This window comes from Thermocrispum sp. (assembly GCF_002919275.1).
In the GTDB taxonomy this organism is placed as follows: domain Bacteria; phylum Actinomycetota; class Actinomycetes; order Mycobacteriales; family Pseudonocardiaceae; genus Thermocrispum; species Thermocrispum agreste.
Genome location: NZ_PKFA01000043.1, coordinates 1 through 98,372, shown reverse-complemented (window position 1 = coordinate 98,372; position 98,372 = coordinate 1). Strand labels below are relative to the sequence as shown.

Genomic DNA, 98,372 nt, shown 5'->3' with positions numbered 1-98,372 from the left:
GACCAGTGCTGGGCCGGCGTCGCCGTCACGGGTTGGTGGCTGCGGCGCTGGCCCTCTGTCTCACAGCGGGCTGCTCGTCGGCGGCCTCCAGCGGTGCCGAACGTTCCCAGGCGCCCCCTTCGTCGCCGGCGCAAGCGAGCGAGCACTCCGGCCGGGGCGAGCAGGCACGGGAGAACAGCCCCCGGGGGATGCCGCCCGCACCGCCGGTCTCGGTGTCGATCCCGCGCATCGGGGCCCGTTCGTCGCTGGTGCCCGTCGGGCTGAACAAGGACCGCACCCTGGCTGTCCCGCCGGTTTCCCAGCCCATGCAGGCGGCTTGGTACCGGTACAGCCCTACTCCCGGCGAGGTGGGCCCGTCGGTCCTGCTCGGGCACGTGGACGGCGGCGGCAAGCCGGGCATCTTCCACCGGCTGCACACCCTCGAGCCCGGCGACGAAGTGATCGTCGAACGCGCCGACGGCAGCGTCGCCAGGTTCGTCGTGCGGCGTGTGGCGCAGGTGCCCAAGAAGGCGTTCCCGACCGACGAGGTCTACGGCGACACCGACCGCCCGGAGATCCGCCTGATCACCTGCGGCGGCTCGTTCGACCGCGCCGCCGGCAGCTACCGCGACAACGTCATCGTCTACGGCACGCTCAAGGCGCGCTGAGCGCTATGCGGGCAGGTCGACCAGGTCCGCCAGCGCCGCCCGGTGCCGATCCGACGTGCCGAGCCCGACCTGGTCGGCCTTGGCCCGCTTCAGATACAGGTGCACCGGGTGCTCCCAGGTCATGCCGATGCCGCCGTGCAGCTGCAGCGCTTCCTCCGCCGCACGGACGGCGACATCGCCGCAGTAGGCCTGCGCAACCGCGGTGGCGATCGGCAGGTCGGGGTCGTCCTCGGCCAGGGCGGCCGCGGCGTAACGGGCGGCGGCCGCCGCGGATTCCGTCTCGCTGTACAGATCGGCCAGGCGATGCTTGAGCGCCTGGAACCCGGCCAGCACCCGGCCGAACTGGCGGCGCTGCTGCAGGTAGTCGACGGTGGTCTGCAGGCACCAGCTCGCAATGCCGTACTGCTCCGAAGCCAGCAGCGCCGCGCCGGCCCGCAACGCACCACGGACGGCCTCCTCGGCATCGGTGACCACGGGCGCGGCCGCCACACCGTCAAGACGGATGTCCGCCAGCTGGCGGGTCATGTCGAGCGACGTCACGGGCGTCGGCTCGACGCCGGACACCGCATGAACCGTCCAACCGTCGTCGGAGGCCACCGGCACCAGCAGGACATCGGCCTCGACAGCGCCCGCCACGTTGGCCACCTCGCCGTACAGGCGGTTTCCTTCGGCGCGGACGGACGGGACGACACGATCGGGAGCAGCGGAGAACGGAACGGCCAACGCCGCCGTTCGTTCACCGGCGGCCAGCTGGCCGAGCAACTCGCTCTTCGTGCCGAGCAACACCGTGGTGGCGACGACGCTGCTGGTCAGGAACGGCACCGGGGCCACCGACCTGCCCAGCTCCTCGAGCACGACGGCCGCTTCCCTGGCGGACGCCCCCGCCCCGCCGTCGGCCTCGGGCACCAGCAGTCCGGTCACCCCGAGCTCGGCGGACAGCGCGCGCCACAGCGGCTCGACCACCGAGCGGTCCCCGTCGTACATCGCGGCGACGGCCGCGGACGGGCACCGGTCCTTCAGCAGCGAGCGCACGGACGCCCGCAGGTCCTCCTCCACGTCGGTGTAGAGCAGGTTCAGTTCGCTCATCGGGGCAGGTCCTTCCACGGGACGTCCTTGTCGGTGCGCGGTTCGGCGGGCAGGCCGAGCACCCGCTCGGCGACGATGTTGCGGAGGATCTCCGACGTGCCGCCCTCGATGGAGTTGCCTTTGCTGCGCAGGTAGCGGTAGCCGACGTCGCGGCCGGTGAAGTTCACCCGGTGCGGCCGCACGAACGACCAGTCGTCGTACCGGATGCCGTCGTCCTCCCGCAGCTCCACCTCCAGTCCGGACAGGGCCTGGTTCAACCGCGCGAACGTCAGCTTCATGGTGGCGCCTTCCGGGCCGGGCAGGCCGGCGGCCAGCTTCTGCCGCAGCCGCATCCTGGTCAGCCGCGCCACCTCGGACTCCACCCACAACCGCAGCAGCCGGTCGTGCAACGCGGACCTGCGCCGCTCCGGGTGGTCCCGCCAGGCCTTGGCCACCACACCGATCATTCCGCCTTCCCGGGGCGTCGGGCCGTCCCCGATCGCCACGCGCTCGGCGTTCAGCGTCGTGGTGGCCACCCGCCACCCCTCGCCGACCGCGCCGAGCCGCTGGCTGTCCGGGATGCGCACGTCGGTCAGGAAGACCTCGTTGAACTCCGCCTCGCCGGTGATCTGCCGCAGCGGCCGCACCTGAACGCCCGGCGCGTGCATGTCGCAGATGAAGTAGGTCAGCCCGCGATGCTTGGGCACGTCCGGATCGGTGCGGGCCACCAGGATCCCGAAATCCGCGCGGTGGGCCGCCGACGTCCACACCTTCTGCCCGTTGACCACCCACCCGTCGCCGTCGGGCACCGCCCTGGTCGCCAACCCCGCCAGGTCGGACCCCGCACCCGGCTCGGAGAACAGCTGGCACCAGATTTCCTCCCCGGTCCACAGCGGACGCAGGTAGCGGCGCTTCTGCTCTTCGGTGCCGTACGCCAGGATGGTCGGCGCGGCCATGCCCAGCCCGATGGCGTTGCCCGCCGGGTCGTTGTCCGGGGCGCCCGCGGCGGCCAGCTCCGCGTCCACCACCGCTTGCAGGTCACGCGGATAGCCCAGCCCGCCGTGCCCGGGCGGGAAATGCACCCATGCCAGGCCGGCGTCGTACCGCGCACGAAGGAACTCCAGCCGGTCGGTGGTCGCGGGGTCGTGTTCGGCCAGCAGCGCCGCGACTCTCGCACGGACGTCGGCCAGCGGGTCGGATTCGCTCATCGTTCCAGCGCCTCCATGCGTTGCTGCACCTTGTTCATGTCGGCGAGCCAGCGGTCGGTGTCCTGCGCCCGCGCCGCGTAGTAGGCGGCCACTTCCGGGTGCGGGAGGATCAGGAACCGGTCGTCGTGCAGCGCCTCCCACACCGCGTCCGCGACGCGCTCCGGCGGCAGGATGCCGTCGTGCTCCAGCACCGCCTTCATCGGCCCGGCCTGCTCGACCATCCGGGTTCGCACACCCTGCGGGCAGACCGCCTGCACGACGATGCCCCGGTGCCGGTAGGTCGCCGACAGCCACTCGGCGAACGCGACCACGGCGTGCTTGCTCGCCGAGTAGGTGGGGCTGCCCAGCATGGTCAGCAGCCCGGCGGCCGATGCCGTCACCACGAAGCGCCCGTGGCCACGCTCCAGCCACTCGGGCATCAGCAGCCGGGCAGCTCGTACGTGGGCAAGCAGGTTCACCTCGAGCGACGCCGCCCAGTCGGCCTCGCTCGCCTGGAGCCCGCGGCCACGCTCGACACCGGCGTTGCCGAACCACACATCGACCCCGCCCCACAGGTCACCGGCCGCCGCCACCAGCTCGGCGACTCCGTCTTCGGACGCCGCGTCGCAGCCCACTGCCTCGGCACCGATCTCCCTGGCGACCTGCTCCGCGGCCCCGGCGTCGATGTCGTTGACCAGTACCCGGCACCCCTCGGCGGCCAGCCGGGTGGCCAACGCCCGGCCGATGCCGTGGCCCGCGCCGGTGACGACCATCCGCTGCCCGGACATCACATGCCGTTGCCGGTCAGCGTGACACCACCGTCGACGACCAGCACCTGCCCGGTCATCCACACCGCGTCCTCGGACAGCAGGAACGCCACGACGCTGCCGACGTCGTCCGGAACCCCCAGCCGCTTGAGCGGGTAGGCGGCCGCCACCTCGTCCTCCTTGCCCTCGTAGAGCTTGGTGGCGAACCGCGTCTTGACCACCCCGGGGGCCACCGCGTTGACCCGGACGCGCGGCCCCAGCTCGACCGCCAGCTCCTGGGTGAGGTAGCTGAGCATCGCCTTGGTGGCGCCGTAGAAGCCGATCCCCGGGGCCGGGCGCTGCCCGGCGATCGAGGACACGTTGACGATCGCCCCGCCGTGCTCGCCCATCCACGCCCGATGTACCTGCTGCACCCAGGACAGCGCGGCCAGGCAGTTCACCTCGACGATCTTGCGCGCCGCGCCGAGGTCGAGGTCGAGCAGCGGCCCGTAGACCGGGTTGATCCCGGTGTTGTTGACCAGGAAGTCGGCGCCGCCGAAGGCCTCGATGGCCCGCTCGACGGTTTCCCGCTGGTGGTCGGGGTCGTCGGCGTGCCCGGGTACTCCGATGGCGTGCTCGCTGCCGCCGAGCCGGTCCACCGCCTCGGCGAGCGGCTCCGGCTTGCGCGCGGTGACGACGACCTTGGCCCCGTCGGCGACCAGGCGTTCGGCCACGGCGAAGCCGATGCCCCTGCTGGCCCCGGTCACGATCGCGGTCCGTCCGGCGAATGGCTTGCCCATGTCGCTCCTCGCTGAGCTCGGCAACGGACTAAGCGGTCGCTTAGTGCTACGCTTCACCCTGACACGGGGCCGCCGAAGGCGTCAACCGTGCCGCCGCCACCATCCACCGGCCGGCCGACGTGGAGACCCGACGCACGATGAACGGCAGATGAGCAGCACGGAGAACACGCGGGCCGGCGCCTCCCGCGCGCGGTTGGTGGAGGCCGCCGTCACGGCCTTCGCCGAACGGGGTTTCCACGGCACCAGCACCCGTGACATCGCGGCGGCCGCGGGCATGAGCCCGGCCGCCGTCTACGTGCATCACCGCAGCAAGGAAGACCTGCTCTACCTGATCTCCCGGGTCGGCCACGACGACACCGTCGCCGTGATCCGCCAGGCGGCGGACTCCACGGACGACCCGGCGGCGCGGCTCGCGGCGGTGATGCGGGCGTTCGCGCTGCACCACGCCCGCGAGCACACCCGCGCGCGCATCGTCAACTACGAGCTGAACGCGCTGAGCCGGGAGCACCTGGCCGAGATCTCGGCCATCCGGCGGCAGATCCGGCTCGACGTGCAGGCGATGATCCAGGACGGCGTGGACGCCGGCGTGTTCGACACCCCGGATCCGGCGAAGGCGGCGATGGCGGTGTTGTCGCTGGGCATCGACATCGCCCGGTGGTACCGCGACGACGGCTCGTGGACCCCGGAGGAGATCGCCGACTTCTACGCCGACCTGGCGCTGCGCGTCGTCGGGGCCGGACGACGCTGACCGCCTCCGCCCGCGTCCGGGCCGCCCGTCGGGCAAACGCCGGGCCGGTGCACGCCGTCAAGTCGATCTCGGTGAGAATGCCGCCGGTACCAGGCAAGCAGAAGGGGCAAGCGTGACACCGACCGTCCAGACCGCCATCCATCAACGCATCGCCGACGAACTCGAGGTGACCCCGCGCCAGGTCGCCGCAGCGGTGGAACTGCTGGACGGCGGGGCGACCGTGCCGTTCATCGCCCGCTACCGCAAGGAGGTCACCGGCGGGCTGACCGACACCCAGCTGCGGCAGCTCGACGAGCGGCTGCGTTACCTGCGCGAGCTGGAGGAGCGGCGGGCCACGATCCTGGAGTCCATCCGCCAGCAGGGCAAGCTCACCGACGAGCTGAAGGCGCGCATCATGGCGGCCGACTCGAAGGCCCGCCTGGAGGACATCTACCTGCCCTACAAGCCGAAGCGGCGCACCAAGGGCCAGATCGCCAAGGAAGCCGGGCTGGAGCCGCTGGCCGACGCACTGCTGTCCGACCCCACCCAGGACCCGGAGGCGACCGCGGAGCAGTACGTCGACGCGGACAAGGGCGTGGCCGACGTCAAGGCCGCGCTGGACGGCGCGCGGGCCATCCTCGTCGAACGCTTCGCCGAGGACGCCGACCTGGTCGGCGAGCTGCGTGAGCGGATGTGGACGCACGGCTACCTGGTGTCGAAGGTGCGCCCGGGCAAGGAGGCCGAGGGCGCCAAGTACGCCGACTACTTCGACTTCTCCGAGCCGTTCACCAAGCTGGTGTCGCACCGGATCCTGGCGCTGTTCCGCGCCGAGAAGGAGGAGATCCTCGAGCTCACCATGGCGCCGGACGAGCCGGTCACCCCGGACGGCGAGCTCGCGGACACCGGCGCCGAGTACGAGCGGCTCGTCGCCGCCCGGTTCGGCATCGCCGACCAGGGCCGCCCGGCGGACTCGTGGCTGCTGACCACCGCGCGCTGGGCGTGGCGGACCAAGATCCACCTGCACTTGAGCATCGACCTGCGCATGCGGTTGCGGCAGCTCGCCGAGGAGGAGGCGGTGCGGGTGTTCGCGGCCAACCTGCGCGACCTGCTGCTGGCCGCGCCCGCGGGCACCCGCCCGACCATCGGCCTGGACCCCGGCTACCGCACCGGTGTCAAGGTGGCCGTGGTGGACGGCACCGGCAAGCTGCTGGAGACCGCCACCATCTACCCGCACCAGCCGCAGCAGCAGTGGGAGGCGGCCCTGGCCACGCTGCGCGAGCTGGCCGTCAAGCACGGCATCGAGCTGATCGCCATCGGCAACGGCACCGCGTCCCGGGAGACCGACAAGCTGGTCGGCGAGCTGATCCGCCGTCACCCGGAGCTGAAGCTGACCAAAGCGATGGTGTCCGAGGCCGGGGCGTCGGTCTACTCCGCCTCCGAGTACGCCGCCAGGGAGCTGCCCGACATCGACGTGTCGCTGCGGGGCGCCGTCTCCATCGCCCGCAGGCTGCAGGACCCGCTCGCCGAGCTGGTCAAGATCGAGCCGAAATCCATCGGCGTCGGCCAGTACCAGCACGACGTCTCCCAGGTCGCGCTGGCGCGCTCACTGGACGCCGTGGTCGAGGACTGCGTGAACGCGGTCGGCGTGGACCTCAACACCGCGTCGGTGCCGCTGCTGGCCAGGGTGTCGGGCATCGGCCCCACGCTCGCCGAAAGCATCGTGGCGCACCGGGACGCCAACGGGCCGTTCCGTTCCCGCAAGGCGCTGCAGGACGTGCCGCGGCTCGGCCCGAAGGCGTTCGAGCAGTGCGCCGGGTTCCTGCGGATCCCCGACGGCGACGACCCGCTGGACGCCTCGGCGGTGCACCCCGAGGCCTACCCGGTGGTGCGGCGCATCGCCGAAACCGCCCGGATGCCGATCAAGGAGCTGATCGGCAACACCACGGTGCTGCGCAAGCTCGACCCGCAGCAGTTCGTCGACGACCGGTTCGGCCTGCCCACCGTCACCGACATCCTGGCCGAGCTGGACAAGCCGGGCCGGGACCCGCGCCCGGCGTTCACCACGGCGCGGTTCGCCGACGGCGTCGAGCAGCTGACCGACCTCAAGCCGGGCATGGTGCTCGAAGGCGTGGTCACCAACGTGGCCGCGTTCGGCGCATTCGTCGACGTCGGCGTGCACCAGGACGGCCTGGTGCACATCTCGGCGATGTCGGACTCTTTCGTCAAGGACCCGCGAGACGTCGTGCGGTCCGGCGACGTGGTCCGGGTGAAGGTGCTGGACGTCGATCCCGAGCGGCAACGCATCTCGCTGACCATGCGGCTCGAGGACGAGCCGGGGAAACCCGCCCAGCGTTCCCGCAATGAGCGGCGCACCGGCGGCCAGCGCAAACCGGGCAATCAGGGTCGGCGCGGCCGACAGCGGGAAGCCAGGCCACAGGGCGCCATGGCCGAGGCGCTGCGCAAGGCAGGCCTGGTCTAGCCCCGGCGAAGCGGCGCCTGCCGCCATGCCCGCTGGGCTCGAACGACGATCCGACGGATCACCACGACCGATCACAGCCCAGCGAGGCGGCAGGCGACCGACCGCCGACAGGATGCGCCGCGTCGCCCGGGAACGCTCAGCGTTCCCGGCGCAGCACGAAGAAGTACAGCTGCTCGGCCCCGCGCTGATCCATCGCGCCCAGCAGGGTGTCCTCGTCCACCCGCCGGAAGACGTCGATGATCGGCAGGTGGTCGTAGATCATCGCCGCGCTGACCTTGCCGCGGAACTCCACGTCCCGCAGCCGGGCCCGCGGCTTGCGGGTGCGCAGCACCGGCCGCAGCACCGGCAACGCCCGGCGGACCCGTTCCATCACCGGCAGCGGGATCCGGTCGGCCACCGCGACCGGCAGCTTCCGCGGCTCGACCGCGAACACCTCGCCGTCGGCCGAGAACAGCAGCGGGTGCACGTCCTCGGTGCTGTCGAACTGCTTGCCGTACCAGCCGGAGGCGGTCAGCAGGCCGTCCATCGGATGCCCGGTGCGCAGTTCCGAACCGGTCCAGCGCCCGGTCAGGTCGACCGAACGCACCGTCGGCAAGGCGTCGAACAGCGCCAAGGCGTCGTCCGGGGTACAACCGGCCTGCAGTTCCGTCAACCGTGCTGCCGCATCGAGGTCTGCCATGCGGTCATTATTCGCCGCCGGCTGCGACCTCCGGTGCACGATTGCGGCCAACCTGCTCCCCTTGGGCCCGGCAGGTGACGAAGACCCCGGCGCCCGGGCGCCGGGGTCTTCGGTGCGCGTGCTCCTACTTGCCGCCGGAAACCTCGTCCGGCCGCAGCTCGTTCAGCTTGGACCGCTTACGGCTGTAGGTCAGGTAGACCACCAGGCCGACGAGGAACCACACGGCGAACCGCAGCCACGTCTCCGGCTGCAGGAAGGTGATCAGCCAGATCGAGAAGACCACGCCGATGATCGGCACCACCGGCATGCCGGGGCAGCGGAAGTTGCGCGGCAGGTCCGGCCGGCGGTAGCGGAGCACCACCACCGCGGTGCAGACCACCACGAACGCCAGCAGGATGCCGATGTTGGTCAGCTCGGCGGCTTCGGCGATGGGCAGGAAGCCTGCGATGACCGCGGACACCACGCCGAGCAGCCACGTGGTGCGGGTGGGCACCTTGCGGGTCGGGTGGGTCTTCGACAGCCACTGGGGCAGCAGGCCGTCCCGGCTCATCGCGAAGCCGACCCTGGCGGCACCCATGAGGAAGGTGAACAGCACCGTCAGGATGCCCAGGATGGCGCCGACCGCGATGATCAGGCCGAGCCAGTCGAGGCCGATGGTGGCGAACGCGCTGGAGAACGCCGCCTCGGTGTCGATCTCGGTGTAGTTGACCATGCCGGTCAGCACCAGGCAGGCCAGCACGTACAGCACCATCGAGATGATCAGCGAGTAGATGATCGCCTTCGGCATGTGCCGCTGCGAGTCCTTGGACTCCTCCGCCGCGGTGGACATCGCGTCGTACCCGAAGACCGCGAAGAACACGGTCGCCGCGCCGGTGAGCGCGCCCGCCAGGCCGAACGGGGCGAACGGATCCCAGTTGCCCGCGTCGATGTGGAACGCGCCGACGACGATCACCAGCAGCACCACACCGACCTTGAGGTAGACCAGTGAGGTCTCGAATCGCGCGGCGCTCCTCATGCCCCGGTTCAGCACGAACGCGATCAGCACGCAGAGCAGCACCGCGAACAGGTTGACCACGTACGAGCCCTCGGGCACCCCCTCCGGCTCGGTGCCCGGAGCGCCGGACATCCACAGCGGAAGCTCGATGCCCAGAAAACCGAGCAGGTCGTTGAAATAGCCGGAAATGCCGATCGCCACCACGGACACGATGGCGGTGTATTCCAGCAGCAGGTCCCAGCCGATGAACCAGCCGGCGAATTCACCGAGCACCGCATAGCCGTAGGTGTAGGCGGAACCCGCGCGCGGGATCAGGCCGGCGAACTCGGCGTAGGAGAACGCCGCCGCGGCGCTGGCCACGCCCGCGATGAGGAACGAGAACAGCACCGCCGGTCCGGCGGTCTGGTTGGCCACCGCTCCGGCCAGCGAGAAGATCCCGGCGCCGATGATGCCACCGACACCGATCGCGGTGAGCTGCCACAACCCGAGGGTGCGGCGCAGCCCTCCGCCCTCGACCTCCTCGATGTGCTCGAGCGGTTTGCGGCGGAGGATGTCCGACCGCAATTGCGAGATCATCGACATGGGACGTCCTCTCGGTCAGTCGATCAGGTGGTACTGACGAAGGAGCGCAGGAAGAATGCCAGATTGGCCGGACGCTCGGCCAGCCGCCGCATGAAATACGGGTACCACTCACGTCCGAAAGGCACGTAGGAACGCACCTGCCGCCCTGCGCGAGCGAGCCGCTGTTGTTCTTGCTCCCGGACGCCGAACAGCATCTGGAACTCGAACTCGCCCCGGCCGCGGCCGGATTGCCGGGCCAGGTGTTCGGCGATGGTGATCAGCCGAGGGTCGTGGGTGGCGACCATCGGATAGCCCGCGCCGTTCATCAACGTGCGCAAGCACCGCACGTAGGAGGCGTCGACCTCGCGTCGGGTGCGGTAAGCCACGGACGCCGGCTCGTCGTAGGCGCCTTTGCACAGCCGGACCCGCGAACCCGGCCCGGACAGCTCCGCGCAGTCGGCCTCGGTCCTGCGCAGGTAGGCCTGCAGCACGGCGCCAACCCACGGGAAGTCCACCCGCAGGTCGCGGACGATCTGCAACGTCGAGTCGGTGGTGGTGTGGTCCTCCATGTCCACGGTGACCGTGGTGCCCGCCGCAGCCGCGGCGGAACAGATGCCCCTGGCGTTGTCCAGCGCGATCTTGTCGCCGTCCCGCGGCAGCGCCTGGCCGAGCGCGGACAGCTTCACCGAGACCTCCACCCGGTCGGTGAGGCCTTCGTCGGCGAGCCGGGCCAGCAGCTGTTGGTAGGCCTGCGCGGTCCGTTCGGCCTGCTGCCGGTCGCGCGTGTCCTCGCCCAGCAGGTCCAGCGTGACCAGCCGCCCGCCGGCGATGCGGTGGACCGTGGCGACCGCCGTCGGAGCGTCCACACCGGCGACGAACCGGTCGACCACGGGACGGACCAGCGACGATCGTTCGGCGACGCCGCGCAGCACCCGGGACCGGGAAGCCGCGATGAGCCCAGCTCGCAACAATGGTCTCTCCTCACCGACGAGCAATGCCTGACCGAACGGTAGGGAATTCCGCCGGATGACGGATTGTCCGCGCGGACAGTCTTGGACGAGCCGAGTTGTAGGGTCGAACAATGTCCGTCGAGTTGAGCCGCCTTCTCCTCGCCGTCGGCGCATCGCTGATGGACCTGAAGGCCGGGGATCCGCACACCCCGATCCGGGGACTGGCCATCCTCGATCCGGACGACGAACCGGGCAGCTACCGGGACGAGCTGGTGCTGGTCATCGGGGCACGCGGCCGGGAAGCGGCCCGTGCGGTGCGAACCGCCGGCCAGCACGGCGCGGCCGCGGCCGCGGTCAAGACCAGCCCGGCAGGCGAGCCGGACGTGCGGGAGGCCGCAGAAGACGCCGGGATCGCGCTGCTCACCGTGCGGCCGCAAGTCCGGTGGGACCAGCTGGCCGCCGTCGTGCGCGAGGTGCTGGACAGCTTCGCGGTGCACAACGACGGCGAGCCGGGACCGGAGCCGACCGAGGACCTGTTCGCCCTCGCCCAGTCGGTCGCGGCGCTGACCGGTGGCGCGGTGAGCATCGAGGACACCACGCCGCGAGTGCTCGCCTACTCCCGCTCCGGCGACGAGGTGGACGACTTGCGGCGGTTGTCGATCCTGGGCTGGCAGGGACCCGAGCCGTACCTCGAGCTGCTCCGGCAGTGGGGCGTCTACCACCGGCTGCGCACGTCCGACGAGGTGCTGCGGATCCAGGCACATCCCGACCTGGGCATCCGCGCGCGGCTGGCCGTCGGCATCCGGGCGGGCAATCAGCACCTGGGCTCGATCTGGGTGCAGCAGGGTGATCAGCCGTTCTCCGAGCACGCCGAGTCCGCGCTGATCGGCGCCGCGCGGCTGGCCGCCGTCCACCTGCTGCGCCGCCGTGGCGCGCCGTGGCGTTCGCGCGGCGAGCTGGTGGCCGGCCTGCTCGACGGGACCGCCAGCGCGGACCTGGTGGCCGGCCAGCTCGGCCTGGACTCCTCGGTGTCCGCCGTGGTCGCCGCGTTCGCCGCCCGGGACACCCAGCACGACCGTCCGACGCTGGAACTGCACCGTGTCGAGCTGGCCACCACGGTGTCGGTGCACATGACGTCGTTCCGGCACGGGGCGCTGGTCGGCACCGTCGGCACACGCGTCTACGCCGTGCTGCCCGAGGTGCGTACCGATCGCACCGAACCGGGCTTGCTCACGCTGGCCCGCGACGTGGTGGCGGTGCTGCGCCGCAGGTCGGGGCTGACCGTGCAGGTCGGGGTCGGTGCCCCGGTGCCCTCGCTGGCCGAGGTCCCGGCATCGCGCGCGGACGCCGACCGGGTGCTCGACGCGCTGGCGCGCACCCCCGAGACCGACGTGGCCACGATCACCGACCGCCGCGCGGACGTCCTTCTCGGCGAGACGCTGAAACTGCTCGAGGAGCACCCGGACCTGCGCGATCCCGCGGTCACCGCGCTGGTGGAGCACGATGCGGCCCAGGGAACCGAGCTGGCCCGTTCGCTGCTGGCCTATCTCGACGCGATGGGTGACGTCCGGTCCGCGGCGGCGGGCCTGCACATCCACCCCAACACCTTGCGCCACCGGGTCCGCAGGGCAGCGGAAATCAGCGGCTTGTCGTTGGCCGATCCGCGTGAGCGGCTTTGCTGCCACCTGCAGCTGCTGCTGGCCACCCGGAGTTGACGCGCCGATCCCGACGCGACCCGTCCGGGCCCGGATGAGCCGGATGGGCAGGCACGTCGTGCCGTCCGCCAGGCTGTTCGCCATACCCGCCTGTCGGAAACGGACCGTGTCGTCGCCGCTATCGAGCGGGCACGAGGGGGATTTCCTCGGCCGAGTGAACCGATCCCACGACAGTGCCCGTGTGAGTAGCACGATCGCATGGTTACCAGCCTGCGATCCCGCCACACACTGGGCGCGCCCCGTACGGTAGGGCCCGACGCACCACCCGGCGGGCGGCTCCACGCACCGCTGCCGGCCGGTGGCCGTCCCCTTCCGGCCACCGTCGGGTGCGCTCGTGTCTGGTCCGAGGCCAGTCACCGCCCTCGCATGGTCTCGGACAGACGCCCCCAAGCCGCCCCCGGGAACCCACCCCCCGGGGGCGGCCTTCCCCTTCGAGTCACGAGAAGTATGCGGGCTTCGCCACCGACAGCAAGGTCTCCAGCGGAGCCGATGCGAATTTGTGGTCTTCGCCGGCCAGCTGCAAGGCCCGGTGCCAGGTCAGCGTGCGCGCCACCTTGGCGAGGCGGCACGCGAGATCGAGTTCTTGCCGCAACGCCCCGGGCGGGGCCAGGTCGGCGAACTCGCCGAGGTAGGCGTCCCGCAGTCGCAGCGCGGCAGCCCCGCCTCCTTCGGCGTCGACGTAGTTCAGCGGCACGAACATGCTGAAGAACGGGTGGGCGACCACCGCGTCACCCCAGTCGTAGAAGCGGGCGGGCTCGCCCTCCTCGCCCAGGATGTTGCCCGGATGCAGGTCGTGGTGGTCGATGCTGATCCCCACCCGCGACGCGGCGAGCCGTTCGCACCAACGCTCGACCTCGCCGCGCATCGAGCGCACCCGGTCGTAGGCGGCTCGCTGGTCCTCGCCTGCCTTGCTGCGCGCGAACTCCGCGACCGACTCCACCGCCTCGGTGAACCGCTGCGGCATCACCTCCGGCCGGGCGTCCGGCACGCCACGGTCCAGCAGCTCGGGCACGGACGGCTGGACCTGCCGCTGCAGCCGGGCGTAGTCGGCCACCGCGCTCGTCATCCGCTGCACGAGCGCGGCCTGATCCGTGCCGGTCTGCTGGAACAGCGTCGGGCCACCGTCGGGAAGCACGATCCACGCCCGGGGCTCGTCGATCGCGATCGGTGCCAGCACGCTGTCCGGCGCCGCCCGGTGCAGCACCGGGTAGAGGCGGATCTCGAACGCGGTGCCGGGCCCGGCCGCCTTCAGCCACACCACTCCCCGATCGGTCGGCGCGCGCAGCGCCGTGGCCCATGCCTTCACGTGCGGCTGCGTGACGTCGCCGGTGCGGCGCATCCCCGCCGCGGCCAATTGCTCGTCCAGCCAGGCGGTCGCCGCCTGCACCCACGACGGGGACGTCCACTCGATCATGCAGCGGTTTCTACCGCATCGGCGTGTGCGAGGTCCGGGATTTTCCGGCCGACGGCCCGGCGACGAGCACGGCGCGCGGGGATCTCCGCTGCTCGACGGCTCACTGGTTGCTGAAGGCCGAGCCGAACGCGCCGTCCGCCCGGCGCCCCGCTGCCACACCGTGCGACCGGGATTTCAGGTCAGCGCCGGAATGCCTGCCCGCGTGTGACAGCCCGGGCGCCCACGGAGTCCAGCAGCCGGGTCGTGGTGTGCCGCTCGCAGGCCGGCCAGTGGCCGCGGCGACCTCCCGGCCGTCGCAACCCCGCCGCTCCGCCAGCCGCGCGACTCGGCGAACCACGGGTTCGCCACTGCCGGGTGACCACCATGATCGGCTGCTTCGTCAGGCGACCTGCGTCGATTGCTCGACCGGAGTCCACACACTGTCCCGCGCTGCGCTTGCCTGGACCGCGCCGATCACCCGCTGCACCGCGAGCCCGTCGGCGAACGACGGTTCCGGGTCGGTGCCTTCGGCGATGGCGTTGAGCATGTCCGCCGCCTGGTGGGCGAACCCGTGCTCGTAGCCGAGCAGGTGCCCCGGCGGCCACCAGCCGGCCAGGTAGGGGTGCTCCGGTTCGGTGACCAGGATGCGGGTGAAGCCGGCTTCGCCGCCCGCGGTGCCGTCGTAGAACCGCAGCACGTTCAGCTCCTCCAGGTCGAACGCCAGGCTGCCCCGCGAGCCGTTGATCTCGATGCGCAGCGCGTTCTTCCGGCCGTTGGCCATCCGGGTGGCCTCGAACGTGCCCATCGCACCGCCGGAGAACCGGGCGAGAAACGCCACCGCGTCGTCCACGGTGACCTTGCCGGTGCGGTGGCCGTCCGGCTCCGGCAGCGGACGCTCCGGCACGAACGTCCTGGCCGTCGCGCTGACGCCGACGATCCGCTCGCCGGTGACGTACTGGGTGAGGTCGATGATGTGCGAGCCGATGTCGCCGAGCGCCCCGGAACCCGCCCGCTCGACCTGCAGCCGCCAGGTCAACGGAGCATGCGGATCGGTCAGCCAGTCCTGCAGGTACTGCGCCCGGACGTGCCTGATCTCGCCGATCCTGCCGTCCGCGACCAGCTTGCGGGCCAGCGCGATCGCCGGGACCCGCCGGTAGGTGAAGCCGACCATGCTGCGCACGCCGTTCGCGCGCGCCCGCTCCGCGGCTGCGGCCATCGCCTCCGCCTCGGCCAGGGTGTTGGCCAGCGGCTTCTCGCACAACACGTGCTTGCCCGCGGCCAGTGCGGCGATGGCGATTTCGGCGTGCGTGTCGCCCGGCGTGCAGATGTCCACCAGGTGCACGTCGTCGCGCTCGATCAGCGCGCGCCAGTCCGTCTCGGTGTCCTTCCAGCCGAACCGGCGCGCGACGTCGGCGACGGCCTCGGCGTCCCGGCCGGCCAGGGCCACCAGTTCGGGTTCCAGTGCCGGCCGCAGGAAGCTGCGCGCGCTGCGCCACCCCTGCGAGTGCGCCCGGCCCATGAAGGCGTAGCCGATGACTCCGATGCCGATCGTCGCTTCACCCACGGTGTTTCGTCCCTGCCTGTCGTGTCGGTCGTTTCCTGGCGGCGCTCGGCGGTGTCCCGTCACGCCCAGCGGCTCCGGCCCGGGCGCCCGGATGCCGGTTCGCCCGTGTCGGCACGCCCGGTGTTCCGGGTGACGGTGTGCGCGGTCAGCGCCCTGTTTCCGCACGCCTGCCCGGTGCTGGTGCTGCCCACCCCGATGCCATCCTGTGCCCGGCGAGAGCACGCTCCCCGCTCCTGCCGTCGGCCCGCCTCCGCCGTCAGGACTTGAAGCCGAGCGGCACGTGCTGTCCGCGATTCTCCTCGGCCACCACCGGTGCGGTGAGCGCCATGGCACCGCGGAACCTTCATCTGGGCCCGGTCGGGCATGTCCCTGGTACCTGGCGGGCAGGCCGGATGCCGTCGGCGTCCTGGCCGTTGGGCAGAGCACGGTGTCTTCCTCTGACCCGCCTTGCTCCACCGCGTCGCGTGGGCCGGGGCGGCGCCGCCGACACCGGCCACCTCAACCGAGTCGGCGCAGCTGGTACAGCCCGTGCGTCCTGGCCACCACCGTGCCCTCGGTGTCGGTCAGCTCGGCGTCCAGCTCGAAGTCGGCCTTGCCGTTGGCCTCCGCTTCCTCGGCCACCGCCGCGATCGTTTCCTCGGCGAGTGCGGCCTGCGACCGCACCGCCGTCTTGGCCGGCCGGAGGAAACTGATCCGCAGGTCCTTCACCAGCGGGAAGAAGCGGGTGGTGTCGAACGAGGCGACCGCGATCGCCCCGCCGAGCAGTTCGGCCACGGTGAACAGCACCCCGGCGTACATCACGCCGAAGTGGTTGCCGTTGCCCTCCATGGGCACTTCCGCGGCGGCGAACCCCGGTCGCACCTCGACCACCCGCGCGCCCATGGCGTGCGCCACCGGGATGGTGTGCTCCACGGCCTTGTTGACCAGGGTGACGTAGTCCGGCTCGGTCATCCGTTCAGCAACCCTCTCGCTACCTGGGTGATCTGCACTTCGTTGGAGCCCGCGTGGATCATCGGCGACGCCGGCCAGGGACCGGAAGGTGCTGCCGTGCGTGCTGCCCGGCGAACCGGAAGCGCCGGAATGTCCGATGGCTGCCTCCTTGCCCGGCACGGGCATCCCTCCGTCAGACTGATGACAAGTGTCGTCAATTTAGGATCCGGGCCGACGCGCGTCAACAGGCGCCCGGCGGAGTTCACCACGAGGGCGGATGCCGGGCTCGTACTGGTCGGCCGCCAGCAAGGCAAAGAAAGTCCACCACGACGCGGACGACGGACCGGGCTCAGCCGCGCGGCCGCTCGCCCCAGAACAGCAGGACGGTGCGCACGCACTTGTCGATCAGCTCCTCGCGGCTGACCGGCAACGTCCCGGACAGCCAGCCGAAGAACAGCGTGGCCACCGCGCCGGTCAGCGCCACCGACGTCAGCACGCTCTCGTTCTTGCTCGCCCCCGGCGGCAGCTGCCTGCGCACCAACCGGGTGAAGGTCGGCGCCACGCCGATGCTCACCCCGCTCAGCGCGGGATCCGACAACGGCTCGACCAGCAGCAGGCGGCCCTTGCGCGGATCGTCCAGGCACACCGAGACGAGCGCGTCGACCGCCGCGCGCGCCTGCTCCTCGCGGCTGCTCCCCGCCGCCGGGGTGGTCGCCTCCATGGCCTGCTGAAGCTCCTCGGCCACCTGCAGGAACAGTGCCGACAGCAGCTCGTCCCGGCCGGCGAAGTTCTCGTAGAAGTACCGGTCGGTCAGGCCCGCCCTGCGGCACACCGACCGCACCGTCACCCCGGCGCCACCATGCTCGCCGAGCAGATCCAGCGCAGCGTCCAGCAGCGCCGCACGCCGTGCCGCGCGCCGCTGTTCCAGGGTCGTTCCTGCCCACAGCCGCTGCCGGGACGCCACGGCACCAGGTTAGGCCGCGCGCGCGAACCCGACTCGGTGACCGGCCCGTCCGCCCTCGCTGTGCGCCCGCCCTGCCCTCGTCGTGCGCCGGTCGTCCGGCCCGGCTGGGCGGCCAACGAAGACGCCGTGGCCGGGTCAGGCGATTGGATCGGGCAGTGCCGCGAACGCCAGCCTGGCGGCCCCGAGCAGGCACGCCGACCGCCCCAGCGGCGACGGCACCACGGTGATACCGCGGATGTAGGACAACCCGGCGTGCTCGGCGAGATGGCGGCGCAGCGGTTCGAACAGCACCTCACCGACCTGGGTCACGCCCCCGCTGAGCACAGCCACCTCGATGTCGGCCAGCGCGGCGGTACCCGCGATCGCTGCCGCCAAGGCGCGCGCGGCACGGTCGAAGGCGGCCAATGCCAGCTCGTCCCCGGCGCGCGCCGCTTCGGCCAGGGCGGCGGTCGCCGGCTCGCCCTGCCACCCGTTGTCGACCGCCCACCGCGCGATCGACGTTCCCGATGCGATCGCTTCCACGCAGCCGCGCCCGCCGCACGCGCACTCCGGGCCGTCGACGTCGACCACGAGGTGCCCGATGTGGCCGGCGTTGCCGGACTGCCCAGCCCGGACCTGGCCGTCGAGGATCAGGCCTCCCCCGATACCGGTGGACACGGTGATCACCAACGCGTCCCGGTGGTCCTTGGCGCCGCCGTAGGCCAGCTCGGCGGCGGCCAGCGCGACCCCGTCCAGCGCGAACGCCGACGGCAACCCGGGCGCGATCGCGGCCACCCGTTCCATCAGCGGAAACTCCCGCCAATCCGGTACGTTGAGCGGGCTCGCGGTCCCGGTGCGCACGTCGACCGGCCCCGCACTGCACACCCCGACCACGGCGACGCGTGCCCCGTGCGGCCCGGCAAGCACGTCCCCGGCCGCCTTGGTCAACGTCGCGGCAATGGCCTCGGCGCCCTGGCCCGCGGGTGTGCGGACCTCGGTGGCATCCACCACGGTGCCGTCCGGCGCGACGACGCCGACGGCGATCTTGGTGCCCCCGAAGTCGATCGCCAGGGCCAACGGGGACGAGGAAGCTGAGGTCATGCCGGTCATGTCGCTGAGATTGCCATGCCGGGCCGGGACGTCGCGACGGCGCTCCCCGCGCGCCTGCCCTTCTGTGACAGGCGGCACGGACGGCACGGACACCACGCCCCGCCTGGCGCGGGGATCACCGGCCGGAACACCAGCCAGACCAGCGCCCGGCTCACCACACCCCACCGGACACGGGGATCACCGAGCCCACGGCAAGCCGATCATGGCCGTGCGTTAGCGTGACTGCGATGTCGGGTGCGAGTCACGGCGCCCAAACCGCTGTCGAGGTGGGGGAGCCGCAAACGGACGCGCCCCCTGCCGATGCCATCCGCCAGGGGGGCAGGCGTCGGCTGCCCAGCTGGTCACCGGCACGCTGGCGGCTCGTCGCGAAGGTCCTCGGCATCGTCAGTGCGCTGTGCGCGCTGGCCATCCCGTTCATGCCGATCATCCAGGACACCGCGCGGATCGTATGGCCGGCGCCGAACAGCACGCAAGCGATCAACACGCCGCTGGTCGGCTACTGGGCGCTGGAAATCGACGCGACGGTGCCGTGCGCGACGATCAAGTCGGCGGACGACGCCCTGGTCTCGCGTGCCATGTTGCTGTCGACGGTGCCGCGAGCCCGGATCAACACCGGCGTCGGCATGCACATGGACGTCGACAACAACGTGCTCACCGTGGTCAACCGCGGGCAGCAGATCGTCAGCCAGCCGCTCCCCGAGTCCGGATGCGACGTCCGCTTCACCTCCACCGGCGAGCGCACCAGGATCACCGTGGCCGGTGCGACGGTGTACGACGAGGCCTCCGACGTCCGGCCGCGCGTGGTCGGCGTCTACTCGGACATCGCCGCCGACCGTGACCCCATCGACGGCCTGCAGGTGTCGATCACGCCGGACACCCGCTACCAGTCGTCGCCCACGGTGTGGAAGACGCTGGTCACGGTGATCGGCGTGCTGGCCCTGCTCGGCTGTCTGCTCGCGGTCAACCGGCTGGATTCCCGGGTCGCCAGGCGGGCGCCGCGGTGGGCACCGATCGGCTGGTGGAAGCTGACGCTGCGCGACCTCACGGTCATCGGCGCGCTCGGACTGTGGGTGTTCATCGGCCCGGTGACCTCGGACGACGGCTACATCCTGTCCATGGCCAGGGTGGCCGAGGACGCCGGCTACCTGACCAACTACCACCGCTGGTTCGGTGTCGCCGAGGCGCCGTTCGGCTGGTTCTACCACCTCACCGAGCTGATGACCGAGGTGTCCACGGTGCCGCCGTGGATCCGGCTGCCGTCGTTCGTGCTCGCGGTCATCGCCTGGCTGCTGATCAGCCGGGAGATCCTGCCCCGCCTCGGCAACCAGGTGCGCCACTCCAAGGCCGCCGCGTGGGCCGCCGCCGCGGTCTTCCTGGTGTGGTGGATGCCGTTCAACAACGGGGTGCGGCCGGAGCCGGTCGCCGCGGTCGGCTCGCTGCTGGCCATCGCCGCCGTGGAGCGCACCCTGGTGACCCGCCGCCTGCTGCCGCTGTGCCTCGGCCTGATCGCCGCGGCGCTGACGTTGGCGGCGACCCCGACCGGGCTGATCGCCGTCGCGCCGTTCATCGTGGCCGCCCGGCCGTTGTGGCGGCTGCTCAAGCAGCGCGCCGAAGCGGGCTGGGTGACCGTGCTGGCCCCGATCGGCGCCGCCGGGTTCGCGGTGCTGTTCGTCGTGTTCGCCGACCAGACGTTCGCCACGGTGGTGGAGGCCACCAGGTTGCGCAACCAGGTCGGGCCGAGCCTGGCGTGGTTCCAGGAGTTCTCCCGCTACGACCTGCTGTTCGGGGGCGGCGGCAACTCCGGCGACGACTCGCTGACCAGGCGTTTCCCGGTCCTGCTGATCGTGCTGTGTGTCGCCACCTGCCTGGTGGTCATGCTGCGCCGCGGACGCATTCCGGGCGCCGCGCTCGGCCCGTCCCGGCGGCTCATCGGCACCACGGCACTGTTCTTCCTGCTGCTCGCCCTGACCCCGACGAAGTGGACGCACCACTTCGGGGCGTTCGCCGCGGTGGGATCGGCCATGGCGGCGCTGACCGCGTTGGCCACCAGCTCGTCGGTGCTGCGGTCGAACCGCAACCGCAACGCCTTCCTGGCCGGGCTGCTGGTGGTCGCGGCGCTGGCCACCACCGGGCCGAACTCGTACTGGTTCGTCTCCAAGCTCGGCGTGCCGTGGGCCGACACCGCCCCGGAGATCGCCGGCGTCAAGGTCGCCACGCTGCTGGTGGTCGGCGCGGTCGTGGCCGCCGCGGTGGCCTGGGTGCAGAACGTGCGGTTCCAGCCGCCCAAGCGCGGCAAGCGCACCACGTCCGACCGCCGCTCCCGCGCGCTGGCACTCAGCTCGGCGTCGCTGACCATCGTGTGCGGCCTGGTCGCGCTGTGGGAGTTCGCCACGGTCGCCACCGCGGCGGTCAACCAGCGCGGCAGCTACAGCCTCGCCGCAGCGAACATCGATCACCTCTTCGGCGACACGTGCAACCTGTCCGACCACGTGCTGGTGGAGCGCGCGCCCGCGTCGAACGTCCTGCCGGAGCATCCGCCGCACCTGCAGCAGACCGCGCCGGAGAAGGAGCCGGAGAAGGAGCGCAAGAAGGACAAGAAGAAGTCCGACCCGCTTCCACCGCCGGACAACGACAACGGCATGAGCCTGACCGGCTTCCACACCCGGTCGGTCGGCGAGCAGGACCCGCTGAACTCGCCGCCGCACGACTTCGCCGAGAACAACGTGCCGATGTGGAGCAGCTACCGGAACCCGCAGGGCGCCGCCGGCCAGCTGCGCACCCAGTGGTTCAAGATCAGCCCCAAGGACTTCGACAAGCAGCTGGTCGTCTCGGTGGCGGGCGGGCTGGCGCCCGGACTGAAGATGGCCGCGGAGTACGGTGTGCCCACCAAGAAGGGCTTCAAGGTGGTCGAGCGGCGGCCGATGCCGATCCCGCCGACCGCGGCCACCCGGTGGGAGGACTCCCGGATCTCCCAACAGGGCATCGACGCGAAAGTCCGGGCGGTGCGCATCGTCGCCGACGACACCAACCTCACCGAGGACGGCTGGATCGCCCTGTCCGCGCCGCGGGTGCCGGAGCTGACCACGCTCACCCTGCGCCTGCGGGACAAGCCGGTCTACATGGACTGGCCGACGTCGTTCGTGTATCCGTGCGTCGATTTGCCCAAGGTGCGGGACGGCATCGCGGAGATGCCGCGCTACCGGATCACCGCCGGGCTGCTGGCCCACGAAGCCGGCTGGGCAGGCAGCAACGGAGGCGGCCCGATCGGCTACCTGGAAACCGTCGCCGACATGCCGGAGATCCCCAGCTTCCTGCGCGGCGACCCCAAGCAGTCGTGGGGCCAGCTGCTGCAGGTCCGCCCGCTGGAGCGCGGCGCGGAGCCGCAGATCATCCGCGGCCAGGAGGTGCACCCCGGCTGGTGGTCACCGGGGCCGGGACCGGCGCAACCGGACGGTCGCACGCCCACGCGCTGACCACGATGGTTCTCTGCCGCGCACCCGCTCGGGCTGCCGCGGTGGCCCAGCGAACCCCACGCTGCCGTGGCAGCCCCGCACCTCCCCCACGCACTGATCACACCAGCCCCACGGACACGGCGACCAGCAACCCCCAATTGCCGATCGGCGGCGTCCTCGGCGCTGTCCGACGTGGTGCCGCGCTACTTCCAGCACCCCGCGTCCGCGGCTTCTTGCACCCAGCGCGGGAGAACTGGCCAACGGCTCCCCGGCGGCGGTGAAGTGGCGCGGCGGCCCGCCCTTGCATGCGAGGAACCGGTAGAGCCCCTCGGCTCTCCTGCTCACACAAGGGCGGCTCTGCACCTCGGACGCCACGGAACTGAAGAGGCGCCGCTCACCCACACAACGGCGGCCCCACACCCCGGACACCACAGAACTAAAGCAACGCCGCTCTCCTGCTCGCACACGGGTGGCTCGTACTCTGCGTGCGCGGAACCGGCCGGGTTGCCGCCCACGATCCGTTCTCGCATCCTGCACGTGAGCACTGGCCGATGGGTCCTCAGCGGAGGTGGATCAGGCGCGGTCTCGCACTCTGCGCGAGCCGACCGGGTCGTCGCCGATCCAGCCCTTGCGGACCAGGCGGTCTCGCACCCTGCGAGAAGCCGACACGGCCGGGACTCCCCTCGGACGCCCTCGCCCCGTCCCCTGCGTCGCCGACGATTCCTGAGCGAAACGTGTGAGATGCCGTGTGCTCTGCGCGCATGGCCCGTAGGCTCGAAGCACCGCACGTGCGAAAGAGGGTGGCGGCGACGTGAAGTTCATGCCGGTGACCGATTCCATGTTCCTGCTCATCGAGTCGCGGGAGCACCCGATGCACGTGGGCGGGCTGCAGCTGTTCCGGAAACCGGAGGGCGCCGGCGACGACTACGTCGCCCAGCTGTACCGCGACCTGATCGACAAGTCCGAGGTCAGGCCGCTGTTCCGGCAGCGGCCCGCCGGGCCGGTGAACTCGCTCGGGCAGCTCGCCTGGACCGAGGACACCGAGCTCGACCTCAGCTACCACGTGCGCCGCTCCGCGCTGCCCACTCCCGGCCGGGTGCGGGAGCTGCTGGAGATCACCTCCCGCTGGCACGGCACGCTGCTCGACCGGCACCGTCCGCTGTGGGAGACGCACTTCATCGAAGGGCTGAACGACGGCCGCTTCGCCATCTACACCAAGATCCACCACGCCATGCTCGACGGGGTCTCCGCGCTGCGGCACATGCAGTTGTCGCTGACGCCCGACCCCGACGCCCGCGACTGCGAGATGTGGTGGTCGCTCAAGCCGCCCAAGCGGTCGAAACCACCGCAGCAGCGCTCGTTGCTCGACCGCGTGCGTGGCATCGCCGGCGAGCTGGCCGGACTGGGCCCCGCCACGCTGAAGACGGTGAACGAGATCCGGCGCGAGCAGTCGATCACCCTGCCGTTGCAGGCGCCGCGGACGATGTTCAACGTCTCCATTGGCGGGGCGCGCCGCGTCGCCGCGCAGTCCTGGCCGATCGAGGCCTTCCGGCAGATCGGCAAGGCAGCCGGGTGCACCATCAACGACGTCGTGCTGACCGTGTGCGCGGGTGCGCTGCGCGACTACCTGATCGAGCACCGGGCACTGCCCGACCAGTCGCTGACCGCGATGGTGCCGGTGTCGCTGCGCGCCAGCGAAGGAGCCGAGCGCGGCGGCAACGCGATCGGCGCTCTGCTGTGCCGGCTGGGGACGGACGTCGCCGACCCGGCGAAACGGCTGGAAGTGGTCAGCCACTCGATGCGGGAGGGCAAGCGGCTGTTCTCGGAGCTGACCCCGCTGCAGGTGCTGCTGCTGTCGGCGGTGAACGTCGCCCCGCTCGGCCTGTCCCCCATCCCCGGGATCGCCGACCACACCAAGCCGCCGTTCAACCTGGTGATCTCCAACGTGCCCGGCCCGCGCCAGAAGATGTACTTCAACGGCGCGCAGCTGGACGGCATCTACCCGGCGTCGATCTGCCTGGACGGCCAGGCCGTCAACATCACCATGACCAGCTACGACGACCAGATCGGGTTCGGCATCGTCGGCTGCCGCCGGTCCGTACCGCACCTGCAGCGGATGTTGCTGCACCTCGACACCGCGCTGGAAGAACTCACCGCGGCGGTGTTGTGAGCCGCGGCGGTGCTGTAAGGCGCCACGGTGCCGTGAACCGCCGCGGTGCTGTGAACGGCCACGGTGCCGTGAACCGCCGCGGTGCCGTGAGCAGCCACGGTGCTGTCAACCGCGGCGGTGTAGTGAGCCACGGCGGTGCTGTAAGGCGCCACGGTGCTGTGAGCCGCCGCCGTCGTGCTCCGGCTGCGGCCTGACTCGGGGCATGCGTCCGGACCAGCCTGTGGCCTGACTCGCGTCATGCGTCCGGACCCGCCCAATTGAGATACCGTGGGTATCCGGAGGTGGCGATGACACAGGCAGCAACCCGGCCGCCGCGCCTGAGCCTGCACTCACGCGTGCTGTACGCGACGTTCTGGCTGTTCGGCCGCACGGTCGGCCGATTCGTTCCGATCACGCACCCGAAGGTGCTGCGGGCCGCCGAGCAGTGGGACGCACACGCCGGGCGGCGCAAGCGCATGCCGCGCGGTATCACCGTCACACCGGTACAGCTGGACGGATTCGAGGCCGAGTGGCTGCGGCCCGAGGGCGCGGTCGACGACGCGGCGATCCTGTACTTCCACGGCGGCGGATTCTTCTCCGGCGGGCTGAACACGCACCGGCCTGCCGTGTCCGCCATGGCCAAGCGCAGCAAGGTTCCCGCGTTCTCGGTCGCCTACCGGCAGCTGCCCAGCACACCGATCAACGGCTCCGTGGCGGACTGCCTGGCGGCTTACCGGCACCTGCTCGGCACCGGCTTGCGGCCCGAGCGCATCGTCTTCGCCGGCGACTCCGCGGGCGGGTACCTGACGTTCGCGACGGCGCTCAAGGCCCGCGACGAGGGCCTGCCGCTGCCCGCGGGCCTGGTCGCACTGAGCCCGGTGACCGACCTGGAAGGCCAGGCGCGGAGCAAGCACGCCAACTGGGGCAAGGACACCTACATCCTGGCCAAGCACCTCAGCAAGGCGGCCGAGCTGTGGTCCACCGACCCGGACGGCCAGGGGCCGCCGATCTCCCCGGTCCGGGCGGACCTGACCGGCATGCCGCCCACGTTGATCATGGCGGCGGAGACCGAGGTGCTGCTGGCGGACGCGGAAGCGATGGCCGAGGCCCTGTGGGCGGCAGGCGCCGAGTGCAAGCTGGAGGTCTGGCGCGGCCAGGTGCACGCCTTCCCGGTGCTGGCGCCGACGCCGGAAGTCCGGCTGGCCGTCGGGCACATCGCCGAGTTCATCCAGCAGGTGCTGAAGGCGAGCTGATCAGCCGCGCCGCTGGGGGCGCCTGCTCGCCTGACGCATGCCTGCGGCACCACCACGGCTGGCCGCCTGCGCGATGCGCATCGGCGGCCTGCAGGCACGACCCGGGCTACCGGGCTGCCTGCCCGGCCAGCACCTGCTCCACGTGCCGCGCGAATGCCAGCACCACGTCGTCGGCGTGCCGCGGACCGACGATCTGCAGCCCCACCGGCAGCCCGTCCGAGGTGCGCCCGATCGGCAGGCTGATCGCGGGCTGCTGGGTCATGTTGAACGGGTAGGTGAACCCGGTCCACTGCCACCACTTGGTGTACGGCCCGCCCGGCGGGACGTCGTGCCCGGCCTCGAACGGGCGCACCGGCATCATCGGGGTGATCAGCACGTCGTAGCGGGTGTGGAACTCGCCCATGCGGATGCCCAGCGCCGCCCGGGTCTCGTTGGCGGTCAGGTAGTCCACCGCCGAGAAGGTCCTGCCCAGATCCCAGATCTTGCCCAGCCCGGGGTCGACCTTCTCCCGCGCGCCGGGCGGAAACGCGCTCAGCGCCTTCGCCGCCCCGCACGCCCACAGCACTTCGAAGGCGTCGGCCGGATCGGCGAAGCCCGGGTCGGCCTCGTCGACGGCGATGCCGGATTCCCGGACGGCTTGCACCGCATCCGCGGCGACCCCGGCGATCTCCGGGTCCACGTCGACGTAGCCGAGCGTGGGCGAGAACGCTGCCTTGAGCCCGCTGACGTCCCGCGCCACCGCCTCCGCGAACGTCTCGTCCATCGACGGTGGTGAGGTCGGGTCGCGGGGGTCGGGCTGCGCCAGGACGTCCATCATCAGCGCGATGTCGTCGACCGTGCGCGCGAACGGACCGGCGTGCGCCAGCGCCCCGAACGGGCTCGCCGGATACAGCGGAATTCGGCCGTGAGTCGGTTTGAAGCCGACGACACCGCAGAACGAGGCAGGAATGCGTACCGAGCCACCGGCGTCGGTGCCGACCGACAGCACGCCCATGTCGGCTGCCACGGCCGCGGCACTCCCGCCGCTGGAGCCGCCCGCGGTCTTGCTCGGGTCGTGCGGGTTGCGCGTGACGCCGCACAGGCGCGAGTCCGTCGTGGCCTTCCAGCCGAGCTCCGGGGTGGTGACCTTGCCCAGCACGACCAGGCCGGCTTCCCGCATGCGCGCCATCACCGGGCTGTCGACGTCCCACGGCTGGTCCGGGTCGATGCACAGCGAGCCGCGCAGCGTTGGCCAGCCCTTGGTGAGGAAGACGTCCTTGACCGACGACGGCACGCCGTCCAGCGGACTGCGCTGCTCACCCGACCGCCAGCGGCGTTCCGATTCCCTGGCCTGTGCCAGCGCCTGGTCGGCGTCCACCAGGCAGTAGGCGTTGAGCTCGCCGTCTCGCTTCTCGATGGCCTCCAGCGCGGCCTGCGTGGCCTCGACCGGTGACAGCGTGCCCTGCGCGTACTCGGCGGCCAGCGCGGTCGCGGTGGTCATCTGCTTCCTCCCGTCGGTACGTAGCCTCGCTTCTTGTCCACGACGTTGTGTAGCGGCTCGCCCGCGATCCAGCGCCGGAAGTTCGCCACGAACACCCGGGCGAGGGTGTCCTTCCAGCCGACCGTGTCACCGGACATGTGGGGCGACACGACGACGTTCTCCATCGTCCACAAAGGACTCTCCGACGGCAGCGGCTCCTGGTCGAAGACGTCCAGCGCGGCACCGGCCAGCTCCCCCGCCCGCAACGCGGCGATCAGGTCCTCGGTGACGACGTGCTCACCGCGGCCGACGTTGATGAACCGGGCGGTGGGTTTCATCGCGGCGAACACCCTGCGGTCGAACATGCCGCGGGTCTCGTCGGTCAGCGGCAGGACGGCGATGACGAAATCGGCCCAGCCCACGTGGTCCGGCAGTTCCGCCGAGGAGTGCACGATGCCGAAGTCGGGATCGTCCTCGCGGGCTCTCCGGCCGGCACCGCGGACCTCGATGCCGACGGCTCGCAGCAGACGTGCGATGGCCGCGCCGATCGGGCCCGTACCGACGACCAGTGCCTTGCGCCCGCCGACCCGTTCGGTCTCCCGCCACTCCCAGCGACGTTCGCGCTGCAGCTGCAGCGTGCGGGGGAAGTCCTTGGCGAATGCGATCACCAGCCCGAGGACGTATTCGGCGATGGCGTCGTCGAACACCCCGCGGGAGTTGGTCAGCACGACGTCGCTGTCGCGCAGGTCGTCGAACAGGATCGCGTCGACCCCCGCGCTCGCCACATGTACCCACTGCAGCTTGTCCGCCGCAGGCCAGGCCGCACGGACCGCCGGGGAGAAGAAGTCCCAGACGAAGAGCACGTCTGCGCCCGCCAGAGCGTCACGCAGCCCGTCGGCCCGGACGTAACGGACCTCGGCGAGCCGCTCGACCTCGGCCATTCCCCGCGGCTGGTCGTCGCCGCACAGCACGGTCACGACAGGAGTTTCTGGCACGTTGACACGCTAGGAGCGGTTCGTATGATTGTCAACAATCCGCGCCTGCGGACGCCCAGACGTCAGGGAGCACCGTGCACACGATCGGTTTCATCTATCCCGACCACGCCGCCGAGGACGACTATCCGTATGCCGAGCAGTTGCTCGAGGGGACCGCAAGCGCGGCGAAGCTGGTGGTCGAGCACATCTACGGCACCGACCTGCACGCCGTGGCGGAGCTGATGGACCTCGGCTCGCCTGCCAAGCTGGCCGACGGCGCGGCCAAGCTGGCCAAGCACTCCCCCACGGCCGTGGTGTGGGCGTGTACCAGCGGGAGTTTCGTCTACCGGCCGGATGGCGCAGCCGAGCAGGCGCGCAAGCTGAGCGAAGCCGCGGGGGTCCCGGCGTCGAGCACGTCCTTCGCGTTCACCAACGCCGCCCAGGCGCTCGGGGTGCGGCGAGTGGCAGTAGCGGCGAGCTATCCCGAAGACATCGCCGCCCTGTTCGAGGAGTTCTTGTCCCATCACGGCCTGAAGGTCGTCTCGCGGACGTCCGCAGGCATCGACACGGCCGCGGAGGTCGGCCGGCTCCGGCCGGACGAGGTGGTCGCGCTGGCGGCGGCGAACGACCACCCGGACGCGGACGCGCTGCTGATTCCGGACACGGCGATGCACACGCTGAGGGTCGTCCCGACAATCGAAGAGCGCATCGGGAAACCGGTGCTGACCGCGAATCAGGTCACGGTGTGGGAAGGCCTGCGCCTGGCGGGGTTGCCGCAGCGCGCCGAGCAGTTGGGAGCGTTGTTTCGGTGAACATGCCGGATGTCCAGCCGATCAGCCGGGAATCCACCGCCGCGATCATCGCCCGGCAGCTGCGCGAAGCCATCATGACCGGCGCGCTGCAGCCCGGTACGCAGCTCGGTGAGGCCGAGCTGGCGGCCCGGTTCCAGGTCTCCCGGGGGCCACTGCGGGAGGCCATGCAGCGGCTGGTGTCGGAGGGTCTGCTGCGCAGCGAGCGCCATCGCGGGCTGTTCGTCATCGAGCTGGAACCGGGTGACGTCTACGACATCTACGCCGCCCGCGCGGCGATCGAACGCGCCGCGTTGATCCGCATCATCCGGTCCGACCCGAAGAAGGCGGCCAAGCGGCTGCGGGAGGTGCTGGCGGAGATGGCGGGCGCCGCCGACGACGGTGATCCGTCCGCGGTCAGCCGCGCCGACCTGCGGTTCCACGAGGAGCTGGTGGCGCTGTCGGGCAGCCGCAGGCTGGCCAGGATGGCCAGCACGCTGTTGATCGAGACCCGGATGTGCCTGGCCGCGCTGCAACGTACCGGCCACAGCCCCGCCGACCGGGTCGCCGAGCACACCGCGATCGTCGACGCCATCGAAGCGGGCGACGAGGAACGAGCACTGGCACTGCTCGAGGCGCACATGGAGGACGCGATCAACCGCCTCGCGCCCGGTACCAGCCTGTACTCGGCCCCGCCCGATGTGCCGAAGGACGGCGTCGACATCTCAGGTTAGGCGCAACCGGGATGCGCTGCCTCGTGCCGCGACGACACCACACGCCCCTGCGCACCCAGGGCGTGAACCAACCCAGCCAGCGCCTGCAGATACTTCCCCAGTTCGGCCAGCAACGGGAGCGGCGGCAACTCGCCGAGGTGGTGCGCGTCCTCGAGCACGTTGCACAGCCGCAAGATCACCCCCGCCAGGTGCGGGTTGTGGATCGCTACCCGGGCGTGAACGGACGCCGGGCCACTTCGAGGCGCTGCATGACCTTGCCCTCGGCGCGGCGAGCCCGGATCAGTTCGTGCCATTCACTGTTCGGTCCTGCCGTTCGGTCCGGGCAGCTTCGGCTCTCCGGCCGATACCGACGCAGATCCTCCTGCTCATCGGGAATCTTGTAGGTCTGCTGGCACTCGAGCCGGACGGTCGACTTCTCGAACTCACCGAAGAGGACAGCGACTTCTCTGTACGAGACCGGCATTCCTCACCCTTCGCCCCGGAGCGAAGGAGTCGCACCTTCTCATGCGTTCGGTGATCACGCACAAACGCCAAGTACGCGCCGGCGTCGAACGAGGCCGTTTCACGGTCTCGCATGAGATCCCCGACCGAGCGGTTACGACCTCCCCGATCCGGCTACCTCGCGCCGTGACCATGCCAGAGCGCGGCCACGCCACCGTGTCCGATCGTGCGGGCGTCTTGCCGCGGCTACTTCACGGCGATGGCGATGTACTTGGTCTCCAGGAACTCGTCGATACCCACCGTGCCGCCTTCGCGGCCGATGCCCGATTGCTTCACACCGCCGAACGGGGCCGCCGGATTGGACACGATGCCCTGGTTCAGCCCGACCATGCCGGTCTCCAGCGCCTCGCACACCCGCAGCGCGCGGTCGATGTCTTGGGTGAACACGTAGCTGACCAAACCGTACTCGGTGTCGTTGGCCTTGGCGACGACCTCTTCCTCGGTGTCGAAAACGTGGATCGGGGCGACCGGGCCGAAGATCTCCTCGCGCGCCAGCCGCGCCCCCTGCGGCACGTCGGACAGCACCGTCGGCGGGTAGAAGTGCCCGGGCCCGTCCAGCGGCGCCCCGCCGGTCAGCACCTTCGCGCCGCGCTCGACCGCATCAGCCACCAGCATGTCGACCTTCTCCACCGCGGCTTCGTCGACCAGCGGGCCGATCACCACGCCCTCCTCGGTGCCGCGGCCGATCGGCTGCGCCGCCATCCGCTCGGTGAGCCGCCGCGCGAACTCGTCGGCGACCCCGCGCTGCACGTAGAACCGGTTGGCCGCGGTGCAGGCCTCGCCGATGTTGCGCAGCTTCGCCAGCATTGCGCCTTCCACCGCGGTGTCCAGGTCCGCGTCGTCGAAGACGATGAACGGTGCGTTGCCGCCCAGCTCCATCGAGGTGCGCAGCACCTTGTCGGCACACTGCTCGAGCAGCTTCCGCCCGACCTCCGTCGAGCCGGTGAACGACAGCTTGCGCGCCCGGCCGTCCCGGATCAGCGGTTCCATCACACCGCCCGCGTCACTGGTCGTCACCACGTTCACCACGCCGTCCGGCAGCCCGGCCTCGGCGAGGATCTCGGCCAGCGCCAGCATCGACAACGGCGTCTGTTCGGCCGGCTTGATCACCGACGTGCACCCCGCGGCGATGGCCGGGCCCAGCTTGCGGGTGCCCATGGCCATCGGGAAGTTCCACGGCGTGATCAGCAGCGCCGGGCCGACCGGCTGGCGATGGATCAGGAACCGGCCCTTGCCGTTCGGCGCCACCGCATACCCGCCCTCGATCCGCACGGCTTCCTCGGAGAACCACCGGAAGAACTCGGCGGCGTATGCGACCTCGGCGCGCGACTCGGCCAGCGGCTTGCCCATCTCCAGCGTCATCAACAGCGCCAGCTCCTCGGTGCGGTCGATGATCAGCTGGAACGCCCGGCGCAAGATCTCGCCCCGCTCGCGCGGCGGGTACTTGGCCCACGACGGCTGCGCGGCGACCGCGGCATCCAGCGCCGCCATGCCGTCCTCCGGAGCAGCATCCGCGACTTCGCACAAGACCTTGCCGGTGGACGGGTCGTGCACCGGCATCGTCCTGCCACCGGTGGCCTTGCGCCACTGTCCACCGATGAACAGGTCCTTCGCGACGTTGTCGACGACAGCGGACTCGGTGGGTGCTGCGGTCATGACTACTCCTGCCAGGACGGCCGGGTTCACCGGCTGGTGTTCCACTGCCCCGTGCCTCCGATCGGGCCACTTGCTTCCGGGGCGCGCGACAGTCATGCTAGGGACATTGTCGACAATCGACAAGAGCCGGAAGACCTGTCGACGGGCGATCCCCACAACGAACCAGGAGCACCTCCGTGTCCGAGCTTTCACCGCTGCTCAAGCAGGCAACACCGGTCGTCGTGGACCACGGCGAAGGTGTGTACCTGTACGACACCGACGGCACTCGTCATCTGGACTTCACGTCCGGCATCGGCGTCACCAGCACGGGCCACTGCCACCCGAAAGTCGTGGCCGCGGCCCAGGAACAGATCGGCAAGATCATCCACGCGCAGTACACCACCGTGATGCACCGGCCGTTGATGGAACTCGCCGAGCGCCTCGGGGAGGTGCTGCCCAGCGGCCTGGACACGCTGTTCTTCGTCAACTCGGGATCCGAGGCGGTGGAAGCCGCGCTGCGCCTGGCCCGCCAGGCGACCGGCCGGCCGAACGTGATCGCCTTCCACGGCGGCTTCCACGGCCGCACCGTCGCCGCGGCCTCGATGACGACCAGCGGCACGAAGTTCCGCTCCGGCTTCGCCCCGCTGATGGCGGGCGTGCACTTCGCACCGTTCCCCTACGCCTTCCACTACGGCTGGGACGAGGCCACCGCCACCAGGTTCGCCCTGCGCGAGCTGGACTACGTGCTGCAGAGCATGTCCTCCCCCGCCGACACAGCGGCGATGATCGTCGAGCCGGTTCTCGGCGAGGGCGGCTACGTCCCGGCCAACGCCGAGTTCATGGCCGGCCTGCGGCAGCGCTGCGACGACCACGGCATCCTGCTGATCGTCGACGAGGTACAGACCGGCTTCGGCCGGACCGGGAAGTTCTGGGGACACGAGCACTTCGGCGTCCGCCCGGACATCGTCATCACCGCCAAGGGCCTGGCGAGCGGCTTCCCGCTGTCGGCCATCGCCGCGTCCCGCGAGCTGATGAGCAAGGCATGGCCCGGCTCCCAGGGCGGCACTTACGGCGGCAACGCCGTCGCCTGCGCCGCCGCGCTCGCCACGCTGGATGTCATCCACGAGGAAGACCTCGTCGCCAACGCGGCCGAGCAGGGCAGGCGCTTGCTGGACGGCGCCCGCGCCGTTGCCGACAAGACGCCCGCGATCGGCGACGTGCGCGGCCTCGGCCTGATGGTCGGCTCGGAATTCGTCACGCCCGACGGCGAGCCGGACGGCAAGACCCCAGCCGCCGCGCAGCAGCTCGCCGCCAAGAAGGGCCTGCTGCTGCTCACCTGCGGGGCATGGGGCCAGGTGGTCCGGATGATCCCCGCACTGGTGGTGAACGGCGAGCAGATCGACGAGGCGCTGAGCATCTGGCAGGACGTCGTCGCCGAGGTGACGGCGTGACCAGGTACATCACCATCAGCCTGGACAAACGCGGCGTCAACTGCCGCGCGGCGTTGCTGGACCACGAAGCCCCGCGGACTTGCGAGGCGGTGTGGAACGCGCTGCCGCAAAGCGGGCAGGCCTACCACGCCAAGTACGCCCGCAACGAGGTCTACACGCTGGTCAAGCCGTTCGCCGATCCACCGCCCGGCCGGGAGAACCCGACCGTCACCCCCATCCCAGGGGACGTGGTGTATTTCGGGTTCGAGCCGTGGGAGATCGGCAACCCGGCCTACGGCTACGACGCCGGCAGTGCGGCGCACAACGCCGAAGGAGCCACCGACCTGGCGATCTTCTACGGCCGCAACAACCTGCTGCTCAACGGCGACGTCGGCTGGGTTCCCGGCAATGTTTTCGCCACCATCGTCGAAGGACTGGACGAGATGGCCGCGGCCGCCCAGGACCTCTGGCTGCGCGGCGTGGAAGGAGAAACCCTGTCGTTCCGGCGCGCCGAGTGATCACCAGGCGGGCCGTCTTGTACAAGTGAACAAGTTTCATCTTCCGCGGGATGCCCCCGGCCGCTAGGGTCGGGGGCATCCCGCGCTCACAGCCTGCGAGAAGGACGAGGTGGTTCGTGGTGTCCAGCACGATCGAGACCGACGCCAAGGCCCGGCTGGCGGAGGTCGTGGGGGCAGACAACTTGCTGACCGGCGACGACGTCGGCGAGGACTACGGGCACGACGAGACGCTGCAGGTCGAGCCGGCCAAGCCGGCCTACGTGGCCAAGCCCGGCACGGCGGAGGAAGTCGCCAAGCTGCTGGCCACGGCCACGGAACTGCGCATCCCCGTGACCGCACGTGGGTCGGCCACCGGGCTGAGTGCGGCCGCCCGGCCGGTGGACGGCGGTTTGGTGATCTCGTTCGAGCGCATGAACCGGGTGCTGGAGGTGGATCCGGTCAATCACGTGGCCGTGGTGCAGCCCGGGGTCACGCTGGACGAGCTGGACAAGGCCACCGCCGATCACGGCCTGGCCTACATGGTCTACCCCGGCGAGCAGTCCGCATCGGTCGGCGGCAACGTGGGCACCAACGCCGGCGGCATGCGCGCGGTGAAGTACGGCGTGGCCAGGCACAACATCCTCGGCCTGCAGGCGGCGCTGCCGACCGGCGAGCTGATCCGCACCGGCGGCCGGATCGCCAAGGTCTCCACCGGTTACGACCTGACGCAGCTCATCGTCGGCTCGGAAGGCAGCCTGGCGCTGGCCACCGAGGTGATCGTGAAGCTGGTGCCGCGCCTGCCGCACAGCGCGACCGTGCTGGCGCCGTTCACCGAGTTCACCGAGGTGGTCGCTGCCGTGCCGAAGGTGATCGGCAGTGGCTTGGCGCCGTACATCCTGGAGTACATCGACAACCTGACGATGGCGGCGATCACGCACACCTCGCAGCTGGAGCTCGGCATCCCGGACGACGTGCGGGACAAGGCCCAGGCCTATCTGGTGGTGGCGCTGGAGAACCGCGAGCAGGAGCGGCTGGACGGCGACGTGCAGGCGGTCGCCGAACTGCTGACCGGGCTCGGCGCGATGGATTGCTACGTGCTCGACGGATCCTCCGCGCGCAAGCTGATCCAGGCGCGCGAACACGCGTTCTGGACGGCCAAGGCCGCGGGCGCCCACGACGTGATCGATGTCGTGGTGCCGCGCTCGGCGATGCCGGAATTCCTCACCCGCGCCAGGGAGCTGGCCGCGCAGAACCAGTCCGGGGTGGTGGGCTGCGGTCACGCCGGGGACGGCAACGTGCACCTGGCGGTGTTCCAGGCCGACCCGATCAAGCGGGCCGAGCTGCTGTCGGCGATCTTCGCCGAGGGCGTGCGGCTCGGCGGGGCGATCTCCGGCGAGCACGGCATCGGCCGCGCCAAGCGTGGCTACTTCCAAGCGCTGGAGGACCCGGCCAAGATCGAGCTCATGCGGCGGATCAAGCAAGCGTTCGACCCGGCAGGGATCCTCAACCCCGGCGTGCTGTTCGACCCGATCGCACCGTCCGCCGACCAGTGAGCGACACCGACCAGCACCACCAGCACTGAGCACTGAAGGAGCAGCGAGTGAGCGAGCTCAATGGCGCGCAAGCCCTCATCCGCACCCTGGCCGGCGCGGGCGTGGAGGTGTGTTTCGGCAACCCGGGAACGTCGGAGATGCATTTCGTTGCGGCGCTGGACTCGGTGCCGGAGATGCGCGGCGTGCTCGGCCTGTTCGAAGGCGTGGTGACCGGCGCGGCCGACGGTTACGCACGGATCGCGGGCAAGCCGGCAGCGACGTTGCTGCACCTCGGCCCCGGCATGGTCAACGGCCTGGCGAACATGCACAACGCCCGGCGGGCGTTCACCCCGGTGGTCAACGTCATCGGTGATCACGCGACCTACCACAAGCAGTACGACGCACCGCTGGAGTCGGAGATCGAGCCGCTGGCCGAATGGCTGCACGGGTGGACCCGCAGGGTGAAGCACCCGTCGGACATCGGCGCGGACGCCGCCACCGCCGTCGCCGCGGCGCAGGATCCGCCTGGCAGGCACGCGAACCTCATCCTGCCCGCGGACGTCTCGTGGGGTGAGGGCGGCCAGGTCGCGGATCCCGTTCCGCCACGCAGTCGCAAACCGGTCGACGACGACGTCGTCGCGCAGATCGCCGGCGTTCTCGCCTCCGGGGAACCGGCCGCCCTGCTCATCGGTGGCCCGGCCTGCGACCCCGACGGCCTGCGGGCCACGAGCCGGATCGCGGCCGGCACCGGCGCGAAGGCGTTCGTGGAGACCTTCCCCGCGCGCCTGGAGCGCGGCGCGGGCCTGCCGGCCATCGAACGGCTCGGCTACCTGGCCGAACAGGTGCAGTACCAGCTGACCGGGATCAAGCATCTGATCGTCGCGGGAACCCAGGCGCCGGTGTCCTTCTTCGCCTACCCCGGCAAACCGAGCGACCTGGTGCCCGAGGACGCGACGGTGCACGTGCTGGCCACCCGCGAGCAGGACGTGGTCGGCGCGTTGGCGGCGCTGGCCGACCGGGCGGCGCCGGACGCCGAGCCGCAGCCGGCCGAGGCCAGGCGGCCCGAGCTGCCCAGCGGCGAGCTCACCCCGCAGAACTGGGTCGACGTCGTCGGCGCGCTGCTGCCGGAAGGCGCGATCATCTCCGACGAGGCGAACACCTCCGGCGTGCTGTTGCCGATGGCCACGGCAGGTGCACCGCAGCACACCGTGCTGACGCTGACCGGCGGCGCGATCGGCCAGGGCATGCCGGTGGCCACCGGTGCGGCCATCGCGGCGCCCGACCGGCCGGTGCTCAACCTGGAGGCCGACGGCAGCGCCATGTACACGATCTCCGCGCTGTGGACGCAGGCCCGCGAGAGCCTGAACGTCACCACCGTGGTGCTGAACAACGCCGCCTACGCGATCCTGCGCATGGAGATGCAGCGGACCGGGGCGGACTTGTCCGGCCCGGCGGCCAAGGCGCTGCTGGATCTGTCCCGGCCGACGATGGATTTCGCCAAGATCGCCGAAGGCATGGGGGTTCCGGCCACCCGCGCAACCACATGCGAGGAATTGGCCGACGCGCTGCGCCGGGCGTTCGACGAGCCCGGCCCGCACCTCATCGACGCGGTCGTCCCGCCGTTGCTGTGACGCGCCAGCTGCCCCCGATGGTGGCCGGACCGACGGCTCGGTTGGCGCCCGGGCTCCGGCCTGACTGACTTGCGGCTGCATTGCGGCCCGGCTTGAGCTGGAGCTTCACTGCGGCCCGGCTTGAGCCGGAGCTTCACTGCGGCCCGGGACTGCGCCTGACCGGACTGCTGCTGTTCACCACGGCCCGGATCGGCCGCGGTCCTGACCGCGGCTCGGCCGTGCCCCGGGCGCACGGCTCGGCCGACGTCACCGCGGTCAGGAGAAGCGGAAGGGCGGCCGTGCCCGGGCACACGGCTCAGCTGACGCTGTCGCCGGACTCATGGCCCCGGCTACCACGAGAGCGGCCACGAGGGTGTGTCCATCCAAACCGTGCGCGTCCATCCGAAACGTCGCCCGTGTTCCGGCCATTGCCGGACGAGCGCGTTCGCTTGCCGGCGTGCCGCACCTGCGGGCACGCCGGCACCCCATGAGGTGGTTGGCGCGTGAGACGATCTCGTATCCAACCTGACCGACTGATCATTGAAACGCTCATGGTCTTGCCGCAGACGTCGCCCCGGAGGCCAATCGCTGCTCTCTCGGCTGGCCCCGACCATGGTCCGCCGACACCCGGTCTGACGGGCGGGCTGGACAAGCCACGGCACATGCGGGGCCACGGGCCGGCGTGCGGCACCGGGGCATTGGCCGCACGGCTTGACGACACCCAGCACCGCCGGTCAGCCTGACCACACCGGCACCGCCGGTCGACCCGACCACACCGGCACAGTCAGCCGATCAGCCCCGACCACACCGGCAGGTCACCCGGCCCGGCTCCGACCACACCGCCAGGTCACCCGGCCCGGCTCCCGGCTACACCGCCACCGGCAGCTCGGTCAGGCCGCGCAGGTTGATGCGGCCGTTCCACTTCACCTCGCCTGCCAGCTTCAGGCCGGGGAACCGCTGCACCAGCCGGGAGATGGCCACCTGGCCCTCCAGCCTGGCCAGTGCCGCACCGAGACAGTGGTGCGGCCCCGCCCCGAATCCCAGGTGCTGGTGCGCCCCCGGACGATCGAGACGCAGCTCGTTGGCGTCCGGCCCCCACTTCGCCGGATCCCGGTTGGCCGCCATCAGTCCGGCCTGCACGAACGCCCCCGCCGGGATTTCGTGCTCGCCGATGCGATACGTCCGCAGCGTGATCCGCCTGCTCTGCTGCACCGGACCGTCGTAGCGCAGCAGCTCCTCGATCGCATTGGGCGTCAGATCCGGGTTCTCCCGCAGCAGGCGCAGCTGCTCGGGGTGACGCAGCAACGCCAGCGTCCCGTTGCCGATCAGGTTGACCGTGGTCTCGTGGCCGGCGACGTAGAGCAGGCCAACCTGCGCGACGAGCTCTTCGTCGGTCAGCACGTCACCGTCGTCTTCGGCCGCGATCAGCGCCGTCAGCAGGTCGTCGGCCGGGTTCCTGCGCTTCCACTCGACGGCTTCGGCGACCAGCTCGACCAGCTCCTGGCCCGCGGCACTGATCTGCTTCATCAGCTCGACGTCGGCGGGCGGCTCCAGTGACCGCACCACCATGCCGGTGAGCGATCGCAGCCGGCCGACGTCGATCCAGTCCGGCATGCCCATCATCTCGGTGATGACGGCAAAGGGCAGCGGGAAAGCCAACGCCTCGATGAGATTGCCTCCGCCGGCTTTCGCGACGTCGTCCAGCATCCCGTCGACCAGTCGCTCGATGTGCGGACGCCGCTCTTCGACGGCTTTCCGGGTGAACGCCTTCGACACCAGCCTGCGCAGCCTGGTGTGGTCCGGCGGGTCGCGATCCAGCATGGACATCGCATTGAAGACCGGCTTCCCGTCGCCGTAGACGGATTGCTGCAGGTCTCGCATGGGGCTCGGCGCCATGTTGCGCGGCTCCACGGAGTGTCCGCCCCGCAGCAACGCCGCCACGTCGTCGTACCGGGTGAGAATCCAGAAGCCGAGTGGATGCTGGTACACCGGCGCCTGCTCCCGAAGCCTGTCGTAATGCGGGTACGGATTCTCGGTGAATCCCGGGGCGAACGGGTTGAACAGCGGCTCGGTGGCGGTCATCCACTCCTCCTTCAGGCCGGTTGGGCGTATGCGAGCCGATCGTCGGCGAGCACCGGGTGCTCGGCGAAGGCGTCGAGCAGCGCACGCAGCTCCTTGTTCCGCCGGGCCGCCTCCGCCGCAGGTGCCGCGGAGTAGTCGCTGTAGGCCGCAACGGCAGTCAGCCATCGGCGCCGGGCATCCAGCAGGAAATCGCCGACTCCGCCGTACTCCGCATCGATGGCGCGGCGCCACTTCGTGAGCGCCGCGGCGCCGTGTCGCGCGACGTCCGAGGCCACGTCATAGACCAGCTGGTACCTGCGGTGTGTCCGCTGCCAACCCGACATGGCGCTCACCTACTTGCTGAATCTCACATACTCGGTGTATGTGACTATACTCGACGTATGGCACCGGTCAAGTCGCGTCGTGACATGTACGCGGAAGCGACGCGCGCCGCGCTCATCGAGGAGGCCACCAAGCAGTTCGTCGAGCGCGGCTACGCCAACACGTCACTGGATGACGTGGCCAAGGCGGCGAACGTCACGCGCGGCGCGGTGTATCACCACTTCGCGGGCAAGCAGGCTCTGTTCATCGCGGTGTTCAACGAGCAGGAACAGCAGGTCATCAAGCGCGTGGAAGCCGTGATGCAGCGCCACGACGACCTGTGGGAAGCTTCGCTGGCCGGCGTCGAGGAGTTCCTCGACGCGTGCCTGGAACCGGTGTACAGCGCGATCGTCTGGCGCGAAGCCATCGGCGCCATCGGCTATGCCACCTGGATGGCATATGCGGAGAAGTACTCGCTCGGCCTGATCCGGCGCGGTGTCGACGCCCTCGTCGCGGCCGGTTACTTCGATTCGAACAATCCCGAGATCACCGCACGCCTGGTCTTCCACATGCTCGGTGGCGCGGGGATGACCTTGGCCAACGCCGACGACCCTGCCGCGCTGCGCCCCGCGGTCGGCGCGACCGTCCGGCGCATGGTGTTCGGCCTGCGCGTCGGCGAGTGATCGAAGCCACCGGTCGACAGCGGCCGGTGCGGCGGGAAGGTCACCGGCACCGGCTCGCCGTGGACAGTCCGTCGGCCGTCGTCGCCGCATCGAGCGCTCCGGGCGGAATCCGGCTCCCGCCCGGCCACGGCTGATCGCGGCGGCCGGGGCACCGGACGAACTGATCGCCCTGCGCGACCTCAAGGGGATCTGGGTGCCGTTCACCGACCCGAGCTGATGCGCCTCGGCAGATCGGTGGCACGGACGAGGCGGAAGGCGGCCGAACAGGCAAAGGCCCGGGAGCCGTGCGGGCTCCCGGGCCGATGCGCGCAGGGGAACTACTCGAAGATCTCGCCCTTGGCCGCTTTGTCGACCAGCGACTGCGGCGGCTCGAAGTGCGGACCGTACTTGGCGGCCAGCTCACGCGCCCGGTCGACGAAGCCCTGCAGCCCGCCCGGGTACTGGTTCATGAACTGCACGACACCACCGGTCCACGCCGGGAAGCCGATGCCGAAGATCGAGCCGATGTTGGCGTCCGCGACGGTGTTGATCACACCCTCGTCGAAGCACCGCACGGTCTCCACGGCCTGGGAGAACAGGAACCGGTCCTTCAGGTCCTCGAACGGCACCTCGCCGGACCCGGAGTCGAACGCCTCCCGCAGCCCCGGCCACAGGCCGACGCGCTTGCCGTCCCGGTACTCGTAGAAGCCGGCACCACCAGCCCGGCCCGGCCGCTTCAGCTCGTCGACCATCTTGTCCACCACCGCGGCGGAGCCGTGCGGCGGCGGCAGCGTGCCGCCCTCGGCCTTGATGCCCTCCTCGGTCGCCTTGCGGATCTTCTGCATCAGCGTCAGCGACAGCTCGTCGGACAGCTGCAGCGGCGAAGCCGGGAACCCGGCCTGCGCACCGGCCTGCTCGATGGTGGCGGGCTCGACACCCTCGCCGACCGCAGCCAGCGCCTCGTTGATGAACATGCTGATCACCCGGCTGGTGAAGAACCCGCGGCTGTCGTTGACCACGATCGGCGTCTTGCGGATCGCCTGGACGTAGTCGAAGACCTTGGCCAGCACCGCGTCCGACGTCTTCTCGCCGCGGATGATCTCCACCAGCGGCATCTTGTCCACCGGCGAGAAGAAGTGGATGCCGATGAAGTCCTCCTGCCGCTGCACGGCCTTGGCCAGGCCGGTGATCGGCAGCGTCGAGGTGTTGGAACCGAGCACGGCGTCCGGGGTCACGATGTTCTCGATCTCCTGGAACACCTTGTGCTTGAGCGCCTGGTCCTCGAACACCGCCTCGATGACGAAGTCGACGCCCTCGAAGTCCGCCACGTCGGCGGTCGGCTTGATCCTGGCCAGCAGCTCGTCGGCCTTCTCCCGGGTGGTCTTGCCCCGCGAGACGGCCTTCTCCTCGAGCTTGACCGAGTAGCCCTTGCCCTTCTCGGCCGCTTCCAGCGTGACGTCCTTGAGCACCACCTCGAAACCGGCCTTGGCCGACACGTAGGCGATGCCCGCGCCCATCATGCCCGCGCCGAGCACACCGATCTTGCGCGGACGGTGGGTGTCGTAGCCCTCCGGCCGGGAGCCACCGTTCTTGATGGCCTGCAGGTCGAAGAAGAACGCCTTGGTCATGTTCTTCGCGATCTGCCCGGTGGCCAGGCTGACGAAGTAGCGGGTCTCGATGTCCATGGCGGACTCGAAGTCCACCTGGGCGCCCTCGACCGCAGCGGCCATGATCGCCCGCGGCGCCGGCATCGGCGCGCCCTTGAGCTGCTTGCGCAGGTTGGCCGGGAACGCAGGCAGGTTCGCCGCGAACTTCGGGTTCGACGGCGTGCCGCCCGGCATCTTGTAGCCGTCCCGGTCGTAGGGCTGGACGGCCGCCTCCGGGTTGTCCGCGTTGTCCTTGATCCACTTCTTGGCCGCCGGGATCAGCTCGTCGACGCTGTCCACCAGCTCGTGGATCAGGCCCAGCTCCTTGGCCTTCTCCGGCTTGTGCCGCTGGCCCTGCAGCAGCCAGTTGAGCAGTGCGGCCTGGATGCCGAGCAGCCGGGTGGTGCGGACGACACCACCGGCGCCGGGCAGCAGGCCGAGGGTGACCTCGGGGAAGCCGATCTGCACGCCCTTGACGTTGGCGGCGATGCGGCGGTGCGCACACAGCGCGAGCTCGAGCCCACCGCCGAGCGCGGCGCCGTTGATGGCGGCGACCACCGGCTTGCCGAACGTCTCCAGCTTGCGCATCGGCGCCTTGATGATCTCCTTCGACTCACGGGTGAGCCGTTCGGCGTCCTCCGGCTGGATCTTGATCAGGTCGTTCAGGTCGCCACCGGCGAAGAAGGTCTTCTTGGCCGAGGTGATGACCACACCGGTGATCTGGTCCTTCTCCGCCTCGAGGCGCTCGACGGTGGCCTTCAGCGACTGCAGGTAGTCGCTGTTCATGGTGTTCGCCGACTGGTTCGGGTCGTCCAGCGTCAGTACGACGATGCCGTCGGCGTCCGACTCCCAGCGGATCGTGTTGGTGTACGTCATGCTCAGACCCTCTCGATGATGGTGGCTTCACCCATGCCGCCGCCGATGCACAGCGTGATCAGCGCGTAGCGCGCGTTGCGCCGCTCCAGCTCGTCGACCATGGTTCCGGTGATCATCGCGCCGGTGGCGCCGAGCGGGTGCCCCATCGCGATCGCGCCGCCGTTGACGTTGAGCTTCTCGTCCGGGATCTTCAGATCCTTCTGGTACTTCAGCACCACGGACGCGAACGCCTCGTTCAGCTCGAAAAGGTCGATGTCGTCCACCGTCAAGCCGGCCTTGGCCAGCACTTTCTCGGTGGCGGGCGTCGGACCGGTGAGCATGATCGTCGGGTCGGCGCCGGTCACCGCGGTGGCCACCACGCGGGCCCGCGGGGTGAGGCCGAGGTCCTTGCCCACCTGCTCGTTGCCGATCAGCACGATGGCCGCGCCGTCCACGATGCCCGAGCTGTTGCCCGGCGTGTGCACGTGGTCGATCTTCTCCACCCAGTGGTACTTCTGCAGCGCCACCGCGTCGAAACCGCCCATCTCGCCGATACCCGCGAACGACGGCTTGAGCTTGGCCAGCGTCTCCATCGTGGTGTCCGGGCGCCGGTGCTCGTCGTGGTCGAGCACGGTCACACCGTTGATGTCCTTGACCGGGACCACGGACTTGCTGAAGTAGCCGCTCGACCAGGCCTTCTCGGCCAGCTGCTGGGAGCGCAGCGCGTAGGCGTCGACGTCCTCCCGGGAGAAGCCCTCCATGGTGGCGATCAGGTCGGCGCTGATCCCCTGCGGGACGATGAACAGGTCGTAGGACGTTGCCGGGTCCATGAACATCGCGCCACCGTCGGACCCCATCGGCACCCGGGACATCGACTCGACGCCTCCGGCGATGATCAGGTTGTCCCAGCCCGCGCGTACCTTCTGGGCCGCGGTGTTGATCGCCTCCAGGCCGGACGCGCAGAAACGGTTGAGCTGGACACCGGCGACCGTCTCCGGCAGGCCGGCCGCCAGCGCGGCGGTCCGGGAGATCACCGCACCCTGGTCACCGATGGGCGTGACCACGCCGAGCACCACGTCGTCGATCACGGCCGGGTCGAGATTCGGATGCCGTGCCTTCAGCTCGTTGATCAGCCCGACCACCAGGTCGACCGGTTTGATCGAATGCAGCGAGCCGTTTTTCTTCTTGCCGCGAGGCGTGCGGATCGCCTCGTAGATGAACGCCTCAGTCACGCCGACGGTCCTTCCTAGACTGCACTGTCATGCACGGATGGCGCTAATGCTCACTAACATAGTGACGCCGAACTGCCTGTTGTCAACCGGTTGTCACACGCACGACTCCCGCTACAGTGGACTCACCTATGACGACGATCGCCGACCGTGGGGGGCGCCCGAGGCGCCCCAAGGACCGCAAGGAGCAGCTGGCCGCCGTCGCGGCCAAGCTGTTCTGCGAGCGCGGGTTCCACGAAGTGGGCATCACCGACATCGCGGCGGCCGCCGGGATCACCGGCCCGGCGTTGTACCGGCACTTCGCGGACAAGCAGGCGATCCTGGCGCACGTCGTGGCGTTGGCGATCGACCACCTGTCGGCGGCCACCACGGCCTTGCCGGACGACACCGCGGTGCCCGCGGTCGAGCAGGTCGAGGCCATCTTGACCAAGCTCGCGCGGGTGTCCGTGGAGCGGCCGGAGATCTCCGCGCTGTGGCGTCGCGAGCGGCGCAACCTCCGCCCGGAGGACCAGCAATCGCTGCGTCGCCGGTGGAGCGAGCTGATCGCCAGCTGGGCGCGCCCGCTGCGCGCGGCACGGCCCGAGGTGTCGGAAGAAGACGCCACGATGCTCTGCTGGGCGGCGTTGAGCGTGTTCGGCAGCGTGGCGGTGCACTCCACACGGCTGAGCCGTCGCCGGTACGTGGAGCTGCTCGTCGAGGCCGCGCGCGCTGTGTTGCATCACACACCGGCGACGGGTGAGACGGACGGCTTCGCCGGTGAGCCCGCCCCGGTCATGCCGGTGATGCAGCCGAGCAGGCGGGAGAAGCTGCTCATCGAAGCCACCAGGCTGTTCGGGGAACGTGGCTTCCACGAGGTCAGCATGGAGGACATCGGCGCCGCCGCGGGGATCAGCGGCCCCAGCGTGTATCGGCATTTCCCGAGCAAGACGGCGCTGTTCATGGCCGCGTCCGCGCGCATCCACGATCGCCTGGCACGGGGCAGGGACCAGGTCGCGGCGACCGCGAAGACCGAGCGGGAGGCACTGGAAGGCCTGGTCCGGTCGTACGTGCAGGTCATGCGCGACTGCGCGGACCTGCTGATGATCGGCAGGGAGATCGGTGCCCTGACCGCGGCGGAACGCAACGAGCTGCGGCGGGTGCAGCGGGAGTACGTGGCGGAGTGGGTGCGGCTGCTGATGGCCATCCGGCCGGATCTGGTCACCCCCGAGGCTCGGGTGGTCGTGCACATGGCGTTGACCATCGCCAACGACCTGGTTCGCACCGGATCGGTGCGGCGCAGGCCGGATCTGGAGTCCGAGCTGCCCGCGCTCATGCTCGCCGCGCTCGGCATCAGGCGCTGAACCGACTGCCTGGGGGCTCGCGAAGCTGATCGGCCGGCTGCGGGCGCGCGACCGGGCCGACCTGCGCATGCCGATCGCTGGTGCCGAGCCGGCCGCTCGAGAGACGGGCGCCACAGTCGGCACCGCTCCCCGGCCCTGACCTTGGCATCGCCGCGCCGCGGGACGGCCCGCGACCGGCGACTTGCCACCCCATGCTGGCGCGGTTCCACAACAAGCGTTATTTTACGCGTCAGTAGGTAAGCGATCCGCCAGCGAACGGCCGATGGCCGATAGGGAGTGGACTGTGGCGAGCACACGCGGTGGGCCAGCGGGTCCTCAGCCGAAGAAACGCGATGCGATGGGCCGGGCGATGGCCGTCCTGACGAAGGTCTCCAGCTCGCCGGTGATCGACCGGCTCGGGCTGCGCAAGCAGTTCGAGAAGGCGCTCACCAGCAGCGTCAAGAACGGGTTCACAGCGGTCGCCGCCGGTGAGCGGGTGTTCACCGCGACCAGGAAGCTCACCCAGCCGCAGCGGCTGGCCAAGCCGAAGGACCCCGAGCTGTTCGATCTGGAACCGACAGAAGAACAGCAGATGATCGTCGAGACGGTGCGGGAGTTCGCCGCCGAGCAGCTGCGCCCGGCCGCCCACGACGCGGACGCCAAGGCGCAGACCCCGGACGGCCTGCTCTCCCGGGCCGCGGAACTGGGCATCGGGGCGTTCGGCATCCCGGAAGAGCTCGGCGGCTTCGGCACCGAGCGGTCCGTGGTGACCAACGTCCTGGTCGCCGAGGCGCTGGCGCACGGGGACATGGGCCTGGCGGTGTCGGTGCTGGCTCCGTCGGCGGTCAGCACGGTGCTGGTGCAGTGGGGTGACGCCGAGCAGCAGTCCACCTACCTGCCCGCGTTCACCGGCGACCAGCCGCCGGTCGCGGCGCTGGCGTTGCACGAGCGCGGGGCCCTGTTCGACCCCCGCAAGCCGAGGACACGCGCCAAGCGGACCCCGTCGGGCTACCAGCTGGACGGTGTGAAGGCGCTCGTGCCCAGGGCGGCCGACGGCGAGCTGTTCGTGGTCTCGGCCGACTTGGAGGGCCGGGGCGGCGCACTGTTCCTCGTCGAGGCTTCCACCCCCGGGGTGACGGTGACGCCGGATCCGGCGATGGGGCTGCGCAGCGCCGAGACCGGGCTGCTGCAGCTGGACAAGGTGAAGTTGCCGCCGAGCGCGCTGCTGGCCGGGGGCGACCAGAAGGTGCTGCAGGAGGTCGTGCGGCTGTCCCGGCTGGGATGGTGCGCGCTGGCCGCGGGCACCGGACGGGCCGTCCTCGACTACGTCATCCCGTACGTCAACGAGCGGAAGGCGTTCGGCGAACCGATCAGCCACCGCCAGGGCGTTGCGTTCATGGTCTCGGACATCGCCATCGAGCTGGAGGGCCTGCGGCTGGTGACGCTGCGGGCGGCCTCTCGTGCCGAGCGCGGCCTGCCGTATGCCCGTGAAGTGGCGCTGGCCCGCAAGCTGGCCGCGGACAAGGGCATGTGGATCGGCAGCGCCGGGGTGCAGCTGCTCGGCGGTCACGGCTACGTGAAGGAGCATCCGGTCGAGCGGTGGTACCGCGACCTGCGGGCGGCCGGCGTGATGGAAGGGGCGGTGCTGGCATGACGATCAACCTCGAGGTGCCGAAGAAGATCGCGCCGCTGGTCAACCAGGCACACCAGGCCGCGGCCGAGGTCTTCCGGCCGATCTCCCGCAAGTACGACCGCGCCGAGCACTCCTACCCCAAGGAGCTGGACACGTTCGCCGCCGTGCTGGACGGGATGAACCAGTCCGGGTTCAGCGGCGGCGCGGGCGCCGCCGGGGTGCGGCGCAAGGACAAGGACGCCAAGAAGCCGGAAGGCAACGTCAACGGCGCGAACCTGCGCACCGTGCTCGGCACGATCGAGATGTGCTGGGGTGACGTGGCGTTGCTGCTGTCCATGCCGCGCCAGGGGCTGGGCAACGCCGCGATCGCGTCGGTCGCCAACGACGAGCAGCTCGAGCGCTTCGGCAACATGTGGGCGGCGATGGCCATCACCGAGCCGTCGTTCGGGTCGGACTCGGCCGCCGTGTCCACCACCGCCGTGCTGGACGGCGACGAGTACGTGCTCAACGGCGAGAAGATCTTCGTCACCGCGGGCGAACGGGCCGACGCCGTCGTGGTGTGGGCGACGCTGGACAAGTCCAAGGGCCGCGCGGCGATCAAGTCGTTCGTGGTGGAGAAGTTCCGGCCCGGCATCACCGTCGAGCGGCTGGAGCACAAGCTCGGTATCAAGGCGTCGGACACCGCGGTCATCCGGCTGGAGAACTGCCGCGTGCCGAAGGAGAACCTGCTCGGCAGCCCGGAGATCGACACCAAAAAGGGCTTCGCCGGGGTCATGGAGACCTTCGACAACACCCGGCCGCTGGTCGCCGCGATGGCCGTCGGGCTGGCCCGTGCCGCGTTGGAGGAAACCGCGCGGATCCTGCACGAGGCCGGGATCGAGATCGACTACGACGCCCCGCCGCACGCCCAGCACGCCGCGGCCGCCGAGTTCTTGCGGCTGGAGGCCGACTTCGAGGCGTCGTACCTGCTGACGTTGCAGGCGGCCTGGATGGCGGACAACCGCAAGCCGAACTCGGTGCAGGCGTCGATGTCCAAAGCGAAGGCCGGGCGCTCGGTCGTGGACATCACGCTCAAGTGCGTCGAGTTGTGCGGGGCCCTGGGATACAGCGAGGACTCGCTGCTGGAGAAATGGAGCCGCGACGCGAAGATCCTGGACATCTTCGAAGGCACCCAGCAAATCCAGCAATTGATCATCGCCCGGCGGCTGCTCGGCAAGAGTTCCGCCCAGCTGAAGTGACCTGACGACCATAGGACGCCAGGAAGGAGCTGACCACCTTGTGGTGCCCGCGCCTCTGCCGAACGACGCCGGCCAGAGCCCTCGACGGCTCGCCTGACTGAGAGGTCGAAGACCTCGCCTGACCGAAAGTCGAAGACCTCGCCTGACCGAGAAGGTGAAGACGTGGGCCGCCGATCTGGGAGCGCCAGATCCCGTGCGGCATGTCCTGTGACACCGGCAAACCCCCGCTGGCCTCGGCGGTCTTCGCCGCAGATTGCGGCTCCGGTTCCGCACGAACGGGCGCTCGGCGGGTCGCTCGGCCCCGGGCTCGGTAACCTGACCACCCGAGGTCGCGAAACCAGAGGACATGATGTCACGCCACCAGGATCCTTCCGCCGCTGTCGCCGCGTTCGGCTACGAGATGGGCGTCCTGAAGCGGATCCGCCGATCCGGATGGTGGCAAGCCGGGGTCCGCGACCCCGAGTCGGTGGCCGAGCACAGCCTGCGCGTCGCCCAGCTGGCCGCGCTGCTGGCCGCCGAGGAGAACGGCGATCCGGAGCGGGCTGCCTACCTCGCCCTGTGGCACGACAGCCAGGAGACCCGCACCGGCGACCTCCCGCACTCAGCCAGGCCGTACCTGGCGAAGCCCGATCCGCGCGCCATCACCGCCGACCAGACCGCGGAGCTGCCCGAGGCCGCCAAGTCGTCTGTCCGTGCCGCGGTGGAGGAATACGAAGCGCGCGAGACTCTGGAGGCGCGGTGCGCCAAAGACGCCGACAAGCTGGAGATGCTGTTGCAGGCGGTGGAGTACCGCAGTGTCGGCGTACAGCACGTCGACCGGTGGATCGCATCCGCCCGCAAGGATTTGCACACCGCCACGGCCCGGCGGGTCGCCGAAGCCGCCCTGAGGATGTCACCGCTCAGCTGGCACGACCGGTGACCAGCCCCGGTCGGCTCGTGTCCGGCGCGCCCTACCTGGAGAACCCGTCCGGCAGATTGATGCCGTACTCCGGCCAGGCCTTCATAGCCGCGAGCATCCCGTCCAGCCCCGACAATTGCCGAATGCCGCCTCCGCGCCGCCCGGGTGGCCCGCCACGCCCGTTCGGTGATCGCCACCACAGTGCGCGCACCATCGTCGATGGGTTCGAACGTCGTCCTGGTCGTCCCCGACTCCCCCGCCGTGTGCTCACCGTCCCACTCGATCACGAGCTGGCACGGCGGCATGGCCTCCACCACCTTCACCGGGAACGCGCCGGGAAGTCGTGGAAGTCCCACGTGGCCTCCTCGCCCGGGGCCAGCCGCCCGCGAGCTCCGCCCGTGGTGAAGTACCTCGACAGCTGCTCCGGCTCGCCTGCCATCGACATCCGGTGCCGGGCTGGCAGGACCATGTGCCTCGGGTGCCGTTCCACGGCTTCCACGTGCTACCGAGTGCCCGCGTCTGGTTGTCAGGGCCACCGCGGTCTGCGGCGTGTCGGCAGCGACCGTCACCGCAACAACCATGAGACAGCCACTGACCGCCCGTAGTACGACGACTGGGCCCACCTGTATCGGAGACCTGATGCTCGCGATGGCCCGTGACCGGCGCATTGGCCGGCAGGTGCCGCGAAGGCCGCCTCCGCACGTCAGGTGGTGAAGAGCTCGTGAGCGCGCCGATCGATCTCCTCCGGGCTGACGTCTTCCACGTGCGACGCGACGTACCAGGCGTGGCCGAACGGATCCCTGATGGCGGCGCCACGATCGCCGTAGAACTCGGTCCGCAGCTCGGACTCCTGCCGCGCGCCACGCTCCACCGCTCTCCGCACCGTCTCGTCGGCGTCCTCCACGTAGACCATCAGCCGCACCGGCGCGGCGGCGTCCTCTTGGGGAGCATGGCTGTCGAAGACCGGGCTCTCCTCACCGAGCATGATCATCGAGTCGCCGATCCGGATTTCGGCGTGAGCCACCGTGCCGTCCGGCGCCGTCATCGGATCGCTGTGCAGGCGGCCGCCGAAGATCTCGGTGTAGAAGTCGATCGCGTCGGCCGCGCCGCGCACGGTCAGGCTGGCGATGACCCGCGGGTAGTCGTCGGGAATGGGCTTGGGCATGACGCCTCCGATCGGTCGCTGACGACGGTGACCCCTCCCCTGCGGTCACCTGTCTGTCGTCCGCGACGGCGGAACGATTTCAGCCGGTGACCCGACGCAGGAACGGGCCGGCCCCATCGGCAGGCATCCGTGGCGGCCGTCAGCCCTTCAGCCCGAGGCTGCGCGCGATGATCATCTTCTGCACCTCGGACGTGCCCTCGCCGATCTCCAGGATCTTGGCGTCGCGGTAGAACCGGCCCACCGGGTACTCGTTCATGAACCCGTAGCCGCCGAAGATCTGCGTGGCGTCCCGCGCGTTGTCCATCGCCGCGTTCGACGAGACCAGCTTCGCGATCGCCGCCTCGGTCTTGAACGGCTCGCCGCGCAGCATCTTCGCCGCCGCCGCGTAGTAGGCCAGCCGCGCGGTGTGCGCCCGCGCCTGCATCTCGGCGATCTTGAACTGGATCGCCTGGTACGAGCCGATGGTCTTGCCGAACGCCACCCGCTCGCCGGCGTAGCGCACGCACTCGTCCACGCAGCCCTGAGCGAGCCCGGTGCCGATGGCGGCGATGGCCACCCGCCCTTCGTCCAGGATCGACAAGAACTGCGCATACCCTCGGCCGCGCTCGCCGAGCAGGTTCTCCGCGGGCACGCGCACGTCGGTGAACGACAGTCCGTGGGTGTCCGAGCAGGCCCAGCCGACCTTGGAGTACTTCTTCTCCACGGTGAAGCCCGGGGTCCCGGTCGGCACGATGATCGCCGAGATCTCCCGCCGCTTGCTGCCGGGCTCGAAGTCGGTCACCGCCGTCACGGTGACCAGGCGGGTGATGTCGGTGCCCGAGTTGGTGATGAACGCCTTCGAGCCGTTGATCACCCACTCGTCGCCGTCGAGCTTGGCCAGCGTGCGGGTCGCCCCGGCGTCGGACCCGCCGTCCGGTTCGGTGAGCCCGAACGCGCCCAGCGCCTCACCCGCGCACAGCGCGGGCAGCCACTCCTGCTTCTGCTTCTCCGTGCCGAACCGGTAGATCGGCATCGCGCCGAGCGAGACCCCGGCCTCCAGGGTGATCGCCACCGACGAGTCCACCCTGGCCAGCTCCTCCAGTGCCAGGCACAGCGCGAAGTAGTCGCCGCCCATCCCGCCGTACTCCTCCGGGAACGGCAGCCCGAACAAGCCCATCTCGCCCATCTGCGCGACCAGCTTGTACGGGAACTCCTCCCGCTCGTACAGCTCGCCGATCACCGGGGCGACCTCGCGCTGGGCGAAGTCCTCCACGGTCTGCCGCAATGCGGCGTGCTCTTCTTCCAACTGCAGGTCGATGGCCATGTCAGTCCTCCTGCTCGGCATGCGGGGTCACCACGGCAAGGACTTCGTCCAGCGCCACCTTCTGTCCCGGGGTCACCGGCAATTCGGTGACGAAGCCGGCCGTCGGCGCGGTGATCGTGTGCTCCATCTTCATTGCCTCGACGACCAGCAACGGCTGGCCGGCTGCCACCTTCTCGCCCTGCTCGACGCGGACGACCAGCACGGTTCCCGGCATCGGGCTGGTGATCGGCCCGCCGGACGAATCGGTCGTCTCCTCCTGCGCCAGCAGCGAATGCTCACCGACCGCCCACACCCGGCCGTTGGCCGCAAGCCACAGGGTCTCGCCCTGCTGCAGCCGGGCGTAGGTGGTGGCTTCGCCTGCGTAGCGCACGCGCAGGCGGCCGTCGACCCACTCGGCGGATGCGCGCTGCGGCGGCGCGTCGTCGATGCTGACTTCCGCGGCCGCCGGGGTGCCGGTCACGCGCACCGTCGCCGCCCGGTCGCCGCAGGTGAGACGGAAGGCGGTGCCGGTCGCACCGCCCAGCCGCCACCCCGTCGGCATCTCCCACGGGTCGACCACCGGCCCGGTGGGCTGCATGCCCAGCAACTCGTCCATGGCGGCCGCCACCAGGACCGCGTCCGGAACCGGCTCCGCTTCCGTCAGCTGCTCCAACTTGCGGTCGACCAGCGCGGTGTCCATGCGACCGGCGACCACGTCGTCGTCCGTGACCAGCGCGTGCAGGAAGCCCACGTTGGTCGTCAGGCCGAAGATGGCCGTGCCCGCCAGCGCGTCGGACATCCTGCGCAGGGCATGCCCGCGGTCGTCCCCGTGCACGACGATCTTGGCCAGCATCGGGTCGTAGTCGGTTCCGACGACGCTGCCTGCCCGGATGCCGCTGTCCACGCGCAGCCACTCCGCATCGGGGTGGTGCACCGCCAGCACCCGGCCACCGGTCGGCAGGAACCCGTTGGCCGGGTCCTCGGCATACACCCGTGCCTCGACGGCGTGGCCGGTGAAACGGATGTCGGACTGCCGCAGCCCCAGCGGTTCACCGGCGGCGACGCGAACCTGCAAGGCCACCAGGTCCAGCCCGGTCACCAGCTCGGTCACCGGGTGTTCGACCTGCAGCCGGGTGTTCATCTCCATGAAGAAGAACTCACCCGGGTCGTCCGCCGAGACGATGAACTCGACCGTGCCCGCTCCCCGGTACCCCACGGCCCGGGCGGCTTCCACCGCAGCTGCTCCCATCCGCTCCCGGGTTCGCTGGTCCAGCAGCGGCGACGGTGCTTCCTCGACGATCTTCTGGTGCCGTCGCTGCAGGCTGCATTCCCGCTCGCCGAGGTGCACCACGTTGCCGTGCTCGTCGGCCAGCACCTGGATCTCGATGTGGCGGGGCGCGCTGACGAACCGCTCGGCCAGCAGCCGGTCGTCGCCGAAGGCGCTCCTGGCCACACGCTGCGCGGACGCGATCGCCTCCGGCAGCTCGGCAGGCTCGTGCACGACCACCATGCCCTTGCCGCCGCCACCCGCCGAAGGCTTGAGCAGCAGCGGATAGCCGATCCGGCCTGCGGCTTCGCGCAACTCCTCCGGCGACCCGTCGGCACCGGGAACGACCGGGACTCCGGCGGCGGCGACCGTGGCCTTCGCGCGGATCTTGTCGCCCATCGCCTCGATGGCTTCGGCGGGCGGACCGATGAAGACCAGCCCCGCGGCCGCGCAGGCGCGGGCGAACTCGGCGTTCTCCGCCAGGAACCCGTAGCCGGGATGGACCGCCTGCGCACCGGTCTCCTTGGCAGCGGCCAGCACCGCCTCGACGTTGAGATAACTGTCGCGCGCGGCCGCCGGGCCGATGCGGACGGCGACGTCGGCCTCCGCCACGTGCAACGCATCCGCGTCCGCATCCGAGTACACGGCAACGCTGCGGATCCCCATCGCCCGCAGCGTGCGGATGACCCGCACCGCGATTTCCCCGCGGTTGGCAATCAGCACGGTGTCGAACATGCTCACATCCGGAAGACGCCGTAGGAGATCGGTTCCAGGGGGGCGTGCGAGGCCGCCGACAGGGCCAGGCCGAGCACCATGCGGGTGTCCATCGGGTCGATCACCCCGTCGTCCCACAGCCTGGCGGTCGAGTAGTACGGATTGCCCTGCCGCTCGTACTGGGCGCGGATCTCGTCCTGGTCGACGTTGCCGACCGTGCCGAGCACCTGGGCCGCCTGCTCCCCGCCCATGACGGAGATACGCGCGTTCGGCCACATCCACAAGAACCGCGGCGAGTACGCCCGCCCGCACATCGAGTAGTTGCCCGCACCGAACGAGCCGCCGATGATCACGGTCAGCTTCGGCACCCTGGCGCACGCGACCGCGGTGACCATCTTCGCGCCGTGCTTGGCGATGCCACCGGCCTCGTAGGCCTTTCCGACCATGAACCCGCTGATGTTCTGCAGGAACACCAGCGGGATCCGGCGCTTGTCGCACAGCTGGACGAAGTGCGCGCCCTTCAGCGCCGACTCGCTGAACAGCACGCCGTTGTTGGCCACGATCCCGACCGGGTGGCCGTGGATGCGCGCGAACCCGGTGACCAGCGTCGTGCCGTACTCGGCCTTGAACTCGGCGAACCGGGAGCCGTCCACGATGCGGGCGATGACCTCCCGCACGTCGTACGGCACGCGCGGGTCGGTCGGGACCACCCCGTACAGCTCCGCCGGATCCACGGCGGGCTCCTCGGTGGGCAGCACCTCCCACGGGCACTCCGGCCGCGGCCCGAGCGTGGAGACGATCATGCGGACCTTGCGGAGCGCGTCGGCGTCGTCCGCGGCAAGATGATCCGTCACGCCGGACTGGCGGGCGTGCACGTCGCCGCCACCCAGCTCCTCGGCGGTCACCTCTTCGCCGGTCGCGGCCTTCACCAGCGGCGGCCCGCCGAGGAAGATCGTGCCCTGGTTGCGCACGATCACCGCTTCGTCGCTCATCGCGGGCACGTACGCGCCACCGGCCGTGCAACTGCCCAGCACCGCCGCGATCTGCGGGATTCCGCGCGCCGACATGGTCGCCTGGTTGTAGAAAATGCGACCGAAGTGTTCACGATCTGGGAAGACTTCGTCCTGCATCGGCAGGAACGCGCCACCGGAGTCGACCAGGTAGATGCACGGCAGATTGTTGTGCAGCGCGATCTCCTGCGCCCTCAGGTGCTTCTTCACCGTCATCGGGTAGTACGTGCCGCCCTTGACGGTGGCGTCGTTGGCCACGATCACACACTCCCGGCCGGAGACCCGCCCGATGCCGGTGATGATGCCCGCGGCGGGCGCCTGGTCCCCGTACATGCCGTTCGCTGCCAGCGCGGACAGCTCCAAGAACGGTGACCCCGGATCCAGCAGCTGGTCCACGCGGTCCCGCGGGAGCAGCTTGCCGCGCGCGACGTGCTTGGCCCGCGCCTTCTCCGGGCCGCCCTGCCGGACCTGCTTGAGCCGGTCGTTCAGCTCGGCGACCAGCTCCGCGTGGCCGGCGGCGTTGCGCCGGAACTGCTCGTCGCGCGGGTTCGCCGACGACCTCAAGGTGGGCGCGTCCACCGGTCAGCCTCCGCTCACAAGGGTTAGCCAACGTTAACGTCGTCGCCGATGTTAGCGACCGCTAACGACACTGTCCACACCGGTGACGCAAAAGAGGGGCGCCCGCCAGGCAGGCAGGCGCCCCGCAGAGCCGACCGGAGCAATCAGGCAGCGGCCGTTTGCGAAACCGCGGACGCGAACGCCGGGTAGTAGGCGTTGCCGTGCCCCTTGGCGTTCGGGTGGTACGACTCCACCAATCTGCTCCAGACGATGCCGTTGATCCACTCGTCGGACGTGCAGACCTCGTGACCGGCGAAATCGTCGCGCACGTCGACATAGGTGAATCCGGCGGCGGCCGCGCGCGCCGCGATGATGCCGGAGAGCTCGTCGGCGGCGCTGTTCACGGCATTTCGCTTGGTACCGCTGAACCACCAGCAGCTTCCCGAGGTGAGCACCCGCGGATAACCCATCACCACGACCCGCGCGTTCGGCGCCTTCGCGCGGATCTCGGCGTACAGGGCGTCGAGCCTGCCGGGCAGCTCGGCCCGGGCGAATTCCCTGGCTTGGTTCACCCGGTTGACGCACGCACTGTCCGTGCCGACCGTGCAGGTGATCATCACGTCGGCGAAGCCGGCGTCGTTGCCGCCGATGGAGATCGAGACCAGGGTCGTCGCCGCCGACAGCGCGCCGAGCTGCTGGCTGCGGACATCCGAGGTGGTGGCACCCGAACATGCCGCGAACGTGAACGACGCCGGAGCGTTGGCATTCGCCCAGCGCTGCGGGTACGCGTTGGCGCTGCGATAGCAGTCCCCTCCGGAGTAGGAACCGGCGCCGGTGCCCGAAGCGTAGGAATCTCCCAGCGCGACGTAGTTCTCGCCGGCCGCATAGGCCGGAGACGCCACGATCGCGCCGGCGACCGAGAACAAGGCGGCCGCGGCCAGAGCGACGACTGGGCGGATGTACCGCATGTGTCCTCCTGGTGGCAGTGGGTAACTGGGGAGCGAGGCCACTGTGGCACCACAGGTGCGGCCGGGGTACCGCCGTTTCGCCAAACCTTTTCCCGGTTAGCGAGCGCTAACTTGATCGCGCTAGGATGTTCCGATGACTGCCACTCGACGTGACGAGATCCTTGCCGCGGCGGCCGAACTGTTCGCGCGGCACGGCTTCCACGGAGTCGGCATCGACGACATCGGCGCCGCCGTCGGCATCTCCGGCCCGGCGCTGTACCGGCATTTCAGCAGCAAGGACGCCCTGCTCGGGGAAATGCTGACCAGCATATCCAAGGATCTGCTGGAGGGCGGGTCGGCACGGGCCGCGGCGGCCGCCACCCCGGCGGAGGCGCTGCGCGAGCTGGTGGCCTTTCACACCGATTTCGCGTTGAACAACCCGGCGCTGATCACGGTGCACGAGCGTGACCTGGGCAATCTGCGGGACGCCGACCGGCGCGAGGTCCGCACGCTGCAGCGTCGTTACGTCGAGGTGTGGGTGCAGACCATCCAGGCCGCCTACGAAGGCGTGGACGAGGAGCGCGCCAGGGCCTGCGCGCACGCGGTGTTCGGCCTGATCAACTCGACCCCGCACAACCGGTACCTGAGCAAGCCCGAGCTGGCCAGGCTGTTGTCCGATCTCGCCCTCGGTGCACTGGACGCGGTAGCGGTCGGCTGAGCGCAACCCGACCCTCGGGGACTACCAGCACGGTGGCCCCTCGTGTTTGATGGTGCCCGTGAACGCGGAGTTGACCGAACAGGCCAGCCTGGCGTTGGCCGCCGCCCGCCGGGGCGACGACGACGGCGCGATGCTGCACGCGTCGACCAACCTCGGCGAAGTCGTCATGCTGCTGTTCTCGCAATGCAGCGCGATGGTGTCGGCACTGGGCAACGGCGGGACGACCCCGGTCAGGGTGCAGGTCTTCGACTCCGACGGCGCCGAGGTCTCCATCGACCAGGCGGACCCGCCGGTGCGCACGGCGGTGCGCACGCTGCTGGCCCAGGTGCACGGCAACGCCGACGACGCCCGGGAGCAGGTGGAGATCGCGCTGCAGCAGGCTGCCCCGGAAGAGGTGGCCAGCCTGGTCCTGCAGGCGCTGCGCTGGACGATCCGGCTGGCGAGCGAATGCATCGAGCGCGGCTTGCCGCTGCCGCAGTGGGTCACCGACGCCATGGGCGTGTAGCTGCCGAGGGCCCGCAAGACGGGTGTCCCGGCGGACGGACCGGCCCCGATCACCGTGCCGGCGACACGAGGGGCTGGAGACGCGCTTCGCTGCACGTCCCCGGACACCGGGCAGATCAGTGATCGCGCATTGTCAGCAAGGGCCCGGCAGACGAAACCGTGCGCGGTCACCGCAGTGCCGATTTCGGATCGAAGCTGCCCCGGCCAAGTTCCTTCTTGTGATTGCCCTTGAACGCGGTGACGATGATCGGTTCCATCCCACGGTCGCCGAGCGGACGGAAGTTCAGCCCTTTCGTGACGACGCACTGGCTGACGGCTCTCGTGACGACGCACTGGCTGACGGGGCGATCCGCACCACTACGGCAGCAGAACACACATGCAGTGGGCGGAAATCCCGAAACACGCGGCGAATGCAGAAAATGGACGGTCGAGAAATCCGGTGATTCCACGCTGCCGAGCCACCACACCCCGTGCCGAGGAGCTGTCCAGCACCGGGTCTACAGCAAGTCGTCGGCGACCCACCGCCGGGGCGGGGAGGTCAGAGCCGAACCGTTCCGCGCACACAGGTCACGGTGCCTCCGGCGACCCAGATCTGCCCGTCCTCCTGCGTGATGGTCACGCGACCACGCCTGCCCAGGGCAGTCCCTTGCGATGCCACGTACGGCGCGGTCAACCGGCCGGACTCCAGCAGCCAGCTGGCCAGCGACGCGTTGAGACTGCCGGTCACCGGGTCTTCCACGGCCACGCCGTTCGCCGGGAAGAACGCCCGCACCTCGATCGCGGCCGGCGCGCCTTCCGGATAGGGACCGACGACGCCGATGTCGTACTCCCCGATCAGCCCAGGCTGCAGCGCCAGCACACGCTCGGCATCAGCAAGCAGCACGGCCACCCAACCCGGCCCGTTGTCCACCCACTGCGCGTCGACGATCTCCGCACGGTCGATGCGCAGAATGTCCGCCAGCTCGGCGATCGTCTCCTCGTCGACGGGCCCCGACCGCACCAGCGGCGGTGCGGCGAACGCCAGCCCGGCCTCCGTGCGCCGAATGCGGACCAGGCCCGCCGCACATTCCTGCGTGATCACCTCGGCCGAGTTCCCGGTGTGTTCCAGCCATGCGTGGCAGGTCCCCAGGGTGGGGTGACCGGCGAACGGCAGCTCGACGGACGGCGTGAAGATCCGCACCCGATAGTCCGCGTCCGGGCTGCTCGGTGGGAGCAGGAACGTCGTCTCCGACAGGTTGGTCCAGCCGGCGAACCGTTGCATCTGCTCGGTGGTCAGGCCTTCTCCATCGAGCACCACGGCAACCGGATTGCCGCGGAACGGCTCGTCGGCGAAGACGTCGACCTGCATGAAGGGGCGCGTCATGCGCTCGAGCATGCCAGACGACGGTGCTGAGGCCGGCTATTGCGTCGGCACCTTCACGGCAAAGCGCTTCAGCCTGCTGTAACCGCGGACGGAGACCGGCCGCAACGGGCGCACCTGATACGGAGCGTGCTCGCCAAGCGCCTCGGCCAGCCCCTCGTCCACCACGATGGTGCCCGGCCGGGCGGTGGAGGTGAGCCTGGCCGCGATGTTGACGGTCTTGCCGAAGACGTCGCCGAGCCTGCTGAGCACCGGCCCGAAGGCCACACCCACACGCACGTCGGGAATGTCGTCGTCCTCGGCGGCACGACGGGCGAACTCGGCCGCGATCTCGACGGCGTCAGCGGGAGTGTCGGCGACGAACATCACCTCGTCGCCGATCGTCTTGACGATCCGGCCGTGTCGCTCGGCGACCACCGCCGACGCCAGGGCTTCGAACTTGTCCAGCACTTCCGACAGCTGTTCCTCGTCGATCCGCCTGGTCAGCCGGGTGTAACCGACCATGTCGGCGAAACCGACGGCCAGCGCGCCCGTGTCGTCTTCCCCGGCGTCGAAGGCGCGCGCCGCGTATGCCGCCAGATGCCGTCGCCAGACGAACGTCTGCAGCTGCTCCAGCAACGGCATGACCGTGTCGAGGAACATGACCAGCCGGTCCTCGTCGGCCAGCAGTTCGGGGTTCTTGTCCAGCAGTTCGCGTACCAGCTCGATCTGCCACTCCGCCAGCCGCGACAAGTGGTGTCCGACGGCGCGGGTCACGGCGACATCCATGCCCGCGGGCACGACCCCGGTGGCCAGCAATTTCTCTGCCAGCGCGGCCGCGGCCACGTCGTTGTCGGTGAACAGCACCTCCTCGTCGCCTGCGGTGGCGAAGCCCAGCGACCGCCAGCGGCGCTGGGTGACGTCCGCAGGCACGCCGGACAGCTCGGCGACCTGCAGCCGGTTGTACTTGCGCGGGCCACCGAGCAGCAGTTCGTCGATGCGCCGCCTGGTCCGTGCGCTCAACGGTGCGGTTCCCGCTCCGGGATCGTCCACGCTGCCTCCGCTCGGGTGTCGGAGCGTTGTCGCGCCGACCATAACGCTTGATCCGCTGGTCCCCTCCGGTTCATCACCCAGCAGGCGGACCGGTTCGTCGCTGTGCGTTTTGGACATGTGTCCAACGGCACCCGGCGGATGCCCGGTTCCGCGGGCGCGGCGGCAGCATACTGTTGACCATCTGACGACGAGCTCGAGGAGCGCGCGACGATGAGCCACCGGGTGCACACCGAGGTCAAGGACCGGATCGCCTACGTGACCATGACCAGGGGCGAGAAGTACAACGGCCTCGATCTCGACATGTTCCACGCGCTGATCGACGCCGCCCGGGGGCTGCGCCGGGACCGGGACGTGCGCGCAGTGATCCTGCGCGGGGACGGCCCCGCCTTCTCCGCGGGGCTGGACTTCAAGTCGGTGGGCAAGCAGCCGACGAAGTTCCTGCTCAACCTGTTCCGCTGGCCGTGGCAGGAGGCCAATCTGTTCCAGCGCGCGTGCTGGGAGTGGCGCACCCTGCCGGTTCCGGTGATCGCGGTGCTGCACGGCAAGTGCTACGGCGGCGGCCTGCAGCTGGCGCTGGCCGCCGACTTCCGGTTCGCCACCCCGGACTGCGAACTGTCCATCATGGAGGCCAAGTGGGGCCTGATCCCGGACATGACCGGATCGGTGACCCTGCGCGAGCTGGTCGGCATCGACGTGGCGAAGCGGCTGACCATGACCGGGGAGTTGTTCGACGGGCGCACGGCCGCCGGACTCGGGCTGGTCACCGGGGTCAGCGAGGACCCGCTGAAGGACGCCGAGGAGCTGGCCGGGCAGATCGCCACCCGCTCCCCGGACGCCGTCGCCTACACCAAGAAGCTGTTCCATCGCACCCGGCACCTGTCACCGCGCGCCGCGCTGCGCCTGGAGAGCAGGCTCCAGCTGCGGCTGCTGCGCGGGGTGAACCACAAGATCGCCCGCACCGCCGGGATGGCCAAGCAGGTTCCGCAGTACGTCCGCCGGACGCTGAGCTAGGAGACGTCATGAGCCGTAAGCCGCTCGACCAGCGGGTGAAAGGCGGCCTGCCCGCAGGCATCGCCGCGCTGAGCGAGGAGCACCAGCAACTGCTGTCCGACGCCATCGGGGCGGCCCGCCGAGAGCAGGCGGAAGCGCTCGCCGCCGCGGCCGAGGACAGCCTGCGCCACATCCCACGGCTGCTGCGCGGCCCGGTCCGTAAGGCGGTGGGACTGTGACGGGTGCTGCCGCCGTGCACGAGCGGGCGGAGATCTTGCGGCTGGCCCGGCTGCTGCGGAAGCAGCCGGAGGAGCTGGCCTTCCTGCTCGAGGTCGACGACGCGGACCTGCGGGCATTCCGCGCCCAGGTCACCGAGTCGTTGTTCGATGCGTACGGTGACGCGCTGCGCCGGCTCGGCGCGGCCGCCAAGCTGATCCCCAGCCCGATCATCGCTTTGGTCGGCCAGAAGGCGTTCGGCCCGCTGCTGTGTGCGCGCATCGCCGGGGAACTCGACCCCGGCAAAGCGGTGGACATCGCCAAGCGCTTGTCGGTGACGTTCTTGGCCGACGTGGCCGTCGAGCTGGACCCGCGGCGGGCACAGCGGATCATCGAGGCACTGCCGACCCAGACGATCGTGTCCACCAGCGTGGAACTGGCCGACCGCGGTGACTGGATCACCCTGGGCGCCTTCGTCGGCTACCTGCCCGTGGACAAGCTCCGCCACTGTCTTCGCGCCCTGTCCGACGAGCACATCCTCCGCACGGCGTTCGCCGTCGACGACGAAGGCGCGATCCCGACGGTGATCGACGCGCTGGCCGCCGACCGGCTGAAGTCCCTGCTGCACACGGCATCCGAGGCCGGATTGTGGCCCACCTTGCTGCGGGACATCGCCGGGCAGCTGCGCGAGGACCAAACCGCGGAGGTCGCGGCCCACCTTGCCGACCTCGGCGACGACGTCCTGGCCGGCGTCCTGGAGGTGGCCGCCGAGCACGGGCTGTGGGAGCCGTTCCTGCCGATCGCCGCGGAACTGCCGCAACAGTCGCAGCAGGCACTGGCTGACGCCGCCGGCCAGCTGAGTTCCCATGCTCGATCCGAGTGCGCTGAGCTCGCCGGCCGCCTCGGGATCCTCGACCGGCTCGGGCCGCTGGCCGAGACACTGCGGGAATCCGTGAGCTAGTTCTGGTCATACCGGAGCACGCAGGCTCACCGCGATCAGTGAGTGCACGGTCACAGCGCCACTTCAACCGACGGGACCGTGCGTATCGTCACGACGGGTCGACATCGACACCACGGAGCGCGGCGGGCTCACACCACGCGCTGACCACGGCGCCAGACGGCCCAGGTCAGCGGCACCCCAGGCCGGTAGGCGAGGTGGGTCGCCGAGGGGGCGTCCAGAACGTGCAGGTCAGCACGAGCGCCAGGCCGGATGACGCCGACGGCGCCGTCACCGGCGTCCGCACGCAGGGCCCGCGCGCCGCCACGCGTAGCGGCCCACACGGCTTCTTCCACGGACATGCCCATCTGCAGAACGGCCGTCGCCACGCAGTAGGCCATCGACGTGGTGTACGAGCTGCCGGGGTTGGCGTTGCTGGCGATGGCCACGGTTGCGCCCGCGTCCAGCAGGCGCCGCGCCGGAGCCAGCGGCTGCCGGGTCGACAAGTCGCACGCGGGAAGCACGGTCGCGACGGTGTCGCTGGCAGCCAGTGCCGCCACGTCCTCGTCGCTGAGGTGCGTGCAGTGGTCGACGCTTGCCGCGCCGAGCCGCACCGCAAGCTGCACGCCGGGCCCCTCCCCCAGCTGATTCCCGTGCACGCGCAGGCCGAGCCCTCGCCGTTTCGCCGCCTGAAGCACTCGCTCGGACTGGTCGGCGTCGAATGCGCCGGTTTCGCAGAACACGTCGGCCCACCGCACATACGGTGCGACGGCGTCCAGCATCGGGCCGCACACGACGTCCACGTAGGACTCTGCGGACTCTCCGGCGGGCACGATGTGCGCGCCGAGGAAGGTCACCTCGTCGGCGACGTCGGCCGCGATCCGCGCGGACCGGGCTTCCTGTTCGACGGTGAGCCCGTACCCGGTCTTGGTCTCCACATAGGTCGTGCCCTGGCGGACAGCCTCGTTCACCAGCCGCCGGAGATTCCCAGCGAGTTCTTCGTCGGACGCCGCTCGCGTGGCCTCGACGGTGACGTTGATCCCGCCCGCCGAATACGCCTGGCCAGCCATGCGTGCCTCGAACTCTGCGGTGCGGTCACCGGCGAAGACCAGGTGCGTGTGCGAGTCCACCCACCCGGGCAGCATCGCCCGCCCACCGACGTCCACCCGCTCGTCGGCCACCGGTTCGTCGGCGCTGCGGCCGACCCACACCACGCGTTCGCCATCGACGACCACCGCGGCCTCGGTCAGCCGGCCCAGCTCGGGCTCGTTGGTCGTCAGTTCCGAGATTCCCGTGATCACGGTCGCGGTCACAGCAACTCCCCGATCGCAGCGGCCAGCTCCGCGGCGGGCCGTTCCACCCGTTGATGTCTGCCTTCGTGCACCGTCCACTCCCCCGCGATCATCACGTGCCGCACCTCCGCACCGGTCGCGCACAACGGAACGCCAACGGGCTCACTGCCCGCCGTGCGCACGGACTCGGTGTCGATCACGACCAGATCCGCTTGCCATCCCGCGGCGATCTTGCCGACCTCGGGCCAGCCGATCGCCTCGTGCCGAGCCGCCGCCGCGACCAGCTCACCGGGAGTGAAATGACCTCGCGACTCCGTGGCGAGCCGCTCGTCCGCCTCCAGCGCCAGGATCTCGGCGAACGGGTCGACCACGGCGTGCGAATCCGATCCCAGGCTCAGCGTCGCCCCGGCGTCGGCCAGACGGCGGGCCGGGCCGATGCCGTCACCCAAGTCCCGTTCCGTCGTCGGGCAGAAGCAGACACCGGAACCGCTCAACAACGCGACGTCCTTGTCGGTCAGGTGGGTGGCATGGACGGCGACGAAATCGTCGCGCAGCACGCCCAGATCAGCCAGCAACTCCGACGGGCTGCGTCCGTGAACACGCCGGCATGCCTCGTTCTCCGCACGCTGCTCGGACAAGTGAGCGTGCAGCGGACGACCCGAGGCCCACGAGGCCACGACGGGAATCTGTTCGGCGGGTACCGCCCGCACCGAATGCACCGCGGCGCCGACACGGACCAAACCCGAGGGACGGAATTCGTCGACGCGAGCCGCCCAACGCTCGGCATCACCGTCGGAGAAGCGGCGCTGAGCGGGTGAGAGCTCGCCGCCTTCCAGCCCCGGCGTCAAGTAGCAGGTGTCGAGCAGCGTGAGCCGGATTCCCGCCTCGGCAGCCGCCTGCGCCAGCGCGTGCCCCATCTCGTTCGGGTCCGCGTAGGGACGGCCGCCTGGTGCGTGGTGGAGGTAATGGAACTCCCCGACGCTGGTGAAGCCCGCGAGCACCATCTCGGCGAACACCGCCCGGGCCAACCGGCGGTAGGTCTCCGGTTCCAGTCGCTCCGCAACCGCATACATGCGCTCGCGCCACGTCCAGAACGTGCCGCCGTCGGCGTGCGTGCGGCCACGAAGCGCGCGATGGAACGCGTGCGAGTGCGCGTTGGCGAAGCCGGGCAGGGTCAGCCCGGTCAGGACGGTGCCCTCGCGTGGGGCACCCGGCTCGACGGAGGTGATGCGGGAGCCGTCCACGGTGATCGCGACACCGGGTACCGGCCCGTCCGGCAGCCAGGCGAACTCGCACCACAACCGTTCGTTCATCCAGCCAGCTCCTCCAGCACGGCGGCCAGCGACTCGACACCAGCGGCACAGTCCTCGTCGGTCGCGAACTCTTCCGGCGCGTGCGACACCCCCGTCGGATTGCGCACGTAGAGCATTCCGGCAGGCACGTGCGCGGCGAGCACTCCGGCATCGTGCCCGGCCCCCGTGGGCAGTACCGGCACTTCGCCCAGCACGCGCTGGATCCGCTCCCGCAGCTCGGCGTCGAAGGTGACCTCGCCGCTGAACGATTCCTCGCGCACTTCCACCTCGCACCCTTCCTCGGCGGCCGCCAGCCGGGCCGCCGAGATCACCTCGTCGACGGCCTCCCGGGTGCTTGGCTCGCTCGCCGAGCGGGTGTCGAGCCAGAGGTCCACACGCCGCGCGATCACGTTGGTGCCACCGGGCACGGGCACCAGGCGGCCGACCGTCGCGCGGGTCCCGGCCCGCGCCGCCGACCGGGCCGCCAGCACGGTCCGGGCGGCGGGCACCATCGGGTCACGCCGATCGCCCATCAACGCGGTCCCCGCGTGATCACCCCGCCCGACGAAGCTGAGCCGCCAGCGCCCGTGCGGGTCGATGGTGGAGCCGATCGCGACCGGCTGCCCCAGCGGTTCGAGCGCCCTGCCCTGCTCGACATGCAGCTCGACGAAGGCCCCGATCATCCCCAGCCGGTCCGGGTCGGGCCCGACACGCGCCGGGTCGATCCCTGCCCGACGGGCCGCCTCCGCGAACGTCACACCATCGGCGTCGGTCAGTGTCAGCGCCCGTTCGGGCGCGATGGCACCGGTCAGCAGTCGTGAGCCGAGGCAGGCCACGCCGAACCGCCCGCCTTCCTCTTCGGCGAAGACGACCACAGCGAGGGGCCGGCGAGGGCGGAATCCCTGTGCCCGCAGCCGGTCCACCGCCGCCAGAGCGGATGCGACGCCCAGCGGTCCGTCGAACGCGCCGCCGCCGGGGACCGAGTCCAGATGGCTGCCGGTGACGACGGCGTCCGGCCCGGGCCGACCCCACCAGGCCCAGAGGTTGCCGTTCCGGTCCTGCTCCACGTCGAGGCCGCGCCGCTGCGCCTGTTCGGTGAACCAGGCGCGCAGCTCCAGCTCGGGGGCGGTGAACACGTGCCGGGAATAGCCGCCCCGGAAGCGGTCGGCGCCGACACCTTCGAGATCCCGCAGCAGCGTCATGCCATCGGCACCCGGACACCACGCTCGGCCGCCACCTGCTTGGCCTCGGGATACCCGGCGTCGACGTGCCGGACGACCCCCATGCCGGGATCGTTGGTCAGCACGCGTTCCAGCTTCTGCGCCGCCAGTTCCGTGCCGTCGGCCACCGTCACCTGCCCGGCGTGGATCGACCGGCCGATGCCGACCCCGCCACCGTGGTGAATGGACACCCACGTGGCGCCCGACGCGGTGTTGACCAGCGCGTTCAGCAGCGGCCAATCCGCGATGGCGTCCGACCCGTCGGCCATCGCCTCGGTTTCCCGGTACGGCGAGGCGACCGAACCGCAGTCCAGGTGATCACGGCCGATGACGATCGGCGCCGCCAGCTCGCCGGAGGCGACCATCTCGTTGAACCGCAGCCCCGCCAGGTGGCGCTCGCCGTAGCCGAGCCAGCAGATGCGGGCGGGCAGCCCCTGGAAGGCCACCCGCTCACCGGCCAGCCGGATCCACCTGGTCAACGCCTCGTTCTCGCCGAACAGCTCGAGGATGGCGCGGTCGGTGGCGGCGATGTCGGCCGGGTCACCGGACAGCGCCGCCCAGCGGAACGGGCCCTTGCCCTGGCAGAACAGCGGCCGGATGTAGGCAGGCACGAAGCCCGGGTAGTCGAAGGCCCGCTCGGCGCCACCGAGTTTGGCTTCGCTGCGCAGCGAATTGCCGTAGTCGAACACCTCGGCGCCGCGGTCCAGGAAGCCGACCATCGCATCGACGTGCTCGGCCATGGACTCGCGCGCTCGATCGGTGAACTCGTCCGGCTTCGCGGCCGCGTAGTCGTCCCAGTCCTCCAGCGCCACCCCCTTCGGCAAGTACGACAGCGGGTCGTGCGCCGAGGTCTGGTCGGTGACGACGTCGACCTCGACGTTGCGGCGCAGCAGTTCGGGCAGCACCTCGGCGGCATTGCCGATCACGCCGACCGACAGCGGCTTGCGCTCGCGCTTGGCCGCCTCGGCCCGCGCGATGGCGTCGTCCAGGTCGTCTGCGATGACGTCGAGGTAGCGTGTCTCGACACGACGCTGAGCACGCGCCGGGTTGACCTCGACGACCAGCGCCACCCCGCCGTTCATCGTGATGGCCAGCGGCTGCGCACCGCCCATGCCGCCCAGGCCGGCGGTCACCGTCAACGTCCCGGCCAGCGAGCCGCCGAACCGCTTGGCGGCCACCGCGGCGAACGTCTCGTACGTGCCCTGCAGGATGCCCTGCGTGCCGATGTAGATCCACGAGCCCGCGGTCATCTGCCCGTACATGGTGAGGCCGAGAGCGTCGAGCCGCCGAAACTCCGGCCAGGTCGCCCACTCCGGCACCAGGTTCGAGTTCGCGATCAGCACCCGCGGCGCCCACTCGTGGGTCCGCATGACTCCCACCGGCTTGCCGGACTGCACCAGCAGCGTCTCGTCACCGGCCAAGGTGGTCAGCTCGCGGGTGATGGCGTGAAACGACGGCCAGTCCCGCGCCGCCTTGCCGGTGCCGCCGTAGACCACCAGGTCCTCCGGCCGCTCGGCGACCTCCGGGTCCAGGTTGTTGTGCAGCATGCGCAGCGCGGCTTCGGTCTGCCAGCTGCGCGCGGTCAGCGTGGAGCCCCGCGCGGCCGTGATCTTCCCCGTCATGCGTTCCCTCCCAGGTGTGGTGACACCGCGTCGAGCACGGCACCCGACGCGATCAGCTCTTCGGCCGCGGCGATCTCCGGGGCGAGGTGCCGGTCGGGGCCAGCCCCGGGCACCCGCTCGCGCAGCAGCGCCACGGCGGCGCCGGTCGCAGCGGCTGGCTCGAGCGGTTGGCGCAGGTCCAGCGCTCGTGCCGAGGTCAGGTACTCGACGGCAAGCACCGTGGTCAGCCCACGCACGGCCCGGCGCAACTTGCGTGCGGCCGACCACCCCATCGACACGTGGTCTTCCTGCATCGCCGACGAGGGGATGGAGTCCACCGATGCCGGGACGGCCAGCCGCTTCAACTCGGACACCACGGCGGCCTGGGTGTACTGCGCGATCATGTAGCCGGAGTCGACGCCGGGGTCGTCGGCCAGGAACGGCGGCAGGCCGTGCGAGCGGGCCACGTCCAGCATCCGGTCGGTCCGCCGCTCAGCCATGCTCGCCACGTCGGCGATCGGGATGGCCAGGAAGTCCAGCACGTACGCGACGGGCGCGCCGTGGAAATTGCCGTTGGACTCGATCCGGCCGTCGTCGAGGACCACCGGGTTGTCGATCGCCGAGGCCAGCTCGCGTTCCGCGACCGTGCGGGCGTGCGCGACCGTGTCGCGGGCGGCACCGTGCACCTGGGGAGCGCAGCGCAGCGAGTACGCATCCTGCACCCGTGGGTCCTCGGGTCCGCGGTGGCTGGCCACGATCGGTGAGCCGGCCAGCAACGCGGTCATCCGCGCCGCGGAGTGAGCCTGGCCGGGGTGCGGGCGCAGTGCGTGCAAATCGGCGGCGAACACCCGGTCGGTGCCCAACAGTGCCTCGACGCTCATCGCAGCCGTGAGATCGGCGACGTCGAGCAGCCGCGACAGGTCGGTCAACGCCAGGGCCAGCATGCCGAGCATGCCGTCGGTGCCGTTGGTCAGCGCCAGGCCTTCCTTCTCGGCCAGCCGGACCGGCTCGATCCCGGCCTCGGCCAGTGCATCGGCGGCGGGCCGGCGATGGCCTTCTGGGTCGAACACTTCCCCCTCGCCCATCAGGGCCAGCGCCACGGCGGCCAGCGGTGCGAGGTCGCCGGAGCAACCGAGCGAGCCGAACTCGTGCACGACCGGGATCAGGCCGGCATTCAGCAGTGCAGCCAGCGCTTGTGCGGTTTCCGGCCGGACGCCGCTGTGCCCGGCGGCGAGCGTGCGCAGGCGAAGCAGCATCATTGCGCGCACGACTTCGGGTTCCACCGGGTCCCCTGCCCCGGCGGCGTGCGAGCGGATCAGCGAGCGTTGCAGGTCGGCGCGCCGTTCGACCGGGATGTGCTTGGTGGCCAGCGCGCCGAAGCCGGTCGACACGCCATAGGCGGGACGGCTGGCCGCGGCGTGGGCGTCGACATGGACTCGGGCCGCTTCGATGCGCTTGACGGCCTCGTCGGTCAGCTCGACCTTCGCTCCCCCGCGCGCGACCGCGACGACCTGCTCGACGGTCAGCGGCTCCGGCCCGACCGGGATCACCGTGCCGGACGACGCTGCGGGCGACGCGACCGGGATCTGCCCGGTCGGCTCTGACGCGGGCGACTGTGCGGACGACATGCCCCCATTGCACTCCCTGCCGCCGCTTCTCTCACCCACGGAACGACGTCATGTGTCTGAGATACCAGACGTTCCCCGGCAGAGGGCAGGAAACCGTGATGGCGCCGGGACACGTCAGGGACCGTGGCAGGCCCATGAAGGCGTCGGCGCTCGCCGCGCTCCGCCACGAACCAACCGGAGGCAGCGCGCCAAACCCGCCGCGCACACCCAACCAGTCAGCCGGACGCCACCCGCAATCCCGCCACACACCGTCCACGAACCAGCCCGACACCACCCGGCAAACCCACCCCGCACACCGCCCGCACACCGCCCAACCAGCCAGCCGGAGGCTGCGCAAGTCGCCGCACACCGTCCACGAACCAGCCCGACACAGCCGGCGATCCCGCCGCACACCACCAACGAGCCAGCCGGACGCTGCCCGGAAACCCCGCCGCACCTCACCAGGAAGATTGCTTCGTGCGTGGCGCCAGCACCGGCAGGCGCCCGCCGCTGCGCGCCTCAGCCCGGTTTCCTGCTGCGCTGTTGCAGGCACGCTCGCAGTGCAGCCGGGACTCTTCACGAAAGGCCGGACGCTGAGCTCGGCGCCCGAGCCACCGGCACCGGGGTGCGGCCGGGCTCCAGGCGTACGGTCAGGATTCGGTCGCTATCCCCAGCCGCTGCTTGATCGAGGCGGCCGCCTTGCCGAGCGCGGCGAGCTCCGCCTCGTCCAGCCGGTCCTCGATGATCTCGACCACGCCGGTCCGGCCGAGCCGGGCCCGGACACCCAGGAACACACCCTCCAGGCCGTACTCGCCGTGCACCATCGCCGAGACCGGAACGGGATCGGCGATGGCGCCGCGCATCGCCTCGAGCACTTCGATCACCGCATGCGCCGGAGCGATGAACGCCGACCCGGTCTTGCGCAGGGCGACGACCTGCGCACCGCCGTCGATGGCGTCCCGGACGCAGGCCTGGATCTTGTCCTCCGGCAGCACCTCGCGGACCGGCCGTCCCTTGATCGTGGCCGTGGAGACCACCGGAACCATCTCGGCGCCGTGGCTGCCCAGCGCGACCGCGGACACATCGGCCGGGGAAACCTTGGCGGCTTCCGCGAGCGCGTTGCGGAACCGGCTGGAGTCCAGCGTGCCCGCCATCCCGAGCACCTGCTCGTCCGGCAGACCACTGGCCCGCCACAACTGGTAGGTCATCTCGTCGACCGGGTTGGTCACCACGATCACCACGGCGTTCGGCGCGTGCGCGGCGATCGCTTCGCCGACGTCACGCACCACACGTCCGTTGATCTCCAGCAGGCCTGCCCTCGTCATGCCGGGCGACCGCGGCCGGCCTGCCGTGACCACCACCGCCTCGGCGCCCGCCACCAGCTTCAGCGACGTGCCGCCTTTCGCCCTGGTCCGCGAGCCGGTGATGCCCGAGGCGTGCTCGATGTCCAGCGCCACCGACGCGGCCAGGCCCGGCACGACGTCGATCAGCGTCAGTTCGGCGGCCATCCCGGACATCGCGGCCAGATGCGCCGCCGTCGTGCCGACCATGCCCGCTCCGACGAAAGCGATCCGGGTGAACCGGGTCGGAGCCAGCCCGGGCCGCCGCGGCGGAGCCACCCACCGCGGGGATCGCCGCACCAGCGTGCGGGCGACCGCCCTGGCCGGGTCGATGCCGGGAGCCACCGGGTGCGGTGGTTCCCCGTAGCGCACCGGCAGCCCGAACCGGTCGGCGATCTCCAGCGCCTGCGGTGTCACGATCGCGTCGGCCGGCACCTGGAGTTTCCGCTCCCCGCGCTTGAGCGCGGCACGCACGTCGTGCTCGGAGACGATGGGCATCAGCTGCCCTCCATGCCCTCGAGACAGTTCACCGCGGCACCGACCGCGGTGCGCACTTCCTCCTCCGACCCGGACAGGAACAGCCGCCCGAACTTGCCGACGGCGCGCACCTCGACCAGGTTGATCGAGGCGTACTTCTCGGCCTCGTTGGCCGCGGCGGCGATGTAGGCGGCGGGCGAGCACTCCACGATGCCCAGCGTCTCCCCGGGCACCAGCATCGTGCCTTTCCGCCACTTGTTCAGCAGCTGCGCCTGGTACGGCTCGACGGACGTGATGATCTGGCTGCTCTCCACCACGGGAGCCTTCCGGTCGGACACCTTCAGCCCGGTGTGCGCCAGGATCGCCTCGCGGGCGGTGATGATCTCCGAGTTGTGCGGCGAGCGCAGGATGAAGAACCCGTACTCGCGCTCCACGATCTGCGTGCTCGCCTCCACCTGGGCGGCCTTGAGCGCGACGTCGACGATCCGGAACACCTCGTTGCCCGGTCCCAGCTCGCCGACCAGGACGGTGTCCCCGGCCAGTGGGATCGAGCCCTGCACCGTGGCGCCGTTGTAGGCGGCGAACTGTGGCTGCAGCCGGTCGATCTGGACCAGGGCGCGCAACTGGAAATTGGTCTGAGCCATCAGGGCGTCCTCTCGAACATCTCGGCAAGCGAGCGCCACGGCCGGGACTCATAGGCGATCCGCTTGATGTTGATCAGATGCATCGCGGTGACGTTGTCGGAGGTGATCGAGCCGGACAACGTGCCGGTGCCGAGCATGAAGCTGGGTTCGACGTCGGCGGAGAACCCGATGCCCGCGTGCATGCACGGGACGTTCACGAACACCCGCCCGGCGGGCAGCGAGGAGAACTTCGCCACCACCTCGGAGTCGGCCGCGTGCAGCGCCGCGGAGTGGCCCTCGCCGCCGAAGCGAAGCACCTCGTTGGCCAGCCGGTAACCGGCGTCGGCGTCGTCGACCTCGTAGAAGGCCAGCACTGGGCTGAGCTTCTCGGCGGACAACGGATGGCTGCGCCCCACCTTGTCCTGGTCGGCGACCAGCACCCGGGTGCGCGGCGGCACGGAGAAGCCGGCCCGTTCGGCGAGCGTGGCCGCGGACTGACCGACGTTCTCCGGGACGATGCCCAGGTCCTTGGTGAACAGCACACCGGCCAGCGCCTCGGCCTCCCGGCTGGTGCAGAAGTAGGCACCGTGACGGCGCATCTCCTCCCGCAGCCTGCCCGCGATCCGGCGGTCGGCGATGATCGCCTGCTCGCACACGCAACCGGTGCCGTGGTCGAAGTCCTTCGAGGTCAGGATCGCGTCGGCGACCTCGGCCAGCTCGTCGGCCTTGGAGCGGTCGACGTAGCACGGCACGTTGCCCGGGCCGACCGCGATCGTGGGTTTCCCCGACGAGTACGCCGCGCGGACCATCCCGGCGCCGCCGGTGGCCAGCACCACCGACGTCCGGTAGTGCTTCATGAGCTCGGTCGTGCCGTCGATGCCGGCCTTGGACATGCACTGCACCAAGTGCTGCGGCGCACCGGCCTGAACCGCCGCATCAGCCATCACGGTGGCGGTTTCCAGCGACGACCGGGCGCCACGCGGATGGGGCGCGCAGACGATCGCGTTGCCCGCCTTCACCGCGGACAGCACCTTGAAGATGACCAAGGCGGTCGGGTGGGTCACCGGGATCAACCCGGCGACCACGCCCATCGGCTCACCGACGGCCACCACCTTGGTGGCCTCGTCCCGCCACAACACCCCCAGCGTGGTGACGTTGTCCAGCCACTTGCTGACCACGCGCGAGTTGTAGAGGTTCTTCAGCCGCTTGTCCGCCACCTTGCCGTAGCCGGTTTCGGCGTGCGCCATCTCGGCGAGCCTGCCTGCTTCGCGCTCGGCCGCCCGGGCCATCGCCCGGACGATCGCGTCCACCTGATCGGGCGTGAAGGAGCGGAACTTCAGCCATGCCTCGTACGCCCGCTCGGCACACCGGCGTGCCTCCGCGATGCTCTCCAAGTCCTCGTACACCGTCACACCTTCCGCCAGGTCGTCGCATGCGGTCGCCGTCCGGAGGCGGTCGCCAGGCGGCGCCGGAGTTCTTCGGGGCGCTGACCGGCCAGGCCCAGGCCGCCGAGCGTGCGGCCTTGCCGGGCGAAGTCGGCGCCCGCCAAGCTCGAGGCCAAGGCGATCATCGTGTCGGTCACCGGGGTCGGAACGCCGGCGAGGCGGCCCGCGTCGGCCAGCGGCACCAGCGTGAACGGCACGTCGTCGATCACCCGCGGGCCGGAGCCGGTCACCGCCGCGAAGTCGTCGAAGACCTCCAGGTCACGGATGGCGCGGCAGACGTCCTCGTCCGGGTCGTCGCGGACCTGAGGGCTGTCGCCGTAGGCGGTGCGCAGCCAGGTCGCGGCCGGTGGCAGGTCGTGCACGCCGAAATGGAACGCCACCGCACGACGTTCGCGGTCGAGATCGGCGATCACCGTCTCGGACAGCCCCGGCACGATCAGGTCGCGCAACAGCACTTTCTGGCGCCGGTCGCCTTCCAACGCCGCCGTGTTGGTGAGCAGCGGGGCGACGGTGACGACCCCGGTCACCGAGCTGAACGCGGTGACCAACGGGCTGTCGACCGCACGCAGCATCGGCAGCAGCTCACGCAACCTCGCCGTGGTCGGCTCTGCCGCCTCGACCGGCAAGGTGGCCAGCGCGACCTGCCGGGCGAGCGCGTGCACGTGGATCTGGGCACCGTCCTGGGTGGCCAGGTACGGCGCCACGTCGAGGTCGGCGACGGTCACCTCGGCCGAGCACAAGTGCATGTGCAGGGCACGGGCGAAATCGACCGCTCCCAGGAAACGCCCTGGCACGAGCACGACGAGCTGGCCGTCCTGCAGGCTGGAGGCCAGCAGCCCGGCGTAGGTGGCATGCGCCGCCGCCGGCGTGGCCACGAAGATCACGTCGGCGTCGCGGATCGCGGCATCCGCGCTGGCGGCCAGCCGGATCCGCGGTGTCGTCGCGGGTCCGTCACCGACCGCGTAACTGCCGATCAATCCGGCGCCACGCACGGTGATCCCGCCCGCGGCCGCCAGCGCGGACAGCTCGTCGCCGTAGACCGAGTGCAGGCTCACCTCGGCTCCTTCGGCCAGCGCCTGGCAGGCCAGCAGCTGGCCGACCGGGCCGGCCCCGAGCACGGCCACCCGGGACGGCTTCGGCGGCGTGGTCTCCGGTGGCGCCGCGTCGCGCCCGAGCGCGTCGAGCATCGCCCGGAACTGAGCGTCGGACATGGGGGAACCTCACTGAGCGGACGGGTGCTTACGCGGCAGGCAGGATCGACGCGATGCCCTCGTGCGGCCGGGCGATCACGTGCACCGACAGCACCTCGCCGACCTTGTTGGCCGCCACGGCCCCGGCGTCGGTGGCCGCCTTCACCGCGCCGACGTCGCCGCGCACGATGACCGCGACCAGCCCGCCGCCGACCGCCTCCTTGGCGACCAGCTGGACGTTCGCCGCCTTCACCATGGCGTCCGCCGCTTCGATCGCGGGCACCACGCCGCGGGTCTCGATCATGCCGATCGCCACCTGGGGAACTTCAGCCATTGTCATTACCTCTTCCGGTCGGTGTTGGATGTGCTTGCGAAGGGGGTCTGAAGGCGGTTCACGAGGCTCGTCCGGCAGCGCGCGCACGGGAGCGGCGGGGGGCCGAGCCGGTGTTCGCGCGCGGCGGGTAGCCGACGGCGAGCTCGTCGACGATGGCCACGATGGACAGGTCCGCGGCCAGTTGCCTGGTCTGCGACGGCTGGCGCGCGGCCGAACCGCGAACCATCAGCACCAGCTCGCCGGGGCCGGAACCGGTCACGTCCAGCGCGACCTCGACCGGCCCGATCAGCTCGCCGTGCTCGTCGGCCCGGCGGACGAGCGCGAACTTCTGCCCGGCCAGCGACGGCTCCTTGACCGTGGCGGTGCACTGGCCGACGACACGAGCGAGCTCCATCAGAACACCTCCAGGTACCGGTCGCGCTCGATGTCGGAGACCCGGAGCGTGCAGTACTCGTGCTCGTGCATCGCGATCCCGGCGGTGACCGCGACCAGCAGGTCGCCGAAGACCTTCCTGGCCAGGTCCGACTTGCGCAGCGCCTCGACGGCCTCCGGTACGTTGCGGGGCAGCAGCGGGGCGTCGGTGACGGCGTAGGCGTCGGTGTCGGTGGCCGGGCCCGGCTCCATGCGGTGCTCGATGCCGTGCAGGCCTGCGGCGATCTGCGCTGCCATGATCAGGTACGGGTTGGCATCGGCGGAGCCGTCGCGCTGTTCGATCCGCACCGCGTTGTCGCCGCCCTCGATCACCCGGAGGGCCACGGTCCGGTTGTCGTGGCCCCATGTCGCGTTCTGCGGGCAGAACGAGTACGGCACGCGGCGCTTGTAGCCGTTGGGGGTCGGCGTGCCGAACAGCGTGAGCTCGGCCATGTGGTGCTGCAGGCCGCCGAGGTACCACCGTCCGACGTCGGAGAGCTTGCCGCCGTCGGAGAAGACGTTCTTGCCGTCCCGCCACAGCGAATGGTGCAGGTGAACGCCGCTGCCGGACTGGTCGTAGTCGATCTTGGGCATGAACGTGGCGAGGTAGCCGTGCTGCTGCGCGATCTCCTTGACCGCGTTGCGGAACAGCACCGCGTTGTCCGCGGTGCGCATCGCCTCGTCGTAGCGGATGTTGACCTCGATCTGCCCGGGCGCGTACTCGGTGTTGCACGCTTCCACCGGGATGCCGAAGTCGACGAGGTGCTTGCGCATCGGACCCAGCACGTCCTCGTATTCGGCGCCCCTGGCCAGCCCGTAGCACTGGATGTCGCGGTGCTTCGGCCGCTTGGTCACCGGATCGAGCAGGTAGAACTCCAGTTCGAAACCGATCCGGACTTCGAAGCCCATCGCGGCGGCCTTGCCGAGGACCTTGGCCAGCACGTCGCGAGGTGAGACAGGCAGCTGCTGGCCGTCCTCGTCCTTGGTTTCGCACAACACCATGACGGCTCCCGGCCGCCACGGCACCGGACGAAGGTCGCCCGTCGGCACCGCCTGCATGTCCGGCCAGCCCTTGCTCGGGTCCAGCCATTCGTCGTCGTCGCGGATCTCGCAGCGGGGCGTCCAGGTGTAGATGACGCTCGCCATGTGGATGCCGTTCTCGGCGACGTGAGGCCAGGCGGAGGCGGGAACGCGCTTTCCGCGCAGGATGCCGAAGGCGTCGGGGACGGCCAGCTCGACGGTGTCTGTTCCTTCTGGAAGTTGCATGCCCTGCACCTCTGGAGGGTCGCCTGCTGACAGGATCGGGCATTAACGTATACGGTATTCGAAACCGAGGCAAGGGTCATCGTCCAGCCCGATGCCGGATCCGAGGGAGCGACCGAACATGGCACGTCGAACCACAGCCGTGGTGGTGGGCGCCGGGGTCGCCGGCACCACCACAGCACTGAGCCTGCGCCGCGAAGGCCTCGATGTGACGCTGGTGGACGCCTGGGAACCGGGCCATCCCGGCGCGGCGTCCGGCGGCGAGCACCGCATCCTGCGGTCGAGTCACGGCACCGACGAGTTCTACGCGCAGCTGAGCAGGGAAGGCAGGCTCGGCTGGCTGGAACTCGGCGAGCAGACCGGCGAGGAGCTGTTCGTGCAGTGCGGAGCGGTGATGCTGGCCAAGGAGGGCAACACCGCGTGGGAGGACGCGAGCAAGAAGACGCTCGAGCGGCTGGGCATCCCGCACTTCGTCGCCCCGGCTCACGAGCTGCCGGTGCGGCTTCCGGTCATGAAGGCCGACGACATCGCCTACGGACTGTGGGAGCCCGAGGCCGGATTCGTCTACGCGCAGCGCGCGGTGCAGGCCGCCGTCCGCCAGTTCCTCCGTGAGGGCGGCAAGCTGCGCCGCGCTCGGGTGGTGACCGACGAAGCCGAGCGCCCGCTGCTCGACGGCAAGCCGATCGCCGCCGACGTGGTGGTCATGGCGTGCGGCGCCTGGATGAGCGGGTTGTTCCCGCGCACGCTGCGCCGCCACCTGGACGTCGTCCGGCAGAACGTCATCATGATCGCCACCCCGCCCGGCGAGACCGGCTACGACCACACCGAGTTCCCGTGCTGGATCGATCATGGCAACGGCGCGTACGGCATCCCCGCCGCCGGTGGCTTCGGATTCAAAGCGGTCCTGGTCTGGCGGCAGCTGCACATCGACCTGGACCGGGAGGACCGGATCGTCGACGAGACGTCCATCGCACGGACCCGTCGCTATCTGGCCGCCAGGTTCCCCGGGCTGGCCGATCAGCCGATCAGCCAGATGGCGGTCAGCCAGATCGCCAACACCGCGGACACCCATTTCATGATCGACCGCCACCCGGAGCACCGTGGGATGGTGCTGGTGGCCGGGGACTCCGGGCACCTGCTCAAGCACGGCATGGCCATCGGCCGCTTCGTGGCCGGGCTGGCGCTCGAGCGGCACGAGACGGACGAGCGGTTCCGCATCCGCGACCGCAGCTCCGTGGACTTGGCCAGCCGCCCGCAGTAGCGCTGGGGAGAACGGGCGCCGGCTCGCACCGGCTCCGGGTCCCTCCGTTCACGGACCTGAGGGCCGCTCGGCAGGCCTGCCGCTCCCGGTCAACCACCCACAAGAAGCCAGGGCAAGGCAAGGCACCCACCCAGCCCCGCAACCAACACGACAGCCCGGCACCCCCGGCCCCACCAACTCGCCCGCTCCCGGTCAGCGACCCGCAAGAGCGCAGAGCACACCCTCGAACCGGCCCGGTCACAGACCCGGCAGGCCCCATCGAACCTCCCACATCCGGCCAGGCGTCCGCGGGAGACCAGCGCTTCGACCCTGTCCCCTGCCCACGGACCCGGCAGGCCGGTTCACCGTACCCAGGACCGGCTTTCTCTGCTTCCGGTCGGCCACCGGAAGAGAGCACGAGGCCGCTCGCCGACCACGGGGCTGCGCCAGTCGGCTCACCGGTCCGACGTTGCCTGCTTCCCGCCAGCAGTCCGCGCAAAAACGAACCGAGGCAGGGACCGGCTCAGCAACCGGCCCACTCCCGTCCACCGGGCGAAGGGGAGCGAGGCGCACCCATTACCGACAAGAGCACCCAGCCCTTCCCCGCACAGATGCCCGGCCCTTCCCTATATAGGTAAGGAAAGGGCCTGCCCCTACATAGATCCTGCCCCTATATAGATAAGGAAAGGGCTTGCCGCTCCCGTTCCACTGCGTCAGCGCATGGGTCACGGGGCAGGGCAACGCCTCGGCGCGCCGCCCCACCCCGTGGGTCTGCCACTACCAGCTGAACGGCTTGTCGGCCCCGATCAGCGGGATACCGGTGAAGGCGCTCGCCTCCAGCGTGAGGGCGCGCAGGTCCTCCGGCTCCAGGTTGTGCACGCTGGATTTGCCGCACGCCTTGGCCAGCAGCGTGGCCTCCATGGTCAATGCGGTGAGGAACCGGTAGATGCGCTCGGACGCCGCCTCCACGTCGACCCGCTCGGACAGCACCGGATCCTGGGTGGCCACGCCGACCGGGCAGAGTCCGGTGTGGCAGTGGTGACACGCGCCCGGCTCGGTGCCCAGCTTGCGGTAGTCCTCGATGTAGCGCGGGGAGTTGCACCCCAGCGCCATGAGCGCCGCGGTGCCGATCATCACGCAGTCGGCACCCAGCGCGAGCGCCTTCGCGACGTCCGCACCGGACCGGATGCCACCCGCCGCGACGAGCTTCACCTTGCCGCTCATCCCGGTGTCGTCCAGCGCCCTCCTGGCCGCGGGGATGGCTGCCAGCGTCGGCACTCCGGTGTGGTCCAGCAGCAGTTCGGGCGACGCACCGGTACCGCCTTCCATGCCGTCCAGGACGATGACGTCCACGCCGGTCTTGGCCGCGACCGCGGTGTCGTAGTACGGCCGGGTGGCGCCCATCTTCACGAAGATCGGCACCCGGTAGTCCGTCGCCTCGCGCAGTTCCTCGATCTTGATCGCCATGTCGTCGGCGCCCAGGAAATCGGGGTGCCTGCAGGTCGAGCGCTGATCCACGCCCTGCGGCAGCGACCGCATGCGGGCCACCCGCTCGGAGACTTTCATGCCGAGCAGCAAACCGCCGGTGCCCGGCTTGGCGCCCTGGCCGACCACCAGCTCGATGGCGTCGGCTCGGCGCACGTGCTCCAGATCGACCATGTAGCGGGCCGGGGTCAGCTGGTAGACCAGCGTCCGGTTCTCCTCGCGCTCTTCCTCCAGCATCCCGCCCTCGCCGGTGCAGGTCATGGTGCCCGCCTTCCTGGCACCACGCCCCAGTGCCGCCTTGGCCGTGGCGGACAGCGCGCCGAAACTCATCGCCGCGATGTAGATCGGGATGTCCAGGGTGATCGGCTTCTCCGCCTTGCCGAGGCCGTCGCCGAGCACCGTGGTGGTGTCGCACTGCTCCCGGTAGCCCTCCAGCGGCAATCGCGTCATGGTGGCCGGCTGGAACACCAGGTCGTCGAACGTCGGCAGGTTGCGCTGGAACGTGGAGAAGCCGCGCAGCTGATACCGTCCCAGCTGCGCTTTCGCGTGGATGTCGGCGATGACCTCCCGCTGCCACCGCGAGGAACGCCCTTCCGCATACGACGAGGTGATCCCCGCCGGGCGCGCAGCGTCCGCTCCGTCACCGAAGGCGATCAGCTCCTCCGCGGCCTGCTGCCCGTTGCGCACGCTCAGATCATCAGCCATTTCTTCGCATCCCTTGCCTCGAAGTACCAGAGCTTCTGACCGGACACGACCTGCTTCCAGTCGCACCCGGCGGCGTCCACGCCCAGCCCGGACAGCAGCGACTCCACCTCGGCGACTTCTTCGGCGCTCGGGGTGATCACCTTGGCGTCGACGCCGAGGGTCCGGATCTCACCGGCAACCCAGACGCTGCCTTCCCACAGCGAGTCGCCGACCGACCCGATCGCATCGCCCAGGCAGATGACCCGGCCGCCGTGGCCCATGAACCCGGTCGAGTACCCGACGTTGCCCTCGACCACGATGTTTCCGGCCTTCTGCGCGACACCGCACCGGGGACCGGCGTTGCCCTTGACGTGGATGGTGCCGCCGCGCATGGCCGCGCCGAGGCTCATGCCCGCGTTGCCGTGCACGGTGATGTGCCCGTCGGCCAGCCCCTCGCCGGTGCCCCAGCCGGAGTTGCCCTCGACGACGATCCGGCCGCCGTTGCTCAGGCCGCCGCAGTAATAGCCGACGCTGCCGCGGAAGGTCACCGAACCGGCACCGCTGAGCGCGACCGCGAGGTTGTGCCGCGACATCGGCCGCTCGACGACCACGTCCCGCCCGGCGGCGACGGCCGCGCGGATCTCCTGGTTGACTTCCCGGATCGGCCGGTCGCCGGCCACGATCTCGAGCACTCCGGCGTGCTCGACGGTCTCGGCGGTCATGCCGCTAGCCCTCCCTCGTCTTCGTCGGGGCGCAGACCCCACACATGCGTCATCAGGGGTTCGTCGAAGTTGCGCACGTCCACCTCGTCGACGTACAAGCTGCGCAACGCCTGCTCCTCGGTCGCGATGGCGATCCCGTCGTCGGCGGCGACGACGGCCAGCGGTTTGATCGCCCACCTGTCCTTGGCCATGCCGATGCCGTCCGGCGTTCCGAGCAGATAGGTGAACACCCCGTCGAGCGCCGACTGGCTGCGCACCAGCGATTCCCGGAGGCTGGCGCCGTTCTTCATCTGCACCGAGTTCCACACCGCGATCAGCTCGGAGTCGTTCTCGCTGACGAACCGATAGCCCTCGCGCTCCAGGCGGCGCCTCCACCGGTAGTAGTTCGTGAGCTGGCCGTTGTGCACGATGCAGACGTCCGGGAACGGCCGCGCCCAGAACGGATGGCTGGCGATCGGGGACACCAGCGACTCGGTGGCCAGGCGCATGTTGGACAGCGCGTGCGTGCCGCGCAGCTCGGAGACCCGGTGCTTGTCGTCCACCGCGCGCGCGTCGCCGACGTCCTTGATCACCTCGAGCGCCCGGCCGACCGACAGCAGCTCGACACCCGGGCGGGCCTCCACCTGTTCCACCCAGCGCGCCAGGTCGGCGATCTCGTCCACCTCGGCCCGCCAAAGAACGTGCCGCTGACCGCTCTCGTCCCACGTCGGATCGGCGAGCAGGTCACTGCCGAACTCCCGGGTGGTGTCGGTGAATGCCTGCAGCGTGGCATCCAGGTCGGCGCGGTCGTCCAGGAAGCCGCGGACCACGTAACCGCGTTCGCGGGGAACCCCGTACACCGCGAAACCGGTGGAATCGGGACCGCGATGGCGCATGCACGCGGCCAGCTCGACGATGTCGGCGCCGACGGCCCCGGCGTCGTAGCGCACTCTGCCGGAGATACCGCACATGTGAACAACCTCCCGGGCTGACAGGATTCTCAATTTCGTATACCGTATTTGGTACGATGTCACAAGGCAAGCCGGGGGTCACGGCATGAGGATCGAGCCGGTGCCCGCCGCCTCAGGCGCGGTGGACCTGCAGCCCTTCGGCGATGTGCTTGCGCATGCCGGCGAACGCCGCGTCGGACCCGGCGCGCAGCGCCTCGACCAGCGGCAGGTGCGACTCGGTGACCGACGTGCGGCGCTTGTCGTGGGCCAGGTAGTCGGCGAACGCCACCTGCCCGCGGGCGCGCAGCCAGATCTGGTCGAACAGCTCAAGCAGCGTCGGGTTGCCGGTGACCTCGACGATCGTGCGGTGGATCTCCATGTTCGCGGTGTAGACCGCGCGCGGATCGGTCATGTCGATCCCTTCCATGGAGCGCACCGTCTTCTCGACCTTGTCGATGGCTTCCCCGCCGATCTCCGCGACCCTGCGTGCCGCGTACCCTTCCACGGCCTCACGCGCCTGATAGAGGTGCACGACGTCCTGCTCGGAGACCTTGCTCACCACGAATCCGCGCCGGCCGGCCGGAGACACCAGGCCCTCGCGCTGCAGCCGCAACAGGGCGTCGCGTACCGGCGTTCGCGAGATGTCCAGCTGCTCGGCAAGCGTGTCCATCACCAAACGCTCCCCCGGCTCGATCTCGCCCGACAGCAACGCTTCGGAAATGCGCTGGTAGGCGATGTCGGCCAGGGTTTCGTTCGGCCTGCCGATCGGCTTCATCGCAGCGGACATCACGATCACGCTTCCTCGGACCCCAACGGAGAGATCGTCCTTTTGTACATCGTATGCGAAAGACCGTGGGCATGGCACAGAGGAGGTTCCCGGCATGATCGACCTCACCCTTTCCGGCGGAGGCCGTTTCGAAGCGGCAGGCAACTACGCCCGGCTGCGCCGCGTCGGTGATCACGTGTTCGTCGCTGGTACCACGGCCGTCGAGCCGTCCGGACGCCTGCACGCACCGGGAGACACCTACGCCCAGACGCGATTCGTGTTCGACCGGATCGCCCGGCTGCTGGACGAAGCCGGCGCCACCATGGCCGACGTGGTGCGGACCCGCGCCTACCTTTCCGATCTGAGCCAGGCCGGCGAGTACGTCCGGGCCCACGGCGAGGTGTTCGCCGGCATCCAGCCGGTGGCGACCGCGGTCCAGGCCGGCCTCACCATGCCGGGGATGATGGTGGAGATCGAGGTCGACGCCATCGTGCGTCCGCGCGAGAAGAACTGAAGCAAGACCTCGTCCAGGGGTCGCGTGGCGGACGGACCCCTGGACGAGCCGGTGAAACTATTCCTCGTCGAAGATCGCGCCCATGTTCTGCCACGTTCGTGGCCGTGCGCGCTTCAGCCAGGCACCGACAGCCACCGCCGCGATCACCAGCGCCAGGCACGCCCACGGCACGATCTGCATCACGAACGGGATCGGCACACCCGGCTCGGCCTCGACGAAGGAGTAGTAGAGGCCACCGAAGACGGCGATGCCGCCCGCGGCGGTCGCCGGCACGCCGAAGATGACGAATCCCTTCTGCCGGGTCCGCACGCCGTAGACGATTCCGGCGACGCCGACCAGCAGATACACGAACATGACCAAAGGCGTGCCGAGGGTGGCAAGCCACGAGAAGGCGTAGACACCGCCCGTCGTCGGGTCGTCGACACCGGACACCCCCACCTGGGTCTGCCTGCTGGTCGACCAGACCGATCCCATCACCATGCCGAACCAGACCACGAGCGTGAACAGGATCGAGTGCCACGGCGTCCGGAAGCGCGGGTGCAGCTGGCCGAACCACCCGGGCAGCACCCGCTCCCGCCCCATCGCGAACAGGACGCGGGACACCGCGGTGTGCACACCGAGCGCACAGAAGAAGCTGGCGGCTGCGGCGGCCGCAAGCACCACGTTGCCCAATGCGGTGGACGGGGCGACCGCGGCCAGCCCGGCAACGCTGGCCGGCCAGTCCTGCGTGGCTTGCCGCACCCCGAAGCCGATCGAGGTCGCGTAGGTGATCACCAGGTAGATCGCGCCGCCCAGCAGAATGGATCCGATGACGGCACGCGGAATGTTGCGGCGTGGATCCCGGGTCTCCTCGGCGAGCACCGCGCACGCCTCGGCACCGGTGTAGCTGAGCATCGCGAACGACAATCCGAAGAAGATGCCGGTCCACGACACACCGGCAGCGCTCGGCGAGAACGCCCCCGCATCCCACGACGTCCCCGGGTTGTCGATCTTGGTCACGCCGTCCAGGACACTGGTCTCCGGCGACCCGATGCTGATCACGACGAACGAAACGACCAGCATCCCGCCGATGGTCAGCACGGCGAACAGCAGCTGGCTGCGGGTGGACAGATTGACGTCGAACATCGACAACAGCGCGCACACCACCAGGCCGAACGCGAAGAACCAGAACCAGCTGACCGGCTCGGCAAGCCCCAGCACGGAGGCCACCAGCGAGGACGTGAAGAACCCGAAACCGGCCATCACCGCTCCGCCCAGGATCAAGAACGCAGCGGCGTAGCACCAGCCGGCGACGAAGCCCGCTCCCCTGCTCAGACCCTGCGTGATGTAGGTGTAGAGCGACCCGGCCGACGAGACCCGGGTGGCGAACTGCGCCACCACCATCCCCACACACAGCATGGCCAACGTGCCGAGCAGGTAGGCCAACGGCGTGGCGCCACCTGCCTTGGTCGACGCCAGGTAGGTCAGGAACGCGCCGGACATGGCGGGCGCGATGACCGAGATGCTCTGGGCGATCACGTCGAGCAGTCCCAGTGTCTTGCGCAGGCCCGTCCGCCCGCCGGCGGCAGACCCCGGCTGCGCAGCGTCGAGCGCAGGCTTCACAGCGTCTAAGGACATCCGGACACCTCGTGTGCTGAGTTTCGTATTTGGTATCCGGAAGGTAAGTGGTTGCAGTCACACCGTCAAGAGATCCGGCGACGCCGAAGCCGGACGTGGCACCCGCACCGCAACCCACGGCCCGGTTCCTGACCAGGTCATACGATGGCGCTCGACACGGCGGCGAAAGACGCGAAGCGACGGGAATCAATGGGAAGCAGCAGCGACGTGCCGGCCCTGCGCCGAGGCCTGGCGATCTTGCGCCTGCTCGCCACCCACGCGGGACCGCAGTCGGCGGCCACGATCGCCCGCCAGCTCGGGCTGCCGCGGTCGACCACCTACCACCTGCTGTCGGAGCTGGCCGCCGCCGGATTCGTCGTGCACCTCCCGGAGCAGCGCCGCTACGGCCTGGGGATCGCCGCCTTCGAACTCGGCTCGGCCTACCTGCGTCACGAACCGCTGGAGCGGCTCGCCGGGCCCATCCTGCGCGAGCTGGTGGACGCGCAGGGGCACACCGCGCACCTGGGCGTGCTGCACGGCAACGAGTCGCTGTATCTGATCAAGGAACGCCCGGCCAGGCCGGAAGGCCTGGTCACCGACGTCGGCGTGCGGCTCCCGGCACAGCTGACCGCGTCCGGCCGCTGCATGCTCGCCCGCCTCCCCCGCGCGCAGGTGCGCGCGCTGTTCCCGAGCAGCCGCGATTTCGTCATGCGCACCTCGCGCGGGCCGCGCCACCTGGCCGACCTGCGCAGGCTGCTCGATCACGAGCGGCGACTGGGCTGGTCGGTGGAAGACGGATTCGTCACGCCCGGGTTCGCGTCGGTGGCCTACCCGGTATTGGACCACTCGGCCCACCCGATCGCCGCGATCAGCATGACCTTTCGCCACGTCTGCGACGGCGACCGGCCGTGCGGGCGACAATGGCCGGAGCTCGCCGAGCCGGTGCGTGCCGCCGCACGCCGGCTGTCCGCCTTGATCGGCGGGCGCTCCGGCGAATGACGGCGTGACCCGTCAGCCTTGTCAGGCCCGATCCGGCGTGGGGGCGACTCCGCGCCGTCGATCCGGCGCTCTGGTGGTGACCTGCGAGTGCGACTCCGTCAGCGGGAACGCGCCAGGCTCGGCTCCAGGCCGAGCATCTCGAGGAGTTCCCGGCACTCGTTGGCGTCGGTGCTGTGACTGGCGACCGTGAGGACCGCTCTGCCCGCTTCCGCTTCCCGCCGGAGCTGCTCGGCCTGCCGCGCCTGGGCCGACCAGCCGTGCTCGGTGGTGTGCGAACGCTTGGCCTGCGTCATGTCAGCACTCCTCAACGCACGATGACCGTCCGGATGTGACCTGCATCGTGGCACCGGTCACGGGCACCACGAAGCTCCTCCACGCCACTGGCATGATTGCGCCAGCAGTCTTCACAACGCGGAAACATTCCGTTACACAGCGCGTCCGAAAAGTGGAACTCTTTCGCCGAGCCGATCCGGGCGCCCGGCCGTACGGTGGGAAGCGGGACAGCCGCACACCGAGAGGAGTCCGCAATGGCCACCGTTCGCACGGCCAGCACGCACTGGGAAGGCACGTTGTTCGAGGGCTCCGGCCGCACCACGCCCCGCTCCTCGGATCTGAGCCCGTTCGACGTGACCTGGGCAGCCCGTGCCGAGGAACCGGGCGGCCTGACCAGCCCCGAGGAGCTGATCGCCGCCGCGCACTCGGCCTGCTTCTCCATGTTCCTGTCCAACGTCCTGGCTCAGGCGGGCACGCCCGCGCAGGCACTGGACACCACCGCTGACGTCACCTTCCAGCCCGGCGAAGGCATCACCGGCATCAAGCTGACGGTCCGCGGCACGGTTCCGGGCATGAGCGAGGAGGATTTCCTGGCCGCCGCGGAGAACGCCAAAGCCAATTGCCCGGTGAGCCAGGCGCTGAGCGGCACCACCATCACCCTGGACGCCGCGCTCGCCTGACGTGCGCCGCGTGGCCGATGGCAGGCGTGAGGTCAGCCGGCCATCAGCCGGCTCGCCGCCTCCGCGGTGATCCGCGAGGCGCCGAAGGCCAGCACGTAGTTGTCACCCAGCACCTCCGGCGGTGAGCCGATGCCGTGGTCGACCACCACCAGGTCCGGCCGCACGGCTCGCGCCGCCTGCACCACGCGAACCTGCCAGGGCAGCCGCCGGGCTTCGCGCACGCAGATCACCACCCGGCGGTCCGGGTAGGCCGCAAGCACCTGCGTCACGTCGCAGTCCTCGGCGGTCAACCGCACCACCTCGGTGCCGGGCAACCTGGCCGCCAGCAACGCCCCGACCCCCCACGGGACGTTGCCGGCGGCCACCGACGGTCCTTCCCACAGCTCGAGCACCAACGGCGGGTCGGTGAGCGCCACGTCGCCGTGCGCACGAACGGCCTGCTTGGCGGCGATGCTGGCCGCGGGCAACGACTCGTCCGCCCGGTCCGCATTGCGGCACCACTGCGCCAGGGAGCGCACCCGCTCGGCCGCTTCGGCCAGCCGGTCACCGGACAGCCGCCCCGACTCGACGGCACCGACGATCGCCGCGGCCATCTCCTCGACCCGGCCGGGCTCCACGGTGTCTCCCCCGATGCACAGCGCGTCCACCCCGGCCTGCAGCGCCAGCACCGCCGCCTCGGCATGGCCGACCGTGCGGCTGATGGCGTGCATGTCGAGGCCGTCGGTGACCACCACGCCGTCGAAGCCCAGCTCCTCCCGCAGCAGACCGGTGACGATCTCACGGGACAACGTCGCCGGAGCGCCCGGGTCCACGGCTGGCATCAGGATGTGCGCGGTCATCACCAGCTTGACGTCGGCCTTGACCGCGGCCCGGAACGGCGGCAACGCCTGCCGCCGCACGTCCTCCAGCGAGTCGCGCAGCACCGGCGTGGTCAGGTGGCTGTCCTCCTCCGTGCCGCCGTGCCCGGGGAAATGCTTGGCTGCCGCGGCGACGCCTTGCGCCTGCTGCCCGAGAACCCACGCGCTCACGTGCCGCGACACCAGCTCCGGATCGGATCCGAACGCGCGCACCCCGATCACCGGGTTGCGTTCGTCGGCGTCCACGTCCGCCACGGGAGCGAAGTTCACGTCGATGCCGCACGTCCGCAGGCGTTCACCGAGTTCGGCGGCCACCCGCTGGGTCAGCGTCACGTCGTCGATGGCACCGAGCGCCGCATTGCCGGGCAACGACGAGCCCTCCGCGGCGTCCAGCCGTGTGACGTCACCCCCCTCTTCGTCGATGGCCACCAGCAGGTCCGAGCGCGCCGCGTGCAGCTGCCCGGTCAGCTCGGCGACCCCGGCATCACCCCGCCGCGGATCGACGTTGCGGCCGAACAGCACCACGCCACCCAGCCCTTCGCCGGCCAGCCGGAGCACCCACTCCGGCGGCTCGAAGGTCCCGATGAACCCGGGGAAAAGTGTCGCCAGCGCAAGTTCACGCAGATCCGATCGCATGTCAGCCCTTCACCGCCCCCGACACCAGGCCTGCGGTCATCCGCCTTTGCACGATGAGGAAGAAGACGATCACCGGAACGGCGATCAACGCCGAGCCGGCCATGATGCCCGCCCAGTCGCTGGTCCGGTTGGCCTCGGTGAACGTGCGCAGCCACAACGGCAGCGTCATGTTCTCCGGCCGGGTCATCACGACCAGCGCGAGCGAGAACTCGTTCCACGCCTGCAGCACCCCGTACACCGCCGCGGCCGCCAGCCCGGGCGCCAGCAGCGGCAACGTCACCCGCAGGAACGCCTGGGTACGGGAGCAGCCGTCCACCATGGCCGCTTCCTCCAGCTCCAGCGGAACGCCCGCGACGAAGCCGCGCAGCAGCCAGATGGTGAACGGCAGCAGCGTGGCGACGTAGAGCAGCGACAACCCGCCGACGGTGTTCAGCATGTCCCACGCGTCCAGCTGCTTGAACTGGGAGATGAACAGTCCTTCGGCCGGGATCATCTGGATCACCAGCACGGCGACCAGGAAGCTACGTCTGCCGCGGAACCGGAACCGGGACAACGCCAGCGCCGCCAGGAACGCCAGCACCAGCGCGACTCCCACGGTGATCAGCGTGACGACGGCGCTCATCTTCAGCGCGCTGAAGAACCCGCTGTCGAACACCCGCTCGTAGGCGGCCACCGTGCCGTCCACCGGCACGAAGGTCGGCTCCTCGGCGCGGATCCTGTTCTGCGGCAGGAACGAGCTGTTGATCATCCAGTAGACCGGGAACGCCCACAGCGCCGCCAGCAGCACGGCGGCCGTGGACAGCACCCAGCGGCGGGACGAGCGGATCATGACGCGGCCTCTTCCTTCAGCAGCACCCGCACGTAGTACAAGCTCAGCCCGACGGTGACCAGCAGGATGAACCAGGACGCCGCGGCGGCCAGCCCGAACCGTCCTTCGCCGATGCCCAGCCGGTAGATGTAGGTGCCGATCAGGTTGGTCTCCCTGGTGATGCCCCCGGCGTCCTGCAGCACGAAGATCTGGGTGAACACCTTGAGATTCCAGATGATCTGCAGCAGGCCGACGATCAGCAGCACCGGCCGGATGATCGGCACGGTCACCATGCGGAACCGCTGCCAGCCGCCCGCCCCGTCCAGTTCGGCGGCCTCCAGCACGTCCGCGGGCACCTGAGTGAGCCCGGCGTAGACGGTGAAGGCCACGAACGGCACGCTCATCCAGACCACCACGATCCCCGCGACCACGAAGAACGACAGCTGGTTCAGCAGCCACGAGTGGCCGGCGAAGCCGTCCAGGCCGAGGGTGGTCAGCAGCCAGTTGATCACCCCGAACTGCGCGTCGAACAGCCACTGCCACACCGTCAGCGACGCCAGGTGCGGCATGGCCCAGGCCAGCAGCAGCGCCACCTGGAGGATCAGCCGCGGCAGCCGCCCGATGCGGGTCATCAGCATCGCCAGTGCGATGCCGACCACCATGCACACCGCGGAGACCGCCAGGCAGAACAGCACCGAGCGGGCCAGCACCGTCCACAGGTAGCCGTCGGTGAGCAGCTGCTCGTAGTTGTCCAGCCCGACCCACTCCGGCTCCCGGCCGAACTGCTGCGCCAGACCGTACTCCTGGAACGACATGACGATCTGGCGTGCCAGGGGGAAGCCGAGCGCGGCCAGCAGGACCACCAGCGTGGGGAGCAGGAACGCGTACGGCAGCAGGCCGCGCCGCCGCGGATCGCGTCCCTGCCGCCCGCGGGGAGCGGCGCCACCCTGCTCCGGCGGCAGGGTGGCCCGCTCGTCGGGCACCGTCGCAGCAGGTGCGGACATGACCGTCACTCGGACGAGGCGAGCTGCTTGGTGATCTCTTCGTCGGCCTTCTTGGCCAGCGCGGCCACGTCGCCGCCCTGGGCGATGCCGACGAACAAATCCTCGAGGATGCGGGCGCCCTCCACCGAGGCCCAGCCCTGCGCCGCCGGGGTGAGCTTGGCGTTGCTCACCGCCTCCGCGGTCGCCTTGGCGAACTCGTCGTCGCCCAGCTTGTCCGCCAGCGACAGCTTCGCCGGGGTCAGGCCGTTCTCGGCGTACTGGGTCTGGAACTCGTCGGACAGGATCAGCTCGACCAGCTTGCGGGCCAGTTCCTTGTGCGACGACTTGGCCGAGATCGCGATGTTGGAACCGCCGAGCAGCACCGGGGCGGGTTCACCGTCGGAACCGGGCAGCGGGAACACACCGATCTTCTTCAGCATCTCCGGGCAGCCGATCTCCTTGTCCGCCAGCGAGCCCCTGAACCAGCCGGGCCGCAGCGCCATGGCGACCTTGCCCGCGCAGAACGGCACCTCCGGCTGGGCCTCGTTGCCGTCGCGCGGTGCGCCGGACGCCTCCTGGAAGATCTCGCTCACCAGCTGCAGGCCCCGCTGCGACTCCGGCTTGCTGAGCGCGCCGACCCACTTGCCGTTCTCCTGCACCGCGAAGTCGCCGCCGGCGTCCCACAGGAAGGCGGCGCCGTCCCGCCAGTCCTGCCCGGGCAGCCAGAAGCCGGAGAACCCGGAGACGTTCGCGTTGTCCTGCTTCAGCTTCTTGGCCGCGGCGACGAACTCCTCCATCGTCTTCGGCACGTCGAGCCCGGACTTGGCGAACAGGTCCTTGCGGTAGAACACGTAGGCCGAGCCGGCGTACAGCGGGACCGCGTACACCTTGCCGTCGGCGCTGCCCGCTTCCACGAAGCTCGGCAGCAGGTCGTCCCCGCCCAGCTTGGGCACCAGGTCGGTGATGTCTTCGAACGCGCCGACGGTGGTGAACGTGGCCGCCTGGGTGTTGCCGACCTCCACCACGTCGGGTGTTTCCTTGGCGCTCCCCAGCGACGTGGTCAGCTTGTCCACCAAGCCTTCCCACTGCTGCTCTTCGATCACCAGCTTGGAGCCGGGGTTCCGCTTCTCGAACTCGGCTTTCAGCCACTGCCGCATCGGCTCGGGGGTGTCCGGCCCGTTCAGCCACAACCGGATCGTGGCGGGACCGGACTGCTGCGGCACCTCGTCGGCTTCGTTCCCGCCGCCCCCGTCGCCGCAGGCGGTCATGGCCAGGCTCGCGGCGGCGAAGAGAGCGGTGAGGACACGTGTTCTGGCCACGGCGGACCTCCAGGTCGAGGAAATGAAAGGTTTCCTTCCAGTGGGTGGATACCACTGTAAAGTTCGTTTCCAGTTTTGCTGGTCACGGTTGGGTAACAGAGCTGAACAACCCTCGCCGGGCCCGGTCCACCGCCGCCAGGACCGCGCCGCGCAGCACCGGCTCCTCGACCTCGGTCGACACCACCCGCGGATGCACCGGCGCGATGTGCCGCACGCCGCCGGCGAGCAGCCGACACAGCTGGTCGCCACCGGTGGCGCCGATCTCGCCGGACAGAATGACCAGAGCAGGATCGACGACGGCACACACCGCAGCCACCCCCAATGCGAGCCGATCGGCCAGCACGCGCAGGAAGGCCTCGTGCCCGCCCGCCAAGGCCACCCGGACCGCCGTGGCCGCGTCCGGTGCCTCGATGCCGTGGTCGGCGGCCAGCCTCATGACCGCGCCGGCACCGACCAGCCCCTGGAACGCGCCCTCCGCAGGCCGGTCGACCCGTGCGCGCGACGTGACACCTGGCATGGGCAGGTAGCCGATCTCCCCCGCCGCACCGGTGGCGCCGCGGTGGAGCCGGCCACCGAGCACGACGGCCAGACCGACACCGCGCCCGACCCACAGCAGGACCAGGTCGTCGACGTCGCGCCCGGCCCCCTCAGCACGTTCGGCCACCGCGGCCAGGTTCACGTCGTTCTCGAACGTCAGCTCGCAGCCCAGGTCGGCGGCCAGCACCTCGCGCAGCCCGCGGTGCCACCCTGGCAGGTCGAACGACAGCTGGATGTCGCCGGTCGCCGGATCGACCACGCCGGGCATGCCGATGACCACCTGGTCGACCGCCGACAGCTCCAGCCCGGCCTCGGCGGTCACCTCCGCGACCGTGTCGTGGATCAGCCCTTTCGGGTCGGTCGCGCCGTTCACCGGGCGGCGCAGCCGGGCGACCGTGGTGCCGGTGACGTCGGCGATGGCGACGTCCGCATGGTCGGGGTTCAGGTCGACCCCGACGCTGAACGAACACCCCGGCCGCACCGCGTAGACCTCGGCGCTCGGGCCACGTCCCGCCGAGCGGGAGCCGACCACCTCGACCAGCCCCCGGCGCTGCAGCCTGGCCAGCAGCTGCGAGGCGGTGACCTTGGACAGGCCGGTGCGCTTGCCGAGCTCCACGCGCGTCATCGGCCCCTCGGTGAGCAGCAGGTCGAACGCGCTGCGGTCGTTGATGGTGCGCAGCAGGCTGGGGGTAGCGGGGCGGGCGGCCACGGAAGCTCCTAGTAGGAAACAGTCTTTCCAGTACTGGCTCAGCGTAGCTCAGTCGCGCACCACGAAGGGATCGAGAAGGTCGGGAACCACTCGGCAGGCGACGGCGAGCACCTCGGCGTCATCCGCATCGTAGGCGGTGAAGGCGCCGGACCCGGCCGCGGTCGTCACCGTGAAGTCCGCCAACCCCAAGCGTCGCTGGAACGGTGACTGCCGCACGGTCACGCCGATGATCCCGCTCCGCCGCAACGCCGCCGTCCGTCGCGCCAGGACGCCGTAGCGGACCAGCAGATAGTCCGCGGTGTGACCGTGGCCGAGGTTGCGGTAGTTCTCGATCGCCACGAACAGTGCGCCCGGGAGCAGGACGAGCGCGCTGATCCACGCCACGTGCAGCAGGATCGACGTCACCGTGAGGCCGATGACGACCAGGACGGCCTCGACGACGGCAACGGCGGCGACCGCCCAGACCAAGCGTCTGCGCAGCGCGGCTCGCGGGTGGCCGGTGATGTCCGCCGTCGTCGGTGACTCGGGTTCGCGGAGGATCTCCGCCGCGACGCGCTGGGCGATCTCCCGCGGCGCCTCGGGCAGCAGAACTTTGGTGTCCTCCCCTGGTTGGTCCGGCTTGTTGTCCCGAATGCCGGTCGCCACCGCTTCCAGCCGTCCGCCGCCGAGCAAGCGAGCGCCGTACGGTTCCACCAGCTCCACACCGCGCAACCGGTCCTCGGCCAACGACAGCGACCGATGGATGAGCAGCCCGCGGCGAACCTGGAGCGTGTCGCCGGTCCGCTGCAACCGGAAGTTCCACCACGCTTCCACGCCGAACGCCAACGACGCGACGAGCCCGACGACCAGGACGACTACCACGGCGAGGGGGATCACCGTCCACAGCGACAGCTCACGGATCAGCTCCGCCGCCTGGCCGAGGACGGAGTCGCGAAGGCCGAACCAGTCGGTGATCTGCCAGGCCACACCGCAGGCGGCAACGCCGAGCACGCCGGGCCAGATGCTCACGGGCACGTAGCGGAGCCAGCCGAGGTCGAACTCGGCGAGCACCGGCGGTGGTTCGCCGACGGGTTCGTCGCTGTCCACGGTGGGCGCGGGCCGAGTGAGCAGGTCGTCCCGCAGCATGTCCGCGAACGAACGGCTGACCGCGTCCAGGGTGAGCTGGCTCCCCTCGGACTCGGCGTGCTCGCCCGTCCCGATGTGCACCTTGGCCACGCCGAAGACGCGGTACAACGGGTGGGCGTGGACGTCGACGGTGCGGATCCGCTCGCGGTGCACCGCGCGGTGTTGCCGCCGCAGGATCCCGGTGCGCAGCTCGACCTTCTCGTCGGTCACGCGGAACCAGGTCTTGCGGATCCGCAGGTAGTCGTAGAGCACTACGGCACCGACGACCACGACGACGCCGGAGAGCACCAACAACAGCACCAGCGGCACCGGCAGGGCGTCGTTGTTGATCAATCCGCTGGTGACCGGTACACCGATCGCGACGCAGACACCCAGCATCCCGGCCGTGGTCACGCCGAGCGTGCGCTTGTCCAGCTTCTGCCAGGCGATGTCTTCGGCGTCGGTCACGTCGCGTCTCCCGGGGTGGCCTGCGCGATCGCGGTCAACCGGGCGACGAGGTCGGCGGCGAGCTCATGGTCCAGGCCGTCGATCTTGATCGCGCCCTTGGCCGACGCCGTGGTGACGGTCAGCGTGGACAACCGGAACAGCTGCTGCAGCGGACCACGGACGGTGTCGACGGTTTGGATCCGGGACATCGGCGCGACGCGCCATTCCTGCCACAGCCACCCGGACCTGGCGTAGACGGCTTCGTCGGTGCTCTCCCAGCGATGCACGCGGTAACGCCAGCGGGGCATGATCAAGACGTACGGGATGCCGACCACCAGCGTCGCGACGAGCGCGGCGACCAGCCAGGGCCGCGGCTCCTCGAGCACGGCCGCAAGCACACCGAGCACGACGGCGACCGGCACGACGTCCAGCAATGCCCGCACGGTCCACCAGGTCACCGCACGCCGGTCCACCAGATTCTTGGGCGCACGCAGCCGTAACGATTGTTCCCCAGGCACGCTGCGAGGCTACCGCACGTGATCAGCTCTCCGTCGTCTTGTCCTCCGCGCTTTCCTGGGCTTTCCGCGCGGTGCGGCGCCGGTGCGCGGTGCGCGCGATCGCGTGGCTGGACACCGGCGACGTCAACGCGACGAACACGATGGCCAGCGCGGCGAACGTGATGATCCGGATGTCCTCGGTGGCGATCGACGAAGCAAGGATGCAGATGATGCCCGGACCGGTGGCCAGGCCCTGCGCGTGCAACTGCCCGAGGACGGTGGGCAGGCGCAGGACACCCAGCACGCTGATGGTCAGCAGCACCAGCCCGATCAGCAACAGCAGACCACCGACCACCTCGAGCACGATCGAGATCATCCGAACGGACCTCCCTGGTCGAGGTAGCGGGCGGCGGCGACGGTCGACACGAACGACAGCAACGCCAGCGCCACCGCGGCATCGAAGTAGAACGGCTGACCGCGCAGGTAACACAGCAGCGCGAGCAGCGCGATGACGATGATCGCCAGCAGGTCCAGCGCCACCACGCGCTGCAGCACGTTCCGGGCGCGCACCAGCGCGACGCCACCGGCGATGAGCAGGAACGTCACCCAGAACAGCGCGGGAACGACGATGAAGTCAGGCACGGCGGATCACGGGAACACGCGGCGTTGCCGCCGTCGGTAGGTGTCGAGTTGCTCGGCGACCACCGCGTCCGGGTCGGTCGCGTCGATGACGTGCAGCAGCATGCGTCCCTTCTCCTCGTCGATCTCGACGACAACGGTGTCCGGCACGAAGCCGACCCGGACTCCCCACGCGGCGGCGGACTGCGGCCCGCCGTGCGGCGGGATCGGCACCTCGACCAGGTCCGACTTCGCCACCTCGCGGCGGATCAGCCACCGCGCTGTCTTCCACGTTCCGGTGACCAGGTCGATCAGCGTTCCGCCGATCAGCGCGGGCACGCCGGCCAGCCTGCGCGGCAACGGGGTCTGCGACCGGGTTCGGATGATCCCGACGTTGCGGCCCGCCAGCACCAGGGCCGTCGCCAGCAGCACACCGACGAGAATGTCCGCCGGGTCGATGCTGGTCAGCACCATCAGGTAGATCGCGGTGAGCACCACGATCCGCACCACCGGCCCGAGGATTCCTCCTTGTTTGCCCATCACGACGCTCCCGGGCTGGACGACGTCAACGACTCCACCGCTTGCCCGCTCAACGCCAGCAGCGGTTCCGGCCACAACGCCCCGGCCAGCACCAGCACCGCAAGCCCCGCAGCGATCAGTCGCTGCGGCAGCGGGCTGGCTTTGGCCTTCGCAGGATCGGCTCGCCAGAAGCAGCGCTGATAGACCTGGAACATGTAGACCAGCGACAGCGCGCTGCCTGCCACCAGGAGGACGATCAAGGCGGTGCTGTCGGCCAGGATGCCGGTCCGGAACAGCTCCAGCTTGCCGACGAATCCCGCCGCGGGCGGCACCCCGGCCACACTGAGCGATCCGATGGCGAAGGCGCCGGCCACCAGCGCGCCACGCACTCCGGAGGCCAGGAACAGCAACGCCTTGTTCAGCGAGTTGACCACGCTGTACAGCACGGCGGCCACCAGGCCGACCGGCCCGGCCACCCCGAGCGCGACCAGCACATAGCCGACCTGGCCGATCGCCGAGTAGGCCAACATCTCGGCCACGTCACCACGGGAGACGGCGAGCACACCGCCGTAAAGGATCGACACCGCGCCGAGGATGATCAGCGCCAGGCCCGCCTGTTCCAGCTGCTGCGGAAACAACCCTGCACCGAAGCGCAGCAGACCGTAGGCACCGATGTTGGCCACCGCGCCGCTGAGGATGGCGGCCACCGAGGGGCGCGCGCCCGCGTACACGGTCGGCAGCCAGAAGTGGAACGGGAACAGGCCGAGCTTGACACTGAACGCGATGAAGAACCCGGTCGCGATCAGCAGCACCGCGTTCGGGTTGACTTCCAGCATCCGCTCGGCGATCTGCTCCATCGCCAGCGTTCCGGTCACCCGGTAGGCACCGGCCACCGAGAACACGAAGATGAACGAACCCAACAGGTTGACCGCGGTGAACACCAGAGCCGCACGCAGCTGCCGTCGCTTGCCGCCGTATGCGCTGAGCGCGTAGGAGGCGGTCATGGCCAGTTCGAAGAAAACGTAGAAAGAGAAGATGTCAGCGGTGACGAACAGGCCGTTCAAGCCGGCGGCGAGGATGACGACCAGGCCGGGGAACGTCCTGGTGCGCACACCGCCGACCGACTCGTAGGCGGCCGCCGCGGTCACCACCAACACCGACAGCAGCGCGAAGGTCACCCCGAGCGGGTCCGCCTCCAGCACGATGCCGATGCCTTCGGGCCAGTGGCCGGTCACCACCCGGACGTTGCCGTTGCCGTACACCTCCGCGGCGAGGAACGCCAGCACGACCAGCGTCGCGACCAGGGTGGACACGGCGAGCCAGGCGACCGCGCGGTTGCGGCCGTTGGCGATCAGCAGGACGGCTCCCGCGACCCACGGCAACAACAGAGCGATCGACAGCAGCATCAGCGCACCCGCCCCAGCTCTTCGTGCTCGATGGCCTCCGCGTCGTCCTCCTTGGCGCCTTCGACGCCCTCGACCTCTTCCCGGTCGGCCTGCCGCTTGCGCTCGAGACGGGCCTCGACCTCGGCCTCGGTCGCGGCAAGCGCATCTTGCTCGGAGGTGCGGAAGACCACCACGACGCGGTGCACCATGGCCAGCAGCAACGCCACCGTCGCCAGCCCGATGACCAGCGCGGTCAACGCCAATGCCTGCGGCAGCGGGTCGCTCGGGTCGTCATCCGGCCCGACGTGGATCACCGCCTGCCCACGGTTGAGGCTCGAGGCGATGATGGTCAGCACGGCCGCCTGGGAGATCAGCATGATGCCCGCGACCATTCGCACCAGGTCCCGCTTGAGCAGCAGGTAGGCACCGGATCCGAACAACACGGCGGTGGCCAGCGCGAAGGCGATGATCATGACTTCTCCTCTCCGCGCAACCGGCCGAACTGGTGCAACAACATCACCAGCACGCCGACCACCAGCAGGAACACGCCGATGTCCATCAGCAGCTGGGTGAACAGTTCGAGCTTGCCGAACTTGGTCAGCGGCTCGCCCGGCGCCGGCTGATGCGACACCGGTTCCTCGCCGTACACCAGCGGGAAGAAACCACTGGCCAGCGCCAGCAGCAACCCGGTGACGGCGATCTTGGGGGCATGCCGCAGCACCGGCAGCACGGCTTCCGCGCCGTCCGCACCGACCGCGACGTAGGTCAACGACACCGCGAGCGCGACGATCACGCCGGCGGCGAACCCGTCCCCGACCTCCGCGTAACCCTTGACGATCAGCGCCGCGGCCACCATCACGCTCGGGGCAGGCAGCATGCGCGCGACGACCCGGACGACCGAGTCCGGGGCCGCGCCGCGACCGCTACGCCTCACCATGTCTTCCCCCTGCGCATCAGCGTGGCCACACCGATCACGGCGACCAGCAGCACGGTGATCTCCACCAGCGTGTCCAGGCCACGGAAGTCGGCGACGATGGCGGTCACCACGTCGCCGCCATGTGCCTCCGGAGCCAGTCGGATGTGGTCGTCGGACACACTCTCGGCAGCCGGTTTGGACAAGAAGCCCCACACCGTCACGAAGGCGGCGAGCCCCGCGATCGATCCGGCGACCACGTCACGCCTGCGGCGTTTCCTGCGCACCACCGAGCCCCGATCCTCGTCGGGTTCTTCCTGCGGCAGCCGGGCGAGCGCGGCGACAAACACCAGCGCCAGCATCGTCTCCACCATCACCGCCACCAGCGCCACGTCGGGCGCGCCGATCAGCGCGTACACGGCGGCCAGCGCGAAGCCGACGACCGACAGCGCGAGCGCGATCGCCAGTCGCGACCTGGAGCGCGCGATCACGAGCGTGACGACGGTGATGAGGCCGAGCAACGGGAGGATCACCCAGTCGGCGCCGCTGACGTGCCCGAGCGCGAAGGCACCGTCCGTGGGCGTCGCCGCGAAAGCCAGGCCGACCAGCAAACCGGCGGGCACCAGCACGGCAGCGATGCTGCTGCGCAAATCACGAACCTCGAGCCCGTGCACTCCGGCAGACGCTCGGTCCAGACCGTGCAGCATCGCTTCGTAACCGCGGCGGGGACCGAACAGATCACCGGCACGCGCCAGGGTCCGGGACAGCACAGTGGTGAGTCTCGGCGCCGCCAACAGCAGGCCGCCCAGGGTCCACGCGGCGATCGCCATCAGGTTTTCCGGGCTGAGCTCGAGGTGGTAGCCGGGATCGACCTCCACCGGCCTGCCTGCGGTCACCTCGCCCCCACTCGCCGCCAGCCGGGCGAACGGCTCCGTCACCAGCCCGCCCACGACGGTCACCGCGGCGAGGAACGCCACCGGCGCGACCATGACGACGGACCGCTCGGTGACCTGACCCTTCTCGGCGCCGAGAAACAGCGTGACCCAGAAGCGTCCGATGTAGGCAAGGGTCAGTGCGGCAGCGACCACGGCCAAAACGGTGGTGACGCTCCCTTCCTCCCAGGCCGCGGCGAAGAACAACTCGTCCTTGAAGAACCCGATGGTCAACGGCAACGCAGCCAGTGAAGCGGCCGCCACCGCGGAGGCCACGGCCAGCACCGGCATGCGCCGCCCGAGACCGCCGAGTTTCGACAGCCGATCCTCGCCGGTGGCCATGGTCACCGCTCCGGCCGTCATGAACAGGGCGCTCTTGGCGACGGCGTGCGCCATCACGTAGAAGGCGGCGGCGCCGTTGCTCGTGCTGCTGCCCATGCCGTACAGCAGCACCATGTAGCCGTACTGCGAGATCGTGGAGTAGGCCAGCACCTGCTTGAGACGGTCGCACCGCAGCGCCAACACGCCGCCGACGACGATCGACAAAGCACCGATCACCAGCAGGCCGGTCATCACCAGTTCGCTGCGTTCCAGCAGCCGGTGCACCCGGCCGATCACCAGCACGCCCGCCGCCACCATCGCCGCCGAGTGCAGGTAGGCGGACACGGGGGTGGGCGCCGCCATGGCGCGCGGCAGCCAGAAGTGCAACGGGACCTGGGCGCTCTTGGCCAGTGCCGCGACGGCGATCAGGGCGGCCGCGACCGTCGTGGTTTCCGACGGCCCGACTCGCTCGATCAGCTCGGGGATGGCGAACGTGCCGTACGCGGCGTACAGCAGGACCGCGCCGATCAGCATGGCCACCGCGGAAACCACCGTGACCAGCAGCGCCATCACCGCCGAGGTGCGCGCCTTGCTGTCGGATCGGTCGAAGCCGATGAGGTAGTAGGAGCACACCGCGGTCAGGTCGAAGAACACGAAGACCAGCACCAGGTCCTGGGCCGTCGCCAGGCCGACCATGGCCATCGCGAACAGCAGCATCCAGGGCCAGAACCGCCAGCG

The 98,372-nt window shown here is 70.3% G+C and carries 89 protein-coding genes; 27 read left to right on the top strand and 62 right to left on the bottom strand.

The window, feature by feature from the left end; translation table 11 throughout:
* Positions 1–5 precede the first annotated feature (5 nt).
* Positions 6–647, top strand: a complete 642-nt coding sequence (locus CXP56_RS09775) for a class F sortase (protein ID WP_286900860.1) — start codon at positions 6–8, stop codon at positions 645–647.
* Positions 648–650: 3 nt separating this feature from the next.
* On the opposite strand, the gene CXP56_RS09770 is transcribed toward CXP56_RS09775, so the two are convergent.
* From CXP56_RS09770 to CXP56_RS09755, 4 genes are read right to left on the bottom strand one after another with little or no spacing between them, the layout of a single operon-like run.
* Positions 651–1,733 (bottom strand): acyl-CoA dehydrogenase family protein, encoded by a 1,083-nt coding sequence (locus CXP56_RS09770; RefSeq protein ID WP_028846737.1) that lies wholly within the window; start codon positions 1,731–1,733, stop codon positions 651–653.
* Positions 1,730–2,920, bottom strand: a complete 1,191-nt coding sequence (locus CXP56_RS09765; RefSeq protein WP_028846738.1) for an acyl-CoA dehydrogenase family protein — start codon at positions 2,918–2,920, stop codon at positions 1,730–1,732. Before CXP56_RS09765 ends, CXP56_RS09770 begins: the two co-directional genes overlap by 4 nt.
* Complete coding sequence (locus tag CXP56_RS09760; RefSeq protein WP_286900852.1) at positions 2,917–3,687, bottom strand: SDR family NAD(P)-dependent oxidoreductase; 771 nt, start codon at positions 3,685–3,687, stop codon at positions 2,917–2,919. The genes CXP56_RS09765 and CXP56_RS09760 overlap by 4 nt, the downstream gene beginning before the upstream one ends.
* Positions 3,687–4,445 carry an SDR family oxidoreductase gene (locus tag CXP56_RS09755; RefSeq protein WP_286900849.1) on the bottom strand — a complete coding sequence of 253 codons (759 nt, stop codon included), beginning with the start codon at positions 4,443–4,445 and terminating at the stop codon, positions 3,687–3,689. The genes CXP56_RS09760 and CXP56_RS09755 overlap by 1 nt, the downstream gene beginning before the upstream one ends.
* A gap of 148 nt (positions 4,446–4,593) precedes the next feature.
* Here CXP56_RS09755 and CXP56_RS09750 point away from each other — a divergent pair, with 148 nt between their 5' ends.
* Together CXP56_RS09750 and CXP56_RS09745 are read left to right on the top strand one after the other, a co-directional pair.
* Positions 4,594–5,193 (top strand): TetR/AcrR family transcriptional regulator, encoded by a 600-nt coding sequence (locus tag CXP56_RS09750; protein ID WP_028846741.1) that lies wholly within the window; start codon positions 4,594–4,596, stop codon positions 5,191–5,193.
* A gap of 112 nt (positions 5,194–5,305) precedes the next feature.
* On the top strand, positions 5,306–7,651 hold the full coding sequence (locus CXP56_RS09745) for a Tex family protein (RefSeq protein ID WP_286900845.1): 2,346 nt from the start codon (positions 5,306–5,308) through the stop codon (positions 7,649–7,651).
* A 136-nt stretch (positions 7,652–7,787) separates the two neighbouring features.
* On the opposite strand, the gene CXP56_RS09740 is transcribed toward CXP56_RS09745, so the two are convergent.
* The 3 genes from CXP56_RS09740 to CXP56_RS09730 form a co-directional block, all read right to left on the bottom strand.
* Entirely contained in the window at positions 7,788–8,330 is a 543-nt protein-coding gene (locus CXP56_RS09740; protein ID WP_038044529.1) for a DUF4334 domain-containing protein, read from the bottom strand.
* 124 nt (positions 8,331–8,454) lie between these two features.
* Positions 8,455–9,900 (bottom strand): amino acid permease, encoded by a 1,446-nt coding sequence (locus CXP56_RS09735; RefSeq protein ID WP_286900844.1) that lies wholly within the window; start codon positions 9,898–9,900, stop codon positions 8,455–8,457.
* A 29-nt stretch (positions 9,901–9,929) separates the two neighbouring features.
* Entirely contained in the window at positions 9,930–10,856 is a 927-nt protein-coding gene (locus CXP56_RS09730; protein WP_286900841.1) for a proline dehydrogenase family protein, read from the bottom strand.
* Between the two features lie 110 nt (positions 10,857–10,966).
* On the opposite strand from CXP56_RS09730, the gene CXP56_RS09725 reads away from it, so the two are divergent.
* A complete protein-coding gene (locus tag CXP56_RS09725) occupies positions 10,967–12,550 on the top strand; it encodes a PucR family transcriptional regulator (protein WP_286900838.1) in 1,584 nt (527 codons plus the stop codon).
* A gap of 436 nt (positions 12,551–12,986) precedes the next feature.
* Here the strand turns inward: CXP56_RS09725 and CXP56_RS09720 are convergent, their stop codons facing one another.
* The 5 genes from CXP56_RS09720 to CXP56_RS09700 form a co-directional block, all read right to left on the bottom strand.
* Positions 12,987–13,964 (bottom strand): phosphotransferase, encoded by a 978-nt coding sequence (locus CXP56_RS09720; RefSeq protein ID WP_286900836.1) that lies wholly within the window; start codon positions 13,962–13,964, stop codon positions 12,987–12,989.
* Between the two features lie 379 nt (positions 13,965–14,343).
* Complete coding sequence (locus tag CXP56_RS09715) at positions 14,344–15,507, bottom strand: Gfo/Idh/MocA family protein (protein WP_211227477.1); 1,164 nt, start codon at positions 15,505–15,507, stop codon at positions 14,344–14,346.
* A 498-nt stretch (positions 15,508–16,005) separates the two neighbouring features.
* Positions 16,006–16,458, bottom strand: a complete 453-nt coding sequence (locus CXP56_RS09710; protein ID WP_028846749.1) for a YiiD C-terminal domain-containing protein — start codon at positions 16,456–16,458, stop codon at positions 16,006–16,008.
* A gap of 328 nt (positions 16,459–16,786) precedes the next feature.
* Positions 16,787–17,401 (bottom strand): TetR/AcrR family transcriptional regulator, encoded by a 615-nt coding sequence (locus tag CXP56_RS09705; RefSeq protein WP_286900834.1) that lies wholly within the window; start codon positions 17,399–17,401, stop codon positions 16,787–16,789.
* Between the two features lie 135 nt (positions 17,402–17,536).
* Positions 17,537–18,490: an ROK family protein gene (locus tag CXP56_RS09700; protein ID WP_286900832.1), complete on the bottom strand. Its 954-nt coding sequence runs from the start codon at positions 18,488–18,490 to the stop codon at positions 17,537–17,539.
* Positions 18,491–18,717: 227 nt separating this feature from the next.
* Here CXP56_RS09700 and CXP56_RS09695 point away from each other — a divergent pair, with 227 nt between their 5' ends.
* From CXP56_RS09695 to CXP56_RS09685, 3 genes are all read left to right on the top strand, one after another.
* Entirely contained in the window at positions 18,718–21,963 is a 3,246-nt protein-coding gene (locus tag CXP56_RS09695; RefSeq protein WP_084608980.1) for an arabinosyltransferase domain-containing protein, read from the top strand.
* Positions 21,964–22,753: 790 nt separating this feature from the next.
* Positions 22,754–24,112, top strand: coding sequence for a WS/DGAT/MGAT family O-acyltransferase (locus CXP56_RS09690; RefSeq protein WP_286900831.1), 1,359 nt, complete (start codon positions 22,754–22,756; stop codon positions 24,110–24,112).
* A 287-nt stretch (positions 24,113–24,399) separates the two neighbouring features.
* Positions 24,400–25,344 carry an alpha/beta hydrolase gene (locus tag CXP56_RS09685; protein ID WP_156899110.1) on the top strand — a complete coding sequence of 315 codons (945 nt, stop codon included), beginning with the start codon at positions 24,400–24,402 and terminating at the stop codon, positions 25,342–25,344.
* 106 nt (positions 25,345–25,450) lie between these two features.
* Here CXP56_RS09685 and CXP56_RS09680 read toward each other — a convergent pair whose 3' ends face one another.
* Both CXP56_RS09680 and CXP56_RS09675 read right to left on the bottom strand, forming a co-directional pair.
* Complete coding sequence (locus CXP56_RS09680) at positions 25,451–26,824, bottom strand: amidase (protein WP_028846755.1); 1,374 nt, start codon at positions 26,822–26,824, stop codon at positions 25,451–25,453.
* Positions 26,821–27,744 carry a D-2-hydroxyacid dehydrogenase gene (locus CXP56_RS09675; protein WP_051309883.1) on the bottom strand — a complete coding sequence of 308 codons (924 nt, stop codon included), beginning with the start codon at positions 27,742–27,744 and terminating at the stop codon, positions 26,821–26,823. Before CXP56_RS09675 ends, CXP56_RS09680 begins: the two co-directional genes overlap by 4 nt.
* Before the next feature lie 128 nt (positions 27,745–27,872).
* Between CXP56_RS09675 and CXP56_RS09670 the strand changes: the two genes are divergently transcribed.
* Both CXP56_RS09670 and CXP56_RS09665 read left to right on the top strand, forming a co-directional pair.
* Positions 27,873–28,589, top strand: coding sequence for a maleate cis-trans isomerase family protein (locus CXP56_RS09670; RefSeq protein ID WP_028846757.1), 717 nt, complete (start codon positions 27,873–27,875; stop codon positions 28,587–28,589).
* Positions 28,586–29,299, top strand: coding sequence for a GntR family transcriptional regulator (locus tag CXP56_RS09665; protein ID WP_028846758.1), 714 nt, complete (start codon positions 28,586–28,588; stop codon positions 29,297–29,299). The genes CXP56_RS09670 and CXP56_RS09665 overlap by 4 nt, the downstream gene beginning before the upstream one ends.
* Here the strand turns inward: CXP56_RS09665 and CXP56_RS09660 are convergent.
* From CXP56_RS09660 to CXP56_RS09650, 3 genes are all read right to left on the bottom strand, one after another.
* Positions 29,296–29,478, bottom strand: a complete 183-nt coding sequence (locus CXP56_RS09660; protein ID WP_028846759.1) for a hypothetical protein — start codon at positions 29,476–29,478, stop codon at positions 29,296–29,298. The two genes, CXP56_RS09665 and CXP56_RS09660, sit on opposite strands and share 4 nt — an antisense overlap.
* Before the next feature lie 26 nt (positions 29,479–29,504).
* Positions 29,505–29,762, bottom strand: a complete 258-nt coding sequence (locus tag CXP56_RS09655; protein WP_028846760.1) for a DUF6879 family protein — start codon at positions 29,760–29,762, stop codon at positions 29,505–29,507.
* A gap of 224 nt (positions 29,763–29,986) precedes the next feature.
* Positions 29,987–31,456 (bottom strand): NAD-dependent succinate-semialdehyde dehydrogenase, encoded by a 1,470-nt coding sequence (locus CXP56_RS09650; protein ID WP_286900827.1) that lies wholly within the window; start codon positions 31,454–31,456, stop codon positions 29,987–29,989.
* 176 nt (positions 31,457–31,632) lie between these two features.
* Between CXP56_RS09650 and CXP56_RS09645 the strand changes: the two genes are divergently transcribed.
* From CXP56_RS09645 to CXP56_RS09630, 4 genes are all read left to right on the top strand, one after another.
* Positions 31,633–32,886, top strand: coding sequence for an aspartate aminotransferase family protein (locus tag CXP56_RS09645; protein ID WP_286900825.1), 1,254 nt, complete (start codon positions 31,633–31,635; stop codon positions 32,884–32,886).
* Positions 32,883–33,383, top strand: a complete 501-nt coding sequence (locus tag CXP56_RS09640; RefSeq protein WP_028846763.1) for a DUF3830 family protein — start codon at positions 32,883–32,885, stop codon at positions 33,381–33,383. Before CXP56_RS09645 ends, CXP56_RS09640 begins: the two co-directional genes overlap by 4 nt.
* A 119-nt stretch (positions 33,384–33,502) precedes the next feature.
* A complete protein-coding gene (locus tag CXP56_RS09635) occupies positions 33,503–34,915 on the top strand; it encodes an FAD-binding oxidoreductase (protein WP_245566562.1) in 1,413 nt (470 codons plus the stop codon).
* A 47-nt stretch (positions 34,916–34,962) separates the two neighbouring features.
* The gene (locus tag CXP56_RS09630; protein ID WP_286900823.1) at positions 34,963–36,525 is read left to right on the top strand and encodes an acetolactate synthase large subunit; all 1,563 of its coding nucleotides are present in this window, start codon (positions 34,963–34,965) and stop codon (positions 36,523–36,525) included.
* A gap of 846 nt (positions 36,526–37,371) precedes the next feature.
* Here the strand turns inward: CXP56_RS09630 and CXP56_RS09625 are convergent.
* Complete coding sequence (locus CXP56_RS09625) at positions 37,372–38,586, bottom strand: cytochrome P450 (RefSeq protein ID WP_286900822.1); 1,215 nt, start codon at positions 38,584–38,586, stop codon at positions 37,372–37,374.
* 11 nt (positions 38,587–38,597) lie between these two features.
* Positions 38,598–38,909 carry a hypothetical protein gene (locus tag CXP56_RS09620; RefSeq protein WP_028846767.1) on the bottom strand — a complete coding sequence of 104 codons (312 nt, stop codon included), beginning with the start codon at positions 38,907–38,909 and terminating at the stop codon, positions 38,598–38,600.
* Between the two features lie 57 nt (positions 38,910–38,966).
* On the opposite strand from CXP56_RS09620, the gene CXP56_RS09615 reads away from it, so the two are divergent.
* Positions 38,967–39,569, top strand: a complete 603-nt coding sequence (locus CXP56_RS09615) for a TetR/AcrR family transcriptional regulator (protein WP_028846768.1) — start codon at positions 38,967–38,969, stop codon at positions 39,567–39,569.
* Between the two features lie 317 nt (positions 39,570–39,886).
* On the opposite strand, the gene CXP56_RS09610 is transcribed toward CXP56_RS09615, so the two are convergent.
* Together CXP56_RS09610 and CXP56_RS09605 are read right to left on the bottom strand one after the other, a co-directional pair.
* The gene (locus tag CXP56_RS09610; RefSeq protein WP_028846769.1) at positions 39,887–42,070 is read right to left on the bottom strand and encodes a 3-hydroxyacyl-CoA dehydrogenase NAD-binding domain-containing protein; all 2,184 of its coding nucleotides are present in this window, start codon (positions 42,068–42,070) and stop codon (positions 39,887–39,889) included.
* 2 nt (positions 42,071–42,072) lie between these two features.
* On the bottom strand, positions 42,073–43,281 hold the full coding sequence (locus CXP56_RS09605; RefSeq protein ID WP_028846770.1) for an acetyl-CoA C-acetyltransferase: 1,209 nt from the start codon (positions 43,279–43,281) through the stop codon (positions 42,073–42,075).
* A gap of 128 nt (positions 43,282–43,409) precedes the next feature.
* Here CXP56_RS09605 and CXP56_RS09600 point away from each other — a divergent pair, with 128 nt between their 5' ends.
* The 4 genes from CXP56_RS09600 to CXP56_RS09585 all read left to right on the top strand — a co-directional run bounded on the left by CXP56_RS09600 (position 43,410) and on the right by CXP56_RS09585 (position 48,387).
* Entirely contained in the window at positions 43,410–44,618 is a 1,209-nt protein-coding gene (locus CXP56_RS09600; protein ID WP_028846771.1) for a TetR/AcrR family transcriptional regulator, read from the top strand.
* Between the two features lie 349 nt (positions 44,619–44,967).
* A complete protein-coding gene (locus CXP56_RS09595) occupies positions 44,968–46,251 on the top strand; it encodes an acyl-CoA dehydrogenase family protein (RefSeq protein WP_502694570.1) in 1,284 nt (427 codons plus the stop codon).
* On the top strand, positions 46,248–47,468 hold the full coding sequence (locus CXP56_RS09590; protein ID WP_028846773.1) for an acyl-CoA dehydrogenase family protein: 1,221 nt from the start codon (positions 46,248–46,250) through the stop codon (positions 47,466–47,468). Before CXP56_RS09595 ends, CXP56_RS09590 begins: the two co-directional genes overlap by 4 nt.
* Positions 47,469–47,814: 346 nt before the next feature.
* On the top strand, positions 47,815–48,387 hold the full coding sequence (locus tag CXP56_RS09585; RefSeq protein ID WP_028846774.1) for an HD domain-containing protein: 573 nt from the start codon (positions 47,815–47,817) through the stop codon (positions 48,385–48,387).
* A 298-nt stretch (positions 48,388–48,685) separates the two neighbouring features.
* On the opposite strand, the gene CXP56_RS09580 is transcribed toward CXP56_RS09585, so the two are convergent.
* From CXP56_RS09580 to CXP56_RS09555, 6 genes are all read right to left on the bottom strand, one after another.
* The gene (locus CXP56_RS09580; protein ID WP_211227479.1) at positions 48,686–48,835 is read right to left on the bottom strand and encodes an SRPBCC family protein; all 150 of its coding nucleotides are present in this window, start codon (positions 48,833–48,835) and stop codon (positions 48,686–48,688) included.
* Between the two features lie 234 nt (positions 48,836–49,069).
* Positions 49,070–49,531 carry a VOC family protein gene (locus CXP56_RS09575; protein WP_286900816.1) on the bottom strand — a complete coding sequence of 154 codons (462 nt, stop codon included), beginning with the start codon at positions 49,529–49,531 and terminating at the stop codon, positions 49,070–49,072.
* Positions 49,532–49,670: 139 nt separating this feature from the next.
* Positions 49,671–50,834, bottom strand: coding sequence for an acyl-CoA dehydrogenase family protein (locus tag CXP56_RS09570; RefSeq protein WP_038044539.1), 1,164 nt, complete (start codon positions 50,832–50,834; stop codon positions 49,671–49,673).
* Position 50,835: 1 nt separating this feature from the next.
* Positions 50,836–52,815, bottom strand: a complete 1,980-nt coding sequence (locus tag CXP56_RS09565; protein ID WP_286900812.1) for an acetyl/propionyl/methylcrotonyl-CoA carboxylase subunit alpha — start codon at positions 52,813–52,815, stop codon at positions 50,836–50,838.
* Positions 52,816–52,817: 2 nt separating this feature from the next.
* The gene (locus CXP56_RS09560; RefSeq protein WP_028846778.1) at positions 52,818–54,383 is read right to left on the bottom strand and encodes a carboxyl transferase domain-containing protein; all 1,566 of its coding nucleotides are present in this window, start codon (positions 54,381–54,383) and stop codon (positions 52,818–52,820) included.
* Between the two features lie 143 nt (positions 54,384–54,526).
* Positions 54,527–55,330: an SGNH/GDSL hydrolase family protein gene (locus CXP56_RS09555; RefSeq protein ID WP_038044541.1), complete on the bottom strand. Its 804-nt coding sequence runs from the start codon at positions 55,328–55,330 to the stop codon at positions 54,527–54,529.
* Between the two features lie 133 nt (positions 55,331–55,463).
* Between CXP56_RS09555 and CXP56_RS09550 the strand changes: the two genes are divergently transcribed.
* Positions 55,464–56,027 carry an SACE_7040 family transcriptional regulator gene (locus CXP56_RS09550; protein ID WP_028846780.1) on the top strand — a complete coding sequence of 188 codons (564 nt, stop codon included), beginning with the start codon at positions 55,464–55,466 and terminating at the stop codon, positions 56,025–56,027.
* Positions 56,028–56,076: 49 nt separating this feature from the next.
* A complete protein-coding gene (locus CXP56_RS09545) occupies positions 56,077–56,532 on the top strand; it encodes a hypothetical protein (protein WP_028846781.1) in 456 nt (151 codons plus the stop codon).
* 166 nt (positions 56,533–56,698) lie between these two features.
* Here CXP56_RS09545 and CXP56_RS09540 read toward each other — a convergent pair whose 3' ends face one another.
* The 3 genes from CXP56_RS09540 to CXP56_RS09530 all read right to left on the bottom strand — a co-directional run bounded on the left by CXP56_RS09540 (position 56,699) and on the right by CXP56_RS09530 (position 58,923).
* Positions 56,699–56,980, bottom strand: a complete 282-nt coding sequence (locus CXP56_RS09540; RefSeq protein ID WP_286900808.1) for a hypothetical protein — start codon at positions 56,978–56,980, stop codon at positions 56,699–56,701.
* Between the two features lie 89 nt (positions 56,981–57,069).
* Entirely contained in the window at positions 57,070–57,894 is an 825-nt protein-coding gene (locus CXP56_RS09535) for a PhzF family phenazine biosynthesis protein (protein ID WP_028846782.1), read from the bottom strand.
* A 36-nt stretch (positions 57,895–57,930) separates the two neighbouring features.
* Positions 57,931–58,923 carry an adenylate/guanylate cyclase domain-containing protein gene (locus tag CXP56_RS09530; RefSeq protein WP_245566564.1) on the bottom strand — a complete coding sequence of 331 codons (993 nt, stop codon included), beginning with the start codon at positions 58,921–58,923 and terminating at the stop codon, positions 57,931–57,933.
* Positions 58,924–59,133: 210 nt separating this feature from the next.
* On the opposite strand from CXP56_RS09530, the gene CXP56_RS09525 reads away from it, so the two are divergent.
* The 3 genes from CXP56_RS09525 to CXP56_RS09515 are packed head-to-tail and all read left to right on the top strand — an operon-like array spanning position 59,134 to position 61,090.
* Complete coding sequence (locus CXP56_RS09525) at positions 59,134–59,934, top strand: crotonase/enoyl-CoA hydratase family protein (RefSeq protein ID WP_028846783.1); 801 nt, start codon at positions 59,134–59,136, stop codon at positions 59,932–59,934.
* 8 nt (positions 59,935–59,942) lie between these two features.
* Positions 59,943–60,152, top strand: coding sequence for a hypothetical protein (locus CXP56_RS09520; protein ID WP_028846784.1), 210 nt, complete (start codon positions 59,943–59,945; stop codon positions 60,150–60,152).
* Complete coding sequence (locus CXP56_RS09515; RefSeq protein WP_286900805.1) at positions 60,149–61,090, top strand: hypothetical protein; 942 nt, start codon at positions 60,149–60,151, stop codon at positions 61,088–61,090. Before CXP56_RS09520 ends, CXP56_RS09515 begins: the two co-directional genes overlap by 4 nt.
* 128 nt (positions 61,091–61,218) lie before the next feature.
* Here CXP56_RS09515 and hutI read toward each other — a convergent pair whose 3' ends face one another.
* From hutI to CXP56_RS09455, 12 genes are all read right to left on the bottom strand, one after another.
* Positions 61,219–62,379, bottom strand: a complete 1,161-nt coding sequence (gene hutI, locus CXP56_RS09510) for an imidazolonepropionase (RefSeq protein ID WP_286900802.1) — start codon at positions 62,377–62,379, stop codon at positions 61,219–61,221.
* Positions 62,376–63,671, bottom strand: a complete 1,296-nt coding sequence (locus CXP56_RS09505; RefSeq protein ID WP_038044545.1) for a formimidoylglutamate deiminase — start codon at positions 63,669–63,671, stop codon at positions 62,376–62,378. Before CXP56_RS09505 ends, hutI begins: the two co-directional genes overlap by 4 nt.
* Complete coding sequence (locus CXP56_RS09500) at positions 63,668–64,852, bottom strand: allantoate amidohydrolase (RefSeq protein WP_028846787.1); 1,185 nt, start codon at positions 64,850–64,852, stop codon at positions 63,668–63,670. Before CXP56_RS09500 ends, CXP56_RS09505 begins: the two co-directional genes overlap by 4 nt.
* The gene (hutU, locus tag CXP56_RS09495; protein WP_286900799.1) at positions 64,849–66,492 is read right to left on the bottom strand and encodes a urocanate hydratase; all 1,644 of its coding nucleotides are present in this window, start codon (positions 66,490–66,492) and stop codon (positions 64,849–64,851) included. The genes CXP56_RS09500 and hutU overlap by 4 nt, the downstream gene beginning before the upstream one ends.
* Entirely contained in the window at positions 66,489–68,099 is a 1,611-nt protein-coding gene (hutH, locus tag CXP56_RS09490; protein WP_286900797.1) for a histidine ammonia-lyase, read from the bottom strand. The genes hutU and hutH overlap by 4 nt, the downstream gene beginning before the upstream one ends.
* Before the next feature lie 629 nt (positions 68,100–68,728).
* Entirely contained in the window at positions 68,729–69,916 is a 1,188-nt protein-coding gene (locus CXP56_RS09485; protein WP_051309794.1) for a malate dehydrogenase, read from the bottom strand.
* Positions 69,916–70,539 (bottom strand): BMC domain-containing protein, encoded by a 624-nt coding sequence (locus CXP56_RS09480; RefSeq protein ID WP_028846791.1) that lies wholly within the window; start codon positions 70,537–70,539, stop codon positions 69,916–69,918. Before CXP56_RS09480 ends, CXP56_RS09485 begins: the two co-directional genes overlap by 1 nt.
* Positions 70,539–71,924: an aldehyde dehydrogenase family protein gene (locus CXP56_RS09475; RefSeq protein WP_211227480.1), complete on the bottom strand. Its 1,386-nt coding sequence runs from the start codon at positions 71,922–71,924 to the stop codon at positions 70,539–70,541. Before CXP56_RS09475 ends, CXP56_RS09480 begins: the two co-directional genes overlap by 1 nt.
* Before the next feature lie 2 nt (positions 71,925–71,926).
* The gene (locus tag CXP56_RS09470) at positions 71,927–73,174 is read right to left on the bottom strand and encodes an NAD/NADP octopine/nopaline dehydrogenase family protein (protein WP_028846792.1); all 1,248 of its coding nucleotides are present in this window, start codon (positions 73,172–73,174) and stop codon (positions 71,927–71,929) included.
* 28 nt (positions 73,175–73,202) lie between these two features.
* Positions 73,203–73,487 carry a BMC domain-containing protein gene (locus CXP56_RS09465; RefSeq protein ID WP_028846793.1) on the bottom strand — a complete coding sequence of 95 codons (285 nt, stop codon included), beginning with the start codon at positions 73,485–73,487 and terminating at the stop codon, positions 73,203–73,205.
* 58 nt (positions 73,488–73,545) lie between these two features.
* Positions 73,546–73,881: a EutN/CcmL family microcompartment protein gene (locus CXP56_RS09460; protein ID WP_051309796.1), complete on the bottom strand. Its 336-nt coding sequence runs from the start codon at positions 73,879–73,881 to the stop codon at positions 73,546–73,548.
* A complete protein-coding gene (locus CXP56_RS09455; RefSeq protein ID WP_286900789.1) occupies positions 73,881–75,164 on the bottom strand; it encodes a glutamine synthetase family protein in 1,284 nt (427 codons plus the stop codon). Before CXP56_RS09455 ends, CXP56_RS09460 begins: the two co-directional genes overlap by 1 nt.
* 118 nt (positions 75,165–75,282) lie before the next feature.
* Between CXP56_RS09455 and CXP56_RS09450 the strand changes: the two genes are divergently transcribed.
* Positions 75,283–76,422 (top strand): NAD(P)/FAD-dependent oxidoreductase, encoded by a 1,140-nt coding sequence (locus tag CXP56_RS09450; RefSeq protein WP_286900787.1) that lies wholly within the window; start codon positions 75,283–75,285, stop codon positions 76,420–76,422.
* 756 nt (positions 76,423–77,178) lie between these two features.
* Here the strand turns inward: CXP56_RS09450 and CXP56_RS09445 are convergent.
* The 4 genes from CXP56_RS09445 to CXP56_RS09430 all read right to left on the bottom strand — a co-directional run bounded on the left by CXP56_RS09445 (position 77,179) and on the right by CXP56_RS09430 (position 81,008).
* Positions 77,179–78,591, bottom strand: a complete 1,413-nt coding sequence (locus tag CXP56_RS09445; protein WP_084608993.1) for an FMN-binding glutamate synthase family protein — start codon at positions 78,589–78,591, stop codon at positions 77,179–77,181.
* Positions 78,576–79,292, bottom strand: a complete 717-nt coding sequence (locus tag CXP56_RS09440) for a GltB/FmdC/FwdC-like GXGXG domain-containing protein (protein WP_051309798.1) — start codon at positions 79,290–79,292, stop codon at positions 78,576–78,578. The genes CXP56_RS09445 and CXP56_RS09440 overlap by 16 nt, the downstream gene beginning before the upstream one ends.
* The gene (locus tag CXP56_RS09435; protein ID WP_084608995.1) at positions 79,289–80,242 is read right to left on the bottom strand and encodes a class II glutamine amidotransferase domain-containing protein; all 954 of its coding nucleotides are present in this window, start codon (positions 80,240–80,242) and stop codon (positions 79,289–79,291) included. Before CXP56_RS09435 ends, CXP56_RS09440 begins: the two co-directional genes overlap by 4 nt.
* Before the next feature lie 112 nt (positions 80,243–80,354).
* Positions 80,355–81,008, bottom strand: a complete 654-nt coding sequence (locus tag CXP56_RS09430; RefSeq protein ID WP_169725216.1) for a GntR family transcriptional regulator — start codon at positions 81,006–81,008, stop codon at positions 80,355–80,357.
* Between the two features lie 94 nt (positions 81,009–81,102).
* On the opposite strand from CXP56_RS09430, the gene CXP56_RS09425 reads away from it, so the two are divergent.
* Positions 81,103–81,501: a Rid family hydrolase gene (locus tag CXP56_RS09425; RefSeq protein ID WP_286900782.1), complete on the top strand. Its 399-nt coding sequence runs from the start codon at positions 81,103–81,105 to the stop codon at positions 81,499–81,501.
* Between the two features lie 57 nt (positions 81,502–81,558).
* Here CXP56_RS09425 and CXP56_RS09420 read toward each other — a convergent pair whose 3' ends face one another.
* Positions 81,559–83,118, bottom strand: coding sequence for an APC family permease (locus CXP56_RS09420; RefSeq protein WP_084608998.1), 1,560 nt, complete (start codon positions 83,116–83,118; stop codon positions 81,559–81,561).
* Between the two features lie 189 nt (positions 83,119–83,307).
* Here CXP56_RS09420 and CXP56_RS09415 point away from each other — a divergent pair, with 189 nt between their 5' ends.
* The gene (locus CXP56_RS09415) at positions 83,308–84,096 is read left to right on the top strand and encodes an IclR family transcriptional regulator (protein WP_028846800.1); all 789 of its coding nucleotides are present in this window, start codon (positions 83,308–83,310) and stop codon (positions 84,094–84,096) included.
* 98 nt (positions 84,097–84,194) lie between these two features.
* Here CXP56_RS09415 and CXP56_RS09410 read toward each other — a convergent pair whose 3' ends face one another.
* A complete protein-coding gene (locus CXP56_RS09410; RefSeq protein ID WP_028846801.1) occupies positions 84,195–84,389 on the bottom strand; it encodes a hypothetical protein in 195 nt (64 codons plus the stop codon).
* A gap of 234 nt (positions 84,390–84,623) precedes the next feature.
* Here CXP56_RS09410 and CXP56_RS09405 point away from each other — a divergent pair, with 234 nt between their 5' ends.
* Positions 84,624–85,049: an OsmC family protein gene (locus CXP56_RS09405; RefSeq protein ID WP_028846802.1), complete on the top strand. Its 426-nt coding sequence runs from the start codon at positions 84,624–84,626 to the stop codon at positions 85,047–85,049.
* Positions 85,050–85,081: 32 nt separating this feature from the next.
* On the opposite strand, the gene CXP56_RS09400 is transcribed toward CXP56_RS09405, so the two are convergent.
* The 14 genes from CXP56_RS09400 to mbhE form a co-directional block, all read right to left on the bottom strand.
* The gene (locus CXP56_RS09400; RefSeq protein ID WP_028846803.1) at positions 85,082–86,542 is read right to left on the bottom strand and encodes a glycoside hydrolase family 3 protein; all 1,461 of its coding nucleotides are present in this window, start codon (positions 86,540–86,542) and stop codon (positions 85,082–85,084) included.
* Between the two features lies 1 nt (position 86,543).
* On the bottom strand, positions 86,544–87,371 hold the full coding sequence (locus tag CXP56_RS09395; RefSeq protein WP_028846804.1) for a carbohydrate ABC transporter permease: 828 nt from the start codon (positions 87,369–87,371) through the stop codon (positions 86,544–86,546).
* A complete protein-coding gene (locus tag CXP56_RS09390) occupies positions 87,368–88,354 on the bottom strand; it encodes a carbohydrate ABC transporter permease (protein ID WP_038044630.1) in 987 nt (328 codons plus the stop codon). Before CXP56_RS09390 ends, CXP56_RS09395 begins: the two co-directional genes overlap by 4 nt.
* A 5-nt stretch (positions 88,355–88,359) precedes the next feature.
* Positions 88,360–89,652 (bottom strand): extracellular solute-binding protein, encoded by a 1,293-nt coding sequence (locus CXP56_RS09385; protein WP_038044550.1) that lies wholly within the window; start codon positions 89,650–89,652, stop codon positions 88,360–88,362.
* Between the two features lie 82 nt (positions 89,653–89,734).
* Entirely contained in the window at positions 89,735–90,898 is a 1,164-nt protein-coding gene (locus CXP56_RS09380; RefSeq protein WP_038044551.1) for an ROK family transcriptional regulator, read from the bottom strand.
* A gap of 48 nt (positions 90,899–90,946) precedes the next feature.
* Positions 90,947–92,470, bottom strand: a complete 1,524-nt coding sequence (locus tag CXP56_RS09375; protein WP_286900777.1) for a PH domain-containing protein — start codon at positions 92,468–92,470, stop codon at positions 90,947–90,949.
* Positions 92,467–92,967, bottom strand: a complete 501-nt coding sequence (locus tag CXP56_RS09370; RefSeq protein ID WP_028846808.1) for a PH domain-containing protein — start codon at positions 92,965–92,967, stop codon at positions 92,467–92,469. Before CXP56_RS09370 ends, CXP56_RS09375 begins: the two co-directional genes overlap by 4 nt.
* A 22-nt stretch (positions 92,968–92,989) precedes the next feature.
* Positions 92,990–93,322, bottom strand: coding sequence for a cation:proton antiporter (locus CXP56_RS09365; RefSeq protein ID WP_028846809.1), 333 nt, complete (start codon positions 93,320–93,322; stop codon positions 92,990–92,992).
* Complete coding sequence (locus CXP56_RS09360; RefSeq protein WP_028846810.1) at positions 93,319–93,588, bottom strand: MrpF/PhaF family protein; 270 nt, start codon at positions 93,586–93,588, stop codon at positions 93,319–93,321. Before CXP56_RS09360 ends, CXP56_RS09365 begins: the two co-directional genes overlap by 4 nt.
* A 6-nt stretch (positions 93,589–93,594) precedes the next feature.
* Positions 93,595–94,104: a Na+/H+ antiporter subunit E gene (locus CXP56_RS09355; RefSeq protein WP_051309803.1), complete on the bottom strand. Its 510-nt coding sequence runs from the start codon at positions 94,102–94,104 to the stop codon at positions 93,595–93,597.
* Positions 94,104–95,489, bottom strand: coding sequence for a complex I subunit 5 family protein (locus CXP56_RS09350; protein WP_286900771.1), 1,386 nt, complete (start codon positions 95,487–95,489; stop codon positions 94,104–94,106). Before CXP56_RS09350 ends, CXP56_RS09355 begins: the two co-directional genes overlap by 1 nt.
* Positions 95,489–95,941 carry a sodium:proton antiporter gene (locus CXP56_RS09345; RefSeq protein ID WP_051309806.1) on the bottom strand — a complete coding sequence of 151 codons (453 nt, stop codon included), beginning with the start codon at positions 95,939–95,941 and terminating at the stop codon, positions 95,489–95,491. Before CXP56_RS09345 ends, CXP56_RS09350 begins: the two co-directional genes overlap by 1 nt.
* The gene (locus tag CXP56_RS09340; protein WP_038044552.1) at positions 95,938–96,405 is read right to left on the bottom strand and encodes an MnhB domain-containing protein; all 468 of its coding nucleotides are present in this window, start codon (positions 96,403–96,405) and stop codon (positions 95,938–95,940) included. Before CXP56_RS09340 ends, CXP56_RS09345 begins: the two co-directional genes overlap by 4 nt.
* Positions 96,399–98,372 (bottom strand): hydrogen gas-evolving membrane-bound hydrogenase subunit E (gene mbhE, locus CXP56_RS09335; protein WP_286900768.1); only part of this gene is annotated, 1,974 nt, incomplete at its 5' end. The genes mbhE and CXP56_RS09340, both read right to left, overlap by 7 nt.

Coding starts and splice junctions, on each gene's coding strand:
- CXP56_RS09485 (WP_051309794.1), bottom strand. CDS start 69,916: ATGCCCATCGTCTCCGAGCACGACGTGCGTGCCGCGCTCAAGCGCGGG.
- CXP56_RS09500 (WP_028846787.1), bottom strand. CDS start 64,852: ATGACGCTGCTGCGGGATCTCGAAGGTGTCGGCGCCGACCGCTTCCGG.
- CXP56_RS09600 (WP_028846771.1), top strand. CDS start 43,410: ATGACGACGATCGCCGACCGTGGGGGGCGCCCGAGGCGCCCCAAGGAC.
- CXP56_RS09650 (WP_286900827.1), bottom strand. CDS start 31,456: ATGACCGCAGCACCCACCGAGTCCGCTGTCGTCGACAACGTCGCGAAG.
- CXP56_RS09345 (WP_051309806.1), bottom strand. CDS start 95,941: ATGATCATCGCCTTCGCGCTGGCCACCGCCGTGTTGTTCGGATCCGGT.
- CXP56_RS09740 (WP_038044529.1), bottom strand. CDS start 8,330: ATGGCAGACCTCGATGCGGCAGCACGGTTGACGGAACTGCAGGCCGGT.
- CXP56_RS09525 (WP_028846783.1), top strand. CDS start 59,134: ATGAGCCACCGGGTGCACACCGAGGTCAAGGACCGGATCGCCTACGTG.
- CXP56_RS09555 (WP_038044541.1), bottom strand. CDS start 55,330: ATGCGGTACATCCGCCCAGTCGTCGCTCTGGCCGCGGCCGCCTTGTTC.
- CXP56_RS09405 (WP_028846802.1), top strand. CDS start 84,624: ATGGCCACCGTTCGCACGGCCAGCACGCACTGGGAAGGCACGTTGTTC.
- CXP56_RS09440 (WP_051309798.1), bottom strand. CDS start 79,292: ATGACCGCCGAGACCGTCGAGCACGCCGGAGTGCTCGAGATCGTGGCC.
- CXP56_RS09695 (WP_084608980.1), top strand. CDS start 18,718: ATGTCGGGTGCGAGTCACGGCGCCCAAACCGCTGTCGAGGTGGGGGAG.
- hutH (WP_286900797.1), bottom strand. CDS start 68,099: ATGTCGTCCGCACAGTCGCCCGCGTCAGAGCCGACCGGGCAGATCCCG.
- CXP56_RS09750 (WP_028846741.1), top strand. CDS start 4,594: ATGAGCAGCACGGAGAACACGCGGGCCGGCGCCTCCCGCGCGCGGTTG.
- CXP56_RS09575 (WP_286900816.1), bottom strand. CDS start 49,531: ATGCCCAAGCCCATTCCCGACGACTACCCGCGGGTCATCGCCAGCCTG.
- CXP56_RS09365 (WP_028846809.1), bottom strand. CDS start 93,322: ATGATCTCGATCGTGCTCGAGGTGGTCGGTGGTCTGCTGTTGCTGATC.
- CXP56_RS09350 (WP_286900771.1), bottom strand. CDS start 95,489: ATGCTGCTGTCGATCGCTCTGTTGTTGCCGTGGGTCGCGGGAGCCGTC.
- CXP56_RS09520 (WP_028846784.1), top strand. CDS start 59,943: ATGAGCCGTAAGCCGCTCGACCAGCGGGTGAAAGGCGGCCTGCCCGCA.
- CXP56_RS09460 (WP_051309796.1), bottom strand. CDS start 73,881: ATGGAGCTCGCTCGTGTCGTCGGCCAGTGCACCGCCACGGTCAAGGAG.
- CXP56_RS09395 (WP_028846804.1), bottom strand. CDS start 87,371: ATGATCCGCTCGTCCCGCCGCTGGGTGCTGTCCACGGCCGCCGTGCTG.
- CXP56_RS09620 (WP_028846767.1), bottom strand. CDS start 38,909: ATGTCGGGTTGGCAGCGGACACACCGCAGGTACCAGCTGGTCTATGAC.
- CXP56_RS09390 (WP_038044630.1), bottom strand. CDS start 88,354: ATGTCCGCACCTGCTGCGACGGTGCCCGACGAGCGGGCCACCCTGCCG.
- CXP56_RS09450 (WP_286900787.1), top strand. CDS start 75,283: ATGGCACGTCGAACCACAGCCGTGGTGGTGGGCGCCGGGGTCGCCGGC.
- CXP56_RS09610 (WP_028846769.1), bottom strand. CDS start 42,070: ATGACGTACACCAACACGATCCGCTGGGAGTCGGACGCCGACGGCATC.
- CXP56_RS09615 (WP_028846768.1), top strand. CDS start 38,967: ATGGCACCGGTCAAGTCGCGTCGTGACATGTACGCGGAAGCGACGCGC.
- CXP56_RS09595 (WP_502694570.1), top strand. CDS start 44,968: ATGGCCGTCCTGACGAAGGTCTCCAGCTCGCCGGTGATCGACCGGCTC.
- CXP56_RS09760 (WP_286900852.1), bottom strand. CDS start 3,687: ATGTCCGGGCAGCGGATGGTCGTCACCGGCGCGGGCCACGGCATCGGC.
- CXP56_RS09425 (WP_286900782.1), top strand. CDS start 81,103: ATGATCGACCTCACCCTTTCCGGCGGAGGCCGTTTCGAAGCGGCAGGC.
- CXP56_RS09400 (WP_028846803.1), bottom strand. CDS start 86,542: ATGCGATCGGATCTGCGTGAACTTGCGCTGGCGACACTTTTCCCCGGG.
- CXP56_RS09720 (WP_286900836.1), bottom strand. CDS start 13,964: ATGATCGAGTGGACGTCCCCGTCGTGGGTGCAGGCGGCGACCGCCTGG.
- CXP56_RS09675 (WP_051309883.1), bottom strand. CDS start 27,744: ATGGCCGAGGTCGAGCGGCTCGCCGAGGTCCGTTACGTCCGGGCCGAC.
- CXP56_RS09535 (WP_028846782.1), bottom strand. CDS start 57,894: ATGACGCGCCCCTTCATGCAGGTCGACGTCTTCGCCGACGAGCCGTTC.
- CXP56_RS09410 (WP_028846801.1), bottom strand. CDS start 84,389: ATGACGCAGGCCAAGCGTTCGCACACCACCGAGCACGGCTGGTCGGCC.
- CXP56_RS09585 (WP_028846774.1), top strand. CDS start 47,815: ATGATGTCACGCCACCAGGATCCTTCCGCCGCTGTCGCCGCGTTCGGC.
- CXP56_RS09480 (WP_028846791.1), bottom strand. CDS start 70,539: ATGGCTCAGACCAATTTCCAGTTGCGCGCCCTGGTCCAGATCGACCGG.
- CXP56_RS09465 (WP_028846793.1), bottom strand. CDS start 73,487: ATGGCTGAAGTTCCCCAGGTGGCGATCGGCATGATCGAGACCCGCGGC.
- CXP56_RS09700 (WP_286900832.1), bottom strand. CDS start 18,490: ATGACCGGCATGACCTCAGCTTCCTCGTCCCCGTTGGCCCTGGCGATC.
- CXP56_RS09735 (WP_286900844.1), bottom strand. CDS start 9,900: ATGATCTCGCAATTGCGGTCGGACATCCTCCGCCGCAAACCGCTCGAG.
- CXP56_RS09355 (WP_051309803.1), bottom strand. CDS start 94,104: ATGGGCAAACAAGGAGGAATCCTCGGGCCGGTGGTGCGGATCGTGGTG.
- CXP56_RS09445 (WP_084608993.1), bottom strand. CDS start 78,591: ATGGCTGATGATCTGAGCGTGCGCAACGGGCAGCAGGCCGCGGAGGAG.
- CXP56_RS09420 (WP_084608998.1), bottom strand. CDS start 83,118: ATGTCCTTAGACGCTGTGAAGCCTGCGCTCGACGCTGCGCAGCCGGGG.
- CXP56_RS09590 (WP_028846773.1), top strand. CDS start 46,248: ATGACGATCAACCTCGAGGTGCCGAAGAAGATCGCGCCGCTGGTCAAC.
- CXP56_RS09435 (WP_084608995.1), bottom strand. CDS start 80,242: ATGTGCGGTATCTCCGGCAGAGTGCGCTACGACGCCGGGGCCGTCGGC.
- CXP56_RS09455 (WP_286900789.1), bottom strand. CDS start 75,164: ATGCAACTTCCAGAAGGAACAGACACCGTCGAGCTGGCCGTCCCCGAC.
- CXP56_RS09680 (WP_028846755.1), bottom strand. CDS start 26,824: ATGACCACCGCGACCGCGCTGGCCGCCGAGTACGCGCAGGGCACGCTG.
- CXP56_RS09755 (WP_286900849.1), bottom strand. CDS start 4,445: ATGGGCAAGCCATTCGCCGGACGGACCGCGATCGTGACCGGGGCCAGC.
- CXP56_RS09710 (WP_028846749.1), bottom strand. CDS start 16,458: ATGACCGAGCCGGACTACGTCACCCTGGTCAACAAGGCCGTGGAGCAC.
- CXP56_RS09430 (WP_169725216.1), bottom strand. CDS start 81,008: ATGTCCGCTGCGATGAAGCCGATCGGCAGGCCGAACGAAACCCTGGCC.
- CXP56_RS09765 (WP_028846738.1), bottom strand. CDS start 2,920: ATGAGCGAATCCGACCCGCTGGCCGACGTCCGTGCGAGAGTCGCGGCG.
- CXP56_RS09570 (WP_038044539.1), bottom strand. CDS start 50,834: ATGGCCATCGACCTGCAGTTGGAAGAAGAGCACGCCGCATTGCGGCAG.
- CXP56_RS09725 (WP_286900838.1), top strand. CDS start 10,967: ATGTCCGTCGAGTTGAGCCGCCTTCTCCTCGCCGTCGGCGCATCGCTG.
- CXP56_RS09565 (WP_286900812.1), bottom strand. CDS start 52,815: ATGTTCGACACCGTGCTGATTGCCAACCGCGGGGAAATCGCGGTGCGG.
- CXP56_RS09550 (WP_028846780.1), top strand. CDS start 55,464: ATGACTGCCACTCGACGTGACGAGATCCTTGCCGCGGCGGCCGAACTG.
- CXP56_RS09770 (WP_028846737.1), bottom strand. CDS start 1,733: ATGAGCGAACTGAACCTGCTCTACACCGACGTGGAGGAGGACCTGCGG.
- CXP56_RS09580 (WP_211227479.1), bottom strand. CDS start 48,835: ATGGTCCTGCCAGCCCGGCACCGGATGTCGATGGCAGGCGAGCCGGAG.
- CXP56_RS09545 (WP_028846781.1), top strand. CDS start 56,077: ATGGTGCCCGTGAACGCGGAGTTGACCGAACAGGCCAGCCTGGCGTTG.
- CXP56_RS09505 (WP_038044545.1), bottom strand. CDS start 63,671: ATGAACGAACGGTTGTGGTGCGAGTTCGCCTGGCTGCCGGACGGGCCG.
- CXP56_RS09340 (WP_038044552.1), bottom strand. CDS start 96,405: ATGGTGAGGCGTAGCGGTCGCGGCGCGGCCCCGGACTCGGTCGTCCGG.
- hutU (WP_286900799.1), bottom strand. CDS start 66,492: ATGACGGGGAAGATCACGGCCGCGCGGGGCTCCACGCTGACCGCGCGC.
- CXP56_RS09655 (WP_028846760.1), bottom strand. CDS start 29,762: ATGCCGGTCTCGTACAGAGAAGTCGCTGTCCTCTTCGGTGAGTTCGAG.
- CXP56_RS09625 (WP_286900822.1), bottom strand. CDS start 38,586: ATGACCGCCACCGAGCCGCTGTTCAACCCGTTCGCCCCGGGATTCACC.
- CXP56_RS09685 (WP_156899110.1), top strand. CDS start 24,400: ATGACACAGGCAGCAACCCGGCCGCCGCGCCTGAGCCTGCACTCACGC.
- CXP56_RS09415 (WP_028846800.1), top strand. CDS start 83,308: ATGGGAAGCAGCAGCGACGTGCCGGCCCTGCGCCGAGGCCTGGCGATC.
- CXP56_RS09470 (WP_028846792.1), bottom strand. CDS start 73,174: ATGTCCGACGCTCAGTTCCGGGCGATGCTCGACGCGCTCGGGCGCGAC.